A 102,407-nucleotide genomic window follows, 5' to 3' on the forward strand; every position below is an offset into this window, starting at 1 on the left:
GTCGTGGTGGCGGGGTCCGTGGTGGTGCCGGTCATGCGCGTGCCGCCCCGTAGACCTCGTAGGCCCCCGCGACTCCGCCGCCCACCGGCACGGAGGCGCCCGCGCGGCGCAGCACCGCCTCCAGCGCCGCCAGGGTGGTCAGCACCGCGTCCGTCCGGGCGTTGTAGCCCATCGTGCCGATGCGCCAGACCTTCCCGTGCAGCGGCCCGAAGGACGTGCCGATCTCGATGCCGAAGTCGGCGAGCATCTCCCCGCGCACCGCATCACCGTTCACGCCCTGCGGGATGCGCACCGCGACGACGTTCGTCATCTTGTGCCCGACGTCGCCGAACACCTCGAGATCGAGGCCGCGGACTCCGGCGAGCATCGCCGACCCGTGCAGCGCGTGGCGGGCGACCGTCTCGTCCAGGCCCTCCTCGACGACGATGCGGGCGCACTCGCGCGCGCCGTAGAGCATCGTGGTCGCCTCGGTGTGGTGGTTGAGGCGGCGCGGCCCCCAGTAGTCGAAGACCATGCCGAGATCGAAGTAGTTGGAGCGGACGCGGCGGGCGCTGACGGTGTCGCCCTCGTCGCGGATCCCCGCCTCGATGCTCCTGCGCGACTCGATCACCGCGACGGCCTTCTCCGAGAAGGTGACGGGAGCCGATCCGGACGGGCCGCCCAGGCACTTCTGGAGCCCCGCGGTGACCGCGTCGAGCCCGAGCTCGTCGGTCGCGAAGGCGTTGCCCGCGAGGGAGGCGGTGACGTCGGTGTAGAAGAGGGCGCCGTGCTTCTCGCAGAGGGCGCCGAGCTCCTCCAGCGGCTGCGCCATGGTGGTCGACGTGTCGCCGTGGACCACGGCCAGCATCTTCGGCTTCACCCGGGCCAGGGCCTCGGCGATCGCCGAGACGGGGAAGACCTGCCCCCACTCGGCCTCGATCACGTGCACCTCCGCGCCGCAGCGCTCCGCGATCTCCCGGAGGAGGTGCCCGAACCGCCCGAAGACCGGCACGAGCACGCGGTCGCCCGGCTCCAGCATCGAGACCAGCGCAGCCTCGATGCCCGCACGGCTCGTGCCGTCGACGAGCACCGTCTTCTCGTTGCGGGTGCGGAACACCTGCCGGTACAGCTCCTGCGTCTCCGTCATCGTCGCCGTCATGAACGGGTCGTACTGCCCGACCAGCTGCGCCGACATCGCACGCAGGACGCGCGGATCCGCGTTGATCGGGCCCGGCCCCATCAGCAGGCGCGGCGGCGGATCGACGGGGAGGAACGGTGCGGGCGCGGTCATGGGCCACCTCTTCACGAGCGGGAGAGAAACAGTCGTTTCACCCGGAGAGCCTATGCGACGGACGTTTCGCCGGTGTTTCGCGGTGTGGCGCGGGTCGAGATTCTCGACAGACGCTCCTCCACAGGCGTCTTCCGGAAGCGGGTCCTCCCGATCGGGCGCACCTGCGGCCCGCGTGTCGGTGGTCGCTGGTTCAATACGAGTATGGCGGATGGGATGCGGCAGGGACTCGAGGAGGTCCGCGCCCTCGGCGACCGCGCGGCGCTGCTCGCCCGCTCGGCGGCTCCGCTCCACCTCGCCTCCGCCGAGGCGCTGCACGAGGCGTACACGGCTGCTCTGCGTCGCCCAGAGGCGTTCGCGCGCGGCGGGTCTCCCGCCGAGTCGCGCGACCTCGTGGAGCGCTCCGTCCGGGCCGAGCTCGCCGTCGCACTCGCCGTGTCCGAGCGTGTGGCCGCGCGCGAGCTCGAGCACGCCCGCCTGCTGGTCGACCACCTGCCCTGCACGCGCGCCGCGCTGGCCGAGGCGCGGTCGCGCTGGGAGGCGGGGCAGATCATCTGCGGAGTCGCGGCCACCCTGCCGCCGGCCACCCTCCCGGAGTTCGACGAGCGCGCCGCGGGACTGGCCGCCTCGATGACGCCGACCCAGCTGCGGCGACGCCTCGCCCGGCTGCGGGACGAACTCCACGAGAGTCCTCTGGCCGACCGGCACGCCCGCGCTCGGGAGGACCGGTCGGTCCGGGTCTCGCCCGAGCAGGACGGCATGGCCACGCTCTGCGCGACCCTCCCCGCTCCGGCAGCGTTCGGTGCGCTCGCGCGGCTCGACCGGATCGCCCGCGCCCTCCGCGACGGGAGCGGTGCAGCGGAGGAGCGCACGCTCGCGCAGCTGCGGGCCGACGCCCCGGTCGACCTGCTCTGCGACGGCGACGTGTCCGGCACGGCGCCGGGCGACGAGCGTCCGCGCACGTCCGCTCGCGGCATCCGGGCCGAGGTGCGTCTGACCCTCGCCGCGAGCACCGCGGCCGGGCAGGACGAGACCCCCGCGGAACTGGACGGCTACGGCCTCATCCCGGCCGGCGTCGCGCGCGAGCTCCTCGGAGCCGACTCGGCCGTCACCCCGGCGCTCACCCATCCGAGCACGGGCGCCGTGGTCTCCGTCGGACGCACGCACCGCCTCCCTCCCCCGCGGATGCGCCTCGCCCTCCAGCTGCGCGACCGGACCTGCCGCTTCCCCGGCTGCACCCGGCCCGCGGCGACCGCCGAGGCCGACCACACGCTCGAGTGGCGTCACGGAGGCGCCACCGCCCTCGACAACCTGGCGTCGCTCTGCGTCGCCCACCACCACGTCCGCCACGGCGACCGCTGGACCTGCACGCTCCACCCCGACGGATCGGCCGACTGGACCACCCCCACGGGCCGCCGCGTGGTCACCCGTCCACCCGATCCGCCCGCCCCGCCGCAGCGCAGGCCGAGCTTCAGCGATGCGCCGCCCCCGTTCTGACGGCGGAAGGAGCCGATTCGCGACGAGGGAGAGAACGAGCTCCGGGCGTGGCCCCTCTCAGAGCGTGCCGGCCAGCTCCAGCAGTGCGAGATCCGACCCCCGCGGTCCCACCAGGCAGAGCCCCACCGGAGCGCCGCCGACACTCGACCGCGGCACCGACAGCGCCGGATACCCGCCGATCCCGGCGACGCAGGTCAGGCCGAGCGTCGCCGTCCGCGCCGCGTCGATCGCCTCGGCCGACGCATCGAGGGCCGGCGCCACCGACGACGTCGACGGCAGGAGGAGCACCCGCCCCTCGAGCGCACGGTCGAGCGCCTCCCGGAACCCCGCGACTCGCGCCCGCGCGTCCGCCTCCGTCTGCTCGTCGACGAGCGAGGCCGCGTCGAAGCGCGCCTGGACGTCCGCCGCCAGCACTCCCGGATGCGCCGCGACCCACGAGCCGCTCGACCGCCACGCCTCCGCCGCCTGCACGAGCCGGAACGCCTCGAGCATCTCCGCCACGGGCGGCAGCTCGACCTCGTCGGCGCTCATCCTCCCGACCGCCGATCGGAACGCCGCCCGGACGGCCGCGTCCACTCCGCCCAGCAGCGCCGGCGCCACCGCGAGACTCCGGACCGGCGGGCCGGACGGCAGGCAGACCTCGGCCACCCGCCTCAGCGTGCCGAGGTCCCGCGTGAGCCACCCGACGGTGTCGAAGCTCGGCGCCAGCGGCAGCAGCCCCTCGACGGGCACCGCACCGTGGGTCGTCCTCAGCCCCCACAGGCCCTGGTAGGAGGCGGGTACCCGGATCGATCCCGCCGTGTCGGTCGCCAGCCCGACGGCGGCCTGCCCGAGCGACACGGCGGTCGCCGGTCCGCTCGACGATCCGCCCGGGATCGCTCCAGGCACGGCCGGATTGGGCGGCGTCCCGTAGCCGGAGTTCCGGCCGGCGATGCTGTACGCGAACTCGTCGGTCTGAGCGATCCCGCGCACCGACGCTCCCGCTGCGAGCAGCTGCGCGACGGCCGGAGCGGTCGCCGCCTCGATCGGCGCGGAAGCGAGGCGGGCCGGCACTCCCGCGCCGATCCGCTGGCCCTCGATCGCGAAGAGGTCCTTGACCGCGACGTCCAGTCCGTCGAGGGTCCCGGAGCCGGCGGCCGGCACGAGCGGCACGCCGACGGCCCGCCAGACGCGGGGGTCCAGCGCGGGCGAGGGCGCCTGCACCTGCGCGGCACGCACCCTCCAGGTCCCGCCCTCGCGCGACCACAGCTGCGTGACGAGCCCGCGCCCGCCACGGGCCGGAGCGTTCACGCTGACCACGAGCGCCGTGTCCGCATCGACCGCCCGCACGTGCAGCTCGACCAGCTCCCGCACCGGCGCCCCGCCGCGACGACCCCGGAAGCCGGTGATGACCGCGTGGCCGACGAGCAGTCCGGAGGCGTCGCCCCGGAGCGTCGTCGGCGCGTCCACGAACGCGTCGGCGAGCGCCGCGACGTCGTCAGCCCCGAGCGCCGCCTCGTACGCCAGGACCGCGTCCACCAGCCCGTCCGGCAGGTCGCCCTCGAGCGTCGTCACCCGCGGGTCAGTCATCGAAGTCGGCCGTCCGGACGCGGGCGTGCACGCCCTTCACCAGGTCGACGACCTGCGAGATGTCGAAGTCGGTCGCCGCGCTGAGGTAGGCGTAGGCGTGAGCCGGGTCCATCCCGTAGCGGGCCGCCAGCAGCGCGATGGCCGCGCGGACGCACTTCTGCACGGCGACGTCCAGGTCCTCGTCCATCCCGGTGGGCACGAGGAACTCGCCGGTCTCCCCCATCGGCCCGAGCAGCTCCCCGAACGCCGCGATCGCCTCGGCACGCGGGACGACCTCCAGGCGCACCCGGACGCGCAGGCTCGCCTCCATCGCCGTCAGCGCCACCTCGCCGTCGCCCTGCGCGAAGTGGGGATCGCCGACGTACGCGAGCGCGCCCGGGACCTGCACGGGAAGGTAGAGGCTGGTTCCGGCGGTCAGCAGTGCGATGTCGATGTTGCCCCCGTGCGCACCGGGCGGCACGGAGTGCGGGCGCTCCTCCCCTGCGACGGCGACGCCCATGATCCCGAGGAACGGCCGGAGCGGGAACCGGGCGGCCCGCTCTCCTCCCGGCACCAGCGGGATCACGCCGCGGAGGCCGCCCTGCGCGTCCTCGTCGACGCGCGCGAAGACGCTGAACGGCCCCTCCTGCAGCGGGTACTCGCCCGGCAGCGCCCCGCGGCCGTGCCGGTTCGAGACGACTCCGTACGGCACGCGCGGCTCGGCCTCGAGGAGGGTCATCCGGAGCAGGTCCCCCGGCAGCGCTCCGTGGACGGCGATCGGCCCCGTGACCACGTGCGGCCCGTCCGTCTCGCCGTCGCGGAACGGCCCGTCCGCGGCGAGCGCGACCGCGTCGCGCAGCACCCCCTCCGAAGCGACTCCGTGGCGGCCGAAGAAGGCGACCGGATCGCGGCCCTGATCCTCCAGCACGCCCTCGTGGCTGAGCGTGTCGATGACGACCTCGGCCCCCGAGTCGACGGTGAGCACGGGGGCGTCCGACGCGCACGGCAGGCGCCCCCACAGCACCGAACCCGGCTCGGCCGGCAGGTAGTCCACCCCCGGCGGCACTCCCTCACCGGGCTGCACCGCCCACTCCGTCCACCGCATGCGCGTCCGCCTCCCGCGCGGCCCGTCCGCGCCGTCCGACCCTAACCGCGCCGTGTTTCGAGCATGTGCACGCGTGTGCCACGATTCTCCAGACCCGCCCCCGACGACAGGACTCCTGTGTTCCGACGCCTGCGCACCCGCTCCGAGGGCGCGACCCTCGGCCTGATGCTCGCCCTCACCTTCTCGACCGGCATCATCGACGCCGTCGGGTACCTCGGGCTCGACCGCGTCTTCGCCGGCAACATGACCGGCAACGTCGTCATCCTCGGCATGGCCCTCTCCGGCGCGGCCGACCTGCCCGTGGTCGGGCCCCTGATCGCGCTGGGCGCCTTCATGATCGGCGCCGTGATCGGCGGCCGGGTGCTCCGCCCGGTGAAGAAGGGCTGGACCTCGCGCTCGACCTGGCTCTTCGCGGTGGTCGGCATCCTGCTCGGCGTCCTGGCGATCGTGCTCGCGGTCGTGCCCGAGCACCCCGAGCCGCTCGCCTTCACCGTCACCGGCGTGCTGGGCGGGGCGATGGGCCTCCAGGCCGCGACCGCCCGCCACCTCGCCGTCAAGGACGTCACGACGGTCGTCGTCACCTCGACGATCACGGGCCTCGCTGCGGACTCCCGCCTGGCGGGTGGTTCCGGTCAGCCGTGGTTCCGCCGCGCGGCGGCGATCGTCCTGATCGCCGCGGGTGCCGGAGTCGGCGCGCTCGCCCTGCTGGTCGGACTCTGGCTCGGCCTGGCGATCGCCGCGGTCATCACGCTCGTCGCGACGCTGCTGGGCGAGCTCGTCGTCCACTCCCGGTACGCTCCGGCGCCCGCCGACGCCGCCGCCTGAGGCGGCGCCTCCCGGCGCGTCAGCGCGGCAGCTGCTGGCAGTGCGGGCAGAGGTGCGAGGAGCGGTTCATGAACGGCACCCGCACGATCGCCGCGCCGCACCGGGCGCACGGCTTCCCCGTCTGCCCGTAGGCGTGCAGGCTGTGCGAGAAGTAGCCGGAGGCACCGTTCACGTTCACGTACTGCGCATCGAAGCTGGTGCCGCCCTCGGCCAGCGCCCGTTCGAGCACCGAGCGCACCTCGGCGAAGAGGCGGCGGATGCGCGCCTCGCCGAGCGACGAGCTCGGCCGCTCCGGGTGCAGCTCCGCCGCCCACAGCGACTCGTCCGCGTAGATGTTCCCGATGCCGCTCACGAGCGTCTGGTCGAGCAGCGCCCGCTTGATCCCGCTGCTCCTCCTCGCCAGCGACGCGACGACCGAGCCCAGGTCGAAGGAGGGGTCGAGCGGATCACGGGCGATGTGCGCGACCTGCGAGGGCACGGCGCGCAGCCAGCCGCCTCCGCGGACCTCCTCGCCCGCGTAGCCGCCCGGCGCTCCGTCCGGGGTCGGCACCAGAGCGTCGACCGCCATCGAGCCGAAGATCCGCTGGTCGACGAAGTGCAGGGCGAGCTCGCCGTGCTCGGGGTGCTCGATCCCGATCCGGATGCGCGCCAGCCGCGGCAGCGCCGCATCCGCCGTGCGCAGCAGCACCTGGCCGCTCATGCCGAGGTGCACCAGCAGCGCCTCGTCGCGGCCCGCGGGCAGCCAGAGGAACTTCCCGCGCCGCACCGCCGCTTCGAGCCGGCGCCCGACGAGCAGGCGCTCGAAGGTCCCGTGCGGATGCACGTGCCGCTTCAGCGAGCGCTCGTCGACGATCTCGACGCCGGTCACCAGGGAGCCGGTGACCGCGGGAGCGAGACCCGCCCGCACCACCTCGACCTCGGGCAGCTCGGGCACGGTCAGTCCGAGACCGCGGGAGCGGCGGGTGCGCCGGGGGCCGCCAGACGCGTCCACGCGTCGAGCGCGGCGGCCATCTCGGCCGCCTTCTTGCTCGTCCCCTCGCCGCGGGCCGTGACGAGTCCGCCGACGATCACGGTGGCGACGAACACCTTGTTGTGGTCGGGGCCGGTGGCGGCGATCTCGTAGCGCGGGGCCGGCGCACCGCGCTCGGCGGCCGCCTCCTGGAGGCTCGTCTTCGGATCCATCGAGACGCCGAAGCGGAGCGGATCGGCCCGCAGAGGGGCGATCAGGCGCAGCACCAGGTCGCGGGCCGCGTCGGGCCCGGTGCCCAGGTAGACGGCGCCGATGATGGCCTCGACGGTGTCGGCGAGGATCGACGCCTTGTCGCGGCCGCCGGTCAGCTCCTCGCCGCGTCCGAGGCGGAGGAACTCGCCCAGGCCGATGCCGCGGGCGATCTCGGCGAGCGCGACGGTCGAGACGAGGCTCGCCCGGCGCTTGGCCAGGTCGCCCTCGCTGAGGGCGGGGTACTCGGTGTAGAGCATGACGGTCACGGCCTGCCCGAGGATCGAGTCGCCGAGGAACTCGAGGCGCTCGTTGTGCGGGATGCCGCCGTGCTCGAAAGCGAACGACCGGTGCGTCAGGGCGAGCTCGAAGAGCTCACCGTCGAGGCTCACGCCGAGCGTGGCCTCCAGACGCGACCGGTCGTCGCTGGAGGGTCGTGCGGAGGTCTGGTTCACCATGGACCGCGGTCCGTTCGTCGAGGGGCGGTGCGCCCCGCGCCGTGCGGACCAGGAGCGGGATCAGACGTCGGCGACCTTGCGGCCCTTGTACTCGAGGAACAGCGCGGTGCCCGCGGAGTCCTCGACGACCTTGGCGCGGTGGGGAAGGCTGTAGACGACCTTGCCGTTCTCGATGGTCTTGACGAGGGTGGGGACCTCGGCCTTCCACTGCGAACGACGGGCGTGGGTGTTCGAGCGGGACTTCTTCCTCTTGGGAACAGCCATGATTCTCTCTTCTCTACCTCTAGTCGGATTCGGTGCGGGCGGTCGCGCCCTCACCGCTGTCTGCGGAAGCTCTGTCGGTGGAAGCTCCGGGCGCTGCGGCCCCGCCGTCCCCCTCGCTCAACCCTGCGAGCGCGGCCCACCGGGAGTCGCGCGGCGCCTCGGGTTCGGGCGTGGAGGAATCGGCCAGCCGCTCCCCCGTGACGGGGTCGAGGCCCGGACAGTCCGGCCGGCAGACCGGCTGGAACGGCAGCGACAGAACCACCGCATCCCTGACCAGAGGTTCAAGATCCACGTGGTCGTCGTGAACCTCATAGTCGAAAGCTTCGTCAGAAGAGTACGCGAAAAGTTCCTGGAACTCGACATCGACAGGCAGGGAGATGTCGGTCAGGCACCGGCTGCACTCGCCGTCGGCCCTCGCCGACACCTCGACACTGGCCAGGATCCCCTCGTGCACGGACTCGAGCCGGACGTCGAGATCGACGGCCGATCGCTTGCGGACCGCGACGATCCCCTCGCCGAACTGCTCCGGCGCCTCGAGCTCGAGGCGGTGCTCGCGCATCTCGCCCGGTCGCCTCACGAGGTCGCGCACGTTCACGGTGAACGGCGTCTTCTTGAAACTAGTCACGAGGGTCCAGCCTACCCCTCCCGGCCCCCTCCGGGGCGGGAGGGGCCGGGAGGAGCCGGGAGGGGCGGAGTCCGGGCTCAGGCGCCGCCGGCCTCCAGCGTCACGTCGATCGGCGCGTAGTCGGCACCGCTCGTGTCCACTCCCTCGTCGGCGAGCTCCGCGAGCGCCTTCTCGACGTACTCGTTCGAGTAGGCGGTGGCGGGCGGGTCCGCGCTGATGATCGTCGCCCCCGTCTCGTTCTCCGTCTCCTTCGCGATGTCGACCGTCTGCTGCCACGCGGCCTCGTCGATCATCCCGACGCCGCTCGTCGAGGGCCAGATCAGCTTGTTGACCTCGTTGGTCATCCAGAGCTGGTGGCTGGTGCCGAGGGTGGATCCGGCCGCGGTGACGATGTCGGCCGCCGCCTGCGGATCGTCCTTCGCGAAGATCCAGCCCTTGATCGAGGCCTTGATGAAGGCGACCGTCTGCTCGGCGTACGCGTCGTCGTCGGCGAGCCTGCCCGCGTCCGCCCAGATCGCGTCCTGGAGCATCGCGGTCCCGATGTCGTTCCAGCTGATGACGTTCAGATCGTCCGGCTGGTACAGCTCGCCTGTGGCGGGATTCACGGTCTCCAGGACCTGGGCGTACTCGTTGTAGGTCATCGCCTGGGCCGCGTCGATGTCGCCCGCGAGGAAGCCGTTCATGTCGAACTGCTGCTGCACCAGCGAGATGTCGTCGAGGGAGACGCCGTCCTTCTGCATGCCGGCGAACAGCTCCCACTCGTTGCCGTAGCCCCAGCTGCCCACGCTCTTCCCGGCGAGGTCGGCGGGCGAGGTGATCCCCTTGTCCTTGAAGGAGATCTGCGTGGTGGCGCTGCGCTCGAAGATCTGCGCGACGTCGGTGATCCCGGCCCCCTGCTCGATCGAGCCGAGGACCTTGGGCACCCAGGAGATCGCGTAGTCCGCGTCGCCCGAGGCGAGCACGTCCTGGGGGACGATGTCGCCGCCTCCCTCGGCGATCGTCACGTCGAGGCCCTCGTCCTCGTAGTAGCCCTGGTCGAGCGCGGCGTAGTACCCGGCGAACTGCGCCTGGGCCACCCACTGCAGCTGCAGGGTGACCGGCGTGAGGCCGCCGGAGCCGGAGTCGGACCCCGGGTCGGAGCCGCCGGAGGCGCTGCAGCCGGTGAGCGCGAGGCCCACGGCCGCGAAGGCGGCGGTCGTCGTCAGGGTGATGCGGGTGCGTCTGGTCACGGGTCCTCCTGGTGCGGTCTGCGGGGTCGCCGGAGCGGCGCGCCCCGTGGTGCGGCGGTGCAGGTGGTGCTGTGGTGCAGGTGGCGCTGATGATGCGGGCGGTGCGGATGGTGCGTCGGGTGGAGTCGGGAATCGGGAATCGGAAATCGGGAGGATCGAGGAGGGTGCGGGGACGCGCGGCGCCGCGCTCAGCGCAGCCGGCTGCGGCGCAGCGCGAACGCCTCGAGCGCGGCCGTCACGGAGTAGAACACGAGGCCGACGACCACGGCGCCCAGGACGTAGGCGTAGGCGAGCGCGTAGTCGCTGCCCGAGGCCGCCGTCGTGATCGACTTGCCGAGCCCGCCCACGGGTCCGCCGAAGTACTCGGCGACCAGCGCCGAGATCACCGCGAGCGAGGAGGCGATGCGCAGCCCTGTGAAGACGTAGGGCACTGCTCCCGGCAGCGTGATCGTGCGGGCGGTCTGCCAGGGGGTCGCCGCGTAGGCCTTCAGCAGGTCGCGGTGCACCGGAGCGGCCTGCCGCAGCCCGCGCAGCGTCGTCACGTACACCGGCACGAACACGGCGAGCGCCGCGACGAGCTGCCTCGCGGTCTCGGCGTTCGCTCCGAACATCGTGTAGAGCACCGGAGCGAGGGCGACGATCGGCACGACAGCGGCCGCGGCCACGATCGGCGCGACCAGTCCGTCGAACACCCGCGCGAGCGCCGAGAGTCCGGCGACCACGACCGCCAGCACTGCGCCGACCAGCAGGCCGACCAGCGCGTTGCGGCCGGTCACCGCGCTGCCCTCGGCGACGGAACCGAGGTTCGCGGCGAACTCCCGTCCGATCGCCAGCGGCGACGGGAGCACGAACGGCTGGATCGCCAGAGCGGTGACCCCGGCCTGCCAGAGCAGGACCGCGGCGATCCCGAGCACGAGCGGCGCGAGCACGCTGCGCGCCAGCGCCGTCGTGCTCACCGGTTCTCCACTCCGCGCGGCACGGCGGCGGGATCCCCGTGCAGCAGCTCGCGCACGGCGCTCACGTCGCGGAAGAACGCCGTGTCCTCCCTGACCGCCGCGTCGCGCTCGGATGCTCCGGGAAGTCCGACCGGGAGGACGTCCCGGATCCTGCCCGGCCGCGGCGACATCACCACGACGCGGTCCGAGAGGAACACCGCCTCCGGGATCGAGTGGGTGACGAAGACGACGGCGGCGCCGGTCTCGCGCCGGATCCGCAGCAGCTCCGTCTGCATCCGCTCGCGGGTCATCTCGTCGAGCGCCCCGAACGGCTCGTCCATGAGGAGCAGGCGCGGGCTCTCGGCGAGCGCCCGCGCGATGGCGACGCGCTGCTGCATCCCGCCGGAGAGCTGGTCGGGGTAGGAGTCGGCGAAGTCGCCGAGCCCGACCAGCGCCAGCAGCTCGTCGACGCGCGAGCGCCGGGCGGTCGCGGCGACGCCGTGCAGCTCCAGCGGCAGGGCGATGTTCGCCCGGATCGTGCGCCACGGCAGGAGGCCCGCCTGCTGGAACGCGATCCCGTAGTCCTGGTCGAGCCTCGCCTGCCGGGCCGTCTTGCCGAACACGGCGATCGAGCCGGAGTCCGGCTCGTCGAGGTCGGCGATCAGCCGCAGCAGCGTCGACTTGCCGCAGCCGGACGGGCCGATCAGCGAGACGAACTCCCCCGCGGCCACCTCGAGCGAGACGTCCTGGAGCGCCGTGACGCTCGCGGCGCGGGCGGTGGTGAAGGTCCTCGTGACGGAGTCGACGACGACCGCGGATCCTGCAGTGCTCATGCGGGCTGCTCCCCTCGGCGGTACGGACGGAGGAGGGTGCCGAGCAGGGCGACGGCGCCGCCGGCCGCGAGGCCCACCAGCACCGCCCCGAGGATCGGCGCCCAGGGCTTGGCGGGGTCGCCTCCGGCAGCGGAGGCGAACTCGATGATCATGCGGCCGATCCCGCCGCGCAGGCCGATCGAGACCTCGGCGACGATCGTGCCGACGACGGCGCTGACCGCTCCGAGCCGGAGGGCCGGCAGCAGGTAGGGCACGCTCGCCGGGAGCCTCAGGCGCACCAGCGTCTTCCACCAGCCGACGCCGTACACGCGCATCAGCTCGACCTGGTACGCCGTCGGCGAGCCGAGCCCGCGGAGCGCCCCGATCGAGACGGGGAAGAACGCGAGGTAGGAGGCGATCAGGGCCACCGACATCCAGTTCTCCCAGGTCACCGGTCCGAGCTCGAGCTGCGACCCCCAGCGCCGCACCAGTGGGGCGATCGCGATCAGGGGCACCGTCTGGCTCAGCACGATCCAGGGCAGCACCGCCGACTCCGCCGTGCGGAACCGCTGCATCAGGAGAGCCAGGAGCAGTCCGACGACGGTGCCGACGACCCAGCCGACCGCGGCGATCCCGAGCGAGAAGGCGCTCGCCCCCACGACGGCCGACCAGAGCGCCGGGGCGTTCCGCGCTCCGGTGACCGGCTCGCCGAGCCGGGCCGCGATCTCCCAGAGGTGGGGCATCGCGATGGCGCTCGTGCGCGGGAGCACCGTGACTCCTCCGACGACCACCCCGGCTTCGGGCCCGAGCGCCTTCCAGCCCTCCCACACCAGCGCGAGCAGGAGCAGCCCGCCGGCGCCGAGCACGAGCCCGCGCGCGAGGGCCGGTCTCATGCGCGGGCCACGATGTGCTCGCGCAGCTCCGGGATGACCCGCTCGCCGTACACGCGCAGCGTCTCCTCCTTGTTGTCGTGCTGGAGGTAGCCCGCGAACTGCGTCACGCCGATGTCGGCGAGCGCCCGGAGCTTCTCGATGTGCTCGTCCGCCGTGCCCAGCACGCAGAAGCGCTCCACGATCTCGTCCGGCACGAAGGCGGTGTGGCTGTTGCCCGCGCGGCCGTGCTCGTTGTAGTCGTAGCCCTCGCGCCCGGCGATGTAGTCCGTCAGCGCCTGCGGGACCGCTCCGGAGGCGCCGTAGCGGCCCACGATGTCGGCCACGTGGTTGCCGACCATCCCGCCGAACCAGCGGCACTGGTCGCGCATGTGCTCCCGGTCGGTGCCGATGTACATCGGCGCCGCGACGCAGAACTGCAGCGACTCGGGATCCCGGCCGGCGTTCGCCGCCGCCTCCTTGACGGCGCCGATCATCCAGCGCGCGATGTCCACGTCGGCCAGCTGCAGGATGAAGCCGTCGCCGACCTCGCCCGCGAGCTTCAGGGCGAGCGGGCCGTAGGCGGCCACCCACATCTCCAGGGACGAGCCCCGGCTCCACGGGAACTGCAGCGTCTGGCCGTTGTACTCGACCGGACGGCTGTTGGCGAGCTCGCGGATGACGTGGATCGACTCCCGCAGCGTCTTGAGCGTCGTCGGAGCTCCTCCGGTCACCCTCACCGCGGAGTCGCCCCGGCCGATCCCGCACACCGTGCGGTTCCCGTACATCTCGTTGAGCGTCGCGTGCAGCGAGGCGATGACCGTCCAGTCGCGCGTGGCGGGGTTGGTGACCATCGGGCCGACCGTGATCCGGTGCGTCCTCTCGAGGATCTGCGAGTAGATCACGTAGGGCTCCTGCCAGAGCAGGTGCGAGTCGAAGGTCCACGCGTAGTCGAAGCCGTGCGTCTCCGCGAGGACGGCGAGCGCGACGGTGCGCGAGGCGGGCGGGTTGGTCTGGAGGACGACTCCGAAGTCCATGGGGTTCCTTCTGCTCGATCAGGTGCTGGCTCGGATCGGGTGCCGGCTCAGATCAGGTACTGGCTCAGACCGCGCGGGATGTACGCCCCGTCGCCCTTCGTGCCGACGTAGGAGCCGTCGTCGACGACGACCCTGCCGCGGGAGATCACCGTGTCGACGTGGCCGTCGATCTCGAAGCCCTCCCAGGCCGAGTAGTCCATGTTCATGTGGTGGCTTCGGCCCTCGCCGATCCCGATCGAGGTGTGCCCGCTCGGGTCGTAGACGACGACGTCGCCGTCGGCCCCGGGCTGGATGACGCCCTTCCTCCCGTACATCCCGAACATCCGCGCCGGGGTGGTCGAGGTGAGCTCGACCCAGCGCGGCAGGGAGATCTGCCCCGACACCACGCCCTGGTACATCAGGTCCATCCGGTGCTCCACCGAGCCGATGCCGTTGGGGATCTTCGAGAAGTCGCCGATCCCCATGTCCTTCTGGCCCTTCATGCAGAAGGGGCAGTGATCGGTCGAGACCATCTGGATGTCGTTGGTGCGCAGCGACTGCCACATGTGGTGCTGATGCCCCTCCGCCTTCGAGCGCAGCGGCGTGGAGCACACCCACTTCGCGCCCTCGAAGCCCGGCGCGCCGAGCTGCTCCTCGAGCGAGAGGTAGAGGTACTGCGGGCAGGTCTCGCCGAAGACGTTCATGCCGCGGTCGCGGGCCTGCGCGATCTGCTCCACCGCCTGCTTCGCGGAGACATGGACCACGTACAGCGGCGCGCCGGTGAGGTCGGCGATCATGATCGCCCGGTGCGTCGCCTCCTCCTCCGCCTGCCAGGGTCGAGAGGTGCCGTGGAAGTACGGCGCGGTGTTCCCGGCGGCGAGGGTCTGCTTCACCAGCTCGTCGATGAGGGCGCCGTTCTCGGCGTGCATCATCATCATCGCGCCGTTCTCCGCGCCCTTCTGGAACGCCCGGAGGATCTGCCCGTCGTCCGAGAGGAACACGCCCTTGTAGGCCATGAACAGCTTGAAGCTGGTCACCCCCTCGCGCATCAGCTCGTCCATCGCGACGAGCGAGGAGTCCTGCACGTCCGAGAGGATCTGGTGGAAGCCGTAGTCGATCGCGCAGTTGCCGGCCGCCTTCTCCTGCCACGCCTGGAACCGGTCGACGACGCTCTCGCCCGGGTACTGCACCACGAAGTCCACGATCGACGTCGTGCCGCCCCAGGCCGCGGCGCGCGTGCCGGTCTCGAAGGTGTCCGAGGCGGAGGTGCCGCCGAACGGCATCTCCATGTGCGTGTGCGCGTCGATCCCGCCCGGGATCACGTACTTGCCGCGCGCGTCGATCACCCGGTCGACGTGGGCCGCCAGATCGAAGCCCAGCAGCGTGGAGCCGGGGGCGAGGACGGCGGCGATGGTCTCGCCGTCGATCAGGACGTCAGCGGCTCCGGTGCCGGTCGCGTTGACGACCGTCCCGCCTGTGATGAGGGTCTTCATCGGTCTTCCCCGTCTCGGTCTGCGGTCACGGCTTCGGGATGCTGGTGTACGACTCCGGCCGGCGGTCCCGGTAGAACTGCCAGTCGTCGCGCATCTCCTGCACCATGTCCATCTCGAGGTCGCGGATCAGGATCTCCTCGGCCTCGCCCGAGCCCCGCTCGCCGACGAACTCCCCCCGCGGATCGATGATCTGGCTGGTGCCGTAGAAGTCGACCGCGAGGTCGCCGTACTCGTTGTCCTCCCGGCCGACGCGGTTGGGCTGCAGCACGAAGTAGCCGTTCGCCACCGCGGCCGCCGGGCCCTCGACCTCCCAGAGGCGGTTCGACAGGCCGGGCTTGGTGGCGTTGGGGTTGAAGACGAGGTGGGCGCCGTTCAGGCCCAGCTCCCGCCAGCCCTCCGGGAAGTGGCGGTCGTAGCAGATGTGGACGCCGACCTTGCCGACGGCGGTGTCGAAGACCGGGAAGCCGAGGTTCCCGGGCCGGAAGTAGAACTTCTCCCAGAAGCGGTCCAGGTGCGGGATGTGGTGCTTGCGGTACTTGCCGAGGATCGTCCCGTCGGCGTCGACCACGACCGCGGTGTTGTAGTAGACGCCGGTCTGCTCCTCCTCGTAGATCGGGAGGATCATCACCACGCCCAGCTCCTTCGCGAGGGCCGCGAAGCGCTGCACGATCGGCCCGTCGGCGGGCTCGGCGTAGCGGTAGTACTTCTTGTCCTGGGTGATGCCGAAGTACGGGCCGTAGAACAGCTCCTGGAAGCAGACGATCTGCGCGCCGTCGGCTGCGGCGTCCCGGGCCATCCGCTCGTGCTTGTCGAGCATCGACTTCTTGTCGCCGGTCCAGGTCGTCTGGGTGATCGCTGCGCGGACGATGGTCATCGGTACCTCCATGCTCGGGCGTCCCTGTCCGGCTCCGGTGTGCTCCGCCGGGCGGTGCGGAGCCGGGGACGTGGACCCACTGTGGTCCCCGCCGGGCCCGAAGGCAATGACGGACCGTCCGGCTCCGGGGACAGGGCTTCATCGTCGGGGTTCGACGTTTCCCCGGTGTTTCCGGCGCGGATCCGCAGCATTAAGGCTCGCCGGGGGAGGAATCCGTCGGTGCCGCTAGCGTGGGCGGATGCGCATCACGATCCTGGCCGGAGGCGTCGGCGGCGCCCGCTTCACCTCGGCGGTCCGCGAGCACCTCAGCGATCTCGAGGCCGCCGGCGGCGAGGCGAGCGAGATCACCGTCGTCGTCAACACCGGCGACGACATGTGGCTCACCGGCCTCAAGGTCTGCCCCGACCTCGACTCGATCACCTACGCGCTCGGCGGAGTGAACGACACGGAGCGCGGCTGGGGGCGGGCCGGCGAGAGCGAGCGGGTCTCGGCCGAGCTCACCGCCTTCGGCGTCGGCTGGCCGTGGTTCACCCTGGGCGACCTCGACCTCGGCACCCACATCGCCCGCAGCTCGATGCTGCGCGACGGCCTCACACTCTCGGAGGCGACCGCCCGGATCACCGCCCGCTGGCCGCTGGGGGTCCGCCTGCTGCCGATGTCGGACCAGGACGTCGAGACCCACGTCGAGGTCGACCTTCCCGGCGAGGGCGTGCGGCTCCTCCACTTCGAGGAGTGGTGGGTGCGGCTTCGGGCGTCAGCGCCCGCGCGCCGCTTCGTCCAGCAGGGGGTGGAGAGCGCCCGCCCCGCCCCGGGCGTGCTGGAGGCGATCGCCGACACCGACGCGGTGCTCGTCGCCCCCTCCAATCCCGTCGTCTCGATCGGCACGATCCTCGGAGTGCCCGGGATCGCGGACGCCCTCCGCCGGACCTCCGCACCCGTCGTGGGCGTCTCCCCCGTCATCGGAGGCGCGGTGGTGCGCGGCATGGCCGACGCCTGCCTCAGAGCGATCGGCGTCGAGACCTCCGCCGAGGCCGTCGGCCGGCACTACGGAGCCCGGAGCGGGGGCGGCCTCCTCGACGCCTGGCTCGTCGGCGAGGAGGACGCGGACGCGGTCCCGGCGCTCGAGTCGGCGGGCCTCCGCGCCCACTCCGTGCCGCTCTGGCTGACCGGCCGGGACGCCTCCGTGCGGCTCGCCGCCGACGCTCTCGCCGCCGCGAGGGGCTGAGCGGGGCCTCCTCCCCGGGGCCGCCCACCGCCTGTCGCAGCGCGGATGCGGTCACGCCTCCCACGGGGCGCCCCGTTCCCTTGTACGGTCGGAGGCGGACGAACTCCCCGATTCACCCCCGCATCGGATCCGGAGCCCCTCGGTCGCGCGCCCGACCGCGTCCTCACCACGTCTCCGAGCCCTGCGGAACCGCGTGCCGTCCCGTCAGGAGGACACCATGGAGCCCAGCTCGAGGATCAGCACCGAGCGGATCGAGCCCGACATCGTGGTGATCCGCCCCGTCGGCAGGCTCGACCTGTCCACGGCGTGGGAGCTCGAAGCGGTCCTCCAGCGCGCGCTCGAGGCGGGAGAGGTCCGCGTGGTCGTCGACCTGGCGGCCGTCGAGTTCCTCGACTCGTCCGGGCTCGGCGTCCTCGTCGCCGGACTCAAGGAGGCGCGGAAGGCGGGCGGCGAGCTGCGCGTGGCCGCCGCCGGCGAGCAGCCCGCCATGGTGCTCGGCCTGTCCAACCTCGACCGCCTGCTCGGGAGCGCCGAGACCGTCGAGGAGGCCTACCGTGCCTGAGCGCTCCTTCGTCGTGCGCACGCCGCCCGAGGACGGCGTCACCGCCGTCCACGAGGCGCTCGAGGAGCTGTGGCTCGAGGAGCCGGGCGTCGCGCCGGTCGACCGGATGTCGTTCGAGACCGCGCTGGTCGAGCTGACCTCGAACATCGTCCAGCACGCCCGGTCGTACCGGCACATCATCTGCCTGGTCGAGATCCGCGTCGACGCGACCGAGCTGCGCGCCTCGCTCAACGACTCCGCCGAGGAGGCGCCCGCCGAGGTCGCCGACCCCCGCGACATGCCGGACGAGTGGGACGAGGCAGGCCGCGGGATCCCGTTCATCCACGCCCTCGTCACCGAGTTCTCCTACCGCCGTGTCGACGGGCAGAACCTCTGGGCACTCGCCCGGACCCGCACGTGAGCGAGCCGACCGAGCGCGCCCGCCTCGCCGCGATCGCCGAGCTCGGGATCGGCCTGAGCACCCCCCAGGAGCGCTTCGACAGGATCACCCGCGTCGCCCGCCGACTCCTGCGCGTCCCCCTCGCCGAGATCAACATCCTCGAGGAGTCGACGCAGTTCACGAAGTCGCCCCAGCGCTCGGCGCGGGCGAGCAGGATGCTGCGCGCCGACTCGATGTGCGACGTCACGGTCCAGCAGGGCGACATCCTCGTCGTCGAGGACGCCACCGCCGATCCGCGGTTCGCCGACCGCGGAGTCGTCACCGGATCCCCTCACGTGCGCTTCTACGCGGGCCGCCCGCTCGTCGTCGGGGACGGCCTCCGCGTCGGCACGATCTGCATCATCGACAGCGAGGTGCGCGGCTTCTCGGAGGAGGAGCGCGAGATCCTCGAGGACCTCGGCCGGTGGGCCGAGCGGGAGCTGCGCGAGATCGCCTTCTCCGGACGCGCGAGCGAGACGCAGGAGCGGCTCCGGCCCCAGCGCCTCGACCTCGGCGAGTGGAGCCTCGACTCACTGACCACGCCGCTGCACGACGTCGCCGGCGACTACACGGCGTGGCGCCGCAGCGGGGACGACCTCTCCCTCGAGCTGGTCGACGTGATGGGCAAGGGGGTCTCGGCGGCGATCGTCGCCTCCGCGATCCGCTCCGCGTTCCAGGCGCGGCCGGAGCTCCCTCCCGCGGCAGCCGTCGAGGCCGTCAACCGCCAGCTCCTGCCCGACCTGACCGCGACCGGGATGTTCGCGACCGCGCTGATCGCCCGGGTCGACCTCGCGAGCGGCGCCGTCGCGTTCGTGGACAGCGGCCACGGCCTCACCCTCCTGCTGCGCGCCGACGGCACCACGGAGCGGCTCGCCTCCACCGGCGTCCCGCTCGGCATCGCCGCCGACGTCTCCTGGGAGGAGGAGCAGCGCGTGCTCGCCCCCGGCGACGCGCTCTTCTCCTGCAGCGACGGCCTGCTCGACGTCTTCGGCGGGCGCCTCGACGCGCTCGACCGTCTCGCCGAGCTGGTGCGGAGCAACGACGACCCCGCTCTCTTCGAGCGTCTGCATGCTCTCGCAGACGACGCGCACGACGATGTGACAGCGTTGGTGCTGCGGCGCTCCGCAGCGCCCGCCCCCTCCTGATCCTGATCGAAAGGACCTCCCCCATGCCTGGTGCACTCGTCCTCGCCGGCGGCGGCCTCGCCGGAATCGCCTGGGAGCTCGGCGTCCTCCGCGGCCTCGCCGACGCCTCCCCCGAGGCGGCCCGCCTCCTGCTCGATCCGTCGACGACCTTCATCGGCACCTCCGCGGGCTCCGCGGTCGCCGCGCAGCTGAGCACCGGCACCGGCCTCGACGAGTCGTACGAGGCCCAGCTCCAGGAGGAGTCCGCCGAGATCGGAGCGGACGTCGACGGTGAGCGCCTCCAGGCCCTCTTCGCCGCGGCCGTCGAGGGCGCGACCTCGCCCCAGGACGCGCGGCGCCGCATCGGCACCCTCGCGCTCGAGGCCGAGACGCTCCCCGAGGACACGCGCCGGGCCGTCATCTCGGCCCGCGTGGGCGACGCCGACTGGCCCGAGCAGCGTCTGCTCATCACCGCGGTCGACACGGCCACCGGTGAGCTGCGCGTGTTCGACCGCGAGAGCGGTGTCGGCCTCGTCGACGCGATCTCCGCCAGCTGCGCCGTCCCCGGGGTCTGGCCTCCCGTCAGCATCGACGGCGTCCGCTACATGGACGGCGGCGTGCGCTCCGGCAGCAACGCCGACCTCGCCGCGGGAGCCGACTGGGTCCTGATCGTCACTCCGCTGCCGGGAGTCGGCACGCCCGGCGCGGGCCTGATCCCGACCGGCGAGCTCGACGCCCTCGCGGACTCGCGGGTCGAGGTGCTCTACGCCGACGAGGAGTCGGTGCGCGCCTTCGGCCCGAACTCGCTCGACCCGGCCGTCCGCGCCGCCTCCGCCCACGCCGGACGTGCTCAGGGCGCCCGGCTCGCCTCGCGGATCGCCGCGCTGGTCGGCGCCGAGTAGCCGGTCTCAGCGCCGCACGCTGTAGCGCGTGAAGACCGTGCCGTCGGCGAAGCGGTGCTCCTCGCGCAGGTCGAGGCGCGCGTGGAACCCGCACGGGAGGAAGTGGGTCCCGCCGCCCACCGCCACCGGCACCGTGTAGACCTGCACCTCGTCGACGATCCCGGCGAGCAGCGCGTGCCGGGCGAGGGTCGGCCCGCCGATCGAGACGTCGTGGTCGGCGGCGCTGACCTGCGCGGCGACGACGACCGGGTCGAACCCGCCCTCGACGCGGGTGCGGCGGGTCTCGGCCGACTCCAGTGTCGTCGAGTACACGACCTTGTCGGCCGCCCGCCACATCTCCTGGAAGTCGCGGATGAACGCGAACTCCTCCGCGAGGGCCCAGGTCTGCTCCCACGCGCGCATGACCTCGTACATGCGCCGCCCGTACAGGTACGTGCGCACCCGCCCCTCGCGCTCCGTGATGAAGCGGTGCACGGCGGGTCGCGGCTCCGCCCAGGCGAATCCGCCGTCCGCGTCGTTCACGTAGCCGTCGAGCGACGCGATCGAGCTGTAGATGAGCGCGCCCACGTCGGCCTCTCTCCGTGGCCGGCTTCGGGACCGCCCACGGGCGCGACCGTAGGCCTCCCGCCTCCGTCCGGCAATGTCCGCCGGGTCCTCTGGCGCGGATCGACGGGTCGCCGCTGCTCCTGGTGGCGCTCCCGGCGGTCGGCGCCCCCTCCCGGACCGCGTACCGTGGTCGTGCCGCAGGGAGCGGCCGTGAAGGGTTCGGGATGAAGATCAGCCAGCTGCGCCACTTCGTGGCGGTCGCCGAGGAGCTGCACTTCGTGCGCGCCGCCGAGCGCCTCGGCATCTCGCGGCAGAAGCTCGACTCCTCCGTCGCCGCCGTCGAGCTCGACCTCGGCAGACCGCTCTTCGAGCCCGGTGCCGCCGCCACGACCCTCACCGCGGCCGGGCGGCAGCGCCTCGCCTCGGCCCGCGAGGAGCTCGCCGCGCTCGGCGACGAGCCGGAGGCGGCCCCGAAGTCGGGAGGCAAGGCCAAGGCCTCCAAGGGAACCGGGCGCGCCCCGATCGTCAAGGGCCAGCCGAAGCCCTACAAGCGCCGCCAGTCCCGCTGACGCGCAGTGTCCGATCGTCGGATGTGGTGGGCCCTACCGGGCTCGAACCGATGACATCCACGGTGTAAACGTGGCGCTCTACCAACTGAGCTAAAGGCCCCCGTCGCGGGAGCACCCGCGGACGATCGACTCGATCCTACGGCAGGCGGAGCGGCCCCCTGCGGGCACTAGCCTCGGCACATGACCGCCGACAGCGACTCCCGGGCGAGGCGGCGCGCCGAGAGCCGCTGGCCCGCCTCCGCCGCGATCCTGGTGGCCGTCGCCCTGAACGTGGCCGGCCACAGCGCCGACACCTCGGTGGTCCGCCTCGTCGCCGCCGGCATCACTCTCGCGCTGCTCGTGCCGCTGTTCGTCGTGAACCCGCACCGGCTCGACAGCGAGACGCGCTGGTCGCGCGGGGTCTCCATCGCCCTGGCGGTCGTGCTCGCCGTGGCGAACCAGGTGAACGTGGTCGCCGTGGTGATCGACCTCGTCGACGGGACGGCCGACGGCCCTCCGCTGCTGCTCACCGCGCTCCAGGTCTGGGTCACCAACGTCGTCGCGTACGCGCTGCTGTTCTGGGAGCTCGACCGCGGCGGTCCGGTCGCCCGCGGAACGCTGCCCCGCACCGAGCTGCCGGCGGCCGACTTCGCCTTCCCGCAGGACACCTACCGCGACACCGCGCCCGAGGTCGCCGCGACCTCCTCCGAGCGCGCCGACTGGCGGCCCGGCTTCGTGGACTACCTCTCGGTGTCGAAGACGAACACCATGGCGTTCAGCCCGACCGACACGATGCCGCTGTCGAGCCGGATGAAGCTCCTGATGATCGCCGAGGCGTTCACCGGATTCGTCCTGCTGGCCCTCGTGATCTCGCGGGCCGTCAACATCCTCAGCTGACGACCGGGGCGGTCCGCCTCCGGAGGGTCAGACGTGCGCGGGGGCGAGCGCGTCGATGGCGGCGCGGTAGGCGTCGATCGAGCGAGGCTCGCCCGGGGCGGTCATGAACGTGTCCCGGATGACGCCGGCCTTGTCGATGAGGAAGGTCGCGCGGGTCGCGTAGCCCTTCGCCTCGGTGAACACGCCGTACTGCTTGGCGACGTCGCCGTGCGGCCAGAAGTCGGAGAGGAGCGTGAAGTCGTAGCCCTGCTTCTCGCCCCAGGCGCGCAGCGTGTGCTTGGAGTCGACCGAGATGCCGATCAGCTCCACGTCGGCGTGCTCGAAGAGGGAGAGGTTCTCGCGCAGCGCGCAGAACTCGCCCGTGCAGGTGCCGGAGAAGGCGAGGGGGAAGAACACCAGGGCGACGTTGCGTCGCCCGTGGAAGTCGCCCAGCTGGATGCGCTCGCCGTACTGGTTCGCGAGTTCGAAGTCGGGAGCCAGGGTCAGCTTCTCGAGAGCCATCGGTCCGATGTCCTTCCGTGCGCACGAGAGTCGCGCGAGCACGAGGGGCAATGCTAGACCCGCTCCGCGCAGACTCCAAGGAACGGCCCGTCTCCCCCGATCACGGGCCGGTCGACGCGTCCCGTCTGGCGCTCTCCTACAGTCGTCGGCGCCCATTCCTCGTGGATCACCACAGTGCGATTCCAGGTTCGGGGCACGGGAATCGCTAGGCTGACGGAGGTGCCCGCGCGCGGCTCGTCATCCGAGCCCCGGATCCGCGGATCCGCACCGCTTCATGAGAGTGATGTCTCGGGCACGATCTGCCCCCAGAGAGAGGTCGAGGGTGACTGTTAACGATCAGGACCCGTATTCCGTCGGTCACGTGGACTCGGACCCCGAGGAAACGTCGGAGTGGAACGAGTCGCTCGATGCGCTCGTCGAGGAGCGGGGCCGGGGTCGCGGGCGCGACGTCATGCTCAGCCTCCTCAAGCGCTCCAAGGAGCTCCACCTCGGCGTGCCGATGGTGCCCACCACGGACTACATCAACACCATCGCGCCCGAGAACGAGCCCGACTTCCCGGGCGACGAGGACGTCGAGCGCCGCTACCGCGCGTGGATCCGCTGGAACGCGGCCATCCTCGTGCACCGCGCGCAGCGTCCCGGCATCGGGGTCGGCGGCCACATCTCGACGTACGCGTCGAGCGCCTCGCTGTACGAGGTCGGCTTCAACCACTTCTTCCGCGGCCAGGACCACCCGGGCGGCGGCGACCAGGTCTTCATCCAGGGCCACGCCTCCCCCGGCCCGTACGCGCGCGCCTTCCTCGAGGGACGCCTGAGCGAGCACCAGCTCGACGGATTCCGCCAGGAGAAGTCGCACCGGGGCGGCGGGCTCTCCAGCTACCCGCACCCGCGGCTCATGCCGGAGTTCTGGCAGTTCCCGACCGTGTCGATGGGCCTCGGCCCGATCAACGCGATCTACCAGGCGCAGGCGAACAAGTACCTCACCAACCGCGGCATCAAGGACGCCTCCGACCAGCAGGTCTGGGCGTTCCTCGGCGACGGCGAGATGGACGAGGTCGAGTCGCGCGGTCAGCTCCAGGTCGCCGCGAACGACGGCCTCGACAACCTGAACTTCATCGTCAACTGCAACCTCCAGCGCCTCGACGGACCCGTCCGCGGCAACGGCAAGATCGTGCAGGAGCTCGAGTCGTACTTCCGCGGCGCTGGCTGGAACGTCATCAAGCTCATCTGGGGCCGCGAGTGGGACGACCTGCTCGCCCGCGACACCGAGGGCGCGCTGCTCGACCTGATGAACAAGACGCCCGACGGCGACTTCCAGACCTACAAGACGGAGGACGGCGCCTACGTCCGCGAGAACTTCTTCGGCCGCGACCCGCGCGCCAAGAAGCTCGTCGAGGGCTACTCCGACGAGCAGATCTGGGGCCTGCGCCGCGGCGGCCACGACTACCGCAAGATCTACGCGGCCATGAAGGCCGCGACGGAGCACAAGGGCCAGCCCACCGTCATCCTCGCCCACACCATCAAGGGCTACGGTCTCGGCCGCAGCTTCGAGGGCCGCAACGCGACCCACCAGATGAAGAAGATGACGCTGGACAACCTCAAGTCGTTCCGCGACACCATGCGCATCCCGATCACGGACGCGCAGCTCGAGGAGAACCCCTACCTCCCGCCGTACTACCACCCCGGTCAGAACGACGAGGCGATCGAGTACCTGCAGGAGCGCCGCCGCGCGCTCGGCGGCTACCTCCCCGAGCGCCGCTCGAAGTACACGCAGCTGAACCTCCCCGAGGACTCGGCCTACGCGGTCGGCAAGAAGGGCTCCGGGACGCAGGAGATCGCCACCACCATGGCGTTCGTCCGCATCCTGAAGGACATCCTCCGCTCGAAGGACTTCGGCAACCGCGTCGTCCCGATCATCCCGGACGAGGCGCGCACCTTCGGCATGGACGCGTTCTTCCCCAACGCGAAGATCTACAACCCGCGCGGCCAGCACTACACGTCGGTCGACCGCGAGCTCCTCCTGGCCTACAAGGAGAGCCCGCAGGGTCAGATCCTCCACGTCGGCATCAACGAGGCGGGCGCCCTCGCGGCGTTCACCGCGATCGGCACCTCGTACTCGACGCAGGGCGAGCCGCTCATCCCGGTCTACGTCTTCTACTCGATGTTCGGGTTCCAGCGCACGGGCGACGCGATCTGGGCGGCCGGCGACATGATGTCGCGCGGCTTCATGATCGGCGCCACCGCAGGACGCACCACGCTGACCGGCGAGGGCCTCCAGCACGCGGACGGGCACTCCCCGATCCTCGCGGCGACCAACCCCGCCGTCGTGAGCTACGACCCGGCCTACGGGTACGAGATCGCGCACATCGTGCAGTCCGGTCTCGAGCGCATGTACGGCGGGAAGCACACCGACCCGAACGTCATGTACTACATCACGGTCTACAACGAGCCGATCGTGCAGCCGAAGGAGCCGGAGGACGTCGACGTCGAGGGCATCGTCCGCGGCATCCACCGCATCTCCTGGGGTCAGTGGGACGGGCCGAAGGCCCAGCTCCTCGCCTCGGGCGTCGCGGTGCCGTGGGCGATCGAGGCGCAGAAGCTCCTCGCCGAGGACTGGGGCGTCTCGGCGGACGTCTGGTCGGTCACCTCGTGGAACGAGCTGCGCCGCGACGGCATCAAGGCCGAGCAGCACAACTTCCTCCACCCCGAGGACGCCGAGCAGGTGCCGTACGTGACGCAGAAGCTGGCCGACGCGAAGGGCCCCTTCGTCGCCGTCTCGGACTTCTCGCACCAGGTCCCCGACCAGCTGCGCCAGTTCATCCCGGGCGACTTCGCGACGCTCGGCGCGGACGACTTCGGGTTCTCGGACACCCGTGCGGCGGCGCGGCGCTACTTCCAGATCGACGGCCCCTCGGTCGTCGTGCGGACGCTGCAGCTGCTCGCCAAGCGCGGCGAGGTCGACCCCTCGCTCGCCGTCCGGGCGATCGAGAAGTACCGCCTCCTCGACGTCAACGCCGGCACCACCGGCAACGCGGGCGGCGAGAGCTGACGGACGAGTCCGTGCTCTCGCAGGAACCCGCACCGTCGAGTGCGCGGGGTCCTGCTCCTGCGGCGGAGCGTCCGGCCACCCGGCCGGGCGCTCCCCGCACGAAGGAGCAGACCCTCGCCTGGCTGCGCACCCTCGCCGGTGAGCTCTCGACGCAGACGATCAAGCGCCTCGAGGACACGCTGCCCTGGTACGGCAGCATGCCCCCCGGTCGGCGCTCGGCGGTCGGCCTCGTCGCCCAGGCCGGCATCACCTCGTTCATCTCGTGGTTCGACGACCCGTCGGCCACGCCGTGGATCGCGGCGGACGTGTTCGGAGCCGCTCCCCGCGAGCTGCTGCGCTCCGTCTCGCTGACGCAGACGCTGCAGCTGATCAAGGTGACGGTCGAGGTCGTCGAGGACCGGATCAAGAACGGCGGGGAGGACCTCCGCGAGGCGATCCTCCTCTACTCGCGCGAGATCGCCTTCGCCGCGGCCGACGTCTACGCGCGCGCCGCCGAGGCCCGAGGCCTCTGGGACGCGCGCCTGGAGGCGCTGGTCGTCGACTCGATCCTCACGGGCGAGGCCGACGACGAGCTGCCCAGCCGGATCGCCGCCCTCGGCTGGCACGGCCACGGCGAGGTCGCCGTCCTGGTGGGCACCGCCCCCAAGATGCTCGACGTCGACCAGCTGCGCCGCACGGCGCGGCACATGGACGCCGACGTGCTGATCGGCGTGCAGGGCAGCCGGCTCGTCCTGGTCATCGGCCGCGCCGAGCCGAGCGAGAACGCCACGGAGGAGACCGGCCCGCCGGTCGCGTTCCTCGAGATCGCGGAGGCGCTCGAGCCCGGCTTCGGGACGGGCCACCTCGTCCTCGGCCACGAGGTGCCGACCCTGGTCGAGGCGTCCCGCAGCGCCCGCGCGGCCCTCGCCGGCTTCGCGGTCGCCCGCTCCTGGCGGAACGCGCCACGACCGGTCAACGCCGACGACCTTCTTCCCGAGCGCGCCCTCGCCGGTGACCCGCTCGCCCGCCAGAGCCTCATCACGCAGATCTACCGGCCCCTGCAGAAGCACTCGACCGAGCTTCTGACCACGCTGTGGGCCTACCTCGACAACGGCCGCTCCCTCGAGGCGACCGCTCGCGAGCTGTTCGTGCACCCGAACACGGTGCGGTACCGCCTCAAGCGGGTCGCCGAGGTGATCGGCTGGGACGCGACGGGCGCCCGCGAGGCGCTCATCCTCCAGTCCGCCCTCATCCTCGGCTCCATGAGCGACCCGGACGGCGCCGTCCGCCGGAAGCCGTCCCGCCGCTGAGGCCCTCCGCTCGCCGAACCCCTCCCGCCCCTGAACACTTGTAGACCCGCGACAAGCTCTTTGTGCTTTGTCAGTGGCTCCACGCGCCGCACGTGCGAGCGCAGATCGGAAGACTGGATACCGTGATCGTCGTCGTCGCCCCGGGTCAGGGCTCCCAGACCCCCGGATTCCTCGCCCCCTGGCTCGAGATCCCTTCCGTGGCCGAGCAGGTCGCCGCGCACTCGGAGGCGGTCGGCATCGACCTCGCCGCGCACGGCACCGTCTCGGACGCGGACACCATCCGCGACACCGCGGTCGCCCAGCCCCTGATCGTCTCCGCGGGACTCGTGAGCCTCGCCGCCCTCCTCGAGGGCGGACGGCGCGAGCGCATCGCGGGCATCGCCGGCCACTCCGTCGGCGAGATCACCGCGGCTGCCGGAGCCGGGGTCCTCACCGAGGCTGACGCGCTGGTGTTCGTCCGCGAGCGCGCCCGTGCCATGGCCGCTGCGGCCGCCGCCGAGCCGACCGCGATGAGCGCGGTCCTCGGCGGCGACGAGCAGGCCCTGATCGCCCGTCTCGACGAGCTCGGCCTCGAGCCGGCCAACTACAACGGCGGCGGTCAGATCGTCGTCGCCGGCGCGGTCGACGCGCTCGAGGCCCTCAAGGCGGAGCCGCTCCGCGGGACACGCGTGATCCCCCTGCAGGTGGCTGGCGCCTTCCACACCCGCTACATGGCGCCCGCCCGCGACTCCCTCGCCGGCGTCGCCGCCGGGCTGACCCCCTCCGACCCGAGGCTCCGGCTCTGGACGAACCGCGACGGGTCGGTCGTCGACTCCGGTGCCGCGTTCCTCGAGCTGCTCGTCGGCCAGGTCGCCTCCCCCGTCCGCTGGGACCTCTGCATGGCGGCCTTCGCCGACGCGGGCGTCACCGGGATCATCGAGCTGGCACCCGCCGGCGCGCTGGTCGGCCTCGCCAAGCGCGGCCTCAAGGGCGTGCCGAGCATCGCCATCACGACCCCCGACGACGTGGACGCCGCCCGCGCCTTCCTCGACGAGCACGCCGCCTAGCAGGAGAGACCCCATGACGACACCTTCCCTCACCCAGTCCAGCGGCAGCGCGTACACCCGGATCCTCGGCATCGGCGCGGCACGCGGCGACCTCGTCGTCCCCAACGACGACCTGATCGAGCCGATCAACTCCTCCGACGAGTGGATCCGCCAGCGCACCGGCATCATCGAGCGCCGCAGGGCCTCCGCCGACATCCACGCGGTCGACCTCGCGACCACCGCCTCCCTCGAGGCGATCGAGAAGGCGGGCATCCGCCCGGACCAGATCGGCGTCGTGCTCGTCTCCACGATCAGCAACACCGTGCAGACCCCGTCGCTGGCCGCGCTCCTCGCCGACCGCATCGGCGCGAACCCCGCCCCGGCGTACGACATCTCGGCCGCCTGCGCCGGCTACACCTACGGCATCGCCCAGGCCGACTCCTTCATCCGCTCCGGCCTGGCCGAGTACGTGCTCGTCGTCGGAGCCGAGAAGCTGTCCGAGCTGGTCAAGTCGACCGACCGCAGCATCTCCTTCCTCCTGGGCGACGGCGCGGGCGCCGCGGTCGTCGGCCCCAGCGACACCGCCGGCATCTCGAAGACCGTCTGGGGATCCGACGGCTCCAAGTGGGACACCGTCGGCATGGACAACCCGCTCGCGGCCTACCGCGACGGCACCGCCGAATGGCCCACCCTCCGCCAGGACGGCCCGTCGGTCTTCCGCTGGGCGGTCTGGGAGATGGCCAAGGTCGCCAAGCAGGCGCTCGCGGAGGCGGGCGTCCAGCCCGAGGACCTCGCCGCGTTCATCCCCCACCAGGCGAACATGCGCATCATCGACGAGCTCGCGAAGCAGCTGAAGCTCCCCGAGACCGTCGCTATCGGCCGCGACATCGAGACCACCGGCAACACCTCCGCCGCGTCGATCCCGCTCGCCACCCACCGCCTGCTCGAGGAGCACCCGGAGCTGCACGGCGGACTCGCGCTGCAGATCGGCTTCGGCGCCGGACTGGTGTTCGGCGCGCAGGTCGTGGTGCTCCCGTGACCGGCGCGACCCCACCCCTAAACTGACCTACGGTCACTGACGAACACCCGAAGAACCCCCAAGGAGAGAACCATGGCACTGTCCAACGAAGAAGTCCTCGCCGGCCTGGCCGAGCTTGTCAACGACGAGACGGGCATCGCCACCGACTCCGTCGAGATGGACAAGTCGTTCACCGACGACCTCGACATCGACTCCATCTCGATGATGACCATCGTCGTCAACGCCGAGGAGAAGTTCGACGTGAAGATCCCCGACGACGAGGTCAAGAACCTCAAGACGGTCGGCGACGCGGTCCGCTTCATCGTCAAGGCGTCCGAGTAGTCGTCGCCCGCGCACCCCGTCCTCGTGGCGGACACCCCGGCCGGCGACCGTCGGCCGGGGTGAGCCCGGCACCCACCCACACGGAACAGAGAAGCTCGTCATGACCAAGAAGATCGTCGTCACCGGAATCGGTGCCAGCACTCCCCTCGGCGGGACCGCCCGGGAGTCCTGGAACGCACTCCTCGCCGGCGAATCAGGCGTCCGCTCCCTCGAGCAGGACTGGGTCGCTCAGTACGACATCCCGGTCACCTTCGCCGCCCAGGCCAAGGTCCGCCCGGAGGAGGTGCTCTCCCGCCCCGAGGCGAAGCGCCTCGACCCCTCCAGCCAGTTCGCGCTCATCTCGGCCCGCGAGGCCTGGGCCGACTCCGGCATCACCGACGTCGACCCGCTCCGCGTGGGCGTCGACTACTCGACCGGCATCGGCGGCCTCTGGACCCTCGTCGACGCGTGGGACACCCTCCGCGAGCGCGGACCCCGCCGGGTCCTCCCGATGACCATCCCGATGCTCATGCCCAACGCGGCCGCCGCCGCCATCAGCATGGCCATCCCCTCCCGCGCCTACGCCCGCACCGACGTGTCGGCCTGCGCCTCCAGCACCGAGGCCCTCGCGAACGCCTACGAGCACATGCAGCTCGGCCTCGCCGACGTGGTCGTCGCCGGCGGCACGGAGTCGGTCGTCCACCCGCTCCCGATCGCCGCCTTCGCGTCGATGCAGGCCCTCTCGCGCCGCAACGACGACCCGGCGACCGCCTCACGCCCCTACGACGTCTCCCGCGACGGCTTCGTCCTCGGAGAAGGCGCCGCGACGCTCATCCTCGAGACCGAGGAGCACGCCCTCGCCCGCGGAGCCCGCATCTACGCGGAGCTCGCCGGCGGCGCCGTCACCAGCGACTCGTACCACATCACGGCGCCGGACCCCGAGGGCTCCGCCGCCGCCCGTGCCATGATCGGCGCCCTCGAGCAGGCCGGAGCCGCGCTCACCGACGTCACCCACGTCAACGCTCACGCGACGAGCACCCCGGTCGGCGACATCGCCGAGTACCGCGCCCTGCTGCGCGTCTTCGGCGACCACCTCCCGAACATCGCCGTCTCCGCGACCAAGGCGTCCACCGGCCACCTCCTCGGCGGCACCGGCGCGCTCGAGGCCATCTTCACCGTGCTCGCCCTCCACGAGCGCACCGCACCCCCCACCATCAACCTCTTCGAGCAGGACCCCCAGATCCCCCTCGACGTCGTCACCAGCCCCCGCGCCCTCGGCGACGGACCGCTGGTCGCCATCTCGAACTCGTTCGGGTTCGGGGGGCACAATGCTGTTGCCGCTTTCCGGACGGTGTAGCGGGGCGTAGCCCCGCTCCACCGTGCGGAAAGCGGGCTGCGCCGCTCCTTGCGCGGCGCAGGCGCGTCCGCTGGGGAGGGGGGCGGGGTTCCCGAGGGCCGGTGCGGTGCGGCGACGGTGATCCGCTGGAACGCGGATCCCCGGATACGCCTCGTGCCGCGAGGGATCTGCGCCGCCGTCTGGTGCGGGCTGGTGAGCACGCCGTGCTGGTGGGGAGCGCGGGCTTCGCCGCGGCTCGGGTAGAAGGCTTCGGTTCAAGCAGCTGTGCTCGAGGGGAGCGCGGGCTTCGCCGCGACTCGGGTTGCACGCTCCAATCAACGAAGCTGTCCGGGTGGGAGCGCGGGCTTCGCCGAGACTCGGGTCGGATGCTCGGATCAGGCGCAACAGAGGTGCGGGCGGCTGCACGAGTCTTCCGACGCCCTCCGCCCCAACGCGGTGCTCCGCCGACCGTCTGGTCGACGTGCGCAGCGAGCGGCAACCGCGAGGCGACGGCGCGACTTCGAGGCGGGTCTCTGCCGGAACGAGGGTCCGCTGGCCGCCTGGTTCATGGAGGCGGGAACGAGCGGCCCCCGCGAGGCGTATCCGCCGATCCGCGTGCCAGCGGATCGGCGTCGCCGGACGCAAGCCGCTCCACGGAACCCGACCACCCGCCCGAGCCGACTGCGCGACGCCGCGCGAGGAGCGGCGTCGAATGAACTCAGCCGACCCCGTGCATCCAGACGACGGGGGCGAAGTCGCCGCCGTAGCGGAAGGGCTCGAGCTCGTCCTCCCAGGCCTGGCCGAGGGCGAGGCGCAGCTCGCGGTGCAGCTCGATGGGGTCGGCGCCGGCGAGCTCCATGGCGGAGCGGATGCGGTCCTCGGGCACGACGGTGTTGCCCGCGCTGTCGGTCTGGGCGTAGAAGATGCCGAGCTCGGGCGTGTGCATCCAGCGGCCGCCGTCGACGCCGGGAGAGGGCTCCTCGGTGACCTCGTAGCGGACGTCGGCCCAGCCGCGGAGAGCGGACGCGATGACGGCACCGGTTCCGACCGGGCCCTCCCAGGCGAACTCGGCGCGCAGTGTGCTGCGGAGCACGGGCTGCTCGATCCAGGCGAAGTTCACGGCACGACCAAGGGCGCGACCTGTCCCCCACTCGAGGTGGGGGCAGAGCGCGCGGGGGGCGGAGTGCACGAAGAGCACACCCCGAGTCTGCTGCGCCACCATGGTGTCCTCCGTTCGTCCCGGTGCGTCTTCCCCAACGACCCGGACCACGGAACACTCTGCGGTGCGCCTTCTTCGATTATGACGGTGGACGTGCCACCACGCCCGATCATGCAGGAGCGGCGGACCTCCGTCAAGGCGGCTCGCCGCGCCTGCTCGACCGGCCGTGGGCGGCTCCTGCCTATACTCAGGTCGTCCGCGCCGCCGGACGCCGCACACCGCCAGACGCCCGCCGGGAGGAGCACCGTGTCCGTCCGCGACGGCCTGCTCGCCCTGCTCACGCTCGGCCCCGCCTACGGCCTCCAGCTGCACGCCGAGCTCCTCGACCGTGCCGCGCACCGGCCCCGGGTCAACGTCGGCCAGATCTACTCGACGCTCGAGCGCCTGCGCGAGCGGGGCCTCGTCGTCTCGGCCGGGTCCACCGACGACGGCCTCCCCCTGCACGCGCTCACCGACGAGGGCCGCGCGGAGGCGGCCGCCTGGCTGACGGGTGACGGAGCGTCCCCGGAGGAGGACTGGGACGACGTCCTCGACCGGGTGCTGCTGGCCTCGAGCCTGTCCGGCGCCGACCTCGCCGCCGTCCTCGACGCGTACGAGAGCTCGCTGCCCGCCACCGCCGACGAGCAGGCGGAGGAGGAGGACGCGCACCCGCAGCGCCGCCTCGCCGCGATCGCCGCCCGCGTGCGGGAGGAGGCCCTGCGCCGCCTCCTCGAGGCGGCCCGCGACGAGCTCACGGGCGACGGGCCGGGACGGGGCGTCCGCGGTTACGCTCTCGAGCGTCCCCGCCGGGGCCGTCGAGCCTCGAGCTAGGACGAGACAGGCGCGGGTGCCGTCGCCTAGGGTGGTTCGCATGTCCCGCACCCCCCTCGGTCTCCGCGTCCCCTCCCGGGCGCGCCGGCGCCTCGTCGCCGCCGGAGCGGGCACGGTCCTCGTCCTGTGCGCCGCCCTCGCCGCCCCGCTCTCCGCGTCCGCCGCCTACGACCCGTCCGACTACCCCTCGTGGTCCGATGTCGAGGCCGCGAAGTCGAGCGAGAGCGCCACCGCCGCCGAGGTCGACCGCATCACCGCCTTCCTCGCGGACCTGCGCGACCAGGCCGCCGCCCTCACCGACGCCGCCATCAGCCGGGCCGCCGAGGCGGACGCCGCGCAGAGCGCTCTCGACGAGGCGACCCAGCGCGTGAGCGCCCTGGAGGAGCGCGCCTCCGCCGCCCGCTCGGACGCCGACGCCGCGAAGGAGCAGGCCGGCCGTCTCGCCGCGCAGCTCTACCGCAACGGCGGGACCGATGCGACGCTCAACCTCCTCATCGGCGGCGACGAGTCGAGCGAGCTGCTCTACCGCCTCGGCACCATGACGCAGCTCACCCAGCAGACCAGCCGGCTCCAGACCGCGGCGCAGTCGACCGAGAACCAGGCCGTCTCCCTCGCCGCTCAGGCCGAGCAGGCCCGGGGCGAGCGCGTCTCCCTCGCCACCGCCGCGGCCGACGCGCTCTCGGTCGCCCGCTCCGCGCAGGCCGAGGCCGACGCCAAGGTCGCCGACCAGGAGAAGTACAGCCAGGAGCTCTACACCCAGCTCGCCTCGCTCAAGAACACCACCGCCGAGATCGAGCGGGAGTACGCCGACGGCCAGGACGCGAAGTCGGCGTTCGAGGAGCAGCAGCGCCTCTCCCGCCTCGCCGCCGAGGCCGAGGCCGCCCGCCAGCGCGCCGCGTCGGCTCCCGCCGCGGCCGCCGCTCCGGCAGCGCCCTCCAACAGTGGAGGCGGCGGAGGCGGCCCGGTCGAGCTCGGCGACGACGACCCGACCGGCGCGCGCAACAGCTCCGCCAAGACCATCGCCGCCCTCGGCACCTACGCCGGACGCACGGACGGCCTCTCCCCCGCGCAGGCCCAGGCCTACGCCCGCACCGCTGTCGGCCGCTTCGGCTGGGGCGCCGACCAGGTCGACCGGTGCCTCATCCCGCTGTGGAACGGCGAGTCGGGGTGGCGCTGGAACGCGCTGAACCGCTCCTCCGGCGCCTACGGCATCCCGCAGGCCCTCCCGGCGAGCAAGATGGCCAACTCGGGAGCCGACTACCAGACGAACGCGGCGACGCAGGTCGACTGGGGGCTCTCGTACATCAAGAGCGCCTACGGCTCGCCCTGCAACGCATGGTCGAGCTGGAACAACCGCTCGCCGCACTGGTACTGATCCCGCGTCTCACTTCGCCTGGTCGTAGGAATCGACGACGGCTACGGTGACCGGGAAGTCGACCTCGCCCTCTCCGAAGAGCGAGCGTCCGGCGCGCACCGCCGCCTCGCGGACGATCGCGGCGACCCGCTCGCCGACGTCGGCGGGAGCGTGCACGATGACCTCGTCGTGCAGGAAGTAGACGAGGTGCGCCCGGCCGACCGCGCCGCCCTCGGCGCGCAGTCGCGCCCGCAGCTCGCCCATCCAGCAGAGCGCCCACTCGGCCGCGGTGCCCTGCACCACGAAGTTGCGGGTGAAGCGTCCCCACTCGCGCGCTCGCGCCGCATCCGCCGAGAGCCCCTCGGGTCCGGGAGGCGAGCTGCGCCCGAGCCACGTCGAGACGCTCTCGCCGCGCTCCCCCGCCCGAGCCGCCGCCTCGACGTGCGCGACCGAGCGCGGGTAGGCACGGGCGAGCCTCGGGAGCAGCCGCCCGGCCTCGCCGCTCGTCGCCCCGTACATCGCCCCCAGCATCGCGACCTTCGCCCGCGGCCGATCGGGGACCACGCCGGCGTCGACGATGCCCTGGTAGAGGTCGCGGCCCCGCCCGGCGGCGGCCATGGCCGAGTCGCCCGAGAGCGCGGCGAGGATGCGCGGCTCGAGCTGCGCGGCATCCGCGACCACGAGGCTCCAGCCCGGATCCGCGGTGACCGCGGCGCGGATCTGCCGCGGCAGCTGCAGCGCCCCTCCGCCCGAGGTCGCCCAGCGGCCGGTGACGACGCCGCCCACCACGTACTCCGGCCGGAACCGTCCGTCGCGCACCCACGCGTCGAGCCAGGCCCAGCCGTTGGCGGTGAGCAGCCGGGAGAGCTTCTTGTACTCCAGGAGGGGCGGCACCGCGGGGTGCTCGAGGGACTGCAGCTCCCAGGAGCGCGTCGACTCGACCGGCAGCCCCGCGCGCCGCAGCGCCTTGAGGAGCTCGGCCGGCGAGTCGGGATTGAGCTCGGGCGCGCCGAGCTCGTCGCGCAGACGGACGGCCAGCGCCTCCAGCAGGGCCGGGCGGCCGCCGAAGAGCGGGCGGGGGCCGAGCATCCCGGTGAGCACCCGGTCGTGCACATCGGCGCGCCACGGCAGCCCCGCGTGGGCGATCTCGCGAGCGATCAGGGCGCCGACGGACTCGGCGGCGAGCAGCAGGCGGAGCCGGCCGGCCTCGGCGGCGCCGGAGAGCGCCTCCTCCTGCCGGGCCAGCTCGAGGACGGGGTCGAGCTCGTCGGAGCCGCCCGCCGCCTCCTCGAACCCGATCAGCGTGTCCTGCGCGGCGGGGGCCGCGGCTCCCGCGTCCCACGGGTCGAGGGGCGAGCGCGCGAGAGCCGATGCGGCGGCGGAGACCGAGCGGCGGAGGATCGCGCGGGCCAGCCGGAGGTCGTGGCACCGGGCGACGACCACGCCGGCCGACAGCAGTGCGGGGTACCAGCGCGCGGTGTCGTCCCAGACCCAGCGCGGGCGCTCCGGCTCCCGCTCCCGGACGAACGCCGCCAGCTCGGCCGGGCCCCTGCCGCTCCCGGCCTCGGCGCCGCCGACGGGGTCGACCGCCCGCCACGCCCCCGTGGGGCCGCCGACGAGTGCGAGGAGCATCGGGCCATTCTCCCCCGTGGCGGACACGGAGGCCGCCGTCGCGGGGACGGCCGGGCCCCCTCTCGCTGAAGGAGTCACGGCGACGGCCGCGAGGGCGGGTAGCCGGGGAAGGGCTTCTCCTGCGCCGTCGGCGGCTGATGGGCCCACAGGGCGGCCGCGATGGTGTCCATCGAGCGGGAGTAGCCCACGAGCGTCCGCCTCTCCGGCTCCGCCGCCCAGGTCACCGCGCGGAACCAGGTCTCGCGGTACGGGCCGGTCTCGATGCGGCGCACCAGGCCGATCCGGCCGGTGCGCAGGGCGTCGACCATCACCCACTCGTCCTGCCCGCTGCTGCGCAGCATCTGGAGCGGACTCCACTCGATCATCGCGCCTCCCACCGGTCGATCCGCGGCCGTGGCGAGCACGAGCGCCGCGGCGTACACTCGCAGACTATCGAACACATGTTCGAACGGCCAACCGGGTCCGGCGAGAGAACGGGAGCACGACGATGGCGGTGATCGACGAGACGGCGCTGGTCTCGACCGACGGCGAGGGAGTGCCGATCGCGCTCGAGTGGCGGGGCGGGAGCTACCGGGTGACCGACCGGCCGACGGTGTGGACCTGCACGAGCGAGTGGTGGGCGCCCCTCGAGGGGTTCCCGCCGACGTTCGGGCGCACCCCGGTGAGCATCGGCGGCTGGCGCTTCCAGGCGACGGACCTCGCGACCGGCGGAGCGTTCGTGCTCGACGTGGTCGCGTCGACGGAGCCGCAGTGGAGCGTGGTGCGGATCTACGAGTAGTGCCGGCGCGAGGCCGGCCGGGCGGCTACTTGTCGGCCGACCAGGGCGCCCGCGTCATGGCGATGAGAGCCGCGACTCCGGAGACGAGGCCGACACCGGCGATGGCGGACACGACGAGCCAGAGAACGAGTTCCATGCCGCCAGTCTACCGAGCCCCGGAGCGGATCCTCTCCTCCCCGCTTCCATCCCCCGGCTGTGGAATAGCCTGGGCAGAGTGACCGACGCCCCCACCCGCGCGAGTGTCGGACTGCGCTCGGAGCGCGGCCCGATCCTGCTGTCCCTGATGATCTCGACCGCTCTGGTCGCCCTCGACGCCACGATCCTCTCGACGGCCGTGCCGTCCATCGTCGCCGACCTGGGGGGCTTCGAGCAGTTCCCCTGGCTGTTCTCGATCTACCTGCTGGCCCAGGCCGTCTCGGTCCCCCTCTACGGCAAGCTCGCCGACGTGATCGGGCGCAAGCCCATCATGCTGATCGGCATCGCCCTGTTCCTGGTCGGCTCGCTCCTGTGCGGCCTCGCCTGGAGCATGCCCGCGCTGATCGCGTTCCGAGCCCTGCAGGGCCTGGGGGCCGGAGCGATCCAGCCGATGGGCATCACCATCGCCGGCGACATCTACACGGTCGCCGAGCGTGCGAAGACCCAGGGCTACCTCGCGAGCGTCTGGGGCATCTCCTCGGTCGTCGGGCCGACCCTCGGCGGCGTGCTCTCGGACCTGGGCGCCTGGCGCGGCATCTTCCTCGTCAACATCCCCCTGTGCCTCCTGGCGGCGTTCCTCCTGATCCGCAGCTTCCGCGAGACCACGCGGGGCGAGAAGCAGCGGATCGACGTGGCGGGCGCCTCCGTGCTCGCCGTGGGCACCGCGCTGCTCATCCTCGGGCTGCTCGAGGGCGGCAGCGCGTGGCCGTGGCTCTCCCCCGCCGGAGTCGGCGTGTTCGTCGTCTCGGCCCTCGCGTTCGCCGGCTTCGTCGCGATCGAGCGGCGAGCTGCCGCCCCAGTGCTCCCCCTCTGGGTCCTCACGCGGCGCGTGCTGATCTCGACCAGCCTGGTCTCGGTGACCGTCGGCGCGATCACGCTCGGCGTCACCTCGTACTTCCCGACCTTCGCGCAGGGCGTGCTCGGCAGTTCCGCCCTGGGCGCAGGCTTCGCCGTCGCGGCGATGACGCTCGGCTGGCCGGTCGCGGCGAGCCTGTCGGGCCGGCTCTACCTGCGCATCGGCTTTCGCAACACGGGCTTCCTCGGAGCGGGGCTCGTCGTGATCGGCACGGCGCTGACCGTCCTGCTCGGCGCCTCCTCGACGCTGTGGGAGATCGCCGGCTTCTGCGTGCTCATCGGCGCCGGCATGGGGCTCGTGGCGACTCCGACGCTGATCCGGGCGCAGTCGAGCGTCGACTGGAACGAGCGCGGAGTGGTCTCCTCGACCAACTTCTTCGCCCGCAACATCGGCAGCGCCGTCGCCGTGGCCGTGTTCGGCGCGATCGTGAACGCGAAGGCGGGCGGCGGCGTCCCCGCACCGGCGGACCTCGCCGAGGGCACCCGCTTCGTCTGCATCGCGCTCACGGTCCTCGCCGTGGGCATGCTCGCCGCGGTCTGGGCGATGCCGAAGGAGGGGCGCCCCGTGCCGGGAGAGGATCGGGCGGCGGAGGCCGAGCCCGATGCGGCCCGGCCGGACGCGGCCCAGCCCTAGCAGTCAGGCGGCGCCGTCGGTTCTCGTCGTCAGCCGGAGCGGCGCGCCGCGGCCGTCGCTCGCAGGCGGTCGCGGTGGATGCGGCGCACCCGGTGCGTCCAGCGCTGCAGGGACGACCCCATCCCGGGGTGCCGCGCCAGCGTGTGCAGAGCGCGGTCGAACCGGCGGAGCATGTCGGCGAAGGCGCCGAAGGGGCGGGCCGAGATGCCGACCTCGAGGTGGCGGTCGAGTACGATCCGGTGCCGGAGTCCCAGGTGCACGCTGATCTCGACGTCGTCGTGCACGTAGGCGTCGTGCCGGTGCATCTCCTCCGCGATCTCCTCCCACGCCGACCGGCGGACGGCGCAGTTGGAGCCGAAGAGCGGCCAGTTGGCCAGCGCCGACCCCATCAGCACGAAGTAGGCGTCCATGTAGGCGACCCGCGCGACCACCCGGGCGATCGGGCCGAGCTCGTCGAAGCGTCCGGGACCGGTCACCGCTCCGACCTCGGGGTCGGCGAAGTGGCCGGCCAGGCGCGCCAGCCAGTCGGGTCCCGGGCGGGAGTCGGCGTCGAGCCGTGCGAGGACGTCGCCGTGCGCCTCGTCGAAGCCGTGCGCCGTGCTCGCCGGGATCCCGGCTCCGTCGTGCCGCACCACCCGCGCGCCCGCCGCTCGCGCGACGGCGGCGCTGTCGTCGGTGCTCCCGTCGTCGACGACGACGATCTCGAACGGAGCGAGCGTCTGCTCGCGGAGGAGCTCGAGCAACTGCTCGAGGTGGCGGGCGTCGTCCTTCACGGGGACGACGACCGAGATGCGCCGGTGATCCATCCGCCCAGTCAACGCGATCGGGGCGCTCAGCGGGGACACCGCCACGCGTCTCGCGCGAGCCCGGACCTGTCAACCGGCTCCCGAGCGCGCCGGATCCGCTGATGGGATCGACCCGTGTCCGCCGGATCGGCGGCCCGATCGAGACAGGAGACGACATGACCCAGGGACCTCGAGACTTCCGGCCCACCCGTGCACTGGTGACCGCCTCTGACTCCGGCATCGGCCGGGCGACCGCGGTGGCACTGGCCGAGGCGGGCATGGACGTCGGCATCACCTGGCACAGCGACGAGGAGGGCGCGCAGGGCACGGCGGAGGAGGTGCGCTCCCTCGGCCGGCGCGCCGAGATCGCGCGCCTCGACACGACGGATCTGGAGGGCGCGGGCGACGTGATCGACGATCTCGCGGATCGACTGGGCGGGCTCGACGTCGCCGTCAGCAATGCGGGCGGAGGCGGGGGCGAGCCCTTCCTCGAGCAGAGCCTCGACAGCTGGCGCTCGACCGTCGCCCTGAACCTCGACGGAGCGTTCGTCTGCCTCCAGCGCGCCGCGCGGCGCATGGCGGCCCAGGGCACGGGCGGCAGGATCATCGCGGTCACCAGTGTCCACGAGCACCAGCCGCGGGTCGGCTCCGTCGCCTACACCGCTGCCAAGCACGGGCTGGGCGGCCTGCTGAAGGTGGCCGCACTCGAGCTCGGCTCCCTCGGCATCACCGTCAACGCCGTCGCCCCCGGGGAGATCGCGACGCCGATGAACGACGCCGAGGATGTGGACCCCGTCACGATCGACCGCCCCGGCATCCCCCTCGGCCGCCCCGGCGACGCCCGCGAGATCGCGGCGGTGGTCGCCTTCCTGGCCTCTCCCGCCGCCTCCTACATCACCGGATCCTCGTACGTCGTGGACGGCGGGATGCTGCAGATGGGGCCGCAGGCCGGCTCCCACCTCCGGCAGGACGACTGGCGCGAGGCCTGAGCCGCCGACCACGGCGCCCGCCCGCCGGGTACTCTCGAAGAGGTGCTCCGGCGGGCGGGGCGCCTGCTCCGGGATGTAGGTGACGCACGTGTGGTTCCGGCGTCGACGCAGGTTCAAGATGGAGCCGTACGACCCCGATGAGAACCCGTCGCGCGAGCCCGCCTCCGTCGAGGAGGCCGCCGAGGAGGGCCTGATGCTCGCGCAGTACGCGAGCCGGATGGCCGTGAAGAACCGGGTGCTGATGGACGGCCTCGGCGCCGACGTCCCCTTCGACTCGGGCCGCTACTCCGTCGTCGCCGCGGAGGAGCTCGAGAAGCTGGCGCGCGAGTCCGAAGCGGCAGCCGAGCGCCTGCGCGGCATCGCCGCCGACGTGACCTCGGTGGGCGGCCGCTCCGACCACGTGCACGACTACCGCTCGGCCGACGTCGACAACCTCGACCACCGCGAGAGGCTCTCGCTCCTGGTCGCCGACTCCCTCCACAGGCGGGCGCAGGACGAGGAGTACCTCGCGACGCTCGTCGACGACGCCCGTCAGGACGCGTGGCGCGAGCTCGCGCAGTCGATCGAGGAGACCCTCGACCGCACCTCGCGGATCGACCCGGACGACGAGGAGTACCGCCGCGACCGCTCGGTGCGGATGGCGCTCGTGGTCGTCGACGACCTGGTCAAGCTGGCGGAGGAGCGCGGCGTCAGCCTCGAGGACTGACGGGCTCGTCGGGTACGCAGTGACCGGGCTCAGGCCCAGCCGGCGCGGAACGACTCGGTCGCCTCGGCGGAGCGCTCCCGGACCGACTCCAGCAGCTCCTCCATGGTGGAGCTGCGGAGGAACGCGAGGCGGTCGAGCTCGGTGACCGGTGCGACGCCGGCGAGCTGCCAGGCGTGCGCGGCCGGATCCTCGGCGAGCTCGACGACCGCGCCGTAGCGCTGCTCGACGAACTCGCTCGCGACCGCCAGTGCCGTGCGGACCGCCGACTCCGCCGCAGCCAGCGCGGGGGCGTGCTTCTCGTCCCACTCCAGATCGGGCAGGAGGCGGACCTCGGCGCGCGGGTACGGGTCGTCCTCGTACCAGCGGACGACCTCGAAGCGCTCCTCGCCCACGGAGTCGAGCGTGACGAACGACTCCGCCCCGTCGATGTTCAGGATGCGCGCGCGGGCGCCGACCGCGAACCGCTGGTCGCCGCCGCCCACCTCCTGGCCGCGCTCGATGAGCACGACGCCGAACGCGAGGGTCTCGTCCTCGAGGACGTCGCCGAGCATCCGCAGGTACCGCGGCTCGAACAGCCGGAGCGGGAGCGGCATGTGCGGCAGGAGCACGGAGCCGAGCGGGAACATCGGAAGATCAGGCACGGGTTCAGGCAATCACGTCGAGCGGAGAGCGGCCAGTACGGGCGCGGCGCGTCCGGACGTGCTAGCGCATCGCGCCACCGTGTCGTCCGCTCGCGGATGCTCGCCACGCCCCGGACGATCTCCGACGGCCCGCCCTCACCCGCGAGGCTCCCACTCAGACTGGGAGCATGGATCTCGCCGAACTCCGAGCCGTCGTCCGCGCGGACCTGGCCGCCAAGGGCCACGCCTCCGACCGGCTCACCGTCCTCGTCCTCCGACTCGGGCAGTACTCGAGCTCTCGGAGGACCCGGCTCCCCCTCCACCTCGTCTACCGCCTGGTCGATCTCGTCTGGACCCGCATGATCGTCGGAGCCGAGCTGCCGCCGGCCGCTCAGGTCGGGCCAGGCCTGCGGCTCCCCCACTGGGGCCGCGGCGTGATCCTGCACCCGCGCACGGTCATCGGGAGGAACGCGTTCATCTACCACGGCGTCACCATCGGCGAGTCGAAGGGTCGGACGCCCGTCATCGGCGACGACGTCTACATCGGCGCCCGCGCGACGATCGTCGGGGACGTGACCGTCGGCGACCGTGTGCGGGTCGGAGCCGGCGCCGTCGTCGTCCGCGACGTCGCCTCCGACTCGTCCGCGGTCGGCGTGCCGGCGAGGACCGCGTCGGCGGCCTCCTGAGGCATGGCTCGTCGGTCCGACAGGGCCGGGCCGCTCGCTCCGACGACTCCCGCATCAGGTCGATGCCCGACCCGGCGCTGGAGAGAAGGAACCACCGCGGGTGGAGCGGAGTAGGGCGTACGGGACTTGAACCCGTGACCGACGGATTATGAGTCCGCTGCTCTGACCGGCTGAGCTAACGCCCCGCGGCGGCCGTCCGAGCGGCCGTCAGGTGGCGGCGGGTGCGGACGCTGCGTCGGAGGCCGGATCGGCCACCGGCTCCCCACGATACAGGCTCTCGAAGGTGCTGATCGTGCGGTTGATGTCGTGCGAGGCGACGATGCGGAGGGAGGCGCGCTTCATCGCCTCGAGGTCCTCCTGGTCGGCCGTGAGCACGGCGGTGAGGCGCTCGGCGAGGGCCTCGGCGCTGCCCGGAGCGAAGAGGTAGCCGTTCTCGCCGTCGTGCACGAGGTGCGGGAGGGCCATCGCGTCGGCGGCGACGACGGGGAGGGCCGAGGCCATCGCCTCCATCGTCGCGATGCTCTGCAGCTCGGCGATGGACGGCATGGCGAACACGGTGGCGCGGGTGTACGCCTCCTTGAGCTCAGCGTCCGAGACGTAGCCGGTGAAGCGCACGCGATCGGCGATGCCGAGGGTCGCGGCGAGCTGCTGGAGGTTGCGCATCTGGTCGCCGCCGCCGACGATCTCGAGCTTCGCGTCGAGCGCCGGATCGAGCAGTGCGACCGCGCGGAGCAGGACGTCGATGTGCTTCTCGCCGGTCACGCGGCCGACGAAGAGGATCGAGTCGCCGGCGCGGGCCGAGAAGTCGGGCGTGTAGTTGTCGGCGTCGATGCCGCAGGAGATCGCGTGGACGCCCCGGAGGCCCGTGTACTTCTCGAGGAACTGCGCGGCCTTGCGGGTCGGCGTGGTGACCGCCTCCGCCCGGCCGAAGGTGCGGCGCGCGGCCCGCCACGCCATCGCCACGGCCTTGGCCTGCACGGCCTTCGGCAGGAGGGTGAACTCGAGCATGTTCTCGGGCATGAAGTGGTTCGTGCCGACGATGCGGATGCCGCGCTTTGCCGCCTCGATCCCGAGGCCGCGGCCGACGATGATGTGCGACTGGAAGTGCACGACGTCGGGCTTCACCTCGTCGAGGATGCGCGCGCTGTTCTGCCGGATGCGCCACGGCATCGCGAAGCGCAGCCAGTCGTGCGGGTACCAGCGCCAGCTGTAGAGCCGGTGCACGATGATCCGCTGGCCCTCGTGCGTCTCGACCCGGGTGCCGCTCCAGCCGTCGGCCGAAGGGGCGACGACGTGGACCTCGTGGCCGCGCTGCGCGAGACCGGCGGCGAGGCGCTCGGCGAACTTCGCGGCTCCGTTCACGTCGGGAGCGAAGGTGTCGCAGCCGATCACGACCGTCAGCGGTCGGGAGTCGGGCGATCCCGGTCGGGACGCGTCGCGGGGATCTGACACGGGAGGTCCTATCGGTGTCGTGCCGCTCGGGGAGAGAAGGGAGCGATCGGCGGAGGTCGGTCGGTTTCGTGGCTCTCGGCGCGGACCCATTGTAGGCAGAGGAGTCCTCACCACTCGGGATCCCGCGCCGTCAGCGCGCCTGCGGGTGGTGCTTGGCGAGGAGGAAGACGCCGTAGATGGCGACGGCACCGGCCGCGATGAAGAGCGGGATCGCCCACGGGGCCGCGTACTGCGCCTCCCCGAGCACGACGATGCCGATCGCGACGGCGACCAGCGGGTCGATGACGGTGAGGCCCGCCACGACGAGGTCCGGCGGGCCGGAGGAGTAGGCGTTCTGCACGAAGTACCCGCCGAGCGCGGTCGCGGCCAGGAGCGCCACGATGCAGACCACCGTCAGCGGGTCGAACTCGCCGTACTTGATGCGGTTGAGCACGACCTTCGCGAGAGTCGCGACGAAGCCGTAGACCACTCCGGCGCCCACGATGTAGAAGATCGCCTTCGCTCCGCGGCGGAAGACGCGGAAGGCGATGACGAAGACCGTGAGCACCACGGCGAGGATCACGAGGATCGTGATGAGCTCGGGCGTCTGGATGGACTTGTCGACCGCGTTGAACGCCGCCACGAGGACGAACGTGCCGACGCCTCCGACGCAGAGGACGATCGCCCGGATCGACGCCGCGTTCAAGCGCACCCGGCTGACCCGCGCGTTGACGACCGCGGTGATCACGAGCGCCACCGCTCCGAGCGGCTGCACCACGATGAGCGGGGAGAAGCCGAGGCTCGTCAGCTGGAAGACGATCGCGAGGCCGAGGAGCAGGGTGCCGATCACCCACGAGGGGCGCGAGAGCAGCGCGACCAGCTGGCCGCCGCTGAGCCCGGAGGAGCCGGAGCGCTTCGAGAACCGCTCCACCTTCGCCACTCCCCGGTGCTGGAACTGCGCGCCGAGGGAGAGGAACACCGCGCCCACGAGAGCGATCGGGATGCCGATGAACTTCGCCGGGTCGTTGAGGAGTTCGGCGAGATCGGCGGGCATGGGGTCGACCCTACCCAGAACGCCTCCGGGAGTCCTCCGACGCACGGGTGAGGGGCTGAGCCCAGCGGATGATCCTCGCGGACCCGGTCGACGGCCCCGCGGTACCCTGTCCCCCATGGCCGTCCTCCCCATCCGCATCGCCGGCGACCCCGTCCTGCACTCCCCCGCCGCCCCCGTCACCGAGTTCGACGATGCGCTGCGCACTCTCGTCGCCGACATGTTCGAGACGATGGACACCGCCCCCGGAGTCGGCCTCGCCGGCCCGCAGGTCGGCGTCCCGCTGCGACTGTTCGTCTACGACTACGCCGACGACGACGGCACCCCCCGCCGCGGCGTCGCGATCAACCCCGAGCTGTTCGTCACGCCGACCCCGCTCGGCGAGGCGGACGAGGACACGGAGTCGGAGGGGTGCCTCTCCTTCCCCGGCGAGCGCTTCCCGCTCCGCCGCTCCGAGCGCGCGATCCTCCGCGCGGTCGACCTCGAGCAGGAGCCGTTCGAGATCGTCGCGGACGGCTGGTTCGCCCGCGTGTTCCAGCACGAGTTCGACCACCTCGACGGCGTGCTCTACATCGACCGCCTCGAGCACGACTACCACAAGCCGGTCGCGAAGATCACCCGCAAGCGCGGCTGGGGCGGCCCCGGCGTCTCGTGGCTGCCCGGCGTGGAGCACCTCGAGGACTGACTCAGGCCAGGTCGACCCCGTGCACGCCGTTGTGGTGGCGGATCGCGGGGAACGAGGCGGTGACGCTCCGGCCGACGCCGGGCGTCCGCTTCTCGGTCACGTCACCGCCGAAGAGGGCGGCCCGCTCGCGCAGCTCGGCGAGCGCGGGGCTGTCGATGCGCTCGGTGAGCGAGCGCAGATCCGCCTCGAGAGCGCTGGCGTCCTGCTCCGCAGCGCCGTGCTGCTCGCGGTCGTCGTCGACCTCCACCCGGAGGCCGGTGGTCGTCCATCGGGAGCTGATGCGGACCTCGGTCCCCGCGCCGCCGGTCTCCAGCGCCGAGTCGAAGGCGTACTCGAGCACCCGGAGCACGGCCACCTCGGCGCCGTCCTGCAGCGGGAACGGCTCGCCGAACGACTCCTCGCGGACGCTCAGGCCTCGCTCGCGGGCGCCCTCGATCAGGGGGACGGAGCCGCCGGTGCGCGGCAGCTCCCCCGGATCGACGGAGGCGACGGTCGCGATGCGGCGCAGCTGCGCCAGCGAGGCCTCGGCCGCCCGCACGGCACGCTGCGCCGACCGCGCGGCTGCGGCGGGGTCGCGGTCGATCGTGAGCCGGACGCTCTCGGCCTCCTCGACGACGTGCGCGGCGCTGCGGACCGCGAGCTGCTCGAGCTCGCCGACGATGCGGAGCCTCGCCTCCTGCTCGCCGACCGCCAGCTCGAGGCGGACGACGCGCGCCGCCTCCTCCGCACGGCTCTCGGCGGCACGGCGCTCGGCGCCGACGGCGCGACGCCACAGCACGACGACCGCGACCAGGGCGATCAGGGCGAGGACGAGGACGACTTCGAGCACGACGGCCTCCGGGGTGACGGGACGGGTTCGGCACAGGAGCGCCGGAGAGAGATCGTACCCGCGCCGCGGACAGCGGACCTGAGGCCGCGGAGGGGGTTGCGGAGCCGTACTCAGCCGTCGGAGCGCACGGAGCGGGTGACGGTGAAGCGGCGGTCGCGCGCCACCACCGTGGTCGGCCCGACCGCGCGGCGCAGCTCGGCCGGATGCGCGAGGTGGGAGTTGAAGACCGTCCACAGCACGCCTCCGGGGCGCAGCACGCGGCCGGCCGCGCGCAGCATGCGCCGGGCGACGAGGTCGGTGACGGCACCGTCGGAGTGGAACGGCGGATTGCAGAGCACGACGTCGACGGAGGACGCCTCCAGCGTCGAGGCGTTGTCGTCGCGGAGGACAGTGACGGCCAGCCCGTTGGCCGCCGCGGTCGCCCGGGCGGACTCGACCGCGGCACGCGAGGTGTCCGTCGCGGTCACGGCGAGGTCGGGGCGGGCCCGGGCCACCACGGCGGCGAGGACGCCGGTTCCGCAGCCGAGGTCGAGTGCGGTGCCCGCGGGAAGGAAGTCGACATCGAGGGCGGCGAGGAGGGCGCGGGTGCCGAGGTCCAGTCGCGCCCCGGCGAAGGCTCCCGGCAGCGCGACGACCTCGAGGTCGAGCTCGTCCAGACGGCGCCGCTCGGGCCCGGGCGCGGGCGGCTGGTCGGGGAGCGCGCCGCCCGCGAGCAGGGCGCGCGACTTCTGACGCGCGAGGGAGACGTCGATCCGCTCGTAGCGCACGGCGAGCACGTCGTTCATCGTGCGGGTCATGTGCTTGATGCGGCCGGCGCCGATCAGGGTCGCCGCCGGGTTCGCGAGTGCGGTCCCGGCCGCGACGGCGGCCAGGGCGTCGAGCGAGCGCGGCAGGCGCAGGAGCACCGCGTCGGCGTCGCGGACGGCCTCCGCGACGGAGTCGACGATCTCGATCGGCGCGAGATCGACGCCCGACCCCCGCACCGTCTCGAGGTTCTGCGCGAGAGCGCGCTCGGCGGTGATCGAGTCCTGCACGACGCGTACGGCACGGCCGTCGGCGGCGAGGCCGAGGCTCAGTGCCCCGTAGGCGTCCCCGATCACGGCGAGACAGCCGCGATCGGCGGCGAGGTCGAGCAGCAGACGGTCACTGGCGTCGACTGCGACGAGATCCGGCGCCTCGACGTCGGGGCGGCGGCGCAGGAGAGCGAGCACGTCCTCGCGCATCGCGCCTCCGATCGTCGGTCCGAGCGGGTGGGCCCTCGAGGGCGACCGCTCGCGGGCACGAAAAAAGGGCCCGAGAGTGGAGTCCCGGACCCTTCGCTCCCCGACTTGGACTCGAACCAAGAACCTACCGGTTAACAGCCGATTGCTCTGCCAATTGAGCTATCGAGGATCATCCGACCACCCGGAGGCGATCAGCGCGGTACTACTTTAGCAAACTCTCCGCGAACGCAAAATCGGGCGCGCACTCAGTAGCCGGAGCCCGGGTCGACGCGGCCGACGAACGGCCCGCCGGCGGCACAGGCGGCCACGTTGGCGCGCACGCGCTCGGCCAGGAGCGGCGCGGTGATCTCGGGGGTGTCCGCGCTGTGGGGCGTGATCAGGCATCGGGGCTCGCTCCAGAGCGGATGCCCGTCCGGCAGCGGCTCGGGGTCCGTCACGTCGAGCGCGGCGCCCGCGAGACGGCCTTGGGCGAGGGCCGCGCCGAGCGCGTCCGTGTCGACGAGGCTCCCCCGGGCGACGTTGACGAGCACGGCGTGGGCGGGGAGCCGCGCGAGCAGACCCGCGTCGACCATCCGCTCCGTGCCCGCGGTGGCGGCGGCGGCCAGGACCAGCACGTCGGCGTCCGCCGCGGCCTCGGCGAGCCGCGACGCCGGCAGGGTGCGGGCGGCGCCCTCCACCGGCTCGTCTCCGCGGCGGACGATCGTCACCCGGCAGTCGAAGACGGCGAGCAGCCGCAGGAGCTCGCGAGCGATCCCTCCTGCTCCGAGGATCACCACGGAGGCGCGATGCAGCGTGACCGCCTTCTTCGACCCCCACGACGCGGCGCGCGCCCGCTCCGGCAGCGAGCGCAGGAGGGCGAGCACCAGCGCGAGCGCGTGCTCCGCCACCGGCTCCGCGTAGGCGCCCTTGGCGCTGGTCCAGACCACGTCCGCGCGGGACGCGGCGAGCACGGGCGCGAAGACGTCGACGCCGGCCCAGGGCAGCTGCACCCAGCGGATCGACGGGTGCTCCTCCAGCACCGCGGCCAGCTCGTCCGTGCGGCCGTAGGACAGCCAGAGCAGCGCGTCCGGACTCTCGTCGAGTCCGACGACCACTCCCCCGCCCGACTCGACCGCCTCGGCGAACACCGGCTTCGGCCGCGGGAGCACCGCGACGCGCGGGACGGTCACTGGTCGGCCGCCTCGACGCGCTGCGCTCGGGAGGCGTCGAAGCGCTCGTACTCGGCGAAGGCCGCTCCGAGCTCGCGCACATAGGGGTGCCGCGCCTCGATCAGCACGTCCAGCAGCGGCCCGTACGCGACGACCTCGCCGCCGACCAGCACTGCGATCCGGTCGGTCGCCCGGCTCAACACGTCGATGTCGTGGCTGACCACGACGGCCGCGAATCCCTCCCGGCGCCGCAGGTCGGCGAGGAGGTCGACGATCGACTCGCGCACCGTCGCGTCGATGCCCGAGGTCGGCTCGTCGGCGATCAGCACCTTCGGCCCGAGCACGAGCGAGCGGGCCACGGCCACGCGCTGGCGCTGGCCGCTGGAGAGCTCGTAGGGGTAGCGGTCGAGCAGGAACAGCGGCAGGTGCACGGAGTCGAGCAGCGTCGCCACCCGCACCGCCGCGGCCTTCGGGTCGTAGTGGCGGTCGCGGAGGAAGATCGGCTCGGCGATCAGCTCCGAGACGGTCAGCTCGGGGCGGAGGGCCGCACCGGCGTCCTGCGCGAGATGCGCGACGTCGACGGTGAAGCGCTTGAGCTCGCGGGCGGGGAGCGAGCGGAGGCGGTGCCCCGCGACCGTCGCGTCCCCTCCGATGATCACCGGACGCGTGCGGCCGCCGTCGTGCCCCAGGCCGTCGCCGCCGAGCACGCGCGCGAGCGTGGACTTGCCCGAGCCGCTGCCGCCGAGGATCCCGAGCACCTCCCCCGGCTCCACGCGGAGGCTCACTCCCCGCAGCGCCGTCCACCGGCGGCTGATGCCGCGCGGCGGGTACTCGACGCTGAGGTCGTCGACGACGATGGGGGCCGGATCCTCGGCGGTCCGGCTCACGCCCGGCGCTCCGCCTCGACGATGCTGCGCAGGAGCTCGCGCCTCGAGGCCTGCTCGACCGGGTCCGGCACGGGCAGGGAGGCGAGCAGGCGCTGCGTGTAGGGGTGCTTCGGCGCGGCGAGCACCTCGGCCCCCGTCCCCTCCTCGACCAGCTCGCCGCGGTAGAGCACCGCGATGCGGTCGGCGAGCAGGTCGACCACGGCGAGGTCGTGGCTGATGAACAGGGAGGCGAAGCCGAACTCGCGCTGCAGCTCCGCGAAGAGCTCGAGCACGCGGGCCTGCACCGACACGTCGAGCGCCGAGGTGGGCTCGTCGGCGATCAGCAGCTTCGGCTCGAGGGCGAGGGCCCGGGCGAGGCTGGCGCGCTGGCGCTGGCCGCCGGAGAGCTCGTGCGGGTAGCGGTCGCCGTAGGAGCGGGGCAGCTGCACCGCCTCCAGGAGCTCGTCGACGCGCGAGCGCGCCCCGGCGGCGTCGCCGGCCCGCCCGTGCACGATCAGCGGCTCGGCCACGCACTCCGCGATGGTGAGCAGCGGGTTGAAGCTCGACGCCGGGTCCTGGAACACGAAGCCGATGTCGCCGCGGACCGGCCGGAAGGCGCGCTCGCGGATGCCGCGCATCTCCTTGCCGAGGACCTTCAGCGACCCGCCGGTCACCGGCGTCAGGCCCGCGATGGCGCGCCCGATGGTGGTCTTGCCCGAGCCGCTCTCGCCGACGAGGCCGAGCACCTCGCCCGCGCGGATGCGCAGCGAGACGCCGTCGACCGCGACGAAGCCGGGACGGCCGAGCCGGCCGGGGTACTGGATCCGCAGGCCCTCGGCGGCGACGAGCGTCTCGGCCTCGGGGGCCTCGGCGCGCTCGACGGCGCGGACGCGGGCGCGCTCGACGCCCTGGCCCACGTGCGGGACGGCAGCGAGGAGCTTCCTCGTGTACTCGGCCTTCGGCGCCGAGAACAGCTCGGAGACCGTCGCCTCCTCGACCAGCTCGCCCTGGTACATCACGGCGACGCGGTCGGCCAGATCGGCGACGACGCCCATGTTGTGGGTGATCAGCACGATCGAGGTGCCGAACTCGTCGCGGCACCGGCGGAGCAGGTCGAGGATCTCGGCCTGCACGGTCACGTCGAGCGCGGTGGTCGGCTCGTCCGCGACGATCAGGCCGGGATCCAGGACCAGGGCCATCGCGATGACGACGCGCTGCTTCTGGCCGCCCGAGAACTGGTGCGGGTAGTAGTCGACCCGCTTCTCCGGCTCCGGGATGCCGACGGTGCGCAGGACGTTGATCGCGCGCCTGCGCGCCTCCTTCTTCGAGACGGAGCCGTGGGCGCGCAGTCCCTCCGCGATCTGCCAGCCCACCGTGAAGACCGGGTTGAGGGCGGTGCCCGGCTCCTGGAAGACCATGGCGACGTCGGTGCCGCGCAGCTCCCGGAGGCGGGCCTTGGGCACGGAGACGACGTCGGTCGCCGCGCTGCCGTCCTTCTTCGAGAGCAGGACCACTCCGGAGGCGGTGGCCGTCTCGGGCAGGAGGCCGAGGATGGTCTTCGCGGTCACGGTCTTGCCGCTGCCGGACTCGCCGACGATCGCCAGGACCTCGCCGCGCTCGACGCGCAGGCTCACCCCGGCGACGGCGCGGACGGCGCCGCGGTCGCTCGCGAAGGCGACCTCGAGGTCGGTGATGTCCACGATCGGACGCGCTGAGGCGTCCCGGACGATGCGCTGGTCGCTCATCGCGTCTCCTCCACTCCGGCGACGGGGTCGTGCCCCGGCGTCTCCAGGCCGTCGGCGGCGAGGACGCCGCCCGGCACGACGGACGTCGCGGCGACGTCGCCGGCACCGGCGGCCACCGCGCGCCGACCGCGCAGGCGCGGGTCGGCGAGGTCGTTCAGGCTCTCGCCCACGAGGGTGATGCCCAGCACCACGAGCACGATCGCCAGGCCCGGGAAGACCGAGGTCCACCAGATGCCGCTCGTGACGTCCGACAGCGCCTTGTTGAGGTCGTAGCCCCACTCCGCGGCCGACGTCGGCTCGATGCCGAAGCCGAGGAAGCCCAGGCCCGCGAGGGTCAGGATCGCCTCGGAGGAGTTCAGCGTGAAGATCAGCGGCAGCGTGCGCGTCGCGTTCCGCAGGACGTGGCGGAACATGATCCGCGGCGTCGACGCTCCGATGACCTTCGCCGACTCGACGAAGGCGTCGCCCTTGATCCGCACTGTCTCGGCCCGGATCACGCGGAAGTACTGCGGGATGTAGACCACGGTGATCGAGACCGCCGCGGCGAAGATGCCGGCCCAGAGGTTCGACTGCCCGCCGGAGATGACGATCGACATCACGATCGCCAGCAGCAGGGTCGGGAACGCGTAGATCGCGTCGCAGATCACGACGAGCACGCGGTCGAGCCAGCCGCCCAGGTAGCCGGAGACGAGGCCGAGGAAGACGCCGAGGAAGATCGACAGGACCACGGCGACGACGATCACGAGGAACGCGGTCTGCGCTCCCCAGATCACTCGCGAGAGGACGTCGTAGCCGCCCACGGTGGTGCCGAGCAGATGCTCCGCGCTCGGCGGCTCCTGCGCGCCGAACGACTCGCCGCCCGAGCGCAGCTGCGAGTATCCGTAGGGCGCGATGAGGGGCGCGAACAGGGCCACCAGCATGAACGCGCCGGTGATGATCAGGCCGGTGACGAGCATCCCCCGCTGGAGGCCGACGCTCTGCCGGAGCTGGTGGACGACCGGCAGACGGTCGACGAGACGGCGGCGCGGACGCGCCGGGGAGGTGGTGCTCATGCTCAGTACCTCACTCGCGGGTCGATGAGCGCCGCGATGACGTCGACGATGAAGTTGGTCAGCGCCACGATGACGGCGAGCAGGGCGACGATGCCCTGCACGGCCACGAAGTCGCGGGCCTGGAGGTACTCGGCGAGCTGGAAGCCGAGGCCCTTCCACTCGAAGGTGGTCTCGGTGAGGACGGCGCCGCCGAGCAGCAGGGCGATCTGCAGGCCGATCACGGTGATGATCGGGATGAGCGCCGGCCGGTAGGCGTGGGTGCGGACGAGCCGGAACTCGCTGACGCCGCGCGAGCGCGCCGCGTCCACGTAATCGGTGCCGAGCGTGCCGATCACGTTGGTGCGCACCAGGCGCAGGAAGATGCCCGCGGTGAGCAGGCCCAGCGCGACGGCGGGGAGCACCGCGTGCGAGAGCACGTCCGAGATCGCGGCCGGGTCGCCGGTCTGGATCGCGTCGATCAGATAGATGCCGGTCTTGTTCTCGAGGAACTGGAGCGAGAGCTCGGTGCTCGTCGAGGCGCGCCCGGCGACGGGGAACCACTTCAGCCAGACGGAGAACACCAGCTTCAGCAGCAGGCCCGCGAAGAACACCGGAGTCGCGTAGCAGAGGATCGCGAAGATGCGCAGCACCGCGTCGGGGGTGCGGTCGCGGTGGTAGGCGGCGAGCATCCCGAGCGGGATGCCGACCAGGAACGCCACGATCAGGGCGTAGAAGGCGAGCTCGACCGTCGCGGCGCCGTAGGTGAGGAGCACCTCGGTCACGGGGCGGTTGTCGCTCAGAGTGGTGCCGAAGTCGCCGGTCAGCAGCTTGCCGAGGTACTCGAGGTACTGCACGATCAGCGGCCGGTCGTAGCCGGCGGCGGCCACACGCTCGGCGAGCTGGTCGGCGGTCAGGCGGCCGCCGAGGGCCGCCGTGATCGGGTCGCCCGTGGAGCGCATGAGGAGGAACACCAGCGTCACGAGGATGAAGACGGTGGGGATGATGAGCAGGAAGCGGACGAGCAGGTAGCGCCCGAGTCCGCCCCCGGAGCCGCGCGGTCGCCGGGTGGGCGCCGTCGCCGCAGCCGTCGTGGCTGTCGTCACGTGATGCCTTTCGTGGAGAACGGCCGGCGCCTCCTGTCGGGGAGGCGCCGGCCGCGAGGGGGGTGGATCAGCCCTTGCTGAGTGCCGCGTAGCGGAACTTGAACGAGGCGTCGAGGGTGTCCTCGGCTCCGCTCACGGTGCTGCCGACGACCGCGACCTGCGAGCCCTGCAGGTAGGGGACGGTCGAGAGCTGCGCCGCGACCTTCTCCTGGATCTGCTCGATCAGCGCGGTGCGCGCGTCGGCGTCGGTGGTCGAGACCTGCTGCGCGATCAGGCTCTGCACCTCGGCGTCGTCGAAGTGGTTCGCGAGGAAGTTCTCCTTGATGAAGAACGGCGAGAGGTAGTTGTCGGCGTCGGAGTAGTCGGGGAACCAGCCGAGCTGGTAGGCCGGGTAGACGTCGCTCGAGCGGTCCTTCGAGTACTGCACCCACTCCGTGGTCTGCAGGTTCACGGTGAAGAGGCCGGTCGACTCCAGCTGGTCCTTGATCAGCGCGTACTCGTCGCCCGAGGACGGACCGTAGTGGTCGTTCGAGTACTGCAGGTTCAGGGTGACCGGAGCGGTGACGCCGGCGGCCTCGAGGGTCGCCTTCGCCTTGTCCGCGTCGGGCGCGCCGTTGCCGTCGCCGTAGAGCGACTTGAGCGGCTCGACCGCGCCGGTCAGGCCGGCGGGGACGTAGGAGTAGAGGGGGGTGTAGGTGCCCTTGTAGACCTGGTCGGCGATCTCGTCGCGGTCGATCAGGTCGGCGACGGCCTGGCGCACGGCGAGGGCCTTGGCGCTGTCGGCCTCGCCGGTCGTCGCGCCGAAGGGCTGGGTGTCGAAGTTGAAGACGATGTAGCGGATCTCGCCGCCGGGGCCGTCCACGACCTTGACCGTGTCGTTGCCGCGGAGGTCGTCGATGTCCGTCGCCGAGAGGCTGCGGAACGCGACGTCGATGTTCCCCTCCTGGATGTCCAGCTTGAGGTTGGACGAGTCCGCGTAGTACTTGACGTTGACGGTGTCCGTCTTCGCCTCGCCGAGCACGCCCTGGTAGTCCGGGTAGGCCTTGTACTGGATGAGGTTGTTCACGTCGTAGTTCGCGATCGTGTACTGGCCGGCGAAGGCGTCGCCCGAGACGATGTCGGCGTCCGCGGTCAGCTCGTCGGCCGAGAAGACCTCCTCGTCCACGATCGGGCCGGCGGGGCTCGAGAGGATCTGCGGGAAGGTCTGGTCGTTCTCGGACTTCAGCGTGAAGACCACGGTCGTGTCGTCCGGAGCCGCGACGCTGTCGAGGTTCGCCAGGAGCGAGGACGGGCCGTTCTCGGCCGCGATGCCGACCTGGCGGTCGAAGGAGAACTTCACGTCGGAGGAGGTGAGGTCGTGGCCGTTGGCCCACTTCAGTCCCTCCTTCAGCTTCACGGTGTACTCCGTGGGAGCGGTGAACTCCGCCGACTCGGCGATGTCGGGCTCGACGTCCGGGCTGCCGTAGGGGGTGTTCATCAGGAACGGGAACACCTGGTTCATCACGGCGAACGAGCCGTTGTCGTAGGAGCCCGCGGGGTCGAGCGTCGTGATCTTGTCGGTGGTGCCGATGGTCAGGGCCCCTCCGGCGCTGCCGCCGGACGAGTCGTTCCCGCCGGCGGCGCAGCCCGTCAGCACGAGCGCGACCGCGGCGAAGCCTGCGGCGGCGGCCAGTGCACAGGTGCCGCGAGTGGATGCGGAATTCATCTCCGTCTGCCTCTTCCTGTCAAGGATGGGATGCGGGCGCGCTCCGGGCGCGCGGACTCTCGGCACACAGATCTCCTGTGGGCTGTGGCGTCACGACACTGGACGCCCGCATTGCTGTTCCTCATAGGTAACACAGTTGGAAGCGCTCTCCGAACCGGCACGGGCGTGCGGCCGATTTCTTCACACGACCGCAACACGCTCACTCCGTGCGCAGCGCCCGCTTCTCGCGCTCGAGCTCGACCAGTCGCACCTGCACCGCGCGCGCCATCACCGGATCGGCGGACGCGCGCTGGAGCGCCCCGCGCAGCTCGGCGATCTCGCGGAGCAGGTCGCGCTCGATGAGCGAGATCGCCACGTCGCGGGAGTAGCGGGCGAGCCCCTCCTCGTCGGCGGCCGGGATCGGCGCCACCGCGAGCTGGCGCACCAGCGAGGCGAAGGGGCCGGGGACGTCGTCGGCGACGTGCTCGACCCAGTCGCGGTCCTCCGCCCGCTCGAGGTTCGCGACCACGGCGTCGCGGACCACGCGGAGGGTCTCGTTGGTGACCGCCGCGTGCGCCGCCCGGGCCAGGAGCTCCGGACCCATCGCCTGCGGAAGCTGGAGCATCGCCATCAGCGCCTCGCGCTCGATGCGCGTGACGACGTCGACGGGGAGGTCGGCGATGCGCGCGCCGAGGGGCGCCTCGGCCGCGGACGATTCGCCGCCGCCCCGCCCGCCCTGCTGGTCGCGGCCCTCGGGTCCGGAGGAGCGGGGCCGGGATCCGGCGGAGCGCACGGCGGAGTTGACCTCGGCCATGTCCAGGCCGAGCATCCGGGCGAGCTCGCGGGAGTAGCCGGGCCGCAGCGCCGGGTCGCGGATCTCGGCGACGACCGGGGCGGCCGCGCGCAGGGCCGCGATCCGGCCCTCGACCGTCTCGAGGTCGTAGCGGTCCAGCAGCTGCCGGATCACGAACTCGAACATCGGCTTCTTGTCGTCGATGAGGCGGCGGACGGCGTCGTCTCCGCGGTTCAGGCGGAGGTCGCAGGGGTCCAGGCCCTCGGGCGCGACGGCGACGAAGGTCTGCGCGGCGAAGCGGTGCTCCTCCTGGAACGCGCGCATCGCCGCCTTCTGGCCCGCCGCGTCGGGGTCGAAGGTGAAGACGACCTCGCCGACGCCGCTGTCGTCGCCCAGCACCCGGCGCAGCACCTTGATGTGGTCGACGCCGAAGGAGGTGCCGCAGGTGGCGACCGCGGTGGTGACGCCGGCGAGGTGGCAGGCCATGACGTCCGTGTAGCCCTCGACGACGACCACCCGGTGCCCGCGGGAGATGTCCCGCTTGGCGAGGTCGAGCCCGTAGAGCACCTGGGACTTGTGGTAGACGGGCGTCTCGGGGGTGTTGAGGTACTTGGGGCCCTTGTCCTCCTCGAGGAGGCGGCGGGCGCCGAAGCCGACGGTCTGGCCGGTCACGTCGCGGATCGGCCAGACGAGGCGGCCGCGGAAGCGGTCGTAGACGCCGCCGCGGTTGTTGCTGCTGACCAGGCCGGCCGTGGTCAGCTCCTCCTCCGAGAAGCCGCGGCGCTTGAGCGCGGTCGTGAGCCCGTCCCAGCCGTCGGGTGCGAAGCCGACGCCGAAGCGGTCGGCGGCGGCGCGGTCGAAGCCCCGCTCGCCGAGGAAGCGCCGACCGACGTCGGCGCCCGGGGTCGCGAGCTGCTCGCGGAAGTACTCCTCCGCGGCGTCGTTCGCGGCGAGGAGGCGCGCTCGCCCGCCGGTCTCGGGCGCGCGGCCGTCGCCGTCCTCGTACTGCAGCGGGAAGCCGATCCGCCCGGCGAGGCGCTCGACGGTCTCGCTGAACGAGCTGTGGTCCATCTTCATGATGAAGCTGTAGACGTCGCCCGACTCCTGGCAGCCGAAGCAGTGGTAGAAGCCGGCCTGCGGGCGGACGTGGAAGCTGGGGCTGCGCTCGTCGTGGAAGGGGCAGAGGCCCTTCAGCGAGCCGATGCCGGCCGACTTCAGCGTGACGTACTCGCCGATCACGTCGCCGATGTTCACCCGCGCCTTGACCTCCTCGACATCTGACTGTCGGATCCGAGGCATGGGGTCCATCGTATCGGCCGCCGGAGCCGCCGAGCCGGGGTGGGGAGAACTGCACCAGGGCGGCGCGGATCACCCCGGAGACCTGTGATCGGCCCCGCACCCCGAGATCAGGGTCATCCCTGATCCGCACCCGCCCGCCGTCTCCGAGAATCGACCCATGCCCCCTGCCGCCTCCCGCCCGCCTCTCCTGCGTGCTCTGCTCGTCGCCCTGCTCGGCGGTCTCGTCCTGGGCGGGCTCACCAGCCTGCTGCAGGGCTCCCTCCCGCCGTCGGTGAGCTTGTTCGCCAACTCCTCCGGGGGCTGGTCCATGCTCGTGTTCGCGCTCGTGCGCCTCGGCGGCGCCCGACCGGCAGCGGGGGCAGCGCTCGGCCTGCTGAGCTTCTGGGCGCTTCTCGAGGGCTACGACCTGGTGACCGCGGCGCGCGGCTTCGGCTACTCGCCTCCCTTCACGGACGTCTTCTGGCTGCTCGCCGTCCCCGCCGGGCCGATCCTGGGGGCCGCCGCCGCACTCACCCTCCACGGCTCGAGGACGTGGCGCGTCCTGGCCGTCGCGCCGCTCTCGGGCGTGCTGATCGGCGAGGGCGTCTGGGCGCTGGGCGCGGTCGCCGACACCACGAGTCCGGTGTACTGGTGGCTCCAGATCGTCCTGGGCGCGGGCTTCCTCGTCCTGGCCGTCGTGCGGAGGAGGCCTCGGGCACTCGTCTCGCTCGCGGCGCTCGGCGTCACCGCGGCGGCCGCCGTCGCCTTCTCCGTCGTCTACTCCGCGCTGTGAACCGTTCGAGAGGGTCGTCGCGGACCCTCCGCGCACTCGCGGCTTCCGCCCTCCTCCTGGCCCTCGGCGGGTGCACCACCACGGCGGACACCCCGGTCGCGCCGCCGTCGTCCGCCTCCGTGCCGTCGTCGGGCTCCTCCGCCACCCCTCCTCCGATCGACGTCTCCGCCGAGCTGGCCGCGCTCGAGAACGAGTTCGACGCCCGGATCGGCGTCAGCGCCGTCGACACCGGCTCGGGTCGCCGGGTCGATCACCGGGCCGACGAGCGCTTCGGCTTCGCCTCGAGCCTCAAAGCCCTCGCCGCGGCGGAGTTCCTGCGCACCGTCCCCGCCGCCGAGCGGGACGAGGTGGTCACCTGGACCGTCGCCGACGTCGAGGCGGCGGGCTACTCCCCCGTCACGGAGGAGACCACCGCCACCGGCCTGCCGCTGTCGCAGCTCGCCGAGGCGGCCGTCCGCCGGAGCGACAACACAGCGCTGAATCTCGTGCTCCGGCGCCTCGGCGGACCCTCCGCCCTCGATCGTGGACTCGAGGCTCTCGGCGACACCACCACCGAGGTGGTGAACGAGGAGCCCGCGCTGAACACGATCGAGCCCGGCAGCACCGAGGACACCACCACCCCGGCCGCGTTCACGGCGGACCTCGCCGCGGTCGCCACAGGTGACGTGCTGTCCGCGGAGGACCGGGCGCTCCTGCTCGACTGGATGAGCGGCAACGCGACCGGCGACACTCTCGTCCGGGCGGGCGCTCCGGCCGGCTGGAGCGTCGCGGACAAGTCCGGGGGCGCCGGCGGGATCCGCAACGACGTCGCCGTGGTGACGCCTCCCGGGCGGGACGCGGTCGTGCTGTCGATCCTCTCGACGCGCAACGACCCCGAGGCGGACTACGACGACGCGCTGGTCGCCCGCGCCGCGGCCGTCGTGCTGGGAGCCCTGCGGTAGCGTCCGCCCGGCGTCAGCAGTGCCGGTTCACGTAGCCCGGTGCGCCACGGGGGACGACGTCGCGGTCGCGGAGGGTGACCGAGATGCTCCGGCCCTGCGCGGCGCAGGCCTCGGAGTAGGCGGACCGGCCGTTGTCGGTGTACTCGATCTCGTAGACCTGGCGCCCGTAGACGTCCGTGTACGCCGCGCACTCGTCGTAGACCTGGCACTCCTCGACGACGGCGAAGTCGAAGCCGACCGTCCTCTTCCCGGCAGCGGCGAGATCGGCTCCGTTCTTCTGGCCGATCGCCAGGCCGGAGCGGTGAGCGCGCGCCGTCAGGAGGGTGGCGAACGCCAGCGCCTGCGACTTCGTCAGCCTCCCGCCCGAGCGGGTGTAGCTGTCCAGATTGTCGGCCTCGACGGCGTCGAAGCCGTCCTCGGCGCAGCCATCGATCCAGGCGCCGACGATCGCGAGCAGAGCGGTCCGCTTCGGGGCGGTCGAGACGTCGAAGAGGTACTCGTCCGGCCAGCCCGGATCGGCGAGGGGCTTCCCGTCCGCTCGCCTCACCAGGAGCTCGGGGTGCCGCTTCGCGAAGGCGGCGCTCTCGCCGGGCTGGGTCTGGAAGGCGTTCACGTAGCAGATGCTGTAGCGGCCGGCGGCGGGCGCGTCCGTGCGGTCGCGGTCGACGATGGTGACGCTCGACGCCGGAGCGTAGGCGCCTCCCAGCTGGTAGTCGAGGATGCCGTTCGCGGGAGGGAGCAGCGGTGCCGCCGAGGCCGCGGCGGGCTGGAGCAGCAGCAGCCCCGCGACGACCAGGGCGAGGAGGCCGAGACGGGGCCGACGCGGCCTCATCCGGGAGCTCCCGGCGTGCGCCCTGCGGCTCGCACGCCCGTGGCCGCCGGCAGCGCGCCGAGTGCGAGCTCGCCGATGACCGCGATGCGGTCCGCCGGTGCTCCGTCGCGGGCCTGCGTCGACATCCCGCTGAGCACGGCGACGACGAAGGCGGCGACGGATCCGGAGTCCGTCTCCGGCGGCACGTCGCCCTCCTCGATCCCGCGCTCGACTCGTGCGGCGACGACCGCCTCCATCTCGCGGCGACGGGCCTCGAGCCGCGGCTCGCTCAGCACGAAGCAGCCGGCAGGAGTGCCGGGCGCGGAGTACCCCTCCGCACTGACTCGGACGACGGCGGCGACGGCCTCGCGCGCCGTCGGCCGGTCGAGCAGCTCCTCGAGCACGGCGTTCGCGGTGCCGGCGTAGCAGGCCGCGGCGGCCTCGAAGAGCTCGTCCTTGTCGCCGAAGGCGGCGTAGAGGCTCGGGGCCGAGATGCCGATGTCCCGGGTGAGCACCGCGACCGTCGTCTCGTCGTAGCCGTCGCTCCAGAAGCGGTTCATCGCGGTCCGCAGCGCCGCTTCGCGATCGAAGCTCCTCGGTCGTCCTGCCATGCCCACCAATCTATAGCAGGCGCTACGGAATGTGCTAGCGTCCTCGCCACCCGTTCTTTATTGATCGCTACAGAAAGCTGACCTCATGCAGATCCACGATTCCACCGCCCTTGTCACCGGCGCCAACCGGGGCATCGGCGCCGAGTTCGTCCGGCAGCTCCGCGCCCGCGGCGCCCGCACCGTCTACGCCGCCGCCCGGGACGTCTCCTCGATCGCGGTGAGCGAGGGCGTCGTCCCCGTCGCGCTCGACGTGACGGACCCGGTGCGCATCGAGGAGCTGGCCGCCGAGCTCGGCGACCTGCGGATCCTCGTCAACAATGCGGGCATCGCGCCGACCGTGCCCTTCCTCACCGGCGACATCGCCGAGATCCGCCGCACCGTCGAGACGAACGCGTTCGGACCGCTCCTGCTGACCCGCGCCTTCGCCGGCCACCTCCGTCGCGCCGGCGGCGGCGCCGTGCTCAACGTGCTGTCCGTGTCGTCCTTCACGTCGTTCCCGGGCGCCGAGTCCTACTCGATGTCGAAGGCCGCGGCGTGGAGCGCGACCGACGGCCTCCGCCTCGCTCTGGCCGAGCAGGGCACCCAGGTCCTCGGCCTGCACATGGGGTTCGTCGACACCGACATGGCGTCCTGGACGGACGCGCCCAAGTCCTCACCCGAGGCGATCGTGACCGCCGCTCTCGACGGCCTCGAGCGCGGCGACTCCGAGGTGCTCGCCGACGACATCGCCCGCAGCGTCAAGGCCGGCCTCGCCCTCGATCCCGCGGAGCGCTACGGGCAGATGCTCGCCGGCTGATCCTCGACAGGCGGCGTCACCGGAGGTCGTCGTCGATGCCGCGGAGGTCGAGGACGAAGCGGTAGCGCACGTCGTTCCTCCCCAGCCGGTCGAGGGCGGTCTCGACCTCCGCGACCGGCAGCACCTCCACCTCCGCGGCGACGCCCTCCGCGGCGCAGAAGTCGAGCAGGTCCTGCGTGCAGCGGCGCCCTCCGCTGCCGGCCGAGGCGAGCCGCTTCCTGCCGACGAGCAGGTCCAGGACGTCCACCGTCACGGTGCCGAGGTGCCCGAGGAGGAACAGGGTGCCGTCGAGGGCGAGCACGCGCAGGTAGTCAGCCGGGTCGTGCGGGGCGGACACCGTGTCGATCACGACGTCGAGCGTGTCGCGGGCGGCGGTGAGCGCCCCCGCATCCGTCGTGACGACGACGTGCTGCGCTCCGAGCCGGCGGGCTTCCGCCTCCTTGCCCGGTGACGTGGTCAGGAGCGTGACCTCGGCGCCGAGGGCCGCGCCGAGGCGGACCGCCAGGTGGCCGAGTCCGCCGAGGCCCGCCACACCGAGGCGGGTCCCGGGCCCGACTCCCGACGCTCTCAACGGCTCCCAGACCGTGATCCCCGCGCAGAGAAGCGGTGCGGCCGCGGCCGGGTCCAGTCCCTCGGGGAGTGCGTAGGCGAACCGCTCGCTCACGACGTACCGGCCGGAGTAGGCCCCGAGCGTGGGCGTCCCGTCGATCCGGTCCGTGCCGCCGTAGGTGAGCGTCGGGAAGCTCGCGCAGAAGTTCTCCTGGCCGGCGCGGCACATGCCGCACTCGCCGCACGAGTCGACGATGTTCCCCACCGCGACCGCGTCGCCCGGGCGGAACGCCGTGACTCCTGTGCCGACGGCGAGGACCTCGCCGACGAACTCGTGGCCGGGGACGAGCGGGAATCCGGCGTCGGCGCCCAGCGCGTGGAGGTCGCTGTGGCAGACACCGCAGAAGTCGACGCGGACGTCCAGGTCGTCGGCGCGCAGCTCGCGCCGCTCGACGACGGTGGGGCGGAGGGAGTCGCCGGGACGCTCGGCGAGGAGTGCAGTGGTGAGCATGCCGGCAACACTACCTACCGGTTGGTAGCTTCTCCGGGATCGTCAGCGGAGTCGCAGGGCCGCATCGACGACCTGTCCCAGTGCGGCTCGTCGGCGCTGGTGCACCGGGTCGGGGTCGCCGGGGTCGGCGACCGTGGTGACGGATCCCTGGGCCCAGGCCGCGGCGGTAGCGATGAGGAGGGTCCAGAGGTCGGCAGGGTCGAGGTCGGGGCGGAGGAGGCCGGCGCGCTGCTGCTCCGCGATGTCGGCGAGGTTCGCCTCGTCGATGCCCTCGTTGCCCGCGTAGAGGTAGCCGTCCGGTTCCTGCTCGAGCCGCTTCCACATGACCAGGCGCATCAGCGCGGGGTCGGCCAGGTAGTCGTCGTAGAGCCGTCTCGCGTAGTCCGCGGGGTCCGCTGCCGTGAACGGCACCCGCTGGGCGTTGGCGAGCACGTGCGCGTCGAACACCGCGTCGAACAGCCGCTCCTTCGCTCCGAAGTGCGAGTACAGCATCGGCTTGCTCATCCCCGACCGTGCCGCGATGCGGTCGACCCGCGCTCCCGCCAGCCCGTGCGCCGCGAACTCCTCCGTCGCCGCCTCGAGGATCAGCTGTCGTGTCCGCTCCGCTCTCACGCCCTCACCGTACCCGCCGACCCGCGCCCCTCCGCGCCGCGCGGTGCGGCGCCCTCCCCGCCCTCCGAGCCGACCGGCCGACCCGCACACCAGCGCATCGCCTCAGACGACGCACCCGGCTCCCTGGAACCCACCACCCCGACAAGCCGACCGCGGTGACGCCTGGCGGTGACCGGCGTGCCCCGGCACCGCTGAACGGCCGATCCGCGTGCCAGCGGATCGCCCCAGGCGGACGCACTCTACGAAATGCACCACCCCGACAAGCCGACCGCGGTGACGCCCGGCGGTGACCGGCGTGCCACCGGCACCGCCGAACGGCCGATCCGCGTGCCAGCGGATCGCCCTAGGCGGACGCACCCCGCTCCACGAAACGCACCACGTCGCCAAGCCGACCGCGCCACGCCGGGCAGGGACCGGCGTGGGATCGAGCACCGCCGACCGCGCCACGCTGGGCAAGGACCGGCATGGAATCGAGCACCGCCGACCGCGCCACGCCGGGCAAGGACCGGCGTGCCACCGGCACCGCCGAACGGCCGATCCGCGTGCCAGCGGATCGCCCTAGGCGGACGCACCCCGCTCAACGAACCGCACCACGTCGCCAAGCCGACCGCGCCACGCCGGGCGAGGACCGGCGTGGAATTCAGCACAGCCGAACGGCCGATCCGCGTGCCAGCGGATCGCCCTAGGCGGACGCACCCCGCTCCACGAACCGCACCACCCCGAGAAGCCGACCGCGCCACGCCGGGCGAGGACCGGCGTGCAATCGAGCACCGCCGAACGGCCGATCCGCGTCCCAGCGGATCGCCCTAGGCGGACGCACCCCGCTCCCTGGAACGCACCACCTCGACAAGCCGACCGCGGTGACGCCGGGCAGGGACCGGCGGCACAGCTGAGCCGGGCGCCGCCCGGCTCAGCGCATCAGCACAGCCTCTCGAACCAGGCGAGGGCGCTCTGGTCGGTGAGGTTGGCGACCTGGTCGACGACGACGCGGCGGCGGGCGTCGTCGCCGGGGGCGGCGTGCCAGTCCTCGGCGAAGCCGGGCTCGAGGGTTCCCGGGCCGCGGTCGAGGAGGGTGTCGGCGAGGCGGGTGAGGACTTCGCGCTGCTGGGCGTAGATGGGCTGGCGGGTGTTCCGCGACATCACGAAGGTCGCGACGATCCCCTTGAGGACGGCGATCTCGGCCTGCTGCTCCCGGGGGACGACGACGTGGCCGCCGAAGCGGACGAGGTCGGGGTGCTGGTACGCCTGGCGGGTGGCCTCGGTGGCGGCGGCGGCGAAGCGGCCGATGAGCTGGCTGGTCAGGTTCTTGAGCCGGGCCTGGTCGCGGCGGGAGCCGTCCCAGGAGGAGACCCACACGTCGAGCGAGTCGAGACGGTCGAAGGCGGCGACGAGCTCGTCGTGTCCGACCTCCCCGCCGACCCAGGAGTGCATCGACTGCACGAGGTCCTCGTGGTCGGCGCGGGAGCCAAGTGCTTCGACGTCGATGTAGCCGGAGACCACCGCGTCCTCGAAGTCGTGCACGGAGTAGGCGATGTCGTCCGAGAGATCCATCACCTCGGCCTCGATGCAGCGCACCCCCTCGGGGGCGCCCTCGCGCATCCAGGCGAACGCGGGGGCGTCGTCGGCGTAGAAGCCGAATTTGGCGCGCCCCGACGGGTCGGCGACCGAGCGCGTGTCGGGCCAGGGGTACTTGCAGCTCGCGTCGATGCTGGCGCGGGTGAGGTTCAGCCCGTAGGGGCGGGCGTCGTCGCCGAACACCTTCGGCTCGAGCCGCGTGAGCAGCCGGAAGGTCTGCGCGTTGCCCTCGAAGCCGCCGATCCCCTCGGCCCAGGTGTTGAGCGCGCGCTCGCCGTTGTGCCCGAACGGCGGATGCCCGATGTCGTGCGCGAGGCAGGCCGTGTCGACGACGTCGGGGTCGAGGTCGAGGCTCGTGGCGAGCTCCCGGCCGATCTGCGCCACCTCGAGCGAGTGGGTCAGGCGGTTGCGCGCGAAGTCGACGCCCGCCGTGGGGCTGAGCACCTGGGTCTTCGCGGCCAGGCGGCGGAGCGCGCTGGAGTGGAAGAGCCGGGCGCGGTCGCGGGCGAAGTCGGAGCGGCGGGTCGAATGGTCCTCCGGCAGGAATCGCTCGGTGTCGACGAGCGAGTACCCCCAGAGCGCGCGGTCATCCACCGCTGTTGTGGATCTCGGCGGCCGAGACCGCGTCGCGCTGCCCGGCGTCGAGCTCGCGGGACTCGAGCCAGCGGTCCGGGAGGGAGGGGACCTTGGGCGAGCCGGCGCGGCCCCGCTGCCCCTCGGCCGCCTCGCCCGGGTAGGGCTGCGTCCAGTCGAGCGTCGCCAGGAGCTCGTCGAGCTGCGCGAGCGTCTCGACCGTGGCCAGGCGGGCGCGGAGGTCGCCGCCGACGGCGTAGCCCTTGAAGTACCAGGCGACGTGCTTGCGGATGTCGCGGCAGCCGCGCTCCTCGCTCTCGAAGAAGTCGACGAGCAGCTCCGCGTGGCGGCGGAACGCCTCGGCGACCTGCCCGAGCGAGGGACGGAACCGCTCGTCGGAGCCGGCGAACGCGGCGGCGAGGTCGCCGAAGAGCCAGGGGCGCCCGAGGCAGCCGCGACCGACGACGACTCCGTCGCAGCCCGTCTCGGCCATCATCCGCAGCGCGTCCTCGGCCGACCAGATGTCGCCGTTGCCCAGCACGGGCACGCTCGTGACCGTCTCCTTGAGCGTGGCGATCGCCGACCAGTCGGCGTGCCCGCTGTAGAACTCGGAGGCGGTGCGCGCGTGCAGCGCGATCGACGCGACTCCGGCGCCCTCGGCGGCACGGGCGGCCTCGAGGTAGGTGAGGTGGTCCGGGTCGATGCCCTTGCGCATCTTGACGGTGAGCGGGACGTCGCCGGCGGCCTTCACAGCGCCCTCGACGATCTGCCGGAACAGCGGGAGCTTCCACGGCAGGGCCGCTCCCCCGCCCTTCCGGGTGACCTTGGGCACGGGGCAGCCGAAGTTGAGGTCGATGTGGTCGGCCCGGTCCTCGGCGACGAGCATGGTGACCGCCTCGGCGACCGTGATCGGGTCCACTCCGTAGAGCTGGATCGAGCGCACCGACTCGCTGGGGTGGTGGCGGATGAGGCGCATCGACTCCGGCGTGCGCTCGACGAGCGCGCGGGAGGTGATCATCTCGCTCACGTAGAGGCCGTTGCCGAACTCGCGGCAGAGGCGGCGGAACGCCGTGTTGGTGATGCCCGCCATGGGGGCGAGCACCACCGGCGCGTCGAGTTCGAGGGGGCCGATCCGGAGCGCCGGCGCGGTGCGCGCGGGCGGGGCGGCCGTGAGAGTGGAGGACATCGGTATCGATTCTCCCAGATCCTGTGTTGGGGAAGGCGGAGTGACGAGCGGAGAGGTGGAGAGATGAACGGGAGCACACCTGTGGAGGACGGTTCGCAGCGGCTGGAGGCGGACGCGTCCGCCCGCGGCCTGGCGGTCGAGATCGTGGAGAGGCCCGCTGCCGGCAGCCTGCACGAGGCGGCCGCGCTGCTCGGCATCGAGCCCGGCGACATCGTGAAGTCGCTCGTGGTGAAGCGCCACGACGGCGGCTACCTGTTCGCCCTCGTCCCCGGCGGGCGGCAGATCGCGTGGCCGAAGCTGCGCGCGGTGGTCGGAGTGAACAAGCTCCGCCTCCCGGACGAGACGGCCGCCCTCGAGGCGACCGGCTACCGGCGCGGCACCATCACCCCGATCGGCTCCACGACGGCCTGGCCGGTCTACGCCGACGAGCGGATCCTCGGCCGCCGCGTGGCGATGGGAGCCGGCGCCGACGGGCGCAGCGCCTTCGTCGACGCGGACGCCCTCGTGGCCGCCTACGGCGCGACCGTGGCCGACATCACCGTGGAGGAGCCTCCGCGCTGATCGGCGGCACCTCGGCCTGCGGTTCCGCTTCCGTGGCCGGCGGCACGGCGCAGACGCCGTCCTCGCACAGCGGCACGCCGGAGTCGCCCAGCATCTCGAACGGCCCGCTCACGCGACGGCCGCCCGCTGCTCCAGCACGTGCTCGAGGACCTCGGTGAACGCCGCCGGCTCCTGGGCGCCGGAGACGCCGAAGCGCCCGTCGAGGACGAAGAACGGCACCCCCGAGATCCCGTACTCGCGGGCCTGGGCGATGTCGGACTGCACCCGCCCGAGGTAGCGCCGGTCCTCGAGAGCGCGGCGCGTCTCCGCCGGGTCGAGCCCGACCTCGCCGGCGAGCGAGGCGAGCACCTCCGGATCGGCCAGGTCGCGGCCCTCGACGAAGTACGCGCTCAGGAGACGCTCGACGAGCTCGAGCTGCAGTCCGTTCTCCTTGGCGTGGTGGAGCGCCTGGTGGGCGGTGACCGTCTTGACGTGGCGCACCGACTCGAAGTGGTAGTCGAGGCCGACGCTCGCCGCGATCGCCGTGACGGAGTCGAGCATCTGCTGCGCCTGCGCCTCCGGGATGCCCTTGTGCTCGGCGAGGAACGCCGCCTCTCCCCCGCGGTAGTCCTCCGGCGTGTCCGGCGAGAGCTCGAAGCTGCGGTACTCCACGACGACCTCCGGAGCCTCGGGGTGCGCGGCGCGGAACGCCTCGAGCCCGCGCTCGAACCGGCGCTTCCCGATGTAGCACCAGGGGCAGGCGATATCGGACCAGACGTCGACGGACAGGGGGCTCGGCTCAGCACTCACCCCCAGGACAACGGAGGGGGCGCCCCGCTATTCCCGCAGCACGCGGACGAGCTCGTCCACGTCGGACTCGTCGTTCCAGAGGTGGAAGGCGATGCGGAGCCGGCCGCCGCGGCCCGAGACGCGCAGACCCGCGGCCTGCAGCAGCTCCAGGTCCGCTCCCCCCTCGTCCGGCCAGGACACGAGCGCCCGGTGCTGAGGCTCCCGGTCCAGCCGCTCGCACAGCAGGTCGCCGAGGCCGGAGGCGTGCGCCCAGACCGCGTCGAGGTCGAGCGAGCGGAACAGAGCGAGCGACGCCTCGGCGCCGGCGAACGCCTGCCAGGCCGGCGAGACGTCGAAGCGGCGGGCGTTCTCGGCCAGGTGCATGGCCGGTCCGTAGCAGGACGACCACACGTCCTCCCCCGAGTACCAGCCCGCCTGCACGGGGACGAGCTCGGCCGCGTAGGCGGGCGACACCGTGAGGAACGCCACTCCGCGCGGCGAGCACAGCCACTTGTAGGCGTGGGTGAGGGTCGCGTCGAAGCGGGAGGCGTCGACCGGCAGGACGCCGGCCGCCTGCGTGAGGTCGCACGCGGTCCGCACTCCGTGGCGCGCGGCCGCCTCGAGGACGGAGTCGAGATCGGCGAGCGCTCCGCTGCTGGACTGCACGGCGGAGAAGACGACGAGGTCGTCCCCGTCCTCGACGGAGTCGGCCAGCGCCTCGAGCGCGACGGAGCGCACGGTCACTCCGCGGTGCGCCTGGGCGAGGAAGGGGAACACGATGGAGGAGAAGTCGCCGTCCACGCAGAGCACGCGGGCCCCGTCGGGCAGCGAGGCGGCGAGCACGGCGGCCATGGCGGAGGTCTGCGAGCCGATCGCGACACGGTCGACCGGGACGCCGGCGATCGCGGCGAACGAGGCACGCGCGCGCTCGGCGACAGCGCCGTAGGCGGCGGCCGTGCTCTCCCCGGACGACCAGCCGTCGAGGTCCGCCCGCAGCGCCTCGACGGTCTCCCGCGGCGGCAGGCCGAGGGTGCAGGCGTTGTGGTAGCCGCGGGCACCGGCGAAGCGCGCGCGCAGGTCGGCGGAGTTCGGCAGTGCGGTGCTCACCTCTCGAGGATGACGCTCCGGAGCCGGATCGCCAAGACCGGGGAGCGACCGGGCGCGTCGGCGGCGGGCCCGGTCAGCGGGCGGCGAGAGCGTGCGCCTGCTCGAGCACGGCGACGACCTCGCGGGCCTCGCGCACGTCGACCGGCGAGGGAGCGCCGTCCTGGAGCGACCGCGCGACCTGCTCGAGGAACGCGGCGTAGCGTCCCCGCACACTCGGCACGGGGTGTGCGCCGGAGTCGTCGACGAGGACGCCCCATCCCTCCGGCGCGACCTCGCCGAAGCCGTCGTCGTCGGGCCTGGCGCCGCCGGTGCGGAGCACGGTCTCCTGCGGATCGAGACCGTCGACGCTGAAGGCGGCGCGGGTTCCGAGCACGCGGAAGCGGGGCCCGGTCGCCCGGGCGACGCGGCTCATGGTGAGGTGGGAGCGGACGCCGCTGTGATGCAGGAGCGAGACGAACGCGTCGTCCTCGCTCGCCGAGCCCTCGTGGACGGTCCGGGTCTCGGCCGCCGTGACGACCGCCGGGCCGAACAGCAGCAGCGCCTGGTCGACCAGGTGGCTGCCGAGATCGAAGAGGATCCCGCCGCCCTCGGCCGGACCCGTCTCGCTCTGCCACCGGCCCGTCTTCGGCGCGCTCCAGCGCTCGAAGGTCGACTCGAAGCGGAGGACCTCGCCGAGGACCCCTTCGCCCAGGAGGCGGCGGAGCGTGAGCAGATCGGCGTCCCAGCGCCGGTTCTGGAAGACGAAGACGGGCGCACCGCTCCGCTCGGAGGCGGCGATGATCGCGTCCGCGTCGGCGGCGCTCGGTGCGAAGGGCTTGTCGATCACGACGGCGACACCGGCCTCGAGCACCCGGACGGCCTGCTCCCGGTGCACCGACGGCGGCGAGGCGAGCACGACCAGCTCCGGCCGCTCGGCGAGCACCGCGTCGAGGTCGGGCACGATCCGGGCCTCCGGATGCGCGGCGGAGGCCGCGGCCCTCCGACCGGCGTCGCGGGTGGAGACGGCGACGACCTCGAAAGCGGGATCCGCCGCGAGGAACGGACCGTGGAAGACGCTGCCCGCGAGCCCGAAGCCGACGATTCCGGCCCGGATCACGAGGAGGCCCCCGGCACGTCGACCGCGCCGCCGAAGCGGCGGGAGCGGCCGGAGTAGTGCTCGATCGCGTCCCAGAGGTCGGTCCGCGTGAAGTCCGGCCAGAGCCGGTCGAGGAACACCATCTCGGCGTAGGCGCTCTGCCAGAGCAGGAAGTTGCTGGTGCGCTGCTCGCCGGAGGAGCGCACGAAGAGGTCGACGTCCGGCATCTCGGGCACGTAGAGCGCCTTCGCGATCGTCTTCTCGGAGATGCCGGAGGGCTTGAGCCGCCCTGCCTGGACCTCGGCGGCGAGCCGCTGCACCGCGTCGGCGATCTCGGTGCGCCCGCCGTAGTTGACGCACATGGTGAGGGTGAGCACGTCGTTGTCCGCGGTCATCCGCTCGGCGAACTGCAGCTCGTTGATCACCGACGCCCACAGGCGCGGCTTCCGCCCGGCCCAGCGGATGCGCACGCCCCACTCGTTGAGCTGATCGCGGCGGCGGTGCAGCACGTCGCGGTTGAAGCCCATCAGGAAGCGCACCTCCTCGGGCGAGCGCTTCCAGTTCTCGGTCGAGAACGCGTAGACGCTGAGATGCTTCACGCCGATCTGGATCGCTCCGGCCACGACGTCCAGCAGCGCCGTCTCGCCGCGCTTGTGCCCCTCGATCCGAGTCAGGCCGCGGGAGTTCGCCCAGCGGCCGTTCCCGTCCATCACGATGGCGACGTGCCCCGGAACGGCCTTCCGCGGGATCGCGGGCGGGTGGATCCCGGTCCAGTCGAGAGGGCGGTACGGCTCGGCGTCCTTGTGGGTGAAGGGCTTCATCGGGTGACGTGCTCCAGGGATCTCAGACCGCGTTCGAGGTGGAACTGCGTGTAGGCGGCGACCACTCCGCTCGCCCGCGACCGCGTGGTCGGCTCGGTGGTCTCGGCGTGGGCCCAGTCTCCCGTGAGCAGCGCACCCAGCAGGACCACGACCTCCGGAGCGACCCGCGGTGCTCCGGGCGGCGTGCAGTCGGCGCAGACGACGCCTCCGAGCTGCACCACGACCGCGCCGTGGGGCCCGGGGGCGCCGCAGCGCGCGCAGTCCTCGAAGCTGGGCGCCCAGCCCGCGATCGAGAGCGCCCGCAGGAGGTAGGAGTCGAGCGTCAGCACCGGCTCGTGCTCGTGCTTCGAGAGCGATCGCAGGGCCCCGACGAGCAGCAGGTACTGCTGCAGGGAGGCGTCCGCGTCGGTGAGGCGGTCCGCCGTCTCGACCATCGCGCTCGCCGCCGTGTAGCTGTCGTAGTCGGCGGCGATCAGCGCACCGTAGGCGCCGAGCGACTCGGCCTGCGTGACGATGTCGAGGCTCCGGCCCTCGTAGAGCTGGAGGTCGGCGACCATGAACGGCTCGAGCCGCGAGCCGAACTTGGAGCCGGTCTTGCGCACGCCCTTCGCCACCGCGCGGATCTTGCCGTGGCTGCGCGAGAGCAGCGTCACGATGCGGTCGGCCTCGCCCAGCTTGTGCGTGCGGAGCACCACGGCTTCGTCGCGATAGGTGGGCATCCTCCGATTATCCTCCCGACCCCCGACACCCGGCTGGCAGCCCGGCCGGAGCAGGCCCCGCGCCGTGGAACGATGTCCGGGTGGCAGCCTCCCTCTTCGAGATCCCGGCCTGGGCCGACCTGCTCGCGATCGCCATCGGCTGCCTCCAGGGCGCGATGTTCGCGGGCGAGTTCCGCGACCGCCGGATCGACCTGCTCGGCGTCACGATCATCGGCACGGCCACCGGCCTCGGCGGCGGCGTGCTCCGCGATCTGCTGCTCCAGACGCCCCTGGTGGCCCTGCACACCGACGCGTACCTGATCGTCGCGGTGACCGCCTCCCTGCTCGGGATGCTGCTCCAGCACCTGCTGAACCGGGTCGACGGGACGATCACCGCCCTCGACGCGCTGACCCTCGGGCTCTTCGGCGCGATCGGCACCACGAAGGCCCTGTCGCTCGGCGTGCCGGAGGTGCCGGCCGTGTTCGTCGGCACCGTCTCGGCCGTCGGCGGATCCGTCGTCCGCGACATCCTGCTGAACCGGCCGATCGCGCTGATGCACGTCGGCTCGCTCTACGCGGTCGCCGCCTCGGTGGGCACGGGCGTCCTGGTCCTCGCGCTGCGCTTCGGAGTGACGATCGACTTCGCCGCGCCGCTCGCGGTGGGCGTGACCACGGTCATCCGGCTGCTCGCGGTCCGCTACGGCTGGAGCCTGCCCGAGCAGCGCGCGCTCAGCGGGGTGCCGCGACTGCGCTGGCGCCGCCGGACCTAGCGGCGGCCGACCCGGACGCAGGGAGCGGAGTCCGGCGCGGTCCGCGCACGGGAACGCCGGGGGAGCCGCGACGCATCACGGCTCCCCCGGCGGGGATCGGGCCCGATCAGGCGGAGGCGCCGGCCAGCTCGCGGACCGGGACCTCCTCGCGCAGGGCGCGGTTGACGGCAGAGACGATGGCCTTGAGGGAGGCGGTCGAGATGTCGGCGTCCACGCCCACGCCCCACAGGGTGCGGCCGTTCACCGTGCACTCGACGTACGAGGCGGCCAGCGCGTCGCCGCCGGCGCTGAGCGCGTGCTCGACGTAGTCGAGGACCCGGACCTCGACGCCCTGCTGCTCCAGCACGGCCTCGAAGGCGTTGATCGGGCCGTTGCCCCGCGAGCTGGCCGAGACGCGCTCGTCGCCCACCCGGAGGACCGCGTCCAGCGCGATGCTGCCGCCCAGATCGCTCGACGTGTTCGTGCGCAGCAGCTCGAAGCGGCCCCACTTCTCGTCGGCGCGCTCGGCGGGCGCCGGCAGGTACTCGTCCTGGAACACCGTCCAGATCTGCTCGCTCGTGACCTCGCCGCCCTCGGCGTCGGTCTTGGCCTGCACGACGCCCGAGAACTCGATCTGCAGCCGGCGCGGCAGGTCGAGCGCGTGGTCCGTCTTCAGCAGGTACGCGACTCCGCCCTTGCCGGACTGCGAGTTGACGCGGATGACCGCCTCGTAGGAGCGGCCCAGGTCCTTCGGGTCCACCGGCAGGTAGGGCACGGCCCAGGTGAGCTCGTCGACGCTGCGGCCGGTCCGCTCGGCCTCGGCCTGCATCGCCTCGAAGCCCTTCTTGATGGCGTCCTGGTGCGAGCCGCTGAAGGCGGTGAAGACCAGGTCGCCCGCCCAGGGGCTGCGCTCGGGCACGGGCAGCTGGTTGCAGTACTCGGCGGTGCGCTTGATGCCGTCCATGTCGCTGAAGTCGATCTGCGGGTCGATCCCCTGGGTGAACAGGTTCACGCCCAACGCGACCAGATCGACGTTGCCGGTGCGCTCGCCGTTGCCGAAGAGGCAGCCCTCGATCCGGTCGGCACCGGCCAGGTAGCCCAGCTCGGCCGCCGCCACGGCCGTGCCGCGGTCGTTGTGGGGGTGCAGCGACAGCACGATGTTCTCGCGCTGCGCGAGGTTGCGGCTCATCCACTCGATCGAGTCGGCGTAGACGTTCGGGGTGGCCATCTCGACGGTGGCGGGCAGGTTCAGGATGACCTTGCGCTCGGGAGTCGGCTCGAAGACCTCGACGACCCGGTCGCAGATCTCGCGGGCGAAGTCGAGCTCGGTGCCGGTGTAGCTCTCGGGCGAGTACTCGTAGTAGACGGCCGTGCCGGGGACGGTCGACTCCATCTCGCGGCACTTGCGGGCGCCGGCCAGCGCGATGTCGATGATGCCCTGACGGTCCTTGCGGAACACGACCTCGCGCTGCAGCACGCTCGTGGAGTTGTAGAGGTGCACGATCGCCTGGCGCGCACCGCGGATCGACTCGTAGGTGCGCTCGATCAGGTGGTCGCGGGCCTGGGTCAGCACCTGGATCGTGACGTCCTCGGGGATCGCGCCCTCCTCGATGAGGCTGCGCACGAAGTCGAAGTCGGTCTGGCTCGCGCTCGGGAACCCGACCTCGATCTCCTTGTAGCCCATCCGGACCAGCAGATCGAACATGATGCGCTTGCGCTCGGGGCTCATCGGGTCGATGAGCGCCTGGTTGCCGTCGCGGAGGTCCACGGCGCACCAGCGGGGCGCGGTCGTGATGCGCTTCGACGGCCAGGTGCGGTCGGGCAGGTCCACGGCGATCAGCTCGTGGAAGGGACGGTACTTGCCGATCGGCATGGGCGACGGCTTCTGGTTGTTCAGCATGAGGTGCTCTCCCGGCGCAGTGGTGCGCACGTGTCTGTTCTCGCTCGTGACCGATGCCGCTCGCGTGCGGCTCCGCTGGTGGGCGGTGCCGGTCGGGCGGTCTCGCGGGGATCCGGATGCGGATCGACCTCGCGGGCGAGGGATGGTTCAGCCGACGACGGACTCCGCGACGAGGATGGCCTGAGGATCAGATCTCGTCGCGGCGGAGAAGGAGGAGCTGTCCGAAGCGCACCCGGTCAGGGTAGCACCGCCCCCGCGGCGCGTCACCCCGGCGTCCCGCTCTAGGAGACCAGGCCGTTCTCGTAGGCGTAGACCACCAGCTGCACGCGGTCGCGCAGGCCGAGCTTGCCGAGGGTGCGGCTGATGTGCGTCTTCACCGTCGCCTCGCTCAGGAACTCGGCGCGCGCGATCTCGGTGTTGCTCATCCCCCGCGCGGCCAGGTGGAAGATCTCGCGCTCGCGGTCGGTGAGGGTCGCGAAGGCGGGCGGGGTCTCGCGTCCGCTGCCCGCCGCTCCGAAGTGCTCGAAGAGCTCGCGGGTCGCGGAGGCGGCGACCACGGCGGTCCCCGCGTGCACGGTGCGGACGGAGGCGAGGAGGAAGCCGGGCTCCGTGTCCTTCAGGAGGAAGCCGCTCGCACCCGCCCGGATGGCGCGCGCGGCGGCCTCGTCGAGGTCGAAGGTGGTCAGCACGAGGATGCGCGGAGGCTCGACCCGCCGCTCCTGCGCGTCCGCGAGGATCCGCCGGGTCGACTCGATCCCGTCGACGCCCGGCATCCGGATGTCCATCAGCACGACGTCGGGGGCCAGCCGCGCGACCAGCTCCGCGCCCTCCGCCCCGTCCGAGGCCTCGCCGACCACCTCGAGGTCGGGCTGCGAGCCGAGCAGCATGCGGATGCCGGCGCGGAAGAGGGCCTGGTCGTCGACGAGGACGAGGCGGATGGTGTCGGTCATGCGGGGCTGCCTCCGGAGGCGAGGGGTAGGGCGGTGCGGGCGAGGGACGGGGAGGAGGGCAGGCGCGCGTCGACGACGAAGTCGTCCCCGACCGGGCCGGCGGCGAGCACTCCCCCGACGAGCGCGGCGCGCTCGCGCATGCCGACCAGGCCGTGGCCCTCACCGGGCAGGGAGTCGCGCTCGGAGTCGGCGCACCGGGCGTTCCGCACCGTCAGGGCGAGCTGGCCGCCGTCCTGGCGCAGGGCGATGTCGAGCGGGGAGCCCGGGCGCCCGTGCCGGAGCGCGTTCGTGGTCGCCTCCTGGGCGATGCGGTAGAGGGCGAGCCCGACGGCGCGCGGCACGGCCTCGAGGTCGACGTCGAGCTCGGCGCGGACGGGGGCGCCGGCGCCGCCCACGCTGTCGAGGAGGGCCGGCAGATCGCGTGCGCCGGGCTGCGGGCCGTCGCTCTGCGAGTGCCGCAGCTGCGCGAGGAGCACGCGGACGTCGCCGAGGGCGTCCCGCGCGACGGAGGAGATGGTGAGCAGGGCGGCGTCGGTCTGCTCGGGACTCGTGGCGCCGAGGTAGCGCGCGCCGTCGGCCTGCGCGATCACCACGGCGAGGGAGTGGGCGACGACGTCGTGCATGTCGCGGGCGATCCGGTTGCGCTCCTCCACGGTGTCGAGCTCGCGCTGCGCTCGGGCGCGCTCCTGCTCGGCCTGCGCGCGCAGGGTCTGGCCCTCCCGGGCCCGGCGGACCGCCCGCGAGAGCAGGCCGATGGTCCAGGAGAGGCCGAGCGTCGCGAGGATCCCGCCGAAGGTGGCTCCGGCCGACAGCAGGCCGTCGTAGGCGCTCGCGACGAGGTCGAAGACGAGGACGAGGTAGACCACGGCGACCACGGCGCCGAGGACGGCCGACACCGCGCCCGCGATCCGCACCCGTCGCGACTCCGACGCGCCGGCGCCGAAGAGGACGGCCAGGATGGCCAGATCCGCCGGTCCGGGAGCGAGGCTCGCGCTCATCTGCAGGGCGGCACCGGCCCAGGCGATCGAGAGGGCGAGGACCGGTGACCGCCGGTGCAGTACCAGCGCGACCGCGAGCACGCCCGCGACCAGCAGCTGCATCGCGCCGTCCACCCCGGCGAACGGGAGGCCGGCGACGAGGAGGAGCACCAGCGCCTGACCGCCGGCGACCCCCACCGCGAAGGGGTCCTGCGGGCCGGCGACCCGGGTCAGCAGCGCGTCGATCCGATCGCCCGCGAGGACCGGCGCCCGCAGCGCGTTGAGGTACACGAGGACCTTCGCCGCACCGAGCACGGAGGCGACTGCGAGGGCGACCAGGGCGAGGACCACGAACTCCACGCGGGCGGGGAGCCCGGACGGATCGAGCGGACCGGAGAGGCCGAGCGCGACGGTGACGCCGCCGATCCCGGCGAGGATGAGGCCGCCCGCGAGCGCCAGGGCACGGGTCCAGGGCCCCACGCGGCGGGTCGTCTGCCAGAGGACGACCAGGCCGACGAGCACCCCGTCGACGGGGACGCCGCCCAGGAGGACGCCCCCGTCGGCGAGCGCGCCGACCGCGACGAGCGAGGGGGCGAGCGCGGGCAGGAAGCCCGCGACCGCGAGGGCCAGCGCCAGCACGAGGCCGCCGGCGATCCGCTCGGTCGGAGTGACCCCGGTGAGCCCGAGCAGCAGGTGGAGCGCGGCGAGCACCGCCCCGGCGATCGGCAGGGCCGCCGGTCGGTCGAGGAGGGCGCGCATGAGGACCACGCTACGGGTCCGTGCGCCCGGGGGCGTCGTCCTGGAGGGTGACCGCCGTCGTCCCTCCGGCGTCAGAAGCCCAGGCGCCCCAGGAGCTTCGGGTCGCGCTGCCACTCCTTGGCGACCTTCACCCGGATCGAGAGGAACACGCGGCGGCCCAGCAGGCGCTCGATCTGCTCGCGGGAGACGGCTCCCACCTCGCGCAGGCGCTGGCCGCCCTTGCCGATGATGATGCCCTTCTGGCTGTCGCGCTCCACGAAGACGTTGGCGTAGATGTCGATCAGCGAGCCGTCCTCGCGCTCGACCATGTCGTCGAGCGTCACGGCGAGGGAGTGCGGCAGCTCGTCCGAGACGCCCTCGAGGGCGGCCTCGCGGATGAACTCGGCGATCCGCGAGGACAGGTCCTCGTCGGTCACCGCCTCCTCCGGGTAGAGGGCGGGCGAGACGGGCATCAGGCGCAGGAGCTCGACGGCCAGGACGTCCAGCTGCTCCTCGGTCACGGCCGAGATCGGCACGATCGTGTCCCACTCGCGCAGCTCCGAGACGGCGAGCAGCTGCTTCGCCACGGACTTCTTCGAGGAGAGGTCCACCTTCGAGACGATCGCGACCTTCCGGGCGCGCGGGAAGGAGTCGAGCTGCTCGTTGATGAAGCGGTCTCCCGGGCCGATCGGCTCGTCCGCGGGGAACAGCATCCCGATGACGTCGACGTCGCCGAGGGTCGAGGTGACGAGCGAGTTCAGCCGCTCTCCGAGGAGCGTGCGCGGCCGGTGGATGCCGGGGGTGTCGACGACGATCAGCTGGCCGTCGGTGCGGTGCACCACGCCGCGGATAGCGCGCCGCGTGGTCTGGGGCTTCGAGCTCGTGATGGCGATCTTCTCGCCGACGAGGGCGTTCGTGAGCGTCGACTTGCCCACGTTCGGGCGGCCGACGAAGGACACGAAGCCCGCCCGGTAGGGAGCGGCGGCGGGAGTGGTGTCGGTCATCGTGCGTCCTCGTGCTGATCGCCCGTGGCTCCGCGGGTGGGAGCCGTGCTCGGGCTGGGGGTGGTGGTGCCGCCGTCCGCGATGATCGCGACGGGGCCGGTGCCGGGCTCGCCGGCGGTGTCCAGATCGGGATCGCGGCGAACGATCACCGTGGAGATGGTCCCACGGCGCGGGTCCGCCTGCTCGGCCTCGAGCAGCACTCCGCCGATCCGCGCCGTCGCGCCGCGCTCGGGGAGGCGCCCGTAGGCCTTGGTCAGCAGTCCGCCGACCGAGTCGACGTCGTCGTCCTCGAGGTCGAGCTCGAACAGCTCGCCGAGCTCGTCCACCGGCAGGCGCGCCGAGACGCGGTAGACCCCGGGCGCCGTCTCCTCGAAGAGGTCGACCTCGCGGTCGTACTCGTCGGAGATGTCGCCGACGAGCTCCTCGATGAGGTCCTCCAGCGTCACCAGGCCCGCGATGCCGCCGTACTCGTCGACCACCATCGCGAGGTGGTTGGACTCGAGCTGCATCTGGCGGAGCAGCTCGTCGGCCTTCTTCGACTCGGGCACGAACAGCGCCGGGCGCGCGAGATCGGCGACCGTGTCGTCGTCGTCCGGCCGCTCGTAGGTGTGCCGGGCCACGTCGCGCAGGTAGAGCACGCCGAGGACGTCGTCGACGCCGTCGCCGATGACGGGGAGCCGGGAGATGCCGCGGCTCAGCAGGAGCCCCATGCCGGCGCCGACGGAGGAGGTCGCCTCGATCGTCACCATGTCGGTGCGGGGCACCATCACCTCGCGGACGAAGGTGTCGTTGAACTCGAAGATCGAGTGGATCAGCTCGCGGTCGTCCTGCTCGAGCACGTCCTGCTCGGTCGCCTCGTCGACCATGCTGAGCAGCTGCTCCTCGGAGGAGAACCCCGCCGAGCGCCCGGTTCCCGGGGTCACTCGGTTGCCGAGGGCCACGAGCCCGTGCGCGACCGGGCCCAGCGCGAGCCGGAGCACGTGCACGAGCGAGGCGCTGGTGGACAGGACCGCGCGGGCGTTGGCGCGCCCGACGCTGCGGGGGCTGGAGCCGACCAGGACGAACGAGACCGCCGCCATGATCAGGACCGCCAGCAGGAGCGCGAGCCAGAGCTGCGGGACCTCGACGACCAGCACCGTGGTGACGAACACCGCGGCCGTCGTCTCGGCCGCGATCCGCGAGAAGTTGACGACGTTGACGTGGGCGCTCATGTCGCCCGCGATCGCGCGGAGAGCACGGGCGCTGCGGGAGTGCTGGGCCATGTCGAGCAGGTCGCTGCGCGAGAGGACGCCGAGGGCGGCGTCGGTCGCGGCGAACCAGCCGCCGACGGCGACGAGCGCGAGGGCGGCGATGAGGAGCTGGAGAGTGGGCACGGCGCGCTCTAGCGGCGTCGCTCGCTGATGTGGAAGCCGACCAGGATGTCGCGCTGGATGCCGAACATCTCGCGCTCCTCCTCCGGCTCGGCGTGATCGAAGCCGAGCAGGTGCAGGAGCCCGTGGGCGGTCAGCAGCTGCAGCTCGTCGAGCACGGAGTGGCCGGCCGACTCGGCCTGGGACTGCGCGACCTGCGGGCAGAGCACGATGTCGCCGAGGAGCCCCGCGGGGGTCTGCTCGTCCTCGGTCCCGGGACGCAGCTCGTCCATCGGGAAGCTGAGCACGTCGGTCGGCCCCGGCTCGTCCATCCACTGCACGTGCAGCTGCTCCATCGCGCCCTCGTCGACCAGCACGATCGCGAGCTCGGCGTCGGGGTGCACGTGGAGCGAGTCGAGCGCGTAGCCGGCGAGGCGCAGCAGGGCGGCCTGGCCGCGGCGCTCGGCGCGGTTCGCGAACTCCCGGGCCTGCTCGCGCTCGAAGTGCTGCGCCTGCTTCTGCTGGTCGTACTCGGTGTACGCGTCCACGATGCGGCCGACCAGGCTGTGGCGCACCACGTCCTCGCTGGTCAGGCGCGAGAAGTGGATGTCGTCGATGCCGTCGAGCACGCGCGTCACGAGGCGGAGTCCGCTCGCGCCGGTCGGCAGGTCGACCTGGGTGATGTCGCCGGTGACGACCATCTTGGAGCCGAAGCCGAGGCGGGTGAGGAACATCTTCATCTGCTCGGGCGTCGTGTTCTGCGCCTCGTCGAGCACGACGAACGAGTTGTTGAGCGTGCGCCCGCGCATGTAGGCGAGCGGAGCGACCTCGATCGTGCCGGCCGCGAGCAGCTTCGGGACGATCTCGGGGTCCATCATCTCGTTCAGCGCGTCGTAGAGCGGGCGCAGGTACGGGTCGATCTTGTCGGTGAGCGAGCCTGGCAGGTAGCCCAGCCGCTCCCCCGCCTCGACCGCCGGGCGGGTCAGGATGATCCGCTCGACCTCCTTGCGCTGCAGCGACTGCACGGCCTTCGCCATCGCCAAGTAGGTCTTGCCGGTTCCGGCCGGGCCGATGCCGAAGACGATGGTGTTCTGATCGACCGCGTCGACGTACTCGCGCTGCCCGAGCGTCTTGGGCCTCACGCTCCGTCCGCGTGCTGTGAGGATGGCCTGGCCGAACGCCTCGGCCGGGCTCACCGGCCCGCCGTTCTGCAGGATGCGGGCGGACTCGCGCACGCCCTCCGGGTCGAGATCGTGCCCGCTTGCGGTCATGCGCACCAGTTCTTCCACCAGGCGCGTCGCCGCGGCGACGGGCTCGCACTCGCCGTCGAGCGTCACCTCGTTGCCGCGCACGTGCACCCGGACATCGGGGAATCGTCCTTCGACCGCTCGGATGAGGCGGTCCTGGGGTCCGAGGAGGCGCACCATCGCGACTCCGTCGACGGCGACGACGCGCCGCGTCGTCTCGGACGCGTCCGCGCCGGGGGCGGGACGCTCGTCGGGGCTCGCGCCCGTGTTCTCAACCGGTGGCAAGGGAGCCTTCCGTCTGGTGGCCGCCCAGGACGTGGGCGTGCACGTGGAACACGGTCTGGCCCGCCTCTTCGCCGGAGTTGAAGACGAGGCGGAACTGACCGTTGCTGTGGGCGTCGGCGAGCGACTGGGCGACCTGCACCATCTCGGCGAGCAGGGCGGGATCGGCGGCGGCGAGGGCGGCGACCGTGGCGTGCTCCTGGGTCTTCGGGAAGACGAGGAGGTGGACGGGCGCCTTCGGCTCGATGTCGGTGATCGCGAGGATGCGCTCGTTCTCGAACACCACATCGGCCGGGATCTCGCCCTGGACGATGCGCGTGAAGACGGTGGGTTCGCTCATGCACTCATCTTAAACGGGGCCCGTGCGCGACGGGCGCCGCGTTCGCCCACGGCACCCTGCTCCGGCGCCCCGAGGCGGCTGTGGAGGAGCGTCACCAGCGGCCCAGGCGGGCCGAGAGGACGGCGATGGCAGCGGGACCTGCGGTCGAGGTGCGCAGGACGGAGTCGCCGAGCGCGACGGCCTCGGCGCCCGCCTCCGCGAGCAGCCGCAGCTCCTCCGGAGCGATGCCGCCCTCGGGCCCGACGACGAGCACCAGGTCGCGTCCGTCCGGGACCACCTGGGAGAGCCGCGCCTGCGCCGAGGGCTCGAGGACCAGCACGCGGGACGTCGCGGCGCGCGCGACGAGACCGCGCACCTGCTCGAGCGGCGCGACCTCGGGCACCCGGGGGCGCAGCGACTGCTTGCTCGCCTCGCGCACGATGGCCCGCCAGCGCTCGCGCCCCTTCTCCTCCTTCGGGCCCGACCACCGCGAGATCGACCGAGCGGCCTGCCACGGGACGACCTCGTCCACCCCGAGCTCGGTCGCCGCCTGCACGGCGAGCTCGTCGCGGTCGCCCTTCGCGAGGGCCTGGACGAGGACAAGGCGCGGGGACGGAACCGGGGACTCCTGCACCGACTCCACGACGAGCACCACTCGAGCCGGCTCCGCGCTCTCGACGACCGCGGTCGCGACGAGTCCGCGCCCGTCACCGACCCGGACGCTCTCGCCCGCGCGGATCCGGCTGACGGTCGCGGCGTGCCGTGCCTCCGCGCCGGTGAGCGCGAGCCGGCCCCCGACGACGAAGCCCTCGGAGTTCAGCGACTCGTCGATGTAGTGGTGCGCCACGGGCTCAGCCCAGGAAGCGGTCGCGGAGCTTCGAGAAGAGGCCCTGCTGGAAGTGGGTCAGCGCGGGCTTCTGCGGCTTGTAGTGCTTCGCGAGCTCCTGGACCAGCTCCCGCTCGCGGTGGCCCAGCTTCGTCGGGGTGACGACCTGGATGCCGATGCGGAGGTCGCCGCGTCCGCTGCCCCGCAGGCGCGTGACTCCGCGTCCCTTGATCGTGACGATCTCGGTGCTCTGCGTGCCCGGCTTGATCTCGATCTCGATGTCGCCGTCGAGCGCCTTGAGCGACGCCGTGGAGCCGAGGATCGCGTCCGTCATCTGCACCTCGAGGGTGCAGAGCAGGTCGTCGCCGTTGCGGCTGAAGACGTCGTGGTGCTTGACCTTGATCTCGAGGTACAGGTCGCCGTTGGGGCCGCCGGCCGGGCCGACCTCGCCGCTGCCGGGCATCTGCAGGCGCAGGCCCGTGTCGACTCCCGCGGGGACGTCGACGGGGATGGTGCGGCGGGCGCGGACGCGTCCCTGGCCCTGGCAGGTGGAGCAGGGGGTCGCGATGACGGTGCCGTAGCCGCGGCAGGTGCCGCAGGGGCTCGCCGTCATCACGTTGCCCAGGAGCGAGCGGACCGTGCGCTGGATCTGGCCGGAGCCGTGGCAGATGTCGCAGGTCACCGGCGAGGTGCCGGGCTGGCAGCACGAGCCCTGGCACGTCTCGCAGAGCACCGCCGTGTCGACCTCGAGGTCGCGGTGGGTGCCGAAGATGACCTCGTCGAGCGAGACCTCCACGCGCAGCAGGGCGTCCTGGCCGCGCTCGCGGCGGGAGCGCGGCCCGCGGGACGAGCCCTGCGCGCCCTGCCCGAAGAAGGTCTCGAAGATGTCGCCGAACCCGCCGAAGCCCTGGCCGCCGCCGCCGAAGCCCTCCTGGGGCCCGCGGTCGTACTGCGCCCGCTGCTGGGCGTCGCTCAGGACGTCGTAGGCGTGCGTGACGAGCTTGAAGCGCTCGGAGGCGTCCGCGCTCGGGTTGACGTCGGGGTGCAGCTCGCGGGCGAGTCGGCGGTACGCCTTCTTGATCTCGTCGGCGGAGGCGTCGCGGTCGACGCCCAGCACTTCGTAGTGATCGGCCACAGGTGGCTTCGTCCTTCGTTCGTGGGTCGGTGGGCCGGGCACGGCGCACCGGGGGGATCCGGCGGGGGCCGGGAGGTCGGGCCTACTCCTCGCCGAGGAGGCGGGAGAGGTAGCGGGCGACGGCGCGCACCGCGGTGATGTTGCCGGAGTAGTCCATCCGGATCGGGCCGAGCACGCCCAGGCGCGAGACCTGGCCGCCCGCGGTGTTGTACCCGCTCGTGAGCACCGAGGTCTCCTGCAGCCCGAACGGCGCGTTCTCGCGGCCGATGCGCACCGAGATGCCCCGGGGGTCCGGGGTCATCTCGGCGAAGAGGCGCAGCAGCTCCACCTGCTCCTCGATCGCCTCGAGCACGGGGTAGATGCTGCCCGAGAAGTCCTCCTCGGTGCGGACGAGGTTGGCGGCGCCGGCCATGACCAGGCGGTCCTGCCGGTTGGCGCCGACCTGCTCGAGCAGGGTCTGCACGATCGGCGTCAGCACGTGGCGCCGCTCGGGGCTGAAGCGCTCCGCGACGGAGCCGAGCGTCTCGGCCGCCTGCTGGAGCCCGAGGCCCAGCACGGCCGTGTTGAGCTTCGCGCGGATCTCGCCCAGGAGCGCGTCGTCCACGTCCTCCGGGGTCTCGAGCACGCGCTGGTCGACCCGGCCGGTGTCGGTGATCAGCACCGACAGGAGGCGGCGGGGAGCGAGGGCGACGAGCTCCACGTGGCGCAGCCGCGCGGCTCCGAACGACGGGTACTGCACGAGCGCGACGCTGTTGGTGAGCTGCGAGAGCAGGCGGACGGTCTTGACCAGCACCTCGTCGAGGTCCGGGCTCTGCCCGAGGAACGTCTCGATCGCCTGGCGCTGCGCGGAGGTCAGCGGGCGGAGGTCGGCGAGCTGGTCGACGAAGAGGCGGTAGCCCTTGTCGGTCGGCACGCGGCCGGAGGACGTGTGCGGAGCCGCGATCAGCTCCTCCTCCTCCAGCTGGGCCATCTCGTTGCGGATGGTGGCGGCCGAGACGCCGAACGCGTGGCGCTCGACGATCGACTTCGAGCCCACCGGCTCCCGGTTCGCCACGTAGTCCTGCACGATCACGCGCAGGACCTGGAGACCGCGCTCCGTGACCATACGACCGACCTCCCGCCGGACTCCGAGTGCCCGCGGGCACGACCGTCTGCGGCGCTGACGCCGCGCGGAGCCTGGCACTCCGCAACTCTGAGTGCCAATCATAACCGGGAGGCGGACCGCCCGGCGGGGTTGCGCCGGGATCGGCCGGGGTGCACTCCTGCAGGGCCGCGGGGAGGAGCCCCGTCATCCCCGAGGAGGAGGTCCCGCGCGGCCCGGTGCGCAGGGAGTCACCGCATGCCACGATGGACGCCGAGCGCACGGGGGACGCCCGTCGCCGCCGCCGGAACGGAGACCATCATGTCGGCCACCCCTCCCCCGCCCCCCGTCTACGGGACCCCGGCTCCGCCGCTGAACCCGGCGGACGAGAAGACCTGGGCGATCGTCACGCACGTGACCGGCATCTTCTTCAGCTTCCTGCCCTCGCTGATCGTCTTCCTGGTCTTCAAGGGGCGCGGACCGTTCCTCGAGGCGCACGCCAAGACGGCCCTCAACTTCCACCTGACGACGCTGATCGCCTACGTCGCCGGGACGATCCTGTCCTTCGTCCTCGTCGGCTTCATCGTGTTCCTGGTCGTGCCGATCCTGGTGATCGTCTTCGCGATCATCGCCTCGGTACGCGCCAGCGCGGGCGAGTACTACACGTACCCGCTCAGCATCCCGTTCTTCAAGTAGCCGCGGCACCGGGGCGGCCGTGCGTCGCTCGCCCCGGGATCCGGCCTCAGCCGTCGGTGAGGCGGCGCACGACCGCGTCGGCCAGCAGACGGCCGCGCAGGGTCAGCACGATCCGGCCGCCGAGCGCCGCCCGGCCGTCGACGAGGCCGTCGGCGATGAGCCCCGCCACCTCGCTGCGCCGATCGGCGTCGATCGCGTCGATGGGCAGCCCGTCCGCCAGGCGCGAGCGCAGCAGCACGTCCTCCACACGCCGCGTGCCCGCGTCGAGCGTCTCCCGCCCGGCAGCGGGCGAGGCACCGGTGCTCAGCCGGTCGGCGTAGGCCGCCGGGTGCTTCACGTTCCACCAGCGCACGCCTCCGACGTGGCTGTGCGCGCCGGGACCGACGCCCCACCAATCGTGGCCGAGCCAGTACGAGAGGTTGTGCCGGGAGCGGTGGGCGTCGTCGCGCGCCCAGTTGCTGACCTCGTACCAGGAGTACCCGGCAGCGGCCAGGCGCGCGTCGGCGAGCTCGTACATGTCGGCGGTGAGGTCGTCGTCCGGGGTCGCGACCTCGCGGCGGCGGATCTGCCGGGCGAGCTTCGTGCCGTCCTCCACGATCAGGGCGTAGGCCGAGAGGTGGTCCGGCCGGTTGGCGAGCGCGGAGTCGAGCGACCGCTCCCAGTCCGCGAGGGACTCCCCCGGCGTGCCGTAGATGAGGTCGAGGCTGACCTGCAGGCCGGCCTCCCGCGCCCACTCGACCACGAGCGGGACCCGCTCCGGGTCGTGGGTGCGCTCGAGCGTGGCGAGGACGTGCGGCACGGCCGACTGCATCCCGAAGCTGACGCGGGTGAAGCCCGCCTCGGCCAGCGCGCGGAGGTAGGCGGCGTCGACGGAGTCCGGGTTCGCCTCGGTGGTGATCTCGGCGTCGGGCGCGACCCCGAAGTGAGTGCGGAGGCCGCCCAGCATCCGCACCAGGTCGCCGGCGGGCAGGAGGGTGGGCGTCCCGCCGCCGAAGAAGACCGTGCGGGCGGGGCGCCGGGGCAGGCCCGCGCGCTCGAGCACGTCGGCGCCGAGAGCCATCTCGGTGATCGCCTCGTCGGCGTAGTCCTGCTGCTTCGCCCCGCGGAGCTCGGTCGCCGTGTAGGTGTTGAAGTCGCAGTACCCGCAGCGGACCCGGCAGAACGGCACGTGCACGTAGAGGCCGAGGTCGCGCTGCTCCACGCCGTCGACGACGGACGCGGGCAGTCCGCCGTCGAGCGGAGCAGGATCGGCGATCGGGAGGGCGCTCCCCACGTCAGCTGACGCGCGCCGGCAGCAGCGCGCGCAGGTACTTGGCGACCTGGCGCTTCTGCACGGCACGCAGCACCGGCGCGCCCAGGCGGTAGAGGCGGGTGGAGGGACGCGAGAAGACCCGGATGACGAGCCAGACGGAGTCGTCCGCGCGCTTCTCGACGACGAAGGACTCCTCGCCGCTCTCGGGGTGGCCCTCGAGGGTGCCGTAGGCGAAGCCGACCTGGTCGGGCTCGTCGACGACGTAGACCACGCGGACCGGGGCGTCGAAGACGCGGCCGAGCAGGGTCACACGGAGCACGGCGGTCACGCCGGCGGTGATGTACGGGGTGCCGTCGGGAGCGAAGTGCTCCTCCGTCGGCCGGCTGACGAGGTCGATCGGGGTGCCCGCGGCGTCGAAGTTGACCCCGGTGTACTGCACGCCGCTGCCGCTGGTGATGTCGGTCACCTCGATGCCGCTGCCGCGCTGTACGCCCCAGGTCATCAGGGAGGCGGTGGTGATGGCGAAGCGCTCGTCACCCGAGCCGAGCCGGGCCTCGAAGCGCTCGGCCGTGAAGCCGTCCGGCGGGTACTCGAGCAGGTCGGGGGCCAGAGTGCCGCCGACGGCCGCGTAGGTGACCTGCGGCTGGCCCTCGAAGTTGGAGCGGCGGATGCTCACGTCCCGACCTTCTTCCCGGACTCCTCGAGCGCGGCGCGCGTCGAGTCCGCGCGCCGGGTGGTGCTGTCCATCCGACCCAGCGTATCCGACCGTCGGCGCCCCGAGCCGGGAACGACGCAGGGCCCTCCCCCGCCGGAGCGGGAGGAGGGCCCTCGTCGTGGTGCGGGTCGGGTCAGCTGCAGGGAGTCAGCTTCTGGACGGCCGGCGACAGGGTGCCGGTGCCGCCGAGGAGGACGACGCGCGTCGCTCCGCCGGCCTTGATGTCCTGCAGCACCTTGACCGGAACGCAGGTCGGGGGCACGGCGAAGAGGGGGCTCCCCGTGCGCCCGGCGGCCGCGGCTCCGGCCAGGGCGTCGGGGAAGTTCTCGCCGGTGGCCAGGAACACGGTCTTCGACCCGCGGGGGAAGGCCGCCCGGTTGAGCTGCTCCGAGGTGTCGTAGCGGTCGACTCCGCCGATGCGGGTCACGGCCGGTCCGGCCGGCACCGTGAGGGAGTTCTGGATGCCCGCGCTGACCGACAGCTCGGAGCCCGCGATGGTGAGCACCGGAGGCCGGAGCCCCCGCAGGATCCCGACCGTCGTCGGGTCGGCCGCCGGGAGGCCGCCGTTCACGAGGACGACGGGGGCGGAGTTCTTCCCAGCGGCGGCGGTGGCGCTGAGCGCATCGGGGAACTTCTCGCCGGTCGCGAGCCAGGCCCCCTTCGGCGAGCCGCCTCCGAAGGCGCTCTCGATGATCTTCCGCGACGTGTCGTAGCGGTCGGTGCCTCCGAGGCGGAAGACCCTCCCGTTCGCGTACTGGCCGAGGTCCGTGGCGAGGGCGTCGCTGACGCTGAGGTCGGAGCCGACGACGACGATCCGCTGGGGCGCGAGACGGGTGAGCTCGTCGCGGACGACCTGGCTCACCGAGTCGCGGTCGACCAGGAGGAGCGGGCCGCCCTGCTTCGCGGCGGCGGGTCCGGCGCTGAGCGCGTCGGGGAAGTTCGCGCCGGTGGCGATGTAGACGACGGGCACGCCGGGGGTGGTGAAGGTCGCCTTCGAGATCTCGACGGCGGTGCCCTGGCGGTCGGTGCCCGCGAGGCGGACGACCTCCGGGCCGGTGCCCGAGGTCGGCGTCGGGGTGGGGGTGGTCGTCGACGGGACGACGCGCAGCGGCGCGCGCACGACGACGCCGGTGCCGGCCGGCTGCTCGCCGCCCCGGCTGAGGCCCTTCACCTCGACGGACGGGGCGCCGAGCGGCGACGTGTCGCTGAAGTTCAGGTAGCGGTCGAAGAACTCCTGGGTCGGCCGGATCGCGACGCCCCGTCCGCCCTCCACGACCGTGGGAGCGGCCTTCAGGCGGCCGCCGTCCTCCGTGCCGACCGTGGCGCTGAGGCCCGCGAGGTCGAAGAAGCCGGGGACGCCGGAGTCGAGGACGATGACGTCGCCCGCGCCGGCCTCGGTGACGGTGCCGCCGCCGGCCCAGAATTCGCCGCCGACGGCGCGGTCGGAGGAGGTGGACGTCGACAGGTCGAGGTCGGCATCCGCGGTTCCGCTCGCAGCCGTCACCGCGAGGGTGGCGGAGAGGGCGAGGACGAAGCCGGTCCGGTCGACGCCGGCCGGAGCGTACGCGTCGTCCGCCTCGTCCTCGGCGCCGTTCAGGAGGAGCGAGAGCGAGGTGCCGCCGAAGGAGCCGGCGGCGCGCCCGATCGGGATCTCGATCGAGTTGGTGGCGATGTCGACGACGGATTCGCCGCTCGCGAGGTCCGTCGCGGTGCTGCCCAGCTGCCACTCCACGACCCGGTAGCCGGGGTACGACCACTCGGTGAAGGTGTCGGGAGCGGTGGAGTCGGGCAGCTCGACGGTCAGCGTGGTCGCGTCTGCGGCCACCGGCAGCGGCACGTCGGTGCCGAACCGGGCGCTGTCCGACCAGAAGTAGGGCGCGGGCGCGACCGGGATCACCTTGTTCGCTGCGGAGGCCGGTCCCGCCGCCACCAGCGATCCCGCTGCGACGGCCGCGATGCTCGCGAGCGCCGCCCCCGTCCTGATCCAGCGCTTCCTCGTGCTCGTAGGCACCACGGACTACCACCCTTCGTCATGGTGGAGGACCGGTCGTCGACGCTGCAGCCCCCCGTGCGGATCGGTCTCGATCCACGGCCGCGTCCTGGCGTCCGAAAGCTATCGGTCCGCTGTGAGGCGCCGCAATCCCCGCGGACACGATGTCCCGGACGGGGGGTGTGTCACCCGTCCGGGACGGAGGAGGGCGCCGGCGAGGGGGGTCGCGCTACTTCTTGTCCTTGGTCTCGACGTCGCCGGAGAGCGCGGCGATGAACGCCTCCTGGGGGACCTCGACGCGGCCCACCATCTTCATGCGCTTCTTGCCCTCCTTCTGCTTCTCGAGGAGCTTGCGCTTGCGGGTGATGTCGCCGCCGTAGCACTTGGCCAGGACGTCCTTGCGCATCGCGCTGATCGACTCGCGGGCGATGATCCGGGCGCCGATGGCGGCCTGGATCGGCACCTCGAACTGCTGCCGCGGTATCAGCTTGCGCAGGCGCCCCGTCATCAGCACGCCGTAGGCGTAGGCCTTCTCGCGGTGCACGATCGCGCTGAACGCGTCGACCTGCTCGCCCTGCAGCAGGATGTCGACCTTCACCAGGTCGGCCTCCTGCGAGCCGGCGGGCTCGTAGTCGAGCGAGGCGTAGCCGGCGGTCTTGGACTTGAGGTTGTCGAAGAAGTCGAAGACGATCTCGCCGAGGGGCATGTGGTAGCGGATCTCGACCCGGTCCTCGCCCAGGTACTCCATGCCGATCAGGGTCCCGCGGCGGCTCTGGCAGAGCTCCATGATCGTGCCGACGTAGTCCTTCGGCGCGAGGATCGCGGCCTTGACGATCGGCTCCGTGACAGCGGCGATCTTCCCGACGGGGAACTCGCTCGGGTTCGTGACGGTGACGGTCTTCTTGTCCTCCGTCGAGACCTCGTAGATGACCGAGGGCGCCGTGGTGATGAGGTCGAGACCGAACTCGCGCTGCAGGCGCTCGGTGATGATCTCGAGGTGCAGGAGACCGAGGAAGCCGCAGCGGAAGCCGAAGCCGAGCGCCACCGACGTCTCGGGCTCGTAGACGAGCGCCGCGTCCGAGAGCTTGAGCTTGTCGAGGGCCTCGCGCAGGTCCGGGTAGTCGCTGCCGTCGATCGGGTACAGGCCTGAGAAGACCATCGGGAGCGGCTCGGTGTAGCCGGGCAGCGCCTGCGTCGCGGGCTTCGACGCCGTGGTGACGGTGTCGCCGACCTTCGACTGGCGCACGTCCTTCACACCGGTGATCAGGTAGCCCACCTCGCCGACCGCGAGGCCCTGCGTCGCGACGGGCTCGGGGCTCGACACGCCGATCTCGAGGATCTCGTGCGTGGCGCGGGTCGACATCATCTGGATCTTCTCGCGCGGCGAGAGCTTGCCGTCGATCATCCGGACGTAGGTGACGACCCCGCGGTAGGCGTCGTACACGGAGTCGAAGATCATGGCGCGCGCAGGGGCGGAGGGGTCGCCGACGGGCGGCGGGATGAGCTCGGTGACGCGGTCGAGCAGCGCCTCGACGCCCATGCCGGTCTTGCCGGAGACGCGGAGGACGTCGTCCGGGTCGCCGCCGATGAGGCTCGCGAGCTCCTTCGCGTACTTCTCGGGGTCCGCGGCCGGCAGGTCGATCTTGTTCAGGACAGGGATGATCGTGAGGTCGTTCTCGAGCGCGAGGTAGAGGTTCGCGAGCGTCTGGGCCTCGATGCCCTGCGCCGCGTCGACCAGGAGGATCGCGCCCTCGCAGGCCGCCAGCGAGCGGCTGACCTCGTAGGAGAAGTCGACGTGCCCCGGAGTGTCGATCATGTTCAGGGCGAACGTGCGCCCGTCGCGCTCCCACGGCATCCGCACGGCCTGCGACTTGATCGTGATGCCGCGCTCGCGCTCGATGTCCATGCGGTCGAGGTACTGCGCGCGCATCGCCCGGTCCTCGACGACACCCGTGATGCCGAGCATCCGGTCGGCGAGGGTGGACTTGCCGTGGTCGATGTGGGCGATGATGCAGAAGTTGCGGATGGACGCCGGATCGGTCGCGGCGGGCTCGAGCCCGGAGTGTGCACGTGGAGACATCGTGGGACCAGTGTCCCATGCCCGGCGGCGGAGGCCGGGACCGGCGGCTACAGATCGAGTCCGTAGGTGCGGGTGGGCTCGACGCCGGGCGGGTTCTCCCGCTCGCCGAGGCGGACGAAGCCCATGCTCTCGTAGAGGGCGTGCGCGGTGGTCATCAGCGTGCCGCTGTTCATCACAACCCGCTGGAGGCCCCGCTCGGCGGCGAGCATCACGACGAACTCGGTGAGCAGCCGCCCGAGACCCCGCCCGCGTGCCTCCGGGGCGACGGCGAGCAGCCGCCAGTCCAGCTCGCCGGGGCGGCCGAGCTCGTACAGGTTCGCGCCCGGGCGCGCAGTGGTGACCGTCGCGAGGATCCGCCCGTCGCCCTCGACGGCGACCCAGACCTCGCCCTCGACGTCGTGCCGGGCGACCGCGGCGACGTCGGCGGCGTACTCCTCCCCCAGCTCGTAGTCGTGGGCGTAGGCGGCGAGCCGCAGGCGCGAGACCTCGTCGTACTCCTCCGCCCGGACGCGCCGGACCAGCACCTCGGCGGCGCTCATCCGCGCACCGGGGCCGGGAGAGCGCGCAGCCCGTGCTCCAGCGCCGCGGGGTCAGCGGCGAGGCAGACGCGGATCCAGCCCTCGCCGGTGCGGCCGAAGGCGCTGCCGGGCGCGACGGCGACGAGGGTCTCGAGGAGGAAGGACTCGACCCACGAGGCGACGTCACCGCCGGTCGCGTGCGCCATGTCGATCCACAGGTAGAACGCGCCCTCGGGCTCGCGGTAGGCGATGCCCCGCTCGTCGAGCACGCCCGTCGCGAGCCGCAGGTTGGCGAGGTAGTGGTCGGAGGCGGCGGCCACCGCGTCCTGCGGCCCGGTCAGAGCGGCGAGGGCGGCGCGCTGGTCCGGAGTGGCGACGCAGCTGATCGCCGCCTCCTGCACCGTGACCATGATCGACGTGAAGCCGGGAGGCATCACGAGGTAGCCGACGCGGACGCCGGTCATGGCGTAGGTCTTCGAGAAGGAGAAGACGCTGAGGACGCGGTCGGCGTCGTCCCCGCGCTCCTGAGCGATCGCCGCGAGGCTCACGTGCGGGCGCCCGTAGGTGAAGTACTCGTAGACCTCGTCACTGAGCACCCACAGGTCGTGGCGCCGGGCGATGTCGAGCAGGCGCTCGAGGACCTCCCTCGGGAACACCACGCCGAGCGGGTTGGACGGGCTGTTGACGATCAGGACGCGGGTCCGATCCGTGATCAGGCGCTCGACCTCCTCGGGATCGGGGAGGAAGGCGTTCTCAGCGCGCAGCGTGTACGGCACGGGGACGGCGCCGATGGTCCGCGCGTTGGTCGTGAAGACGGTGTAGCCCGGGTCGGGGATGAGCACCTCGTCGCCGGGCCCGAGCAGGAGCGTCATCGCCTGGTGCAGCGCCTGCGTGGCGCCGACGGTCACCCACACCTGCTCGACGTCCGCCTCGATGCCGTTGTCGCGCGCCAGCTTCTCCACGATGGCCCGCCGGAGCTCGGGGACGCCGCCGTTGGGCCCGTAGCGGGTGTCGTCGGCCGCCCACGCCGCTCGGGCCGCCTCGATGATGTGCGGCGCGGTCGGCACGTCGGGCTCGCCCACCGCGAGGAGGGTGACTCCGTCGAGCCGCAGCGCGATCTCGAACAGGTGGCGGATGCCCGAGGGCGGCACCGCGGAGAGGTGATCGGCGAGACGGGGCACCGGCGTCACGTTACCGGCGGGCCCGGGCCGCGAGACGCCACGGCGGTCCGCCTCCCCCGGCGTGTCGCCCCGGCGGGCCCGACCCGGACGGCGCCGCACCCGCGGGCGCGGCGCGGTTGAAGGGTGACGACGGGTGCGCTAAAGTTCCTTGTTGGCTTGCGCTCCCCCTCCGGACACCCGGCAGGCGTGGAGTGATCAGAAGCCGGCGACCTCCAGTCGCACCGCAGGGCGTTCAGACGCCCGCGGAAGGGGCACTCCGTCGAGTAGCCGGCTGCACACACGCACATCCGAGAAGAAGGTAATCCACGTGGCAAACATCAAGTCGCAGATCAAGCGCAACCTCACCAACAAGAAGGCGAACGAGCGCAACAAGGCCGTCAAGAGCGAGCTGAAGACCGCCATCCGCTCGGTCCACACCGCCATCGCCGCCGGCGACACCGAGAAGGCCGGCACCGCCCTCGCCTTCGCCGCCAAGAAGCTCGACAAGGCCGCCAGCAAGGGCGTCATCCACAAGAACCAGGCCGCGAACCGCAAGTCGGCCATCGCGAAGCAGGTCGCCGCGCTGTAATACTGCGCGAAGCTGCAACGACGAAGGGTCCGGCCATTGGCCGGGCCCTTCGTCGTTGCAGCTTCGCGGTCGACGGCCTCCTCGTTCCTCGTCGGCCGTCGCGCGGTCGGCTCACAGGGGTGGTCGCGGTGGGAGGAGCGGGTTTCGTTCCGGGTACGACGATCCGCTCGCACGCGGATCGCCGGTGACCCTGCGAGGTCGACGGGCGACGCTTCGTCGTCCATCGGACGTGACGCGGTCGGGTCTCATGACGGTCGCGGTGGGAGGAGCGGGTTCCGTTCCGGGTACGACGATCCGCTGACACGCGGATCGCCGGTGACCCGCACCGATCTCGACGGGCTCCTCGTGCCTCGTCGCCCGTCGCGCAGTCGGCTTCCGCGCATGGTCGCGGTGGGAGGAGCGGGTTCCGTTCCGGGTACGACGATCCGCTGACACGCGGATCGCCGGTGGGCCGTACCGATCTCGACGGGCTCCTCGTGCCTCGTCGCCCGTCGCGCAGTCGGCTTCCAAGGGTGGTCGCGGTGGGAGGAGCGGGGAGCGTTCCGGGTACGACGATCCGCTGACACGCGGATCGCCGGTGACCCTGCGGGGTCGTCGTCCGACTCTTCGTCGGCCGCGGTGCGACCCTGCGAGGGGAGGTGATCCCCTCATTGCTGGTCGAGTGGCCGCGGAGCGGCGTACCGAGAACCGCCGGGGACGAGGTCGGTGCGGATCGCGGGAGCAGGGCCTTTCGGGCGGGTCAGAGGCCCCGGGCGGAGACGACGGAGACCATGCGCTCGAGGGCGTACACGGGGTCGCGGGTGGCGCCCTTCACGTTGGCGTCGGCGTCGGCGACCGTCAGGATCGCGGTGCCGAGGCCCTCGCCGGTCCAGCCCTGCAGATCGCGCCGGGCCCGGTCCACCTGCCACGGAGCGAGGCCCAGACGCGAGGCGACCTGGCCCGAGCCCTCGCGCGAGCCGGCGACCTTCGCCATGGTCCGCAGCTTGCTCGCGAACGCGGCGACGATCGGTACCGGGTCGGCTCCGGAGGCGAGGGCGTGGCGGAGCCCGAGCAGCGCCTCGCCGTGACGGCCCGCGATCGCGGAGTCGGCGACGGTGAAGGCCGTGGTCTCGACGCGGCCGCCGTAGTACTTCGCCACGGTCGCCTCGGTGATCTCGCCGGTGGCGTCGGACAGCAGCTGCTGGCACGCCGACGCGAGCTCGTCGAGGTCGTCGGAGAAGGCCGACACCAGGGCTCGGACGGCACCGGTGGTCGCCGTGCGGCCGGCGGTGCGGAACTCGGCGATCGCGAAGTCGACCTTGTCGCTCTCGCGCTTGAGCTCGGCGCAGACGATCTCGATGCCGCCGCCCGTGCCCGAGCGGATGGCGTCGAGGAGCTTCTTGCCCCGGTTGCCGCCGCCGTGGCGGAGCACCAGGGTCGCCCCGTCCGCGGGCGCCGAGAGGTAGTCGAGGGTCTCGAGGAGGAACGCGTCCGTGCACTTCTCGACGTTCGAGACGCGGATGAGGCGGGGCTCGTCGAAGAGGGACGGGCTCGCGAGCGTCAGCAGCTCCCCCGGCGCGTAGCCGCCGGCGTCGATGTCGCTGACCTCGAGGCTCGGGTCCTCGGCCCGGAGGAACTCGCGGAGGAAGCGCAGCGCGCGGTCGGCGAGGAACTGCTCCGGGCCGGTGATCAGCACGATCGGCGCCGGCCGGGTCTGGTTCCAGGCGAGCTGCGGGATCGCCGCCTTCGAGGGCGCTGCCTTCGCGCGCGCCGGGGCCCTGCCTGCCATGCCGTGTCCTTCCGTGCCGCGCCCGTCCGAGCGCCCTCCACCCTACGGCCCGCTCACGGCGCCCCGAGGCCGCCGCGCGAGCCGTCGCGCCGCTCACCCAGACCGCGATCCCGTCGCTGCGGGACGCGAGCACGACCGTACCCTCGACATCCGACCTCAGCGCCACGACCCCGCGCTCGGCCAGCAGAGCGAGGAGCGACGGATTCGGATGTCCGTAGTCGTTCTCCGCCCCGACGGAGATCAGCCCGACGCTCGCGCCGAGCGCGTCGTAGAGGGCGGGCGACTGGTCGGCGGAGCCGTGATGCGCGACCTTGACGACATCGACCCGGCCGACCGGCAGCCGGGAGACGCGTCCCTGCTCCTGCTCGCCGAGGTCGCCCAGGAGTGCGACGGAGAGCGGGCCGCCGCGGGCGTCCGGGCCGATGTCGACCCGGAGGGTCACGCTCGCCTCGTTCCCCCGCAGCGCGCTCCGCCGCTCCGGCCACTCGACCCGCCAACGCAGCGAGCCGAGCGCGCCGCTGTCGCCGCGGACCGCCTCCTGCACGGCGACCCCCGCGCCGGTGAGCGCCGCCCGGTCGCGCTCGTCGTCGCGGCCCGCGGCGGGCCCGACGAGCGCGGCGTCGGTCCGTCCGAGGACGGCCTGGAGCCCGCCGACGTGGTCGAGGTCGTAGTGAGTGAGCACCAGCAGCGGGATCCGGTCCACTCCCATCAGGCGGAGGCAGGCCTCGAGCGGCGCGGGCTCGGGCCCCGTGTCGACGAGCAGCACGCCCGCGTCTCCGCGGAGGAGGACCGCGTCGCCCTGCCCGACGTCGCACATCGCGACACGCCAGTCCTCGGGAACCGAGGCGGCGCGGAGGAGCGGCGTGGCGACGGTGGTGCCGCCGGCGGCCGCGATCGCGCACGCCAGCCCGACGGCGGCGATCCGGCGCACCCGCGCGAGCCGCGGCGACTGCGTGACCAGCACGAGACCGAGCAGGGTCAGCACGGTGAGCGCGAGCGCTCCTCCCACTCCGGGCCACCAGGCGATCCTCGGGGCGGGCCACGAGTCGACGGCGCGGGCGATCGAGGCGATCCACCAGGCGGGGACGGCGGCGAGCCGGATCGCCGCGTCGGCGGCTCCGGGCCACCAGGGAGCGAGCAGGCAGCCGATGAGCCCGAGCCCGGTCGCGGCGGGTGCCGCGGGCTCGGCGAGCAGGTTGGCGAGCACTCCGTACACCGGCACCGACGGGTCCACGAGCAGCAGCACGGGCTGGCAGGCGAGCTGCGCCGCGGTCGGCACCGCGAGCAGCAGGGCGAGAGGCCCGGGCAGCACTCGACCGAGAGCGCCCGCGATCGGCTCGGCGAGCAGCAGGAGTCCGGCGGTGGCGAGGACGGACAGCACGAAGCCGAGCCTCCCCGCGATCGAGGGGTCGGCGGCCACGAGCACGACGACGGTCGCGAGCAGGGCAGGCACGGCCGCTCCGGAGCGACGCCCGAGCCGCGCGAGGAGGACCACCGTCGCCATCACCGCGGCCCGCACCACGCTCGGCTCGGGGGTCACCAGCACGACGAAGCCGGCGAGCAGGGCGAGGGCGGCGACGGTCCGGAGGCGGCGCCCGGCGCCGAGGAGCGCCGCGATCGTCCAGCCGGCGACCACCACCACGGCGCAGTTGGCGCCCGAGACGGCGGTCAGGTGGGTGAGCGACGCGGTGCGCATCGCCTCCTCGAGCCCCGCGTCGAGCGCGGACGTGTCGCCGGTCGCGAGGCCCGGCAGGAGCCCCGCCACGTCGCCGCCGACCAGCGCCGCGCGCTCGAGGAAGCGCGAGCGCAGCACCTCCGCGACGGCCGCCGCTCCCCCGGGACCGCGCCGGTCCTGAACGGACGCCGCCCTCAGCATCGTCGCCTCGCCGACGGGTGCCTCCTGCGCCGCAGCACGCGCCTCCAGGTCGAGCTCGGCGCCCACCGGCAGCCGACCGCCGGGATCGGCGAGCAGCACGCGGACGGGGGCCGCGGTCGACGCGTCTCCCACCCGCAGCGCCGTCGCGTCGAACCACACTCCCCCGGTCGCGAGCGGTCGGGCACCCGTGTCGACGCGCACGGTGACCGGGGTGAGGGCGCGATCCTCCTGTGCCTCCCGCAGCGACGCCGGGTGGTCACCGGGCGCCGCGGCGACGACGGAGGTGAGGGCGAGGGCGGCACCCGCGCCCGCGACGAGCACCGCTCCGACCAGCCGCCCGCCGAGGCCGCGCCGGAGCAGGACGCACGCCGCCCCGAGGAGCACCCAGCCCGCGGCGCACCACGAGAGGCCCCCGTCGAGCACCGCCGCGACCGGCAGCATCCCGGCCGCCCACGCGGTGGTCCACGCGGCCACCGCTGCCGGCAGGAGCCGCAGGTCCGCCGCCCGCACGCTCCTCACGGCGCGACCTGGTCGCGGAACGCGGCGAGCGTCTTCTCGCCGATCCCGGGGACCTCGAGCAGCTGATCGACGGAGGAGAACGGGCCGTTCGCCTCCCGGTGGGCGACGATCTTCTTCGCGGTCGCCGGGCCGATCTCGGGCAGCTCCTCCAGTTGGGCGGCCGTCGCCGTGCTCAGGCTCAGCACGGATCCGGGGGCGGCGGCCCCTCCCGGAGCGGATCCGCCCGGAGCCGCTCCCGCCGCGGCCGGCGCCGCTCCCACGGCCGGCACGACGATCTGCTCGCCGTCCACGAGCCTCCGGGCCAGGTTGACCGCCGCGCGCTCCGCCGACTCCTGGAACCCTCCGGCGGCGGCGACCGCGTCCGCCACCCGCGCCTCCGGCGACAGGACGTACAGCCCCGGAGAGGCGACCTCCCCGGCCACGTGCACGTACAGCGACTCGACCACCGCAGCAGCGGGCGCGCTCGTCGACACGGCGGGCTCCAGGACCCGCTCGCGACCGCTCGACCGCGCTCCCGCGAGCAGCACAGCGACCACCGCGGCGCCGATGACGAGCACGACCGCCGCTCCCACTCCCACGCGCCAGCGCGGGCGGGCGCGGCGGGGCCGCAGCAGCGCCGTCAGCTGCTCGTCGTCCGTCCCGCTGGTCTCTGGCATCCGCCGACGGTAGGACCCGCGTCACCGCCCGGCGCGGCCGCAGACACCGATCCGGGGACAGCCCGCCGGATCGCCTCCCTGTGGAGGAGAGGGCAGCACCGGCGCAGGACGCACGACGGGGCCCCTCCTGCGAGAGGAGGAGCCCCGTCGGGACGGATCGGCGGCTAGACCGCCTTCGTCACCAGGTTCACCAGGCGCGGCGCCCGAACGATCGCCTTCACGACCTCGCGGCCGACGAGAGCCCGGGCGACGCCGGCCGTGGCCCGCGCCTTCTCCTCGAGCTCGTCGGAGGAGATCTTCGGCGAGACCTCGAGCCGGTCGCGGACCTTGCCGTCGACCTGCAGGATCGCCGTGACCTTCTCCTCGACCAGCAGCGACGGGTCGGCCTTGCGCCACAGCGCGTGCGCGACGGTGCCCTCGTAGCCCAGACGGTGCCACATGTCCTCGGCCGTGTACGGCGCGAACAGGTTGAGAGCCATCGCGACCACCTCGACCGCCTCGCGGACCGCGGGGTCCCCGGCCCCGGCGCCCGAGTCGACGACCTTGCGGGTCGCGTTGACGAGCTCCATCAGCCGCGCGACCACGACGTTGAACTTGAACGCCTCGATCAGCGACGGGGACTCCGCGAGGAAGCGGTGGGTCTGGCGGCGCAGAGCCGCGTCGCCCGACTTCCACTCGACGTCGGGCCTCGAGGTGACGTCCTTCGCCAGGCGCCAGGCGCGGGCGAGGAACTTCGCGCTGCCGCCGGGCGAGACGTCGGCCCAGTCGATGTCGTCCTCGGGCGGGCCGGCGAACGCCATCGTCAGGCGCACGGCGTCGACGCCGAACTCGTCCAGCTGGTCCGAGAGGCGGACGATGTTGCCCTTCGACTTCGACATCGCTGCGCCGTCCATCTGCACCATGCCCTGGTTGAGCAGCGCCGTGAACGGCTCCGTGAACGACACGTAGCCCAGGTCGAACAGCACCTTGGTGATGAAGCGCGCGTACAGCAGGTGCAGGATCGCGTGCGTCACGCCCCCGACGTACTGGTCGACGGGCGCCCACTTCTCGGCGAGCTTCGGATCGAAGGCCTGCGTGTCGTCCTTCGGCGAGAGGAAGCGGAGGAAGTACCACGAGGAGTCGACGAAGGTGTCCATCGTGTCCGGGTCGCGGCGCGCGGGCGAGCCGTCCACCGGGTGCGGCACGTTCACCCAGTCCTCCGCCGCTCCGAGCGGCGACGAGCCCTTCGGCTGCAGGTCGAGGCCGTCGGTGGAGGGCAGGACGACGGGCAGCTGGTCCTCGGGCACCGGCACGAGCTCGCCGTCGGCTCCGTGGATGATCGGGATGGGGGTGCCCCAGTAGCGCTGACGCGAGATCAGCCAGTCGCGCAGGCGGTAGTTCTTGGCCGAGCGGCCGCGGCCGCGCTCCTCGAGCATCCTGATGACGCGCTCGATGGCGGTGCGCTTGGAGAGCCCGTCGAGCGGCCCGGAGTTGATCAGGCGGCCGTCGCCGGTCAGCGCCTCGCCGGTCGTGGCGGGGTCGAGCGAGTACTCCTTCTCGAGCGCGGCCAGCTCCTCCGGATCCTCGGGGATGACCGGGATCGCCCCGGTGACGGACGCGTTGGTGTCGACGACCACGCGCACGGGCAGGTCGAAGGCGCGGGCGAAGTCGAGGTCGCGCTGGTCGTGCGCGGGCACGGCCATGACGGCTCCGTGGCCGTAGTCGGAGAGGACGTAGTCGGCGGCCCAGATCGGCAGCCGCTCGCCGTTCACGGGGTTCACCGCGTAGCGGCCGAGGAACACGCCGGTCTTGGGGCGGTCGGCGGTCAGGCGCTCGATCTCGCTCGACTTCTGCACCGTCTCGAGGTAGCTGCGGAACGCGTCGCGGATCGCGGGCTCGGAGCCCTCGACCAGCTCGGAGGCGAGGTCGGAGTCGGGCGCGACGACCATGAAGGTCGCCCCGTAGAGCGTGTCGGGGCGCGTGGTGAAGACGGTGACGCGCTCGTCGCGGCCCTCGATCTCGAACTCGACGTCGGCGCCGATGGAGCGGCCGATCCAGTTGCGCTGCATGGCGATGACCTTCGACGGCCAGGAGCCCTCGAGCTGGTTCAGGTCGTCGAGCAGCCGGTCGGCGTAGTCGGTGATCTTGAAGTACCACTGCGTGAGCTTCTTCTTGACCACGACCGCGCCGGAGCGCTCGGAGGTGCCGTCCGCCAGGACCTGCTCGTTCGCCAGGACCGTCTGGTCCACCGGGTCCCAGTTGACCCAGCTGTCCTTGCGGTAGGCGAGGCCCTTCTCGTACATCTTGAGGAACAGCCACTGGTTCCACTTGTAGTACTCGGGGTCGGAGGTGTGCAGCACGCGGTCCCAGTCGAAGGACGCGGCGTAGCGCTTCATCGAGCGCTTCTGCTGCTCGATGTTGTCGTAGGTCCAGGTGACCGGGTTCAGCCCGCGCTTGATCGCGGCGTTCTCGGCGGGCAGGCCGAAGCTGTCCCAGCCGATCGGGTGGAGGACGTTGAAGCCCTGCTGGCGCCAGTAGCGCGCGATCACGTCACCGAGCGCGTACGCCTCGGCGTGGCCCATGTGCAGGTCGCCCGAGGGGTACGGGAACATGTCGAGCACGTACTTGCGGGGGCGCTTGTCGTCGGGGTCGTCCGTCGCGAACGGGCGCGTCTCCTCCCAGATCGGGAGCCACTTCTCCTGGAGCGCTCGGAAGTCGTAGCGCTCCTCGTCGCTCGCGCCGGTCTGCCGGGAGGTGTCTTCTGCCACAGGTGCTTCTCACTTCTGAAGGAGGGGGAGAACGCGCACGCGTGGGCGGCTGCGTTCGACCATCAACCCTACTGGCCCCGCGCGCACGGCAGACGAACGCGGCGCCCGCTCACTCCTCGGCGGCGCCCAGCACCGTGAGGAGCGCCCGCGCCTTCAGCCGCGTCTCCTCGACCTCCTCCTCCGGCACCGAGAGCGCGGTGATGCCGCCGCCGGTCCCCAGGCGGGCGCGCTCGCCGTCGAGCACGAGGGTGCGGATGGTCATCGCGAGGTCCAGCGAGCCGTCCGAGCCCAGGCGGCCGAAGGCGCCGGAGTAGACGCCGCGGGGACCGCCCTCCCACTCCCGCAGCAGCTCCACCGCCCGGCGCTTGGGCGCTCCCGTCATCGAGCCGGCCGGGAAGAGGGCCGCGATCAGCTGGGCGATCCCGACGCCCGGCGCGCGGCGGGCCGAGACCTCGCTGACCAGCTGGTGGACGTGCGGGTAGCTCTCCACCTCGAGCAGGCGGTCGACGACGACGGAGCCGGGGGCGGCGATCCGGGCGAGGTCGTTGCGGACGAGGTCCACGATCATCACGTTCTCGGCCCGCTCCTTCACGCTCGAGACGAGCTCGTCCCGGAGCGCGCGGTCCTCGTCGGCGTCCCGGCCCCGGGGGCGCGTGCCCTTGATGGGATGCGTGGCGACGCGTCCGTCGGCCCCGCCGGTGAGGAACCGCTCGGGCGAGGCGCTGACGAGCGCGAGCGGGCCGAGGCGGATCAGCCCGCCGTGATGGCTCGGGCTGGAGCGGCGGAGGCGACGGTACGCCTCGACCGGATCGAACCGGCCTTCGACGACGATCTCGTCGGTGAGGCAGAGCTGGTAGGCGTCCCCCGCGCGGATGGCCTCCTGGCAGCGGCCGATCAGCGCCGTGTACTCGGCGGCGGAGTGACGGCGGACCGGGACGCCGGCGGGCTCGGGATCCGCGGGGTCCGCGGGTGCGGGCGCGCCGACGAGCTCGAGCAGGCGCGCGGTGAGGTCCTGCGCGTCGCCCGTGGCGACCAGGCGGACGGTCCGGGCCCCGTGGTCGAACTCGAGCACGGGGTCGCCTCGGAGCAGGGCGAGGGCGGGCGGATCCGCGGGGCCGGCCGGCGCCGTCGGCAGGGAGACGGAGGCGGCTCCCGCCTCGTAGGAGATCCAGCCGTAGCGGCCGAGCGCGCGGTCGCCCGCCGGGGCCTCGTCGTCGACCGCGGCGAGCGCCGCCGCCACGTCGCCGCCGGCCTCGACGAGGAGCACGTCCTCGCGGGCGCACGCCCCGAGGTAGGAGCGGCCGCTCGTCGCTCCGAGGCCCGAGTCGAGCCAGAACGACGCCTCGGCCGTGGCGAACAGGGCGTGGTGCGCGAGCTCCGGATCGACCCAGGGCAGCTCGACCGAGCGGACGTGCCGATCCTCCGAGACCACTGGGCTAGCGTAGGCGGTCGTGGACGGCGAGCAGGTTCGGGAGTGGGACGGGCGGGCCCTGGCGAGCGTTCCCGAGCCGCCCGGGACCTCCCTGGACGCGGCCGACTCCTGGCTGGTGGACGAGGGCCGGGTCCGCGGGCTCGACCTGCACCGCGAGCGGTTCGCCGCCTCCGTCGACTCGGCGGGCGGGCACCCGGACGTCGAGGCGTTCCTCGACGCCGCGATCGCCGCCCTGCCCCGCGAGGGCCGGTCCTTCCCGCGCGTCGAGCTCTCGGGAGGCGCCCTGCGGCTCCGGCTGCGACCCGCCCCGCCGACGACCCGCTCGGTGGTGCTGTGGACGAGCCCCGTGGATCCGCGCCGGACACCGTCCTGGAAGGGCCCGGACATCGCACGTCTCGCCCTCCTGCGCACGCGCGCGCACGCCGCGGGAGCGGACGAGGCCGTGCTGCTCGACGCCGAGGGCGCCGTCATCGACGGAGCGAGCAGCGCGATCCTGTGGTGGCTGGGCGACGCGCTGGTCGTCCCTCCGGCGACGAGCACCCGCGTGCGCAGCGTGACGGCTCGGACCGTCTCGGTGCTCGCCGGCGCGCTCGGCGTGGACGTGATCGAGGCCCCGGCCGAGCCGGAGTCGCTCGAGGGCCGTGAGGTCTGGACGGCCAACGCCCTGCACGGTCTCCGGCTGGCGACCGCCTGGGCGGACGGACCGGCGCTCGCCGCGGAGCCGGGCCGCCTGGACGCCTGGCGGAAGCGGCTGGACGCTCTCAGGCGGCCCCTCCCTGCGCTCTGACCCGCGGAGGACCTCAGCTCCCACGCGTCCCCCAGACGGAGGGCCCCCGTTCCGGTCGCACTCGTGCGTCCGCCGTGCGAGCATCGAGTACCCCCTCTTCCGGCCCCCGCCGGCCACTCGAGAAAGTCCTGCGATGACGCGTTCCCCCTC

94 protein-coding genes, 3 tRNA genes and 2 pseudogenes are annotated in these 102,407 nt (G+C 72.8%); 31 read left to right on the forward strand and 68 right to left on the reverse strand.

Annotated elements, in window-relative coordinates; genetic code table 11:
* Window positions 1-31 precede the first annotated feature (31 nt).
* On the reverse strand, window positions 32-1,270 hold the full coding sequence (locus C5C39_RS08795; RefSeq protein WP_258075800.1) for an alanine--glyoxylate aminotransferase family protein: 1,239 nt from the start codon (window positions 1,268-1,270) through the stop codon (window positions 32-34).
* 213 nt (window positions 1,271-1,483) lie between these two features.
* Between C5C39_RS08795 and C5C39_RS08800 the strand changes: the two genes are divergently transcribed.
* The gene (locus C5C39_RS08800; RefSeq protein WP_181136355.1) at window positions 1,484-2,764 is read left to right on the forward strand and encodes an HNH endonuclease signature motif containing protein; all 1,281 of its coding nucleotides are present in this window, start codon (window positions 1,484-1,486) and stop codon (window positions 2,762-2,764) included.
* A gap of 57 nt (window positions 2,765-2,821) precedes the next feature.
* On the opposite strand, the gene C5C39_RS08805 is transcribed toward C5C39_RS08800, so the two are convergent.
* Both C5C39_RS08805 and C5C39_RS08810 read right to left on the reverse strand, forming a co-directional pair.
* Window positions 2,822-4,333 carry an AtzH-like domain-containing protein gene (locus C5C39_RS08805; RefSeq protein ID WP_104353155.1) on the reverse strand — a complete coding sequence of 504 codons (1,512 nt, stop codon included), beginning with the start codon at window positions 4,331-4,333 and terminating at the stop codon, window positions 2,822-2,824.
* Entirely contained in the window at window positions 4,326-5,417 is a 1,092-nt protein-coding gene (locus C5C39_RS08810) for an acetamidase/formamidase family protein (protein WP_104353156.1), read from the reverse strand. Before C5C39_RS08810 ends, C5C39_RS08805 begins: the two co-directional genes overlap by 8 nt.
* Window positions 5,418-5,534: 117 nt before the next feature.
* Between C5C39_RS08810 and C5C39_RS08815 the strand changes: the two genes are divergently transcribed.
* Entirely contained in the window at window positions 5,535-6,242 is a 708-nt protein-coding gene (locus tag C5C39_RS08815) for a YoaK family protein (RefSeq protein ID WP_308470741.1), read from the forward strand.
* Window positions 6,243-6,261: 19 nt separating this feature from the next.
* Here C5C39_RS08815 and mutM read toward each other — a convergent pair whose 3' ends face one another.
* The 11 genes from mutM to C5C39_RS08870 form a co-directional block, all read right to left on the reverse strand.
* Entirely contained in the window at window positions 6,262-7,176 is a 915-nt protein-coding gene (gene mutM / locus C5C39_RS08820; RefSeq protein WP_104283536.1) for a bifunctional DNA-formamidopyrimidine glycosylase/DNA-(apurinic or apyrimidinic site) lyase, read from the reverse strand.
* A gap of 2 nt (window positions 7,177-7,178) precedes the next feature.
* The gene (gene rnc / locus C5C39_RS08825; protein WP_104250952.1) at window positions 7,179-7,919 is read right to left on the reverse strand and encodes a ribonuclease III; all 741 of its coding nucleotides are present in this window, start codon (window positions 7,917-7,919) and stop codon (window positions 7,179-7,181) included.
* Window positions 7,920-7,979: 60 nt separating this feature from the next.
* Complete coding sequence (gene rpmF, locus C5C39_RS08830; RefSeq protein ID WP_104353157.1) at window positions 7,980-8,183, reverse strand: 50S ribosomal protein L32; 204 nt, start codon at window positions 8,181-8,183, stop codon at window positions 7,980-7,982.
* 19 nt (window positions 8,184-8,202) lie between these two features.
* Complete coding sequence (locus tag C5C39_RS08835; protein ID WP_104353194.1) at window positions 8,203-8,742, reverse strand: DUF177 domain-containing protein; 540 nt, start codon at window positions 8,740-8,742, stop codon at window positions 8,203-8,205.
* A gap of 143 nt (window positions 8,743-8,885) precedes the next feature.
* Complete coding sequence (locus C5C39_RS08840; protein WP_258061364.1) at window positions 8,886-10,037, reverse strand: ABC transporter substrate-binding protein; 1,152 nt, start codon at window positions 10,035-10,037, stop codon at window positions 8,886-8,888.
* A gap of 188 nt (window positions 10,038-10,225) precedes the next feature.
* Complete coding sequence (locus C5C39_RS08845) at window positions 10,226-10,993, reverse strand: ABC transporter permease (RefSeq protein ID WP_104353158.1); 768 nt, start codon at window positions 10,991-10,993, stop codon at window positions 10,226-10,228.
* Complete coding sequence (locus tag C5C39_RS08850) at window positions 10,990-11,805, reverse strand: ABC transporter ATP-binding protein (RefSeq protein ID WP_104234205.1); 816 nt, start codon at window positions 11,803-11,805, stop codon at window positions 10,990-10,992. Before C5C39_RS08850 ends, C5C39_RS08845 begins: the two co-directional genes overlap by 4 nt.
* Complete coding sequence (locus tag C5C39_RS08855; RefSeq protein WP_104353159.1) at window positions 11,802-12,677, reverse strand: ABC transporter permease; 876 nt, start codon at window positions 12,675-12,677, stop codon at window positions 11,802-11,804. The genes C5C39_RS08850 and C5C39_RS08855 overlap by 4 nt, the downstream gene beginning before the upstream one ends.
* The gene (locus C5C39_RS08860) at window positions 12,674-13,690 is read right to left on the reverse strand and encodes a TIGR03842 family LLM class F420-dependent oxidoreductase (RefSeq protein ID WP_104238194.1); all 1,017 of its coding nucleotides are present in this window, start codon (window positions 13,688-13,690) and stop codon (window positions 12,674-12,676) included. Before C5C39_RS08860 ends, C5C39_RS08855 begins: the two co-directional genes overlap by 4 nt.
* A gap of 47 nt (window positions 13,691-13,737) precedes the next feature.
* Window positions 13,738-15,162 carry a dihydropyrimidinase gene (gene hydA / locus C5C39_RS08865; protein WP_104223477.1) on the reverse strand — a complete coding sequence of 475 codons (1,425 nt, stop codon included), beginning with the start codon at window positions 15,160-15,162 and terminating at the stop codon, window positions 13,738-13,740.
* A gap of 25 nt (window positions 15,163-15,187) precedes the next feature.
* Window positions 15,188-16,036 carry a nitrilase-related carbon-nitrogen hydrolase gene (locus C5C39_RS08870; protein WP_104353160.1) on the reverse strand — a complete coding sequence of 283 codons (849 nt, stop codon included), beginning with the start codon at window positions 16,034-16,036 and terminating at the stop codon, window positions 15,188-15,190.
* A 238-nt stretch (window positions 16,037-16,274) separates the two neighbouring features.
* Here C5C39_RS08870 and cofD point away from each other — a divergent pair, with 238 nt between their 5' ends.
* The 5 genes from cofD (at window position 16,275) to C5C39_RS08895 (ending at window position 20,267) form a co-directional block, all read left to right on the forward strand.
* Window positions 16,275-17,261 carry a 2-phospho-L-lactate transferase gene (gene cofD, locus C5C39_RS08875; protein WP_104353161.1) on the forward strand — a complete coding sequence of 329 codons (987 nt, stop codon included), beginning with the start codon at window positions 16,275-16,277 and terminating at the stop codon, window positions 17,259-17,261.
* 217 nt (window positions 17,262-17,478) lie between these two features.
* On the forward strand, window positions 17,479-17,823 hold the full coding sequence (locus C5C39_RS08880; RefSeq protein WP_104223474.1) for an STAS domain-containing protein: 345 nt from the start codon (window positions 17,479-17,481) through the stop codon (window positions 17,821-17,823).
* Entirely contained in the window at window positions 17,816-18,223 is a 408-nt protein-coding gene (locus C5C39_RS08885; protein ID WP_104223473.1) for an ATP-binding protein, read from the forward strand. The genes C5C39_RS08880 and C5C39_RS08885 overlap by 8 nt, the downstream gene beginning before the upstream one ends.
* The gene (locus tag C5C39_RS08890; protein ID WP_181136356.1) at window positions 18,220-19,386 is read left to right on the forward strand and encodes a PP2C family protein-serine/threonine phosphatase; all 1,167 of its coding nucleotides are present in this window, start codon (window positions 18,220-18,222) and stop codon (window positions 19,384-19,386) included. Before C5C39_RS08885 ends, C5C39_RS08890 begins: the two co-directional genes overlap by 4 nt.
* 23 nt (window positions 19,387-19,409) lie before the next feature.
* Entirely contained in the window at window positions 19,410-20,267 is an 858-nt protein-coding gene (locus tag C5C39_RS08895) for a patatin-like phospholipase family protein (protein WP_104353163.1), read from the forward strand.
* A 6-nt stretch (window positions 20,268-20,273) separates the two neighbouring features.
* Here C5C39_RS08895 and C5C39_RS08900 read toward each other — a convergent pair whose 3' ends face one another.
* Window positions 20,274-20,834, reverse strand: coding sequence for a dihydrofolate reductase family protein (locus C5C39_RS08900; RefSeq protein ID WP_104226668.1), 561 nt, complete (start codon window positions 20,832-20,834; stop codon window positions 20,274-20,276).
* A gap of 203 nt (window positions 20,835-21,037) precedes the next feature.
* Between C5C39_RS08900 and C5C39_RS08905 the strand changes: the two genes are divergently transcribed.
* Window positions 21,038-21,382 carry a LysR family transcriptional regulator gene (locus C5C39_RS08905; RefSeq protein ID WP_104353164.1) on the forward strand — a complete coding sequence of 115 codons (345 nt, stop codon included), beginning with the start codon at window positions 21,038-21,040 and terminating at the stop codon, window positions 21,380-21,382.
* Window positions 21,383-21,406: 24 nt separating this feature from the next.
* Here C5C39_RS08905 and C5C39_RS08910 read toward each other — a convergent pair.
* Window positions 21,407-21,482 (reverse strand) — tRNA-Val (locus tag C5C39_RS08910).
* 80 nt (window positions 21,483-21,562) lie between these two features.
* Here C5C39_RS08910 and C5C39_RS08915 point away from each other — a divergent pair.
* Window positions 21,563-22,258, forward strand: coding sequence for a hypothetical protein (locus C5C39_RS08915; protein WP_104353165.1), 696 nt, complete (start codon window positions 21,563-21,565; stop codon window positions 22,256-22,258).
* Between the two features lie 27 nt (window positions 22,259-22,285).
* Here the strand turns inward: C5C39_RS08915 and C5C39_RS08920 are convergent, their stop codons facing one another.
* Entirely contained in the window at window positions 22,286-22,759 is a 474-nt protein-coding gene (locus C5C39_RS08920) for a peroxiredoxin (protein WP_104238203.1), read from the reverse strand.
* A 322-nt stretch (window positions 22,760-23,081) separates the two neighbouring features.
* On the opposite strand from C5C39_RS08920, the gene aceE reads away from it, so the two are divergent.
* The 6 genes from aceE to C5C39_RS08950 all read left to right on the forward strand — a co-directional run bounded on the left by aceE (window position 23,082) and on the right by C5C39_RS08950 (window position 30,818).
* The gene (gene aceE / locus C5C39_RS08925; protein WP_104353166.1) at window positions 23,082-25,808 is read left to right on the forward strand and encodes a pyruvate dehydrogenase (acetyl-transferring), homodimeric type; all 2,727 of its coding nucleotides are present in this window, start codon (window positions 23,082-23,084) and stop codon (window positions 25,806-25,808) included.
* 122 nt (window positions 25,809-25,930) lie between these two features.
* Window positions 25,931-27,097 (forward strand): CdaR family transcriptional regulator, encoded by a 1,167-nt coding sequence (locus tag C5C39_RS08930; RefSeq protein ID WP_181027189.1) that lies wholly within the window; start codon window positions 25,931-25,933, stop codon window positions 27,095-27,097.
* Between the two features lie 122 nt (window positions 27,098-27,219).
* Window positions 27,220-28,143 carry an ACP S-malonyltransferase gene (locus C5C39_RS08935; RefSeq protein ID WP_104353167.1) on the forward strand — a complete coding sequence of 308 codons (924 nt, stop codon included), beginning with the start codon at window positions 27,220-27,222 and terminating at the stop codon, window positions 28,141-28,143.
* Window positions 28,144-28,156: 13 nt separating this feature from the next.
* Window positions 28,157-29,161 carry a beta-ketoacyl-ACP synthase III gene (locus C5C39_RS08940; RefSeq protein ID WP_104223464.1) on the forward strand — a complete coding sequence of 335 codons (1,005 nt, stop codon included), beginning with the start codon at window positions 28,157-28,159 and terminating at the stop codon, window positions 29,159-29,161.
* A 72-nt stretch (window positions 29,162-29,233) separates the two neighbouring features.
* The gene (locus C5C39_RS08945; RefSeq protein ID WP_104223463.1) at window positions 29,234-29,482 is read left to right on the forward strand and encodes an acyl carrier protein; all 249 of its coding nucleotides are present in this window, start codon (window positions 29,234-29,236) and stop codon (window positions 29,480-29,482) included.
* Window positions 29,483-29,582: 100 nt separating this feature from the next.
* Window positions 29,583-30,818: a beta-ketoacyl synthase gene (locus tag C5C39_RS08950; RefSeq protein WP_104226673.1), complete on the forward strand. Its 1,236-nt coding sequence runs from the start codon at window positions 29,583-29,585 to the stop codon at window positions 30,816-30,818.
* A 697-nt stretch (window positions 30,819-31,515) separates the two neighbouring features.
* Here the strand turns inward: C5C39_RS08950 and C5C39_RS08955 are convergent.
* A complete protein-coding gene (locus tag C5C39_RS08955; protein ID WP_104226674.1) occupies window positions 31,516-32,019 on the reverse strand; it encodes a DUF3145 domain-containing protein in 504 nt (167 codons plus the stop codon).
* 243 nt (window positions 32,020-32,262) lie between these two features.
* On the opposite strand from C5C39_RS08955, the gene C5C39_RS08960 reads away from it, so the two are divergent.
* Both C5C39_RS08960 and C5C39_RS08965 read left to right on the forward strand, forming a co-directional pair.
* Window positions 32,263-32,826, forward strand: coding sequence for a PadR family transcriptional regulator (locus C5C39_RS08960; RefSeq protein ID WP_181027186.1), 564 nt, complete (start codon window positions 32,263-32,265; stop codon window positions 32,824-32,826).
* A 40-nt stretch (window positions 32,827-32,866) separates the two neighbouring features.
* Window positions 32,867-34,201, forward strand: a complete 1,335-nt coding sequence (locus C5C39_RS08965; RefSeq protein WP_104269256.1) for a hypothetical protein — start codon at window positions 32,867-32,869, stop codon at window positions 34,199-34,201.
* 9 nt (window positions 34,202-34,210) lie between these two features.
* On the opposite strand, the gene C5C39_RS08970 is transcribed toward C5C39_RS08965, so the two are convergent.
* Both C5C39_RS08970 and C5C39_RS08975 read right to left on the reverse strand, forming a co-directional pair.
* Window positions 34,211-35,812: a bifunctional 3'-5' exonuclease/DNA polymerase gene (locus tag C5C39_RS08970; protein WP_104353169.1), complete on the reverse strand. Its 1,602-nt coding sequence runs from the start codon at window positions 35,810-35,812 to the stop codon at window positions 34,211-34,213.
* A gap of 74 nt (window positions 35,813-35,886) precedes the next feature.
* Entirely contained in the window at window positions 35,887-36,177 is a 291-nt protein-coding gene (locus C5C39_RS08975) for a hypothetical protein (protein ID WP_146076962.1), read from the reverse strand.
* 128 nt (window positions 36,178-36,305) lie between these two features.
* Here C5C39_RS08975 and C5C39_RS08980 point away from each other — a divergent pair, with 128 nt between their 5' ends.
* Window positions 36,306-36,590 (forward strand): hypothetical protein, encoded by a 285-nt coding sequence (locus tag C5C39_RS08980; RefSeq protein WP_146076961.1) that lies wholly within the window; start codon window positions 36,306-36,308, stop codon window positions 36,588-36,590.
* Between the two features lie 283 nt (window positions 36,591-36,873).
* On the forward strand, window positions 36,874-38,274 hold the full coding sequence (locus tag C5C39_RS08985) for an MDR family MFS transporter (RefSeq protein WP_104255746.1): 1,401 nt from the start codon (window positions 36,874-36,876) through the stop codon (window positions 38,272-38,274).
* 29 nt (window positions 38,275-38,303) lie between these two features.
* Here C5C39_RS08985 and C5C39_RS08990 read toward each other — a convergent pair whose 3' ends face one another.
* Window positions 38,304-39,080, reverse strand: coding sequence for a glycosyltransferase family 2 protein (locus C5C39_RS08990; protein ID WP_104353170.1), 777 nt, complete (start codon window positions 39,078-39,080; stop codon window positions 38,304-38,306).
* 155 nt (window positions 39,081-39,235) lie between these two features.
* Between C5C39_RS08990 and C5C39_RS08995 the strand changes: the two genes are divergently transcribed.
* Together C5C39_RS08995 and C5C39_RS09000 are read left to right on the forward strand one after the other, a co-directional pair.
* Window positions 39,236-40,048: an SDR family oxidoreductase gene (locus C5C39_RS08995; protein ID WP_104226704.1), complete on the forward strand. Its 813-nt coding sequence runs from the start codon at window positions 39,236-39,238 to the stop codon at window positions 40,046-40,048.
* A gap of 118 nt (window positions 40,049-40,166) precedes the next feature.
* Window positions 40,167-40,754 carry a hypothetical protein gene (locus C5C39_RS09000; protein ID WP_104223455.1) on the forward strand — a complete coding sequence of 196 codons (588 nt, stop codon included), beginning with the start codon at window positions 40,167-40,169 and terminating at the stop codon, window positions 40,752-40,754.
* Window positions 40,755-40,783: 29 nt separating this feature from the next.
* Here C5C39_RS09000 and C5C39_RS09005 read toward each other — a convergent pair whose 3' ends face one another.
* Window positions 40,784-41,395, reverse strand: coding sequence for an LON peptidase substrate-binding domain-containing protein (locus C5C39_RS09005; RefSeq protein WP_244229436.1), 612 nt, complete (start codon window positions 41,393-41,395; stop codon window positions 40,784-40,786).
* A 167-nt stretch (window positions 41,396-41,562) separates the two neighbouring features.
* Between C5C39_RS09005 and C5C39_RS09010 the strand changes: the two genes are divergently transcribed.
* The gene (locus C5C39_RS09010; protein WP_104353171.1) at window positions 41,563-42,060 is read left to right on the forward strand and encodes a DapH/DapD/GlmU-related protein; all 498 of its coding nucleotides are present in this window, start codon (window positions 41,563-41,565) and stop codon (window positions 42,058-42,060) included.
* 111 nt (window positions 42,061-42,171) lie between these two features.
* Here C5C39_RS09010 and C5C39_RS09015 read toward each other — a convergent pair.
* From C5C39_RS09015 to C5C39_RS09025, 3 genes are all read right to left on the reverse strand, one after another.
* A tRNA-Ile gene (locus C5C39_RS09015) sits at window positions 42,172-42,245 on the reverse strand.
* Window positions 42,246-42,267: 22 nt separating this feature from the next.
* On the reverse strand, window positions 42,268-43,512 hold the full coding sequence (locus C5C39_RS09020; protein WP_258060483.1) for a glycosyltransferase: 1,245 nt from the start codon (window positions 43,510-43,512) through the stop codon (window positions 42,268-42,270).
* 130 nt (window positions 43,513-43,642) lie between these two features.
* On the reverse strand, window positions 43,643-44,545 hold the full coding sequence (locus tag C5C39_RS09025) for a DMT family transporter (protein ID WP_104223451.1): 903 nt from the start codon (window positions 44,543-44,545) through the stop codon (window positions 43,643-43,645).
* Between the two features lie 115 nt (window positions 44,546-44,660).
* On the opposite strand from C5C39_RS09025, the gene def reads away from it, so the two are divergent.
* On the forward strand, window positions 44,661-45,227 hold the full coding sequence (gene def, locus C5C39_RS09030) for a peptide deformylase (protein ID WP_104223450.1): 567 nt from the start codon (window positions 44,661-44,663) through the stop codon (window positions 45,225-45,227).
* Window position 45,228: 1 nt separating this feature from the next.
* Here the strand turns inward: def and C5C39_RS09035 are convergent, their stop codons facing one another.
* From C5C39_RS09035 to dnaG, 10 genes are all read right to left on the reverse strand, one after another.
* A complete protein-coding gene (locus C5C39_RS09035) occupies window positions 45,229-46,056 on the reverse strand; it encodes a hypothetical protein (protein ID WP_104223449.1) in 828 nt (275 codons plus the stop codon).
* 110 nt (window positions 46,057-46,166) lie between these two features.
* Window positions 46,167-47,279, reverse strand: a complete 1,113-nt coding sequence (locus C5C39_RS09040) for a class I SAM-dependent methyltransferase (RefSeq protein WP_104353172.1) — start codon at window positions 47,277-47,279, stop codon at window positions 46,167-46,169.
* 96 nt (window positions 47,280-47,375) lie between these two features.
* Window positions 47,376-47,448 (reverse strand) — tRNA-Asn (locus tag C5C39_RS09045).
* 76 nt (window positions 47,449-47,524) lie between these two features.
* Entirely contained in the window at window positions 47,525-48,448 is a 924-nt protein-coding gene (locus C5C39_RS09050) for an NAD(P)-dependent oxidoreductase (protein WP_258075801.1), read from the reverse strand.
* Window positions 48,445-49,314 (reverse strand): ATP-binding cassette domain-containing protein, encoded by an 870-nt coding sequence (locus C5C39_RS09055; RefSeq protein WP_104348343.1) that lies wholly within the window; start codon window positions 49,312-49,314, stop codon window positions 48,445-48,447. The genes C5C39_RS09050 and C5C39_RS09055 overlap by 4 nt, the downstream gene beginning before the upstream one ends.
* Window positions 49,311-51,038, reverse strand: a complete 1,728-nt coding sequence (locus C5C39_RS09060) for an ABC transporter ATP-binding protein (RefSeq protein WP_104353173.1) — start codon at window positions 51,036-51,038, stop codon at window positions 49,311-49,313. Before C5C39_RS09060 ends, C5C39_RS09055 begins: the two co-directional genes overlap by 4 nt.
* Entirely contained in the window at window positions 51,035-52,090 is a 1,056-nt protein-coding gene (locus C5C39_RS09065) for an ABC transporter permease (RefSeq protein ID WP_104353174.1), read from the reverse strand. Before C5C39_RS09065 ends, C5C39_RS09060 begins: the two co-directional genes overlap by 4 nt.
* A gap of 2 nt (window positions 52,091-52,092) precedes the next feature.
* Window positions 52,093-53,172, reverse strand: a complete 1,080-nt coding sequence (locus tag C5C39_RS09070; protein ID WP_104223444.1) for an ABC transporter permease — start codon at window positions 53,170-53,172, stop codon at window positions 52,093-52,095.
* A gap of 67 nt (window positions 53,173-53,239) precedes the next feature.
* Entirely contained in the window at window positions 53,240-54,877 is a 1,638-nt protein-coding gene (locus C5C39_RS09075; protein ID WP_104353175.1) for an ABC transporter substrate-binding protein, read from the reverse strand.
* Between the two features lie 199 nt (window positions 54,878-55,076).
* Complete coding sequence (gene dnaG, locus C5C39_RS09080) at window positions 55,077-56,948, reverse strand: DNA primase (RefSeq protein ID WP_104292601.1); 1,872 nt, start codon at window positions 56,946-56,948, stop codon at window positions 55,077-55,079.
* A gap of 157 nt (window positions 56,949-57,105) precedes the next feature.
* On the opposite strand from dnaG, the gene C5C39_RS09085 reads away from it, so the two are divergent.
* On the forward strand, window positions 57,106-57,720 hold the full coding sequence (locus C5C39_RS09085) for a DUF6518 family protein (RefSeq protein ID WP_181136357.1): 615 nt from the start codon (window positions 57,106-57,108) through the stop codon (window positions 57,718-57,720).
* Complete coding sequence (gene bla, locus C5C39_RS09090) at window positions 57,717-58,661, forward strand: class A beta-lactamase (RefSeq protein WP_104353176.1); 945 nt, start codon at window positions 57,717-57,719, stop codon at window positions 58,659-58,661. The genes C5C39_RS09085 and bla overlap by 4 nt, the downstream gene beginning before the upstream one ends.
* A 13-nt stretch (window positions 58,662-58,674) precedes the next feature.
* Here bla and C5C39_RS09095 read toward each other — a convergent pair whose 3' ends face one another.
* Both C5C39_RS09095 and C5C39_RS09100 read right to left on the reverse strand, forming a co-directional pair.
* Window positions 58,675-59,493 carry an endo alpha-1,4 polygalactosaminidase gene (locus C5C39_RS09095; RefSeq protein WP_104353177.1) on the reverse strand — a complete coding sequence of 273 codons (819 nt, stop codon included), beginning with the start codon at window positions 59,491-59,493 and terminating at the stop codon, window positions 58,675-58,677.
* Entirely contained in the window at window positions 59,490-60,083 is a 594-nt protein-coding gene (locus C5C39_RS09100; RefSeq protein ID WP_104353196.1) for a TetR/AcrR family transcriptional regulator, read from the reverse strand. The genes C5C39_RS09095 and C5C39_RS09100 overlap by 4 nt, the downstream gene beginning before the upstream one ends.
* Before the next feature lie 85 nt (window positions 60,084-60,168).
* Between C5C39_RS09100 and C5C39_RS09105 the strand changes: the two genes are divergently transcribed.
* Window positions 60,169-60,879: an SDR family oxidoreductase gene (locus tag C5C39_RS09105; RefSeq protein ID WP_104353178.1), complete on the forward strand. Its 711-nt coding sequence runs from the start codon at window positions 60,169-60,171 to the stop codon at window positions 60,877-60,879.
* A 16-nt stretch (window positions 60,880-60,895) separates the two neighbouring features.
* Here C5C39_RS09105 and C5C39_RS09110 read toward each other — a convergent pair whose 3' ends face one another.
* The 4 genes from C5C39_RS09110 to dusB form a co-directional block, all read right to left on the reverse strand.
* Window positions 60,896-61,939: an NAD(P)-dependent alcohol dehydrogenase gene (locus C5C39_RS09110; protein WP_104353179.1), complete on the reverse strand. Its 1,044-nt coding sequence runs from the start codon at window positions 61,937-61,939 to the stop codon at window positions 60,896-60,898.
* A 42-nt stretch (window positions 61,940-61,981) separates the two neighbouring features.
* A complete protein-coding gene (locus C5C39_RS09115; RefSeq protein ID WP_104353180.1) occupies window positions 61,982-62,551 on the reverse strand; it encodes a TetR family transcriptional regulator in 570 nt (189 codons plus the stop codon).
* Window positions 62,552-63,469: 918 nt separating this feature from the next.
* Window positions 63,470-64,720, reverse strand: coding sequence for a deoxyguanosinetriphosphate triphosphohydrolase (locus tag C5C39_RS09120; RefSeq protein ID WP_104353181.1), 1,251 nt, complete (start codon window positions 64,718-64,720; stop codon window positions 63,470-63,472).
* Window positions 64,713-65,885 (reverse strand): tRNA dihydrouridine synthase DusB, encoded by a 1,173-nt coding sequence (gene dusB, locus C5C39_RS09125; protein WP_104353182.1) that lies wholly within the window; start codon window positions 65,883-65,885, stop codon window positions 64,713-64,715. Before dusB ends, C5C39_RS09120 begins: the two co-directional genes overlap by 8 nt.
* 63 nt (window positions 65,886-65,948) lie before the next feature.
* Here dusB and C5C39_RS09130 point away from each other — a divergent pair, with 63 nt between their 5' ends.
* Complete coding sequence (locus C5C39_RS09130) at window positions 65,949-66,446, forward strand: aminoacyl-tRNA deacylase (RefSeq protein ID WP_104223436.1); 498 nt, start codon at window positions 65,949-65,951, stop codon at window positions 66,444-66,446.
* Between the two features lie 108 nt (window positions 66,447-66,554).
* On the opposite strand, the gene C5C39_RS09135 is transcribed toward C5C39_RS09130, so the two are convergent.
* The 5 genes from C5C39_RS09135 to recO all read right to left on the reverse strand — a co-directional run bounded on the left by C5C39_RS09135 (window position 66,555) and on the right by recO (window position 70,936).
* On the reverse strand, window positions 66,555-67,235 hold the full coding sequence (locus tag C5C39_RS09135; RefSeq protein WP_104238217.1) for a DsbA family protein: 681 nt from the start codon (window positions 67,233-67,235) through the stop codon (window positions 66,555-66,557).
* A 27-nt stretch (window positions 67,236-67,262) separates the two neighbouring features.
* The gene (locus C5C39_RS09140) at window positions 67,263-68,321 is read right to left on the reverse strand and encodes an aminotransferase class V-fold PLP-dependent enzyme (protein WP_104353183.1); all 1,059 of its coding nucleotides are present in this window, start codon (window positions 68,319-68,321) and stop codon (window positions 67,263-67,265) included.
* A gap of 73 nt (window positions 68,322-68,394) precedes the next feature.
* A complete protein-coding gene (locus C5C39_RS09145; RefSeq protein WP_104353184.1) occupies window positions 68,395-69,417 on the reverse strand; it encodes a Gfo/Idh/MocA family oxidoreductase in 1,023 nt (340 codons plus the stop codon).
* A complete protein-coding gene (locus tag C5C39_RS09150) occupies window positions 69,414-70,217 on the reverse strand; it encodes an isoprenyl transferase (protein ID WP_104234456.1) in 804 nt (267 codons plus the stop codon). The genes C5C39_RS09145 and C5C39_RS09150 overlap by 4 nt, the downstream gene beginning before the upstream one ends.
* Window positions 70,214-70,936 carry a DNA repair protein RecO gene (gene recO / locus C5C39_RS09155; protein WP_104223431.1) on the reverse strand — a complete coding sequence of 241 codons (723 nt, stop codon included), beginning with the start codon at window positions 70,934-70,936 and terminating at the stop codon, window positions 70,214-70,216. The genes C5C39_RS09150 and recO overlap by 4 nt, the downstream gene beginning before the upstream one ends.
* Before the next feature lie 80 nt (window positions 70,937-71,016).
* On the opposite strand from recO, the gene C5C39_RS09160 reads away from it, so the two are divergent.
* Window positions 71,017-71,685: a trimeric intracellular cation channel family protein gene (locus C5C39_RS09160; RefSeq protein ID WP_104223430.1), complete on the forward strand. Its 669-nt coding sequence runs from the start codon at window positions 71,017-71,019 to the stop codon at window positions 71,683-71,685.
* A gap of 106 nt (window positions 71,686-71,791) precedes the next feature.
* Here the strand turns inward: C5C39_RS09160 and leuA are convergent, their stop codons facing one another.
* The 11 genes and pseudogenes from leuA to hrcA form a co-directional block, all read right to left on the reverse strand.
* Complete coding sequence (leuA, locus tag C5C39_RS09165; protein WP_104238221.1) at window positions 71,792-73,564, reverse strand: 2-isopropylmalate synthase; 1,773 nt, start codon at window positions 73,562-73,564, stop codon at window positions 71,792-71,794.
* A 281-nt stretch (window positions 73,565-73,845) separates the two neighbouring features.
* Window positions 73,846-74,514 (reverse strand): response regulator transcription factor, encoded by a 669-nt coding sequence (locus C5C39_RS09170; protein ID WP_104234459.1) that lies wholly within the window; start codon window positions 74,512-74,514, stop codon window positions 73,846-73,848.
* Window positions 74,511-76,250, reverse strand: a complete 1,740-nt coding sequence (locus tag C5C39_RS09175) for a sensor histidine kinase (protein ID WP_146083904.1) — start codon at window positions 76,248-76,250, stop codon at window positions 74,511-74,513. The genes C5C39_RS09170 and C5C39_RS09175 overlap by 4 nt, the downstream gene beginning before the upstream one ends.
* Window positions 76,251-76,321: 71 nt before the next feature.
* A complete protein-coding gene (gene era, locus C5C39_RS09180; RefSeq protein WP_104223426.1) occupies window positions 76,322-77,233 on the reverse strand; it encodes a GTPase Era in 912 nt (303 codons plus the stop codon).
* Window positions 77,230-78,606 carry a hemolysin family protein gene (locus C5C39_RS09185; protein WP_104223425.1) on the reverse strand — a complete coding sequence of 459 codons (1,377 nt, stop codon included), beginning with the start codon at window positions 78,604-78,606 and terminating at the stop codon, window positions 77,230-77,232. The genes era and C5C39_RS09185 overlap by 4 nt, the downstream gene beginning before the upstream one ends.
* Window positions 78,607-78,614: 8 nt before the next feature.
* Window positions 78,615-78,986: an rRNA maturation RNase YbeY gene (gene ybeY, locus C5C39_RS17855; protein WP_258059738.1), complete on the reverse strand. Its 372-nt coding sequence runs from the start codon at window positions 78,984-78,986 to the stop codon at window positions 78,615-78,617.
* A 78-nt stretch (window positions 78,987-79,064) separates the two neighbouring features.
* A pseudogene (locus tag C5C39_RS09190) lies at window positions 79,065-80,009 on the reverse strand (PhoH family protein); the annotation flags it as partial.
* 91 nt (window positions 80,010-80,100) lie between these two features.
* Window positions 80,101-80,451, reverse strand: a complete 351-nt coding sequence (locus C5C39_RS09195) for an HIT domain-containing protein (protein WP_104225201.1) — start codon at window positions 80,449-80,451, stop codon at window positions 80,101-80,103.
* 91 nt (window positions 80,452-80,542) lie between these two features.
* Window positions 80,543-81,277 carry a 16S rRNA (uracil(1498)-N(3))-methyltransferase gene (locus tag C5C39_RS09200; RefSeq protein ID WP_104353186.1) on the reverse strand — a complete coding sequence of 245 codons (735 nt, stop codon included), beginning with the start codon at window positions 81,275-81,277 and terminating at the stop codon, window positions 80,543-80,545.
* Between the two features lie 4 nt (window positions 81,278-81,281).
* Window positions 81,282-82,391, reverse strand: coding sequence for a molecular chaperone DnaJ (gene dnaJ, locus C5C39_RS09205; protein WP_104225203.1), 1,110 nt, complete (start codon window positions 82,389-82,391; stop codon window positions 81,282-81,284).
* An 82-nt stretch (window positions 82,392-82,473) separates the two neighbouring features.
* A complete protein-coding gene (gene hrcA, locus C5C39_RS09210) occupies window positions 82,474-83,496 on the reverse strand; it encodes a heat-inducible transcriptional repressor HrcA (protein ID WP_104223131.1) in 1,023 nt (340 codons plus the stop codon).
* A 297-nt stretch (window positions 83,497-83,793) separates the two neighbouring features.
* On the opposite strand from hrcA, the gene C5C39_RS09215 reads away from it, so the two are divergent.
* A complete protein-coding gene (locus C5C39_RS09215; protein WP_104223130.1) occupies window positions 83,794-84,168 on the forward strand; it encodes a DUF4870 domain-containing protein in 375 nt (124 codons plus the stop codon).
* Between the two features lie 46 nt (window positions 84,169-84,214).
* Here the strand turns inward: C5C39_RS09215 and hemW are convergent, their stop codons facing one another.
* The 6 genes from hemW to C5C39_RS09245 all read right to left on the reverse strand — a co-directional run bounded on the left by hemW (window position 84,215) and on the right by C5C39_RS09245 (window position 91,904).
* Window positions 84,215-85,441, reverse strand: coding sequence for a radical SAM family heme chaperone HemW (gene hemW, locus C5C39_RS09220; protein WP_104353187.1), 1,227 nt, complete (start codon window positions 85,439-85,441; stop codon window positions 84,215-84,217).
* A gap of 1 nt (window position 85,442) precedes the next feature.
* A complete protein-coding gene (locus C5C39_RS09225; RefSeq protein ID WP_244229440.1) occupies window positions 85,443-86,096 on the reverse strand; it encodes a DUF1990 family protein in 654 nt (217 codons plus the stop codon).
* 172 nt (window positions 86,097-86,268) lie between these two features.
* Window positions 86,269-88,149: a cell wall-binding repeat-containing protein gene (locus C5C39_RS09230; protein WP_104353188.1), complete on the reverse strand. Its 1,881-nt coding sequence runs from the start codon at window positions 88,147-88,149 to the stop codon at window positions 86,269-86,271.
* Window positions 88,150-88,354: 205 nt separating this feature from the next.
* Window positions 88,355-90,205 carry a translation elongation factor 4 gene (gene lepA / locus C5C39_RS09235; protein ID WP_104223127.1) on the reverse strand — a complete coding sequence of 617 codons (1,851 nt, stop codon included), beginning with the start codon at window positions 90,203-90,205 and terminating at the stop codon, window positions 88,355-88,357.
* Window positions 90,206-90,252: 47 nt separating this feature from the next.
* A complete protein-coding gene (locus C5C39_RS09240) occupies window positions 90,253-90,744 on the reverse strand; it encodes a GNAT family N-acetyltransferase (RefSeq protein WP_104248214.1) in 492 nt (163 codons plus the stop codon).
* Complete coding sequence (locus C5C39_RS09245; protein ID WP_104353189.1) at window positions 90,741-91,904, reverse strand: pyridoxal phosphate-dependent aminotransferase; 1,164 nt, start codon at window positions 91,902-91,904, stop codon at window positions 90,741-90,743. The genes C5C39_RS09240 and C5C39_RS09245 overlap by 4 nt, the downstream gene beginning before the upstream one ends.
* Window positions 91,905-92,211: 307 nt before the next feature.
* On the opposite strand from C5C39_RS09245, the gene rpsT reads away from it, so the two are divergent.
* Complete coding sequence (gene rpsT, locus C5C39_RS09250; RefSeq protein ID WP_097165711.1) at window positions 92,212-92,472, forward strand: 30S ribosomal protein S20; 261 nt, start codon at window positions 92,212-92,214, stop codon at window positions 92,470-92,472.
* A gap of 739 nt (window positions 92,473-93,211) precedes the next feature.
* On the opposite strand, the gene holA is transcribed toward rpsT, so the two are convergent.
* The 5 genes and pseudogenes from holA to pabB all read right to left on the reverse strand — a co-directional run bounded on the left by holA (window position 93,212) and on the right by pabB (window position 101,470).
* Window positions 93,212-94,240, reverse strand: coding sequence for a DNA polymerase III subunit delta (holA, locus tag C5C39_RS09255; RefSeq protein WP_104353190.1), 1,029 nt, complete (start codon window positions 94,238-94,240; stop codon window positions 93,212-93,214).
* 568 nt (window positions 94,241-94,808) lie between these two features.
* Window positions 94,809-96,557 (reverse strand): annotated as a pseudogene (locus C5C39_RS17975) (ComEC/Rec2 family competence protein); the annotation flags it as partial.
* A gap of 74 nt (window positions 96,558-96,631) precedes the next feature.
* Window positions 96,632-97,291, reverse strand: a complete 660-nt coding sequence (locus tag C5C39_RS09270) for a ComEA family DNA-binding protein (protein WP_104353191.1) — start codon at window positions 97,289-97,291, stop codon at window positions 96,632-96,634.
* A gap of 164 nt (window positions 97,292-97,455) precedes the next feature.
* The gene (gene leuS / locus C5C39_RS09275; protein WP_104225642.1) at window positions 97,456-100,038 is read right to left on the reverse strand and encodes a leucine--tRNA ligase; all 2,583 of its coding nucleotides are present in this window, start codon (window positions 100,036-100,038) and stop codon (window positions 97,456-97,458) included.
* 109 nt (window positions 100,039-100,147) lie between these two features.
* Window positions 100,148-101,470, reverse strand: a complete 1,323-nt coding sequence (pabB, locus tag C5C39_RS09280; protein WP_104353192.1) for an aminodeoxychorismate synthase component I — start codon at window positions 101,468-101,470, stop codon at window positions 100,148-100,150.
* Between the two features lie 19 nt (window positions 101,471-101,489).
* Here pabB and C5C39_RS09285 point away from each other — a divergent pair, with 19 nt between their 5' ends.
* Window positions 101,490-102,257, forward strand: coding sequence for an aminotransferase class IV (locus C5C39_RS09285; RefSeq protein WP_258075803.1), 768 nt, complete (start codon window positions 101,490-101,492; stop codon window positions 102,255-102,257).
* Window positions 102,258-102,407 lie beyond the last annotated feature (150 nt).

Source organism: Rathayibacter sp. AY1F3, assembly GCF_002931975.1.
GTDB lineage: Bacteria > Actinomycetota > Actinomycetes > Actinomycetales > Microbacteriaceae > Rathayibacter.

What these genes read in the sequence shown, in the direction of transcription:
- rpmF (WP_104353157.1), bottom strand. Translation starts at nt 8,183, where the DNA reads ATGGCTGTTCCCAAGAGGAAGAAGTCCCGCTCGAACACCCACGCCCGT.
- rnc (WP_104250952.1), bottom strand. Translation starts at nt 7,919, where the DNA reads ATGGTGAACCAGACCTCCGCACGACCCTCCAGCGACGACCGGTCGCGT.
- C5C39_RS08835 (WP_104353194.1), bottom strand. Translation starts at nt 8,742, where the DNA reads ATGCGCGAGCACCGCCTCGAGCTCGAGGCGCCGGAGCAGTTCGGCGAG.
- C5C39_RS09075 (WP_104353175.1), bottom strand. Translation starts at nt 54,877, where the DNA reads ATGAATTCCGCATCCACTCGCGGCACCTGTGCACTGGCCGCCGCCGCA.
- lepA (WP_104223127.1), bottom strand. Translation starts at nt 90,205, where the DNA reads ATGTCTCCACGTGCACACTCCGGGCTCGAGCCCGCCGCGACCGATCCG.
- C5C39_RS09215 (WP_104223130.1), top strand. Translation starts at nt 83,794, where the DNA reads ATGTCGGCCACCCCTCCCCCGCCCCCCGTCTACGGGACCCCGGCTCCG.
- era (WP_104223426.1), bottom strand. Translation starts at nt 77,233, where the DNA reads ATGACCGACACCACTCCCGCCGCCGCTCCCTACCGGGCGGGCTTCGTG.
- dnaG (WP_104292601.1), bottom strand. Translation starts at nt 56,948, where the DNA reads ATGCCTCGGATCCGACAGTCAGATGTCGAGGAGGTCAAGGCGCGGGTG.
- C5C39_RS08915 (WP_104353165.1), top strand. Translation starts at nt 21,563, where the DNA reads ATGACCGCCGACAGCGACTCCCGGGCGAGGCGGCGCGCCGAGAGCCGC.
- C5C39_RS09065 (WP_104353174.1), bottom strand. Translation starts at nt 52,090, where the DNA reads ATGAGCACCACCTCCCCGGCGCGTCCGCGCCGCCGTCTCGTCGACCGT.
- C5C39_RS08985 (WP_104255746.1), top strand. Translation starts at nt 36,874, where the DNA reads ATGATCTCGACCGCTCTGGTCGCCCTCGACGCCACGATCCTCTCGACG.
- def (WP_104223450.1), top strand. Translation starts at nt 44,661, where the DNA reads ATGGCCGTCCTCCCCATCCGCATCGCCGGCGACCCCGTCCTGCACTCC.
- recO (WP_104223431.1), bottom strand. Translation starts at nt 70,936, where the DNA reads ATGCCCACCTATCGCGACGAAGCCGTGGTGCTCCGCACGCACAAGCTG.
- C5C39_RS09175 (WP_146083904.1), bottom strand. Translation starts at nt 76,250, where the DNA reads ATGCGCGCCCTCCTCGACCGACCGGCGGCCCTGCCGATCGCCGGGGCG.
- C5C39_RS08955 (WP_104226674.1), bottom strand. Translation starts at nt 32,019, where the DNA reads ATGGTGGCGCAGCAGACTCGGGGTGTGCTCTTCGTGCACTCCGCCCCC.
- C5C39_RS08975 (WP_146076962.1), bottom strand. Translation starts at nt 36,177, where the DNA reads ATGATCGAGTGGAGTCCGCTCCAGATGCTGCGCAGCAGCGGGCAGGAC.
- C5C39_RS09060 (WP_104353173.1), bottom strand. Translation starts at nt 51,038, where the DNA reads ATGAGCGACCAGCGCATCGTCCGGGACGCCTCAGCGCGTCCGATCGTG.
- C5C39_RS08800 (WP_181136355.1), top strand. Translation starts at nt 1,484, where the DNA reads ATGCGGCAGGGACTCGAGGAGGTCCGCGCCCTCGGCGACCGCGCGGCG.
- C5C39_RS09240 (WP_104248214.1), bottom strand. Translation starts at nt 90,744, where the DNA reads ATGAGCGCCGCCGAGGTGCTGGTCCGGCGCGTCCGGGCGGAGGAGTAC.
- C5C39_RS09195 (WP_104225201.1), bottom strand. Translation starts at nt 80,451, where the DNA reads ATGAGCGAACCCACCGTCTTCACGCGCATCGTCCAGGGCGAGATCCCG.
- C5C39_RS09010 (WP_104353171.1), top strand. Translation starts at nt 41,563, where the DNA reads ATGGATCTCGCCGAACTCCGAGCCGTCGTCCGCGCGGACCTGGCCGCC.
- C5C39_RS09130 (WP_104223436.1), top strand. Translation starts at nt 65,949, where the DNA reads ATGAACGGGAGCACACCTGTGGAGGACGGTTCGCAGCGGCTGGAGGCG.
- hydA (WP_104223477.1), bottom strand. Translation starts at nt 15,162, where the DNA reads ATGAAGACCCTCATCACAGGCGGGACGGTCGTCAACGCGACCGGCACC.
- C5C39_RS08810 (WP_104353156.1), bottom strand. Translation starts at nt 5,417, where the DNA reads ATGCGGTGGACGGAGTGGGCGGTGCAGCCCGGTGAGGGAGTGCCGCCG.
- C5C39_RS08920 (WP_104238203.1), bottom strand. Translation starts at nt 22,759, where the DNA reads ATGGCTCTCGAGAAGCTGACCCTGGCTCCCGACTTCGAACTCGCGAAC.
- C5C39_RS09000 (WP_104223455.1), top strand. Translation starts at nt 40,167, where the DNA reads ATGGAGCCGTACGACCCCGATGAGAACCCGTCGCGCGAGCCCGCCTCC.
- C5C39_RS08895 (WP_104353163.1), top strand. Translation starts at nt 19,410, where the DNA reads ATGCCTGGTGCACTCGTCCTCGCCGGCGGCGGCCTCGCCGGAATCGCC.
- C5C39_RS09100 (WP_104353196.1), bottom strand. Translation starts at nt 60,083, where the DNA reads ATGGCAGGACGACCGAGGAGCTTCGATCGCGAAGCGGCGCTGCGGACC.
- C5C39_RS08795 (WP_258075800.1), bottom strand. Translation starts at nt 1,270, where the DNA reads ATGACCGCGCCCGCACCGTTCCTCCCCGTCGATCCGCCGCCGCGCCTG.
- C5C39_RS08970 (WP_104353169.1), bottom strand. Translation starts at nt 35,812, where the DNA reads ATGCTCCTCGCACTCGTCGGCGGCCCCACGGGGGCGTGGCGGGCGGTC.
- C5C39_RS08950 (WP_104226673.1), top strand. Translation starts at nt 29,583, where the DNA reads ATGACCAAGAAGATCGTCGTCACCGGAATCGGTGCCAGCACTCCCCTC.
- C5C39_RS08855 (WP_104353159.1), bottom strand. Translation starts at nt 12,677, where the DNA reads ATGAGACCGGCCCTCGCGCGCGGGCTCGTGCTCGGCGCCGGCGGGCTG.
- C5C39_RS08945 (WP_104223463.1), top strand. Translation starts at nt 29,234, where the DNA reads ATGGCACTGTCCAACGAAGAAGTCCTCGCCGGCCTGGCCGAGCTTGTC.
- C5C39_RS09270 (WP_104353191.1), bottom strand. Translation starts at nt 97,291, where the DNA reads ATGCCAGAGACCAGCGGGACGGACGACGAGCAGCTGACGGCGCTGCTG.
- C5C39_RS08990 (WP_104353170.1), bottom strand. Translation starts at nt 39,080, where the DNA reads ATGGATCACCGGCGCATCTCGGTCGTCGTCCCCGTGAAGGACGACGCC.
- cofD (WP_104353161.1), top strand. Translation starts at nt 16,275, where the DNA reads ATGCGCATCACGATCCTGGCCGGAGGCGTCGGCGGCGCCCGCTTCACC.
- C5C39_RS09085 (WP_181136357.1), top strand. Translation starts at nt 57,106, where the DNA reads ATGCCCCCTGCCGCCTCCCGCCCGCCTCTCCTGCGTGCTCTGCTCGTC.
- C5C39_RS08940 (WP_104223464.1), top strand. Translation starts at nt 28,157, where the DNA reads ATGACGACACCTTCCCTCACCCAGTCCAGCGGCAGCGCGTACACCCGG.
- C5C39_RS08995 (WP_104226704.1), top strand. Translation starts at nt 39,236, where the DNA reads ATGACCCAGGGACCTCGAGACTTCCGGCCCACCCGTGCACTGGTGACC.
- leuA (WP_104238221.1), bottom strand. Translation starts at nt 73,564, where the DNA reads ATGCTGAACAACCAGAAGCCGTCGCCCATGCCGATCGGCAAGTACCGT.
- C5C39_RS09110 (WP_104353179.1), bottom strand. Translation starts at nt 61,939, where the DNA reads ATGCTCACCACTGCACTCCTCGCCGAGCGTCCCGGCGACTCCCTCCGC.
- C5C39_RS08905 (WP_104353164.1), top strand. Translation starts at nt 21,038, where the DNA reads ATGAAGATCAGCCAGCTGCGCCACTTCGTGGCGGTCGCCGAGGAGCTG.
- C5C39_RS08860 (WP_104238194.1), bottom strand. Translation starts at nt 13,690, where the DNA reads ATGGACTTCGGAGTCGTCCTCCAGACCAACCCGCCCGCCTCGCGCACC.
- dusB (WP_104353182.1), bottom strand. Translation starts at nt 65,885, where the DNA reads ATGTCCTCCACTCTCACGGCCGCCCCGCCCGCGCGCACCGCGCCGGCG.
- C5C39_RS09150 (WP_104234456.1), bottom strand. Translation starts at nt 70,217, where the DNA reads ATGAAGCCCTTCACCCACAAGGACGCCGAGCCGTACCGCCCTCTCGAC.
- C5C39_RS09040 (WP_104353172.1), bottom strand. Translation starts at nt 47,279, where the DNA reads ATGCGCGAGGACGTGCTCGCTCTCCTGCGCCGCCGCCCCGACGTCGAG.
- hrcA (WP_104223131.1), bottom strand. Translation starts at nt 83,496, where the DNA reads ATGGTCACGGAGCGCGGTCTCCAGGTCCTGCGCGTGATCGTGCAGGAC.
- C5C39_RS08850 (WP_104234205.1), bottom strand. Translation starts at nt 11,805, where the DNA reads ATGAGCACTGCAGGATCCGCGGTCGTCGTCGACTCCGTCACGAGGACC.
- C5C39_RS08870 (WP_104353160.1), bottom strand. Translation starts at nt 16,036, where the DNA reads ATGACCATCGTCCGCGCAGCGATCACCCAGACGACCTGGACCGGCGAC.
- C5C39_RS08880 (WP_104223474.1), top strand. Translation starts at nt 17,479, where the DNA reads ATGGAGCCCAGCTCGAGGATCAGCACCGAGCGGATCGAGCCCGACATC.
- C5C39_RS08805 (WP_104353155.1), bottom strand. Translation starts at nt 4,333, where the DNA reads ATGACTGACCCGCGGGTGACGACGCTCGAGGGCGACCTGCCGGACGGG.
- C5C39_RS09105 (WP_104353178.1), top strand. Translation starts at nt 60,169, where the DNA reads ATGCAGATCCACGATTCCACCGCCCTTGTCACCGGCGCCAACCGGGGC.
- C5C39_RS09095 (WP_104353177.1), bottom strand. Translation starts at nt 59,493, where the DNA reads ATGAGGCCGCGTCGGCCCCGTCTCGGCCTCCTCGCCCTGGTCGTCGCG.
- C5C39_RS08965 (WP_104269256.1), top strand. Translation starts at nt 32,867, where the DNA reads ATGTCCCGCACCCCCCTCGGTCTCCGCGTCCCCTCCCGGGCGCGCCGG.
- C5C39_RS09170 (WP_104234459.1), bottom strand. Translation starts at nt 74,514, where the DNA reads ATGACCGACACCATCCGCCTCGTCCTCGTCGACGACCAGGCCCTCTTC.
- C5C39_RS09025 (WP_104223451.1), bottom strand. Translation starts at nt 44,545, where the DNA reads ATGCCCGCCGATCTCGCCGAACTCCTCAACGACCCGGCGAAGTTCATC.
- holA (WP_104353190.1), bottom strand. Translation starts at nt 94,240, where the DNA reads ATGGCAGGCAGGGCCCCGGCGCGCGCGAAGGCAGCGCCCTCGAAGGCG.